Here is a 115,343-nt window from a genome sequence, read left to right on the forward strand (position 1 = left end):
ATCAGGAGGTCACCGTCAGCCATCAGCGCCGCACCGGTGCCCACCACCACCACCAGCCCCCGGCGGACGGCCGCGATCGCCTGTTTTAAGCGCAGGCGTTTGTCCGGATCGAAAAAGTCGGCCAGCTCACGCGTAGAGATCCGCCCGAACACCGGGTCGTCCGTGAGATCGGCGTCGATCAGTGCGTCAATCTCCGCCGGGCTGCGCCGGGCTTCGGCGGCATCAAACAGCGCGGCCGGGCGCAACGGCATCAGTAATTTTGCCAGCAGTTCGCGTTGCGCTACGCCGTGATAGCACTCCACCACCAGCACCGTTTTCTGCCCGCGCCGCGCCGCCAATGCCGCCTGAACTGCCGACACCACCTGCGGCCAGCCCTGCCAGGCCTCCTGTTCCCCGCCTGCGATCGCCACTTCCGGGAATTTATCGTATTGACTCTTTTCACCCATTTTTCTCATCTCTGCGCCTCCTGCCTGGAAGCGCAAAGATTAATCGATTAACCTTGCGTTAAATAGGGTGATTAACGGGATTAACTTCAAGAAAGCCGTACTTAGCGGCTAAACAGACAGGGATTTATGATGAGCCTCACAGGATAATCACTCTGTTTCACTGAAAAAGGTTAATCGTTATACCTTCAGGATTCACTGGGATAACGGTGCGTTATAGCCCGTGACAGGAGCAAAATATGACCAGCATTACCCTGGCCGACGTGGCGGCCCATGCCCGCGTCTCAACGGCGACCGTCTCCATGGTGTTGCGTAACCGTGGCCGGATTTCTGCCGCCACCCGCCAGCGGGTGCTGGAGGCGATCGACGCCTTAGGCTATGTCTATAACCAGACCGCCGCCAACCTGCGCAACCGCCGCAGCAACCAGATTGGGCTGCTGCTGCATGACATCACCAACCCGTTTTATGCAGAGATGACGGCCGGGCTGAGCCAGGAGATGGCGCGCCACGACCTGATGCTGTTTCTGGCCAACAGCGAGGAGTCCGTGCCGCGCCAGCAGAAGTTTGTGGATTCCCTGTTGCAGAACAGCGCCGGCGGCATGGTGCTTTGCGCCGCCCGCCAGACGCCGCCGCTGTTTTTTGAGGCGCTGAAACGGCGCAAGATCCCGGCGATTATGGTGGTGCGCCCGGTCAATGACGCGCATTTCGATTTTGTCGGCACCGACAACTTCCTCGGTACCCAGCTCGCCACCCGCCACCTGATCGCGATGGGCCACCGGCATATCGCCTTTATTGGCGGCTCGGCCACCTCCTCGACCCGCGCCCAACGGCTGGGCGGCTACACCAGCACGCTGCTGGAAAACGGCACCGCCGAAGCGCATCATCCTGCCGCCGACGCTGGTGATCCGCGGCTCCTGTGGCTTTGGCAGCTGAACGTTACCCGACCCGCACCGACAGCATACTCAGTGACGCCATTTCAATGCCGTCCGTGGGCGTGGTGACCGGCTCCCGGCCGTCCCAGGTGCCGAGCACATAAAGAAGCGGCAGGTAGTGTTCCACTGACGGGTTGGAGAGCGCCGCGCCCTCATGCGCCATAAAGTGCACCAGCGGGTGGTTCTCGCCCTGCCAGGTCAGGTTCTCCTTCACATAATTGTTGAAGGATTCCGCCCACGGATAGGCGGTGGTATCGCCCTGCCACTTCGCCATGCGCAGGTTATGCACCACGTTGCCGCTGGCGACAATCAATACCCCCTGATCGCGCAGCGCCGCCAGTTTTTTCCCCAGGGCATAGTGGTATTCCGGCGGCTGCGTACCGTCGATGCTGAGCTGCACCACCGGTATGTCTGCTTCCGGGTACATCTTGATCAACACGCCCCATGATCCGTGATCCAGCCCCCACTCACCCTGATCGGCTGCCACCGGCACCGGCGCCAGCAGCTGCTGAAGTTGCGCGGCCAGCGCCGGAGAACCGGGTGCCGGGTAGCGGACGTCAAACAGTGCCTGCGGAAAGCCGCCGAAATCGTGGATGGTGCGCGGCTCGGCCATCGCCGTCACCGCCGTGCCGCGGGTATACCAATGGGCAGAGATCGCCAGAATCGCCGTGGGCCGCGGCAACCCGGCCGCCAGATCGCGCCAGGCGCGGGTATGGTTATTTTCCTGCAGGGCGTTCATCGGGCTGCCATGGCCCAGGAACAGCGCAGGCATACGTGTAGTGGTCATAAATTATCCTTGCTGCGTATACTCTGAATGCAGCGAAAGGCAAAAGCCCCTGCCGCCGGTAACGAAATACGTTACTCTCTTTCCCAGAGGCTTACAGCCGGATAAGTATGAAGGAGATGTTCAGAAATTTTGAACCCTTATGTCAGCGGCGGGACGTATACGGCGTGTTACACCGGGTAGCGCGGCCCGCAGTTAATGGAATTTACTGAAAGGAGCTGTCATGTCAGTACCGCTAATCCTTACCCTGCTGGCCGGTGGCGCGACCTTCGCCGGGGCGCTGCTGGGCATTATCGGGCAGAAGCCCTCCAACCGGGTGCTGGCGTTTGCCCTCGGGTTCGCCGCCGGTATTATGCTGTTAATTTCCTTGATGGAGATGTTGCCGGCGGCGCTGCATACCCGCGGTATGTCGCCGATGCTGGGTTACGGCATGTTTATGCTGGGCCTGCTGGGCTACTTTGCGCTGGACCGGTTGCTGCCCCACGCCCACCCGCAGGATCTCACCGTCGGCCAGTTGTCGCCGGGCAGCCTGAAACGCACTGCACTGCTGCTGACGCTGGGCATCAGCCTGCATAACTTCCCGGAAGGCATCGCCACCTTTGTCACTGCCAGCACTGACCTTGAACTGGGGCTGGGCATTGCGCTGGCGGTAGCCATCCACAATATCCCGGAAGGGCTGGCGGTGGCCGGGCCGGTGTATGCCGCTACCGGCTCGAAAACCAAAGCGCTGCTCTGGTCGGGCGTCTCCGGCATGGCGGAGATCCTCGGCGGCCTGCTGGCCTTCAGCCTGCTGGGGCCGATGGTGTCGCCGGTGCTGATGGCCTCGATCATGGCGGCGGTGGCGGGCATTATGGTGGCGCTGTCAGTGGATGAACTGATGCCGCTGGCCAAAGAGATCGACCCCAACAATAACCCGAGCTACGGCGTGCTGTGCGGCATGTCAGTGATGGGCTTCAGCCTGACGCTGCTCCAGAGCGGCGGCGCAGGCTGACCGCCCCTGAATAAACCTGCGCCATAAAAAAGGGCTGCCAAACGGCAGCCCTTTTTACGACGTTCTGTAACGGATCAGCTCGCCTGACGCGTCTCTGACTGGAGGTACGCCACCAGGTCTTCAATGGTCACGACCGGCATGTCGTGTTGTTTCGCGAATACCACGGCTTCCGGCGCGTGCGCCATGGTGCCGTCATCGTTGGTCAGCTCGCACAGCACGCCCATCGGTTTAAACCCGGCCAATGACACCAGATCAATGGTGGCTTCGGTGTGGCCGCGGCGGCTCAGTACGCCGCCGTTCTGCGCACGCAGCGGGAAGACGTGGCCGGGGCGGTTCAGGTCGCTGGGCTTGGCATTATCCGCCACGGCAGCGCGGATGGTGGTGATGCGGTCAGCGGCGGAGACGCCGGTGGTCACGCCTTCAGCGGCTTCAATGGTCACAGTGAACGCCGTCTGGAACTGGCTGGAGTTGTTCTCCACCATCATCGGCAGTTCAAGCTGCTGGCGGCGTTCCTCGGTCAGGCAGAGGCAGACAATGCCGCTGCCGTGGCGGATGGTCAGCGCCATCTGCTCGACCGTCATGGTTTCGGCGGCAAAAATCATGTCACCTTCGTTTTCGCGGTTTTCATCATCCAGTACCATCACGCCGCGGCCATTGCGCAGCGCATCAATTGCACGTTCAACACGTTCAACCGGCGTACCGAATTCGGAAAGGAGCGTCTGATTCATGGTAAAGAAACCTCATTAAAATTATGGATTACCAGAATCAGGGCGAGCTTAGGAGGGTAATCACCCAGTATGCAGGATACGGGGGATTTGAAAAATAACGCATGCGGGCATCATGCCCGGCAACAGCCGTTACTCTCTCCCATCCGGACTATAACCGTCGGCCCCGGAATTACACCGGATCTGCTGACCCCACGCCGAACACGGCGCAAGCGCTCGCGGGCTTCCATACCGGCCATTGATAGCCGTGGTGTATGGTTTACCGCCGGTGGGGACTTTCACCCCGCCCTGAGAATAAGCGTGGTTACTATAGCGCCAATGTTTTCGCAGGGCAATTCACGTTTTTGGCTAAGCTTTGTTGCTTTTCAGCACAAATTGCTTCGGGCCGCCCCTGGTTTATCTGATTCATCTGCTGAATGTTTCCCAAGGGTTTATCCCATGCCGAACTCGGATTACACTACAGTTAAGAGACTTTTATCCAAACAAGGGAACGATCATGATTGACCCGAAAAAAATAGAACAGATTGCACGCCAGGTGCATGAGTCCATGCCGAAAGGCATCCGCGACTTCGGGGGCGATGTCGAGAAGAAGATCCGGCAAGTGCTGCAATCCCAGCTGACCCGCCTTGATTTGGTCAACCGCGAAGAGTTTGACGTGCAGACCCAGGTGCTGCTGCGCACCCGCGAAAAACTGGCGCTGCTGGAGCAACGCCTGGAAGCGCTGGAAAGCCGCCAGGTCACCCCGCCGACGGCCGTGATCCCAGAGACCTCCGTGATCCCGGAAACGCCTGCTGCGCCGTCGGTCATCGTGACGCCGGACACCCCGCCGGCACCGACGGACAAGCTGTAAGCGCATAAAAAAAGGACACCCCAGGGTGTCCTTTTTCGTCAGGGCGGCCTGTCAGCCGCGCCCCTCTTTAATTGACTTGATGATGTTGGTGGTGGAGCAGCCATCTTCAAAATTCAGCACCCGCACCTCACCGCCCGCCGCCCATACCTCTTTGCTGCCGGCAATCTCATGCGGCTGGTAGTCACCGCCTTTCACCAGCAGGTCAGGCAGGATCTCCGCGATCAGGCGCTGCGGCGTGTCCTCTTCAAACAGCACCACCCAGTCTACTGCTTCCAGCGCGCTGAGCACGATCATGCGCTGCGTTTCCGGGTTCACCGGGCGGGATTCGCCCTTGAGCCGTTTGGTGGAGGCGTCGCTGTTCATTGCCACAATCAGGCGGTCGCCCAGCTTGCGCGCGTTGGCGAGGTAGGAGACGTGGCCGGCGTGCAGGATGTCAAACACCCCGTTGGTCATCACCACTTTTTCGCCGCGCTTGCGCGCATCGGCCACTGCCTGCTTAAGCTCTGCCTCGGTCATGATGCCGAACCCGGTTTCCGCACGGCCGTGGATGGCATTCTCCAGCTCCACCGGCGACACGGTCGAGGTGCCGAGTTTGCCGACCACGACGCCTGCGGCCGCATTCGACAGGAAGCAGGACTCTTCCAGCGTATTGCCTGCCGCCAGCGCCGCCGCCAGCACGCCGATCACCGTATCACCGGCACCGGTCACGTCGTAGACTTCCTGCGCTTCCGTCGGCAGGTGCAGTGGCGGTTTGCCCGGCTGCAACAGCGTCATGCCCTGTTCGGAGCGGGTCACCAGCAGCGCGGAGAGATCGAAATCGGCAATCAGTTTCATGCCGCGCTCAACCAGCTGCGCTTCCTCTTTGCAGCGGCCCACCACGGCCTCAAACTCAGAGAGGTTCGGCGTCAGCAGCGTCGCGCCACGGTAACGCTCGAAATCGTTGCCTTTCGGGTCAACCAGCACCGGCACCCCGGCCGCTTTCGCCAGCGCGATCATCGGCTGCACGTCCGCCAGCGCCCCTTTGGCGTAGTCAGACAGCACCAGCGCGCCGCTAACCGGCAGCGCCTGCCGGATGCGATCCAGCACCGGCTGCGGGTCGATGCCCTCAAAGCCCTCTTCGAAATCGAGGCGGATCAGCTGCTGATTGCGGGACAGCACGCGCAGTTTGGTGATGGTCGGGTGCGTCGGCACCGCGACGAAATCACACTGCACATTCACTTCGTCCAGCCTGGCATTCAGCGCACGCGCGGCGTCATCCACGCCGGTCAGCCCCACCAGACGGGAGGACGCCCCCAGTGAGGCGATGTTCATGGCCACGTTGGCCGCACCACCAGGACGCTCCTCAATGGTATCGACTTTTACTACCGGTACCGGGGCTTCCGGCGAAATGCGGCTGGTCGGCCCATACCAATAGCGGTCCAACATGACGTCACCAACTACCAGTACACCGGCACGGCGAAAATCAGGCAGTGTTACTTTCATCCCATACTCCAGACTGATCAAAACTGAAAAATTTCGCGAGATATTATCATAAGCGCGGTTTAACCCTGCGCGGTTTATCCCCGCGCCCGCGGGGAAACTCTACCTGGCGCACCTCAGGCCCGGCGCTACCCCAGCCACGTCTGCCAGCTCTGCCTGACCTGTTGGCGCTCTGCCTCAAACTGGCCGGTAGCGACTTTACCGGAAAGCGCCTGCAACGCCAGATGGTGGATCTCGTCACGCAGGGTCACGTAGGCGTGGGTCAGGGCGGCGGCTTCCTGCTCCTCCATGATGCGGTACTGCGCCATCAGGGCAAAAATCCGCACATTGTCTGACCAGCGGGTCAGCGCCGGTTCATCGGCCGCGTAGCGTAGGACAAGATATTGCGCGATGAATTCAATGTCCGTGATGCCGCCGGGGTCAGATTTCAGGTCAAAGCGATCCGGCTGCTTGCTGGCGAGGTGCGTCACCATCTTCTGGCGCATCTCTCTCACCTCCTGCTGCAGCGTATCCGCATCACGGCGGCGAGATAAAATAGCATGGCGGATGGCATCAAACTGCTGGTGAATATGCGGGTCGCCATGCACCATGCGCGCGCGCACCAGCGCCTGATGCTCCCACGTCCAGGCGTCATGCTGCTGATAGAGCGAGAACGCCTCGACAGTGCTGACCAGCATCCCGGCCGCGCCGGAGGGTCGCAGGCGCGCATCGACTTCATACAGAATGCCGGAGGAGGTGCGGGTGCTGAACAGGTGCATAATGCGCTGCGCCAGCCGCAGGTAGAACTGGCGGCCATCGATGCTGCGCTCGCCGAGGGTCATTACCTCTTCCGGGCAGTCGAGCAGGAACACCAGATCGAGATCGGAACTGTAGCCCAGCTCCCAGCCGCCCAGCTTGCCATAGCCGATGACCGCAAAACCGCGCCCGTCACGCCCCGCCAGATGCGACGGCTCACCGTAGCGCGCCACCATCTGCTGCCACGCCTGTTGCACCACGCTCTCAATCATCGCCTCGGCCAGATAGGTGAGGTGATCGCTCACTTTCATGACCGGCAGCACCCCGGCGATGTCTGCCGCCGCGATGCGCAGCAACTGCGCCTGTTTGAACTGGCGCATCGCCTCGAGGTGCTGCTCCTCCTCCTCTTCCGGCACGCGCATCAGGTACTGGCGCAACTCATCGCGGTAGGCATCCGGCGCAATCGGCTGGTAGAGGGTTTGCGGGTCGAGCAGCTCATCGAGCAGCAGTGGATAGCGCGCCAGCTGGTCAGCCACCATCGGCGAGGCATCACACAGCCGGATCAGCTGTTTCAGTGCGCCGGGGTACTCCACCAGCAGTTCAATGTAGGTGGTGCGCGTCACGATGTTCAGCAGCAGCGGCGTCAGGCGCGCCAGCGTCATATCCGCATGAGGGTGAGCGCACACTTCCATCAGCAGCCGCGGCATCAGCAGGTCGAGCATTTCACGCCCGCGCGGGCCGATGGTGCGCTTGTCCATGTCCAGCCGGAAATCACGCAGGCTGCGCAACAACTGTGCCTGGCGCGGCGCGGCCAGTTGCGGCACCAGCGGGGCCAGCTCGCTCTCTTCCAGCGCATCATTCCACAGGCTGGTGTAGTGCTCCTGTACGCCGTTTTCGCCCTGCTCCGGCGCATCGTCCCCAATCATCTGGTCGAACACCGCCCGCACCGCCTGCATATGGGCGTCGGTGGCAGCCATAAGCTGCGGCCAGTCCGCCTGCTGCATCCCCCACGCCAGCCGCGCCTGATTCAGGGCATCCGTGGGCAGGGTCTGGGTCTGTTCATCGGCAATCGCCTGCAACAGGTTCTCCAGCCGCCGCAGAAACAGGTAGGCCTCACGCAGATCGGCCACCTGCGACTGCGGCAGCAGCCCCAGTTCGCCCAGCGCATGCAGCGTCGGCAGCAGCGCGCGCTGTTGCAGCAGCGGCTCACGCCCGCCGCGGATCAGCTGGAATACCTGCACAATAAACTCGATTTCCCGGATGCCGCCCGCCCCCAGCTTGATGTTGTCTTTCAGGCCGCGCCGCCGCACCTCACGCGCAATCATCCCTTTCATGTTGCGCAGGGACTGGATCACGCTGAAATCGATATAACGCCGGAACACAAACGGCTTCAGCGTCTTGCGCAGCTCCTGGCTGTAGGCATCTTCCGCCCCGCCCATCAGCCGCGCCTTCACCATCGCGTAGCGCTCCCAGTCGCGCCCCTGCTCCTGATAATAATCCTCCAGCGCCGGGAAACTCATCACCAGCGGGCCGCTGTCCCCAAATGGCCGCAGGCGCATGTCCACGCGATAGACGAAGCCGTCCACCGTGGCCTGATCGAGCGCTTTGATCAGCCGCTGCCCCAGCCGGGTGAAGAACTGGGCGTTGTCCAGCACCCGCCGCCCGCCGCGGGTTTCGCCGTTTTCCGGGTAGGCGAAGATCAGATCGATGTCTGACGAGAAGTTGAGCTCGCCGCCGCCCAGCTTGCCCATGCCGAGGATCAGCAGCGTTTGCGGATCGCCCTGCGCGTTGGAGGGCGTGCCCCAGTCACGGCAGCAGGCGGCGTAGAGCCAGTCGCGCGCCGCGACGATCAGCGTTTCCGCAAGCTGGCTGAGCTGTTGCAGGGTCTGTTCGGTGCTGCTCTGCTGCAACGCCTGCGACCAGGCGATGCGCGTCATAACCCGGCGGCGGAACTGCCGCAGCACGCGCATCAGCGCCGCCTCCTCGGTGACCTCTGCCAGCGCCTGCGCCAGCCAGTCAGCATAGTGTTGCCACTCCTCCGGGTGCGGCGGGGCGGCCTGCAACGCCGGCAGCCAGTCGGGGTGGGCAATCAGGCTGTCACTGACAAACTCGCTGAGTGCCAGCACACTTTCGGCCTGCGGCGTCAGTGTAACGGTCGCAGGCAGGCGGGCGGCCTGCGCGTCGGCATGCGAACGCAGCAGGGGAGGCAGAGGTAACATGTCAAATTCCTTATTGAGAAAAGCCCGCACAAGGCGGGCCGGAAATCAGGGGAATCAGTCCGCTTTGGCAGGTGCGCCGTTCAGCCAGAAGGCGGGTTGCTGTACCGCATGTTTGCGGGCGGCTTCCAGCCAGGCCTGCTGCTGCTGCACAATGGATTGTTGCAGCGCCTGCCAGTTTTCGATGTAGCTCTGCCAGGCACTTTGCGGGTAAGCCCCGGCCAGCAGGTGCAGCGCAATGATCTGGCGGGTCAGGCGCGGCAACTGGTCGCGGTAGCCGTCATCCGTCAGCGGCTGGCTGAAGGCTTCTTTAATGTCGGCTGCCACGCGGCTCAGCATGATGTCAGCGAAGCGCTTGAAAGAGCCGTCGAGCTTTTTACGGCTTTTTTCATCCACAAACTGCTGCCATTCTGCATTGGCCAGATAGCTAGTAAGCGCTAACTTACACTTCAGGTAGTCCGCACCGAAGCAGAGCGCCGCAGCTTTCACTTCCGGGTCGGCCAGCAACGGCTCCAGCGCATTGAACTGATTGCGCAGCTCGCTGGTGGCTTTGCGCGGCACCAGCCCGCCAAACAGCGCCAGGGCCTGGCGCACCATGCCCAGTGCTTCAATCATCGCGTGGCGCGCCTGCTTGTCACCGCGCAGCCACAGCTCTTCATGGTATTGCCAGTGGCTGAGCGCCTGCTCCAGCACGCCCGCCATGCCCTGCTCCACGGTGGCTTTGGCCGGTGGCGTCCAGACCGGGATCGGCCGCATTTTACGCGGCCCTGTGCCCCGCGCCAGCCAGAAGCCGCGCGCTGCCTTGCTGAACCCACCCTGGCGCAGGCCGCCCTCTTCACCCAGCCAGGCGGCCAGGTGCAGCAGATCCGCCACGTTGCCCTCTTTCAGCTCCAGCTCAATTTCCGCCAGCGGCTCGCTCAGCTCACCGGCCTGCACCACACCCTGGTCGAGGGCAATCTCAATCTCGCTTTGCTGGTAAGTGACGACCCACTTCTCACGCATGAAATCGGTTTTGAACAGCGGTTGCAGCTCGCCCTGCAACGCGGCCACGTCACACCCTTCCGGCCAGATCTCCGCCGGGAAACGCGCCAGGTCCAGCACCGGCTCGTCCAGCGGGACGTTGTACTCCGGCCGCTGGTGCAGCCCGCCCACCGCTTTGCCGCTGGTTTTCACCGTCATTTCATACTGGCCGTCAAAGCCACGGATGCGCAGCCCGATGTCCTGCTCACGCAGGGTATTCTCTGCGGTTTCGTAATAGATGTTGGTCAGCTGCTGCGGGGCGCTGTGCCGGCTTTTCAGGGAAGAGACTTTGGCCGGTAACGCCGCGATGGCCTCCGGCGTCGCAATAAATTTCAGTTCAATCTCTACAGTCATCGTTTTTTCACACCGAAGTTTTCCGGCACCGCCACGGCATCCGGGCGGGCCAGGGAGAGGCAACCCCCACCGGGGCTGGCGTCATGTGGCCTGTTAAGCCATTTATTTTGCTGAATAGTATCGTAAGAGCCGCAGCACGTCTTGCGCCATACAGACAGCAACACACCTGCCTGCGAAACTTTTCTGCCCTGCCCGCTGTCAGACTTCCGATGACGCTGCCGTCGCGACCCATAGCCACAAACGCATAACATCGCGGTAATTTTGCTTAAGTTCGCCGTTCCCACCAGCCTGGTGGCGGATGGCGTGATTGCGTGTGGCGCAGACGGCGGCGGGCAGCAGGATAGTAAGATAGTTCTCATTCCGGTTTTCGCGTTGCGTCGTCACACTTAACTTATTAGTATCGTTCCCCTAAATTTAGCCAAAATACGATGGAATAATGCAGAAATTACGCCTGATTTGCCTTACTTTGCTCACTTTGAGCGTCACCTGGGGCGCCCATGCCGATGAAAAGCGCTACATCTCCGATGAACTGAATACCTACGTTCACAGCGGCCCCGGCAACCAATACCGGATTGTCGGCACACTGAATGCCGGCGATCAGGTGACCCTGCTGAGCACCAATGACAGTACCAATTATGGCCAGATCCAGGACAGCAAAGGGCGCACCACCTGGATCCCGCTTGACCAGCTCAGTGACCAGCCCAGCCTGCGTACCCGGGTGCCGGCGCTGGAGCAGCAGGTCAAAACGCTGACCGACAAGCTGACCAACATTGACAGCAGCTGGAACCAGCGTACCGCTGAGATGCAGCATAAAGTCGCGGCCAGCGACGGCATCATCAACGGGCTGAAGAGTGAAAACCAGAAGCTGAAAGATCAGCTGATCGTGGCGGACAAGAAGGTCAATGCGGTAAACGTCCAGCTGGATGACAAGCAGCGCACCATCATTCTGCAATGGTTTATGTATGGCGGCGGCGTGCTGGGTGCCGGCCTGATCCTCGGCCTGCTGTTGCCGCACCTGATCCCAAGCCGTAAGAAAAAAGATCGCTGGATGAGCTGAGGCCACCGCGCCTTTCCCTCTCCTTTTGCACCTCAGGGCACGTTCGTGCCCTTTTGTCTTTCCCGCGCGCATCACGCTACACTAAAAGCAGTTACCTTGCCGGCAGACCGGGCTTTTCCCGGTGCCCGGTTGTTCTCATGTCAGGAGTCAAACGTGAAGATTTACCTGGTGGGCGGTGCCGTCCGCGATGCGTTACTGCATCTTCCGGTCACCGAGCAGGATTGGGTGGTGGTGGGTGCCACGCCCGAACAGTTGCTGGATCAGGGCTACCAGCAGGTCGGCCGTGATTTTCCGGTGTTCCTGCATCCGGTCAGCCGGGAAGAGTATGCGCTGGCCCGCACCGAGCGGAAATCCGGCAACGGGTATACCGGCTTCGAGTGCCATGCCGCGCCGGATGTCAGCCTGGAACAGGATCTGCTGCGCCGCGATCTCACCATTAATGCCATCGCCCGTGATGCCCACGGCACGCTGATCGACCCATACCACGGCGTGCGTGACCTGAATGACCGGGTGCTGCGCCACGTCTCTGACGCGTTCAGCGAAGACCCGCTGCGGGTGCTGCGGGTGGCGCGCTTTGCCGCCCGCTTTGCCCACTTAGGCTTTACTGTCGCACCGGAAACGCAGGCGCTGATGCAGCAGATGGCCGCCGACGGCGAGCTGGCGCACCTGACGCCGGAGCGGGTCTGGAAAGAGACGGAAAAAGCGCTGCTGACGCAGGATCCGCAAGTCTATTTTCAGGTGCTGCGTGACTGTGGCGCGCTGAAGGTGCTGTTCCCGGAAGTAGACCGATTGTTTGGCGTCCCGGCCCCGGCGAAATGGCACCCGGAGATCGACACCGGCATCCACACCCTGATGACGCTGAAAATTGCCGCCCAGCTCAGCCCGGCGGTGGATGTGCGCTTCTCCGCGCTGAGCCACGATCTCGGCAAAGGGCTGACGCCGCCGGAGCACTGGCCGCACCACCCCGGCCACGGCCCGGCCGGTGTGAAACTGGTGGACGAACTCTGCCGCCGCCTGCGAGTACCGAACCCGGTACGCGATCTGGCGCTGCTGGTGGCGGAGCACCATGACCTGATCCACACCATCAACCGGCTGCGGCCGGAGACGCTGCTCAAGCTGTTTGACAGCATCGACGTGTGGCGCAAGCCCCAGCGGCTGGAGCAGATGATCATCACCAGCGAAGCCGACGCCCGCGGCCGTACCGGGCTGGAGAATAACCCCTACCCGCAGGGCGACTACCTGCGCGCCGCCTGCCACGCCGCCAACAGCGTCTCGATCAAAGAGGTGCTGGACGCCGGTTTCCAGGGCACCGCGATCCGTGATGAGCTGCGCCGCCGCCGTATTGCCGTGCTCACCGACTGGAAACAGCAGCAACAGCTGTTGCCGGTTGAGGGGTGATCCGCTTAAAGTGTGACTTTGTGTGACCTGCGCTTTTTTTATGCTAAACTCGCGCCCTATTTCCTTAAGAAAAGGAGGGCTTATGCCATTAACCAGGCTGCGCCAGCAAGGCGGCGCACTAGTGCTCACTATGCCGAGCGAAGTCGCTGCACAAATGGGCTGGCGGATCGGCACCCAACTCACGGTTGAAACCAGGGACGGCACCGTTTGCCTGACCTCAGCCCGCCGTACGGCGCGTGGCCGTAAAACCGTCGGGCAATTGCTGGGTGAAATTGATTCAGAGGAGATTGCGGCGCTGAATGACACGGTGGCCGATATCAATGATTCCCCGGCAGCAGGTAAGGAATTTTATTGATGGCAACCCGGGTAAGGACACCGCATAAAGGGGAAATCTGGCACATCGATCCTGACCCCACCAAAGGCACAGAATTACGCGGCAGGCACTATTTCCTGGTGCTTTCAGAGGGCGCACTGAACAGTAAATTAGGCGTTTCCATCTGTTGCCCGGTTTCTACCGTGGCACAGGCGGCCCGCTCGACCGGCGTCACCATGGCTGTAACGGCAGACAGCACGGCGTCGGGTACTGTCCGGGGTGTGGTGCTGTGCCATCAGGTGCGTGCACTGGATTTGATTGCCCGGCAGGCGGTTTATCATACTGATGCGGAATCTTTTCTGGTGGATGAAGTGGTCATGAAACTTATCGACTTACTCGACCCGCAATAATAACGATACCCATAAAAAAAGCCCCGCATGGCGGGGCTTTTTCGTTCAGCGGTGTGGGGTGATCAGAAGAACACCACGTAAAGCACACCGGCCACAATAAAGCGGTAGATGGCAAACGGCACAAAGGAGAAGCGCTTGATCACCGCCAGGAAGGTCTTGATCGCCACCAGCGCCACCAGGAAGGCAGTGATAAAGCCCACGGCGAACATCGGTAGATCCGCCATGCTGAGGAAGCCCAGGCTCTTGTAGAGATCCAGGGCGCTCGCACCCAGCATCATCGGCACCGCCAGCAGGAACGAGAACTCCGATGCCGCATAACGGCTGACGCCCATCAGCATACCGCCGGAAATCGTCGCCCCGGAGCGGGAGAAGCCCGGCCACAGCGCGAGACACTGGAAGCAGCCAATCATGAACGCCTGACGGTAGGTGATGTCATCCAGCCCCGGTGAACGCGGCTGTTTTGGCTTCAGCCACTCCGCCGCCAGCAGCAGGAAACCGCCCACTACCAGCGCATACATCACGTTCTTCACTTCAAACAGCGCTTTGATCTTGTCATGCAGCGCCAGGCCAATCACCACTGCCGGAATCATCCCCAGCAGAATATGCACCAGCGTCAGCCGCCCTTTGGTGACACCCTCATGCGGCACCTGCCCGAAGTGGATGCCGATCAGGCCAAACAACCGGCGCCAGAACATCACCACCACCGCCAGAATGGACCCGAGCTGGATAATCACTTCAAAGAATTTTGCTTTGTCATCGGTAAAGCCGAGCCAACTGGCGACGATGATCATATGCCCGGTAGAGGATACCGGCAGGAATTCGGTCAGCCCTTCAACCACACCGAGAATAAACGCCACCACTAACGAATGGACATCCGTCATGAAATATTCCTTACCCCTAAAATTAACGTCATAAAAAAGCGGCATAAATAGATGCCGCTAAATTTCTTCACGTTATGACCAGCTTACCGGCCGTTGGTTTCATTTCAGTGACATTTTGCTGACCGTAAAGTCAGGGCCGATGGCCACGCTCAATGATCACTCCAACCCGGGCAGCCTGTGCCACCGCGCCGGGCTTACTGACCTTAATACGTACCCACGGCGATTTGAAGCGTGTGAGCAACAATTCAGATACTTCCTCTGCCACGCGCTCCACCAGCGCAAAGCGCCGGCCTTCAACATGTTGCAGGATCGCCTGGCTGACATCGGCGTAACTCAGGCAATCGTTGACGTCATCACTGGCCGCTGCCGGGCGGTTGTCCCAGGCCATGTCGATATCGAACACCAGCTTTTGTTGGATGGTCTGTTCCCAGTCGTAAACGCCAATGGTGGTGATCACGGTGAGCTGCTCTATAAATACGATGTCCATCATTTCATTCTCTGTTTTTGGCCCGGCCGGATACCACTTCCAGCGGAATATGCGTATTATCCATAGATGTTGCGATTAAAACGACCCCTAATGAACGGAACCACGTTATGAGTGCTACCGCGCTTGGGATGATTATCCTCGCGTATCTGTGTGGCTCAATTTCCAGTGCTATTCTGGTGTGCCGCCTCGCCCGCCTGCCCGACCCGCGCCAGAGCGGCTCCGGTAACCCGGGTGCCACGAATGTCCTGCGAATTGGCGGCCGCACCGCGGCGGCGGCCGTGCTGATCTTTGATGTCCTGAAAGGGATGCTGCCGGTCTGGCTGGCCTACAAATCCAATGTGCCGCCCTTCTACCTCGGCCTGACGGCGATTGCCGCCTGCCTGGGCCACATCTGGCCGGTGTTCTTCCATTTCCGTGGCGGCAAAGGCGTGGCAACCGCCTTCGGAGCGATTGCGCCGATCGGCTGGGACCTCACCGGCCTGATGACCGGTACCTGGCTGCTGACGGTGCTGCTGAGCGGCTACTCCTCGCTGGGGGCGATTGTCAGCGCGCTGATTGCCCCGTTCTACGTCTGGTGGTTCAAACCCCAGTTTACCTTCCCGGTGGCGATGCTCTCCTGCCTGATCCTGATGCGCCACCATGACAATATCCAGCGGTTGTGGCGCGGCCAGGAGACCAAAATCTGGCACAAGCTGCGCAAACGGCGTGAAGAAGCGCGCAAAGCGGCGGCCGGCCGCAAATCCTCCTGACCTCTGTGCGCCTGCGCGGCGCACGGTGACGTGCTTTCCCCCTGACCTTTCCCCTTCTCTGCCTGCGGCCTGCCCGCCTTTTCGTTTTGCTTTCCCAATTTTCCGACACCGCTCAATAAATAAATAAAACTCATACCTCAATAACTATTTTACGGCAGACAAACCCTCTGCACCTGCCTAAGTTGGTAGCTGTACCACTTAATAAATCCATACACAATCTACTGATTAATCAATAAAAATTACAAAAAACGCACCAGTGCGTAGTGCTGGTGCCTGCTTTTTTCTCCGGTGGCAGCCGGTAAAAATTTTAACCCGATCACGTTATTGATAAAAAAAACAGAGAGCGTACCCGATGAGCGATCACCCGATTGTTGACGTAAAAGGCTGGATAGATGCCCGCCCCATTTCCGGCTACCAATGGCTGGTGCTGGGGCTCTGTTTCATCATTATTATGTTTGACGGCTACGATGCGGCGGTGATGGGCTTTGTCGCCCCGGCACTGATTGAGCAGTGGGGCATTTCACGGGCGGAGATGGGGCCGATCCTCGGTGCGGCGATGTTTGGCGTGGCGATTGGCGCGCTGATTGCCGGGCCGTGGTCAGACCGGGTGGGCCGCAAACGGGTGCTGCTGTTCTCGGTCGCCGGGTTTGCCCTGTTCAGCCTGCTGTGCGCCTTTGCCCGCACGCCGCTGGAGATGGCTGCCCTGCGCTTTCTGGCCGGGCTGGGGCTGGGCGCGGTGATGCCCAACTGCGTCACGCTGGTGTCGGAGTATATGCCGGCGCGCCGCCGAGGCCTGACCATCGCCCTGATGTACAGCGGCTTTAACATCGGCTCGGGCGCGGGCGGGTTCATTGCCGCCGGGCTGCTGCCCGGTTTCGGCTGGCAAGCGGTGCTGGGCATCGGCGGGCTGGTGCCGCTGCTGATGTTGCCGGTGCTGATCATGGTGCTGCCGGAATCCGCCATGTACATGGTGGTGCGCCGCGTCAGCCGCGAGAAGATTGCTGCGGTGTTGCGGCGCGCCGGCGGCCATTTTGCGGCCAATACCACCTTTGTGCTGAATACGCCGGTGATCCGCAAGCGCGCTGCGGTGTTGCAACTCTTCAGCAAAGGCTATGCGGGCGGCACCCTGGTGCTCTGGATCACCTACTTTATGGGGCTGTTCGTGATTTACCTGCTGAACGGCTGGCTGCCGACCATCATGCGCACCAGCGGCTTCTCGCTGGAGCGTGCCGCAATGATCGCCGGGCTGTTCCAGCTGGGCGGCCCGCTCGGCGGGCTGCTGGTGGGCTACCTGATGGACCGCTTCGCCGCGAAATATGTGATTGGCCTGTTCTACCTGCTGGGCATGGCCTGCCTGCTGGCGCAGGGGTTGGGTGCCTTCGGCCCGGCGGTGCTGGCGGTGCTGGTGTTCTTCAGCGGCTTTTGCATCAACGGCGCGCAGAACGGGTTGCAGGGCTTCTCCCCGGCATTCTACCCAACCGAGATGCGCGCCACCGGCGTCAGCTGGATGCATGGCATCGGCCGCACCGGGGCAATCCTCAGCTCCTCTATTGGCGGGGTGCTGCTGGTGACCTTCCCCGGCACCACCAGCATCTTTATTATCCTGGCGATCCCGGCCCTGCTGGCAGCGATCACCATCACCCGGCACCAGAAAGCGCATCCGCCGGAACAGGTCAAAGGCATTGATATCAACGATCTGCCCGCCCTGTCCCGCACCATGAACAACCGATAACCCGAGGTCAACGATGGCAAAGATAATTGGTGGGCTTGCAGTCTCACACACTCCGACGATCGGCTTCGCCGTGGATCATAATAAGCAGCAGGAACAGGCCTGGGCGCCGATTTTTGACGGTTTCGCACCGATGCAGCAGTGGCTGGAAGAGAAAAAGCCGGATGTGCTGCTCTATATTTTCAACGATCACGTCACCTCGTTCTTTTTCGATCACTACTCCACCTTTGTGCTGGGGATTGATGACCACTATGAGGTGGCGGACGAAGGCGGCGGCCCGCGTGACCTGCCGCCGATCGCCGGGCATGCCGCACTCTCCCAGCATATCGGCGCCAGTTTAATGGCCGATGAGTTCGACATGGCGTTCTTCCAGGATAAAGCGCTGGATCACGGCCTGTTTTCGCCGCTCTCCGCGCTGCTGCCGTGGGAAAACGGCTGGCCGGTGCCGGTGGTACCGTTGCAGATCGGCGTGTTGCAGTTCCCGATCCCGACCGCACGCCGCTGTTATAAGCTGGGGCAGGCGTTGCGCCGCGCCATTGAGAGCTTCCCGGAGGATCTCAAGGTGGCGGTGGTGGCCACCGGCGGTGTTTCCCATCAGGTGCATGGCGAGCGTTGCGGCTTCAATAACCCGGAGTGGGATGCCCAGTTCATCGACATGCTGGTCAATGACCCGGAACGCCTGACGGAGATGACGCTGGCGGAGTACGCCACGCTGGGCGGGCTGGAAGGGGCGGAGGTGATCATGTGGCTGGTGATGCGCGGCGCGCTTTCCGCCAATGTGGAGAAACTGCATGAAGCCTATTATCTGCCGTCGATGACCGGCATCGCCACGTTGATCCTGGAAAACCGGGCGCGTGAGGCCCCGGTGGATGTCCACCAGCGCCAGCGCGACAAGATCAACGCCCAACTGGCCGGGGTGGAGAATCTGCCGGGCACTTACCCCTTCACCCATGCGCGCAGCCTGAAGGCGATCCGGATTAACCGCTTCCTGCACCGGCTGATCCAGCCCGCCTGGCGTGAACGCTTCCTCTCGGAGCCGCAAGCGCTCTATGCCGAAGGCGGCCTGACGCCGGAAGAGCAAGCGTTGCTTAGCGCCCTCGACTGGCGCGGGCTGATTCATTACGGCGTCAGTTTCTTCCTGCTGGAGAAGCTCGGTGCGGTGGTGGGCGTCTCGAATCTGCACATCTACTCGGCGATGCGCGGCCAGACGCTGGAGGCGTTCCAGAAAACCCGTAACCAGCAGGTGCTCTACTCGGTGGCGGGCAAGGCTCCGGCGGGCAAACCGGCCTGATGCCGCCCCTCGGCACACACCTCGCGCAGGCAGTCGATCATCGCCTGCGCGGCGGGGGAATGCAGGCAGCCCGTGCGGCAGGTCAGCCCGATATCGCGCCCGGTGTCCGGCAAGGCCAGCGGCAGCACCACCAGTTCGCCGCTGGCCAGCTCATGCTCCAGCTGATGGGCTGATACCGCCGCCACCATCTCCGAATGCAGCAACAGCCCGCGTACCAGCGCCAGATCGCCGCTCTCCACCACCGGCTCCGGTGCCGGGATGCCCATCGCCCGGAAGCAGCCGTCCAGCAGGTGGCGTGCCGGTGTTGCCGCGCGCGGCAGCACCCAGCGCGCCCGGCGCAAATTGTCCGCGCACAGCGGTTGTGTCGCCAACGGGTGATCCCGCCGCGCCAGCAAGACCATCTCCTCACGGAACAGCGTCTCACGCGTGATATCGGCCGCATCATTGCTGTTGCGCAACGCCCCGAAAATAAAATCGATGTCCCCAGCGCGCATCTCGGCCGCCAGCGCACCAAACGCGCTCTCATTGGTGATGACCCTGACCGCCGGGTAGCGCGCCGTAAGCCGGATAATCGCCTGCGGCAGCAGCCGGGTGCGCCCCAGCGGCAGCGCGCCGATGCGCACCGTACCCGCCAGCACGCCGCGCCGGGCGGCGATATCGGCCGGAATGTGGCCCAGTTCGTTCAGGGCGCGGCGGATGTTCGGCTCCATCTCGCGCCCGGCCAGCGACGGCATCATGCCGTACGGGGTGCGCTCCAGCAGCGCGAGGCCCGCGCCATTCTCCAGCACTTTCAGCGCAGCGCTGACCGCCGGCTGGCTGAGGCCGAGCTGTGCGGCCACCGTCTGCATGTGGCGGGTCTGGCACAGGGTGATGAAAATCTGCAACCGCCGCACGTTGAACAGCCAGAGCGGCTCTGCCTCGCCGTGCGCCGGGCGGCCGCGCAGCCGTGCCAGCCGCAACGGTACCTGATGCAGCTCCGCCAGCGCCCGCCGCGCCCGCGGCAGCACACATTTGCCGAAGTCTGTGAGCATCATGCCGCCCGCGTGGCGCTCAAACAGCGGCACCGCCAGCCGCAGCTCCAGATCGCGGATCGCCCGCGTCACCGCAGACTGGGTACGGAATAATTCATCCGCCGCGCGGGAGACGCTGCCCTGCTCCACCACCTGAATAAACGCCCTGATTTGCATCAGGTTTACCCCTTCATCATGGGCTGTTTGCTGCATGATTTCTCCGGCCTCAGAAACGCGATCCTTTCCGGCAATATAAATAAAACGCATACCTGCTGCAATCGAATGAATTATCGCCATACCGGGCGGCGTGCCAGCATAGAAAAAAACCCGGAGGTCACCATGAGCAATGCCACCCTGAAAAAAAGCGCGCTGGTTGTCAGCGCCCACTCTGCCGATTTCGTCTGGCGCGCCGGCGGCGCGATCGCCCTGCACCATGCCCAGGGCTATGACGTCCATGTGGTTTGCCTCTCGTTTGGCGAACGCGGTGAATCCGCCAAGCTGTGGCGCAAAGGCAACATGACCGAAGAGAAAGTCAAAGCATCACGCCGGGAAGAGGCCAACGCCGCCGCCGAAATCCTCGGCGCGAGCATTGAGTTCTTCGACATGGGCGACTACCCGCTGCGGGCTGACAAAGAGGCGCTGTTCCGCCTGGCGGATGTCTACCGCCGCGTGCAGCCGCACTTTGTGCTGACCCATTCACTGAAAGACCCTTACAACTACGATCACCCGCTGGCGACCCACCTGGCCCAAGAGGCGCGCATCATCGCCCAGGCCGAGGGCTACCGCCCCGGCGAGCCGGTGGTGGGTGCGCCGCCGGTCTATTGCTTCGAGCCGCACCAGCCGGAACAGTGTGAGTGGAAACCGGATGTGCTGCTCGACATCACCTCCGTCTGGGACAAGAAATACCAGGCGATCCAGTGCATGGCCGGGCAGGAGCACCTGTGGGAGTACTACACCCGCGTGGCGCAACAGCGCGGTGTGCAGGCCAAACGTAACGTCGGCATCACCAGCAGCCGCGACATCATTTACGGGGAAGGCTATCAAAGCATTTTCCCACGCGTCACGGAGGATCTGGCATGAGTCTTATCGGCAAACGCGGCGTAGTGGTGCGTAACATTCCCCGCGCCGATCAGCAGGTGATCGCCACCCTGGCCGCCTATGGCGTGGCGACAGTGCATGAAGCGCAGGGGCGCAAAGGGCTGCTGGACCCGGCGATCCGCCCGATCCAGCAGGATCACGGCATCGCCGGCAGCGCCGTGACGGTGCTGGTCGCCCCAGGTGACAACTGGATGTTCCACGTCGCGGTTGAGCAGTGCCAACCGGGCGATGTGCTGGTGGTCGCGCCGTCCTCCCCCTGCTCCGATGGCTATTTCGGTGACCTGCTGGCGACCTCCTTGCAGGCGCGTGGCGTGCGCGGGCTGATTGCGGATGTGGGCGTCCGTGACACCCGCACCCTGCGTGAGATGGGGTTTGCCGTCTGGTCACGAGCGGTGTATGCGCAGGGCACAGTCAAAGAGACGCTGGGCTCCGTTAACGTGCCGGTGGTGTGTGCCGGGCAGTTGATCACCCCCGGTGACGTGGTGGTGGCGGATGATGATGGCGTGGTGGTGGTGCGCCATGCAGAGGCGGCCGGGGTGGCCGCAGCCAGCCGCAAACGCGCGGAGCTGGAAGAGAGCAAACGCGCCCGCATGGCGGCTGGGGAGCTGGGGCTGGACATCTACCAGATGCGCCCGCGTCTGGCGGAAAAAGGGCTGCGCTATGTCGACAGCCTGCATGAACTGGAGGAGTAAGATGCGCCAGCGCCGGATCCCCTGTTTGTTGATGCGTGGCGGTACCTCGAAAGCGGCCTGCTTTCTGGCGGCCGACCTGCCTGCCGATCCTGTGTTACGCGACCGCGTGCTGCTGGCGGTGATGGGCTCCCCCGATCCCCGCCAGATCGACGGCCTCGGCGGTGCCGATCCGCTGACCAGCAAAGTCGCGATCGTGGCAAGATCCGATCGCCCGGACGCTGATGTGGATTACCTGTTTGCGCAGGTCAATGTCGATAAGGCGGTGGTGGATTACGGCCAGAACTGCGGCAACATCCTCGCGGCGGTCGGCCCGTTCGCCATTGAGCGCGGGCTGGTGGCGGCGCAGTCGGGCGTCACGGACGTCCGTATTTTTATGGAGAACACCAGGCAGATTGCGGTCGCCCGGGTCTCAACGCCGGACGGCGCGGTAAATTATGACGGCGATCTGCACATTGACGGCGTGCCCGGCACCGCCGCCGAGGTGGTGCTGAATTTCAGTGACATCGCCGGGGCCAGTTGCGGCGCCTTGCTGCCCACCGGCGCGGCGCATGACCACGTTGACGGCATCGACGTCACCTGCATCGATAACGGCATGCCGGTGGTGCTGGTGCGTGCCGCGGATCTGGATCGCAGCGGTTACGAGAGCCGCGAGCAACTGGACGCCGACTGCGACCTGAAACAGCGGCTGGAGTCGATTCGCCTGCAAATGGGGCCGAAGATGAACCTCGGTGACGTCAGTGAGCGCACGGTGCCGAAGATGACGCTGCTGGCCGCGCCGCGCCAGGGCGGCACGATCTCCAGCCGTACCTTTATCCCGCACCGTTGCCACGCCTCGATTGGGGTGCTGGGCGCGGTGAGTGTCGCCAGCGCCTGTTTACTTCCCGGCAGTGTGGCGGAAGGGCTGGCGCAGCTTGAGGCGGGGCAGAACCCGCAACGTGTGAGCGTGGAGCATCCGGGCGGCGAATTCAGCGTGCTGTTGCAGCTGGATGCGCAGCAACAGTTGGCGGGTTGCGGCCTGCTGCGTACCGCCCGGCTGATCTTTGACGGCAATGTGTTGATCCCAGGCGCGGTATGGCCCCCTGAAGGAGCGCAATGATGGAAATAACCCGTGTCACGCTGATTGGTTTTGGCGAAGCCGGTGCCATTCTGGCAGAAGAGATGCAGGCACGCGGCGTGCAGGTCGCCGTCTGGGACAGCCAGTTGCTGGGCGAGACGCGCGGCGCGATGCTGGCGAAAGCGGCGCGCTGTGGCGTGCGCCCCGCGCTGTCGCTGGCGGATGCGGTGCAGGGGGCGGCACTGGTCTTCTCGGCGGTGACCGCCGCCAATGCGCTGAGTGTGGCAGCACAGTGCGCACCGTTGCTGAGCGGCGGGCAGGTGTTTCTCGACCTGAATTCCGTGGCACCCAACACCAAACGGGCCGCCGCCGCGCTGATTGAACAGCATGGCGCAGATTACCTCGACGTGGCGGTGATGGCCCCGGTGCCGCCGCAGCGCCTCGCCACGCCGTTGCTGATCGGCGGGCCACGTGCGGAGGAGATCGGCCCGCGGCTGAATGGCCTCGGCTTTAACAGCCGGGTCTGGGGCCGGGAGGTGGGGGAAGCGTCCGCCATTAAGATGTGCCGTAGTGTGATGATCAAAGGGCTGGAGGCGCTGACCACCGAATGCCTGAGCGCCGCGCGCCAATATGGCGTGGAGCAGGCGGTGATTGATTCACTGCACGCCAGCTTTCCGTCTCTCGGCTGGCAGGATCAGTTCCCCCATTACCTGATCAGCCGGGTGGCGGAGCATGGCCGCCGCCGCGCCGAGGAGATGCAGGAAGTGGTGAAAACCTTGCAGGATGTGCAGGTGTCCCCCGCCATGAGCCAGGCCACCGCCCAGACCCAGCAAGGCATGGTGGATGCGCTGGCCGCACGCGATCTCACTTATGCAGAATTAACGCCGTTTGTCTGGCAGCAGGTGGTCGACAAACTTTACGCAGAGAAGTAACCCCTGAGGCCGGGCATTTCTTCTTATATCCGGCCTTCTTATATCCGGCCTTATTTTTATTCACATTAAATTAACATCGCATTAACTCTGTCCCGCCCGATATTCCCGGATTTTTATGATAATCAGCCTTGTTATTTCCCTTTCACTTTAGCGGTTATTTCCACGCCGCGATTTGGGGTTACCACGCCTATTTATTCTGTTTCCAGGGGTGATTTGTTTTAAGTTCACGTGCTGCGCAAGGCTAATAACAATGCGTTACTGAATGGTTATTGACTTCTTCGTCTATTTAATAACAAAGAGGCTTTAATTAAACGGCTGTTAAATGATATATTCCGCCGCGTTGCACAAAAGTTGCATATTTGCTTCGTAATTATCATACCGTCAAAAGGTTCCTCCGGCGGCGAGGGGCGTTTTTATGATATTGATAAACAATATTTTTTTCTGAAATAGTCCTGGCAAGGTAGTCGTAATGAAGATGAAAGTAGTGGCTTTGTTGTGCTCATCCGCGTTGCTCAGCAGCACGCTCGTGCATGCAGCGGAAAACCAGAAAGTAGATGTCCTGCTGATTGGCGGCGGTATTATGAGCGCCACCCTGGGCACCTATCTGAGTGAACTGGAACCGGATTGGTCAATGGCCATGGTTGAGCGCCTGGACGGTGTGGCGAAAGAGAGTTCTAACGGCTGGAATAATGCCGGTACCGGCCACTCTGCGCTGGCGGAAATGAACTACACGCCGGAAAAAGAGAATGGCGAGATTGAGATCGCGAAAGCGGTTGAGATCAATGAAGGCTTCCAGATCTCCCGCCAGTTCTGGTCTCACCAGGTGAAACAGGGCGTCCTGAAAAACCCACACTCCTTTATTAACTCCACGCCGCACATGAGTTTCGTCTGGGGCGATGAGAACGTCGATTACCTGCACAAACGTTACCTGGCACTGCAGAAGAGCACCCTGTTCCAGGGCATGCAATATTCTGACGATCCGAAAGAGATCCAGAAGTGGATCCCGCTGGTGATGGATGGCCGTGATCCGAAGCAAAAAGTCGCCGCAACCTGGATGCCGATCGGCACCGACGTGAACTTTGGTGAGATCACCCGTCAGTTCGTCGGCAACCTGCAACAGAAGAAAAACTTCACGCTGGATCTCTCCACGGAAGTGCGCGACCTGAAACGCAACCCGGACAACAGCTGGCACGTGACCGTGGCTGACCTGAAAAATAACGGCGAAGAGCACAGCATTGATGCCAAATTCGTCTTTATCGGCGCGGGCGGCGCGTCTCTGCCGCTGTTGCAGAAATCCGGTATTCCGGAAGGCAAAAACTACGCCGGTTTCCCGGTGGGTGGCTCGTTCCTGGTGACCGAGAACCCGGAAGTGGCTAACCAGCACCTGGCGAAAGTGTACGGCAAAGCTTCTGTGGGTTCCCCGCCGATGTCCGTGCCGCACCTGGACACCCGTATGCTGGACGGCAAGCGCGTGGTGCTGTTCGGGCCATTCGCCACCTTCTCCACCAAGTTCCTGAAAGAAGGCTCCCTGTGGGATCTGGCGAAGAGCACCACCGTGCATAACATCATGCCGATGATGCATGTGGGGATCGATGAATACCCGCTGGTCGAGTACCTCGCCGGCCAGCTGATGATGTCTGACGACGACCGCTTCAAAGCGCTGCAGGAGTACTTCCCGCAAGCGCGTAAAGAAGACTGGCGTCTGTGGCAGGCAGGCCAGCGCGTGCAGATCATCAAGAAAGATGACGAGAAAGGCGGCGTACTGCGCCTTGGCACGGAGATCGTGAGCGACAAAGAAGGCACGCTGGCCGCCCTGCTGGGTGCGTCTCCGGGTGCCTCTACCGCCGCCCCGATCATGGTGAACCTGCTGCAGACCGTGTTCAAAGACAAGATGGCGACCCCGGCCTGGCAGGCGAAGATGCATGAAATCATCCCAACCTACGGCAAAAAGCTGAACGGCAACCCGCAGCTGACCGAGCAGGAATGGCAGATGACCAGCCAGACGCTGCAACTGACCCCACCACCGATGATCCCGCAGGGTTCCCCGGCTGACGTGGCGCCGGCCAGCGAAAGCAAAGTGGAAGCCAAGGCCGCGACCGACATGCAGCTCTAAGCCCCTGCCTCTCCCCGGCCACGCGCCGGGGAAAAATACGGGAAATAATAAAAAAGCGCCGGTGCAGATGCCCGGCGCTTTTTTTTGCGTGCAGTTTGTATGCCGCCGCGGATGTACGCGGCGGCAGGTTACACGGCCGGCAGCTCTGCCAGCGGCCAGCGCGGCCGCACCGTGATGCCCAGCCCGCCGGTGTGGCCCGCCTTGAGGCGCACCATGCCTGCGTAAGCAATCATCGCGCCGTTGTCGGTGCAGAACTCAGGGCGGGCATAGAACACCTCGCCGCGGCGTTTCTGCATCACCTCTGCCAGCTTGCTGCGCAGGGTGCGGTTGGCGCTCACGCCGCCCGCCATCACCAGCCGGGTGAAGCCGGTTTCATCCAGCGCACGCTTGCACTTGATCGCCAGCGTATCCACCACCGCATCCTCGAAGGCGCGGGCGATGTCAGCTTTGGTCTGATCGTCGGACTCATTACCGCGGATGGTATTGGCGGCAAAGGTCTTCAGGCCGGAGAAGCTGAAATCCAGCCCCGGGCGGTCGGTCATCGGCCGCGGGAAGGTAAAGCGCCCCGCCTGCCCCTGCTGCGCCATTTTCGACAGCATCGGGCCGCCGGGGTAGTCCAGCCCCAGCAGCTTGGCGGTTTTGTCGAAGGCCTCACCGGCGGCGTCATCAATCGACTCGCCCAGCAAACGGTATTCCCCGATGCCGGTCACGCTGATGAGCTGGGTATGGCCGCCGGAGACCAGCAACGCCACAAACGGGAACGAGGGCGGGTTGTCTTCCAGCATCGGGGCCAGCAGGTGGCCTTCCATATGGTGCACCGGCACCGCCGGCACGCCCCAGGCGAACGCCAGCGAGCGGCCGATGGTGGCCCCCACCAGCAGCGCGCCGACCAGCCCCGGCCCGGCGGTGTACGCCACTGCATCGATGTCACTGCCCTGCAGGCCCGCATCTTTCAGCGCGGCCTGAATCAGCGGCACCGTCTTGCGGACGTGGTCACGCGAGGCGAGCTCCGGCACCACGCCGCCGTAGTCCGCATGCAATTTCACCTGGCTGTACAATTCGTTGGCCAGCAGGCCCTGTTGATCGTCATAGATTGCGATGCCGGTCTCATCGCAGGACGTTTCGATACCTAATACGCGCATTGCCTTTTCCACCTGTTTCGAACGGCGCCCCGAGGCGGGCGGCGCGGCGCGCAGTTTACCACTATCTGGGGGCGGCTCAACACCGTCTTAGCGGCCCTCGCCCGCCCGGCCCGCGGCAAACCCTTACCTTTTTTGTGCCTGAACGCCGGGGAAATTTCCGCCCGGCACTGATTAATCACGGGTATTCCCGATTGATTGGTATATAATCACCCGCTTGCGCATAAGCGAGCACATTTGCTGGCCGTCCTGCCCATGCCAATTTGCTGTGGTGCTTTACAAAGCAGCACCCATTGAAGTAAAATTCCGCACCATTTTGAAAATGGCTGGCGCCACAGGCCAGCGACAAACCGATTTTATTGAGGTGAGAGGCACATGCCGGTAATTAAAGTACGTGAAAACGAGCCGTTCGACGTAGCTCTGCGTCGTTTCAAACGTTCCTGCGAAAAAGCGGGTGTTTTAGCTGAAGTTCGTCGTCGTGAGTTCTATGAAAAACCGACTACCGAACGTAAACGCGCTAAAGCTTCTGCTGTGAAACGTCACGCGAAGAAACTGGCTCGCGAAAACGCACGCCGCACTCGTCTGTACTAGTTTTTCGGGGGCAACCCCATAGCGTGGTTTGTTAATTTCGAAAAACGCGCAGACTGAGTAGTTGTATACGAAGGCCGTGCTTTCCGAAAGGAATGCGCGGCTTGTTGTCGTTTATAGGCTGGTGAGCAAGAGGCTTATGGCTGGACGAATCCCGCGTGTATTTATCAATGACCTGCTGGCGCGCACTGACATCATCGACCTGATCGATGCCAGGGTGAAGCTTAAAAAGCAGGGCAGGAACTATCACGCGTGCTGCCCGTTCCACAATGAGAAAACCCCCTCTTTCACCGTCAATGGCGAGAAGCAGTTTTACCACTGTTTCGGCTGCGGCGCGCATGGTAATGCCATCGATTTCCTGATGAATTACGACAGGCTGGAGTTTGTCGAAAGCATTGAGGAACTGGCGACCATGCATGGCCTGGATGTGCCTTACGAGGCGGGGTCCGGCCCCTCCCAGATTGAGCGCCATCAGCGCCAGAGCCTGTATCAGTTGATGGAACAGCTGAGCACCCATTACCAGCAAGCCCTGAATCAGCCCACTGCGCAAGTCGCCCGCGACTATCTGCAACAGCGCGGCCTGAGCCAGGAGATTGTCCGGCACTTCGCCATCGGCTTTGCCCCGGCCGGATGGGATAACACCCTGAAACGCTTTGGTAAAAACAGTGACAGCCGCACCGCGTTAAATGACGCGGGGATGCTGGTCACTAACGACCAGGGGCGGGTTTACGACCGTTTCCGCGAGCGGGTGATGTTCCCGATCCGTGACAAACGCGGGCGGGTGATCGCCTTTGGCGGGCGGGTGCTGGGCGATGGGGTACCCAAGTACCTCAACTCACCGGAAACCGAGATTTTCCATAAAGGCCGCCAGTTGTACGGCCTGTATGAAGCGCAGCAGAGCCACCCGGAACTGGCGCGTCTGTTGGTGGTGGAAGGCTATATGGACGTGGTGGCGCTCGCGCAGTTCGGCATCGATTATGCCGTGGCCTCGCTCGGCACCTCGACCACCGCTGACCACATCCAGCTGATGTTCCGCGCCACCGATAACGTGGTGTGCTGCTATGACGGCGACCGGGCCGGCCGTGAGGCGGCCTGGCGCGCGCTGGAAACCGCCCTGCCCTACCTGACTGACGGGCGTCAGCTGCGCTTTATGTTTTTACCTGACGGCGAAGACCCCGACACCCTGATCCGCAAAGAAGGCAAAGCGGCGTTTGAGCAGCGCATGGAGCAGGCTCAGCCACTCTCTACTTTTTTGTTCGAAACGCTGCTGCCGCAGGTGGATTTGAGCAGCCCTGACGGGCGCGCCAAATTAAGTACCCTGGCATTGCCGCTCATCGGACAGGTTCCGGGTGAAACGTTGCGTCTTTACCTGCGCCAGCAGCTTGGCAACAAGCTGGGCATCCTGGATGACAGCCAGCTGGAGAAGCTGCTGCCCAAACAGGGTGAAAGCGCAAATAGCTACCAGCCGCCCCAGCTAAAACGCACGACAATGCGTATACTGATAGGATTGTTGGTACAAAACCCCCGGCTGGCTACACTTATTCCTTCGCTGCAAGGCGTGGAACAAGCCGGACTGCCGGGTTTTGACCTGTTTGTCGAGCTGGTAGAGACCTGCCTGGCCCAACCGGGCCTGACCACCGGCCAATTGCTGGAGCAATACCGCGACAATAAGTACAGCCAGCAGCTTGAAATCCTGGCGACATGGAACCACATGATCGTAGAGGATATGGTTGAGGAAACATTTGTGGACACGCTGGCCAGCCTGTATGACTCCGTCCTGGAGCAACGGCTGGAGACGCTGATCGCGCGCGCCCGGACGCATGGTTTGAGCACGGAAGAACGGGAAGAGGTTCGCTCTCTCAACCAGGTACTGGCGAAAAAAAAATGACCATCTGACGGCTTAAGTGCCGATATATAGCGGGGCGATGCCCTGCACGATGCCGCCATAGCGGGCCGCGGCAACAACAAAAACGCCCCAAATGTTATCGTTGGCGGTTTCGCCGACCGACACCAACCCAAATACTCTGAAGTGTGGATACCGTCTTATGGAGCAAAACCCGCAGTCACAGCTCAAACTTCTTGTCACCCGTGGTAAGGAGCAAGGCTATCTGACCTATGCTGAGGTCAATGACCATCTGCCGGAAGATATCGTCGACTCCGACCAGATCGAAGACATCATCCAGATGATTAACGACATGGGCATTCAGGTGCTGGAAGAAGCACCGGACGCCGATGATTTGATGCTGGCCGAAAACACCAATGACACCGACGAAGACGCGGCCGAAGCGGCTGCCCAGGTGTTGTCCAGCGTTGAGTCTGAGATTGGCCGTACGACCGATCCGGTGCGCATGTATATGCGCGAAATGGGTACCGTTGAACTGCTGACGCGTGAAGGTGAAATTGACATCGCCAAACGTATCGAAGACGGTATCAACCAGGTGCAGTGCTCCGTTGCCGAATACCCGGAAGCAATTACCTACCTGCTGGAACAGTATGATCGCGTGGAAGCCGGCGAGTCCCGCCTTTCCGACCTGATCACCGGCTTCGTTGACCCGAACGCGGAAGAGGACATCGCCCCGACCGCCACCCACGTCGGCTCTGAACTGCCGAACGAGGAACTGGAAGACGAAGACGAAGATGAAGATGAAGACGACGACAGCAGCGACGATGACAACAGCATCGATCCTGAACTGGCGCGCCAGAAATTCACCGATCTGCGCGAGCAGTATGAAGCGACCCGTAACGTCATCAAGACCAAGGGCCGCAGCCATGCCAGCGCCGCAGAGGAGATCCTGAAGCTTTCTGAGATCTTCAAACAGTTCCGTCTGGTACCGAAACAGTTCGATTTCCTGGTCAACAGCATGCGTTCCATGATGGATCGCGTTCGTACCCAGGAACGCATCATCATGAAGCTGTGCGTTGAACAGTGCAAAATGCCGAAGAAGAACTTCGTCAATCTGTTCGCCGGTAACGAGACCAGCGACGTCTGGTTCGAAGCTGCCGTCGCGATGGCCAAGCCGTGGTCTGAGAAGCTGAAAGAGGTCAGTGAAGACGTTCAGCGCAGCCTGCAGAAGCTTCGTCAGATCGAGGAAGAGACCGGCCTGACCATCGAGCAGGTAAAAGACATCAACCGCCGCATGTCGATTGGTGAAGCGAAAGCGCGCCGCGCCAAGAAAGAGATGGTGGAAGCGAACTTGCGTCTGGTGATTTCTATCGCCAAAAAATACACCAACCGCGGCCTGCAGTTCCTGGACCTGATTCAGGAAGGCAACATCGGCCTGATGAAAGCGGTAGATAAGTTTGAATACCGCCGTGGTTACAAGTTCTCGACCTACGCCACCTGGTGGATCCGTCAGGCGATTACCCGTTCCATCGCTGACCAGGCGCGTACCATCCGTATTCCGGTGCATATGATTGAGACCATCAACAAACTCAACCGTATTTCGCGCCAGATGTTGCAGGAGATGGGCCGTGAACCGACGCCGGAAGAGCTGGCTGAACGCATGCTGATGCCTGAAGACAAGATCCGCAAAGTGTTGAAGATTGCCAAAGAGCCGATCTCGATGGAGACGCCGATTGGTGATGATGAAGATTCGCATCTGGGCGACTTCATTGAAGACACCACGCTTGAGCTGCCGCTGGATTCCGCCACCTCCGAGAGCCTGCGCTCTGCCACGCACGACGTGCTGGCCGGGCTGACGGCCCGTGAGGCGAAAGTCCTGCGTATGCGTTTCGGTATCGACATGAACACCGACCACACGCTGGAAGAAGTCGGCAAACAGTTTGACGTGACGCGTGAGCGTATCCGTCAGATTGAAGCGAAGGCGCTGCGTAAACTGCGCCATCCGAGCCGCTCTGAAGTGCTGCGCAGCTTCCTGGACGATTAATCGCCCGGTTGCCGCCACTAAAAAAGCCCCTTATGGGGCTTTTTTTATGCCTGTATGTTTGGGGCAGGCATAGGGTCCCCCGGCAGGCCGCCGGTAACCAGCGGTTACCCGCGGGCTACGGCGTGCGTTGCGTCAGCGCAAGATGGAGTTCGCGGTAGGCGGCCACCAGTTCCTCCAGCGAGGCGCGGTTCAGCCCGCTGGGGTTCGGCAGCACCCACACTGCCGTTTCACCGATGGCCTCCGGCTGCCGCCCCCAGGCCACTTTCCTGACGCCAAAGGCGCTGCTGTAGGCCTGCTTGCCCAGCACCGCCAACGCCCGTGGCTGATAACGCAGGATCTTCTCCCGCAGCGCCTCCCCACCCTGCCGCAATTCCGCCCGCGCCAGTTCGGAGGCTTCGACCGTGGGCCTGTCCACCAGGCGGGTAATGCCGCAGCCGGTATCCAGCAGATGCAGTTCCTCTTCCGGCCGCAACTGCCGCGCAGTAAAACCGGCCAGATGAATCACCTTCCAGAACCGGTTATTGCTGTTGGCGAAGTGATACCCGTGGTGCGCCGTGGATAAACCGGGGTTAATGCCACAAAACACCACCTGCAACCCCTCCTCCAGGATGTCCTTAATCATATCAATCCCCAACGATTCATTTCTTTTGGTTATCGCAAAAACCTTTAGAAATTACAACAGACTAATCTGAGCAGAAAAGCGCCATCCAGCCGGGCAAAGGTAGACCTGCCGATGAAAACTGCCGTATAATCACGCCGCCCGGCCCCTTAGCTCAGTGGTTAGAGCAGGCGACTCATAATCGCTTGGTCGTTGGTTCAAACCCAACAGGGGCCACCAAATAATTATTCTGTTAACCATTTTAACCTTCGGTTAACTCATGAAACCCGCGTCCTGCCTGGATTTGCGGGTTTTTTATTGTCTGCTTACCCTCGGTTTGTTATGGTTATAGCCGGAATTTTAAGGCATAGCATTAGGCATACTGTGACCTTATGCCTAAACCTGATATGCCTGACTTCCTTCATGGGTGCACCGGCATGACGCGTCAGACAGCCTCACCAATACCGATGTTATGGCAGGAATAGGCGCATGCGTGCCGTAGCGGTGATCACCTGACGTTTTTATACGGCCCAATGCCATCTTTACGGCATTCGTCCAGAAAAATGGACAGCGAGAGAGCGCCTTCTTTCTTCAGTTCTTCAATGCTGTCTGCATAGAAATCAGCGCCTCCATTCAAGCTCACGAACTCGCCGCGAAACCTCTCTATCTCAGGGTCAAAAGTAATGACGGCTACATGGCCATTAATTTTGAGTGTATCAGTCATAATTTAATTCCTAAATTATCCAACTATACCCTAATAGAATTTATCGCCTCTTAAACCATAGCAAAGCACATAGTTTCACCCTTGGGGCCGTTTGCATATGCTATTAGCACAAATTTAATAAGCTCTCAGCAGTAGGCTATTTTGCTCAACAAATAAATAACTCCAAGTATAAACACAGCTTCTCAACAGCAACGGCCGTAATAATACGCCATTGCGTTCAATGGATTGTATGAATACCTCCTCCCAATAAGAAGCCATGAACCAACGAAATTTTCACCTCCTTTTTATAGCTATCTAACTAATTTTCTACACGCCGAATCACGCATAAAGTTTTTGTTAACAAATCATATTATCCCGTCCTCTAACGATTCCTTTTTTCTCTTCATGGCATTAGGCTTATCACGCTAAATCTCACTACAAGGAAATGAGCATGAAAATAGTTCTGGGATTAACCTTTTTGTTGTCTTCTTTTACGGCCAGCGCAGGCTTCATCCATCCGATGGATTTCGATGGCTCTGAATCTCAACAAAAAGAAGTTATTGACTACATAAAGGGGAAAGTAAAAGCTGACTACTGCGAAGGCGCTATTGATATGTGTCAGGAAAGTATGCTGCGTATGATGGAAAAACAGAATCTCACTGCCTTTAAAAAGCTCACTCAAGCAACGGATCGCAAGATCTTAAATCAGGTGATTTCAGACTATTGTAGAAGTGGTATTGATATGTGTAATTATGAAACTATCAATATGATGTATAACCAAAATCTTAAAGCCAGCCACGAAAAACTATCCTGGTAACGTTAAGATAATTAACAGCCGCCTTTTTCAGGCGGCTTTTTTAGCCTGATAATAATAACCGTCTTACACTTCTATTCTTAACAAACACGTCTGGTCTTTCCTACGAAAGTCTCATCATCGCTTCCCCAGCACGTTGCCGACGTTCTGGATAATCACCCGCCCGCTATCAGTTACCTCTCCACCGCATACGCCTTCACGTAGGCATACCCCATTGTGTTCAGGTGTTGGTGCACCGTCTCTGGTGATGTCTCGCTGCCTACGGCGTGGCACAGCACGCCGGCCAGTGAGGTTATCAATATCACGGCCACCGTCTGTGGCTGGGCAAAGGAGGCGTCTGCGGCGCTCGCCAATAACACGCTGACCGCCCGGCACATCTTGTCTTGCACTTCATGAAGGATCGCGTCACCGCCGTGGTCCATGGCAATCATATACAGCGCACGTGAGGCCTCGGGCCGGGCAAGTTTAGCCTCAATCAAGGTGCTGACCAGCGCCCCGACCATCGGTTGCAGCGCGGCGCCGTGCTGCTCCCCGCAGCAGGCAATAACGGCCTGGCTGACCTCATTCAGATGGCGCGCCAGCAAGCTGTTCAACAGCGACTGTTTGTGCGGAAAGTATTGATAGAGCGTGCCAACCGAAACGCCGGCGCGCTCAGCGACCCGGGTGGTGGTGCAGCGCTCCAGCCCTTCGGCGATCAAAACCTGAAGGGTAGCTTCCAGAATCGCGTCTACGGTGGCTTCCGATCGCGATTGAACCGGCATTTTACGGGGCTGTAGCTGAAGGTTATCGGGCTTCATGGAATGCGAATTCTAAAGGGGAAAGATGTTGCATAGTATAACGACTCACCCCAAAAGGAGTAAAAAATGAACACAACCCGTTTTGCCCTGGTGACCGGGGCTAATAAAGGCATCGGTAAAGAGATCGCCAGACAGCTGGCCCAGCAAGGCTACCATGTGTTTCTGGGCTGCCGGGATGCAGAGCGCGGCAGGGAAGCGCAGGCGGATCTGGAGAGTGCCGGTAAGGTTGAATTCGTGGCGTTGGATGTGACAGACAGCGCGTCGATAGCTGCCGCGGCGGCCCAGGTGGAAGCCCGCGCCGGATGGTTGGATCTGCTGGTCAATAATGCCGGCATCGCCCTGGATGCCGCACCGCCCAGCCAGGTGAAGCCTGAAGACATCCGTGCCACCTATGAAGTGAATGTGCTCGGCCCGGTCATGGTCACGCAGGCGTTCCTGCCGCTGCTGCGACAAGGTGAACAGAAAAATATCATCAATGTCTCCAGTGAACTGGGGTCACTTAACCTGCACAGTTATCCCGATTTTGCTTACCACGGGGTCAATATCTTCAGCTATAACTCCTCCAAAACCGCCCTGAATGCCTTTACCGTGCTGCTGGCGAAAGAGCTGAAACCTGAAGGCATCCGGGTCAATGCCGTTAACCCCGGCTATACCGCGACCGACCTGAACCAGCACAGCGGCCCATTGCCGCCGGAAGAAGCCGCGGCGGCCATTGTGCACTATGCGGTACAAGGGGCGGATGGCCCCACCGGCGGGTTCTTCGTCCGTGATGGGCAGGTGCCCTGGTAAATTCTGCGTGGTGACATCCCCTTCTCTTTCAGGACGCCGACGGCTTCACGCTCTGCGTCCTTTTTTCGTAATGCCTCGCAAAGTTGGGTGTAAACTTCTGATGCATCGTGATATCAGTTGCTAACGGCTTGGGCGACATATTAGATTCACACCCTCTACCGGGCAGGCAAGTCCGGGCCGATTCGTACAAGGCAGCACCCCCACCGGCTAAAAGCGTTCAAAGGATGATTGATGAATAAGCGTTGTTTACTTGGCATTCTGTTTTGTCTGGCAGTCTCACCCGTTTATGCGGAGCCGGTTCCGCCTGCGCCGCAGTATCAGGTAAAGGAGAAGGCCGCCTTTATTGACCATCTGCTGAAGCAGATGACGCTGGACGAAAAAATTGGCCAGCTGAACCTGGTCACGGTGGGGCCGGAATACCCGAAAGAGGCGATCATGGCGGACATCCGTGCCGGAAAAGTGGGCGGGATGTTCAATACCGTGACCAAGCCGGACATCCGCCGGATGCAGGATCAGGTGCAACACAGCCGCCTGAAGATCCCGCTGTTCTACGCCTATGACGTGGTACACGGCCAGCGCACCATCTTCCCGATAAGCCTCGGGCTTGCCGCCAGCTGGGATATGGACGCCGTGGCGCTGAGCGGCCGCATCTCCGCGATTGAAACCGCTGCCGACGGCCTGAACATGACCTTCTCGCCGATGGTAGACATCACCCGCGATGCCCGCTGGGGCCGGGTCTCAGAAGGGTTCGGCGAAGATACCTACCTGACGTCACGCCTGGCCGATGTGCTGGTCAAAGCCTATCAGGGTGACGATCCTTCCGCGCCCGACCGCATCATGGCGAACGTGAAACATTACGCCACCTACGGCGCGGCAGAAGGCGGCCGCGATTACAACACGGTGGATATGTCGCTGCCGAAAATGTTCCAGGACTACCTGCCGCCTTATAAAGCGGCGATTGATGCCGGGGCCGGTGGGGTGATGGTATCTCTGAATGCGGTGAACGCGATACCCGCAACGTCCAACAGCTGGCTGTTAAGTGACATCCTGCGTAAGCAGTGGCACTTCCGTGGCGTGACCGTCAGCGATCACGGCGCAATCGGCGGGCTGGTCAAACATGGTGTGGCGGAAAATAACCGTCAGGCGGCGGCCATGGCGCTCAAGGCCGGGGTCGATATGGACATGGCCGATAATATGTATGGCCTCTACCTGAAAGGGCTGCTGAAAGATGGCCTGATAAGCCAACGGGACATCGACCGGGCGGTGCGTGATGTGCTGGACGTGAAGTGGGATATGGGGCTGTTTGCTGATGCTTACCGCCACCTCGGCCCCGCTTCCACTGACCCGGCCGACACCAATGCCGAAAGCCGCCTGCACCGCAAAGAGGCCCGCGAAGTGGCCCGGACAGCCATGGTCTTGCTGAAAAACCGTGCCCAGACGTTGCCGCTGGCGAAAAACGGCACCATTGCCGTTATCGGCCCGCTGGCCAAAAGCCAGCGCGACATTATGGGCAGCTGGTCAGCCGCGGGGGTATCTGCCCAGACCGTTACGGTGTGGCAGGGTATGCAGAATGTGGCCGGCGGCAAAGCTAACCTGCTTTATGCGCGCGGGGCCAACGTCACGGACGATCAGGCGATCGTGGATTACCTGAACTCTTACGACAAAGCGGTGGTTAACGACCCTCGCCCGGCGCAGGTGATGATTGACGAAGCAGTCAGCGTCGCGAAGAAAGCGGATGTGGTGGTGGCAGTGGTGGGCGAATCCCAGGGGATGGCGCATGAGGCTTCCAGCCGCAGCGACATCACCATCCCGGAGAGCCAGCGTGACCTGCTGAAAGCGCTGAAAGCCACCGGCAAACCGCTGGTGCTGGTGCTGATGAACGGCCGCCCGCTGGCACTGCCGTGGGAAAATGACAATGCGGACGCCATCCTCGAAACCTGGTTCAGCGGCACGGAAGGCGGTAACGCGGTGGCGGATGTGCTGTTCGGGGACTATAACCCGTCCGGCAAGCTGCCGATGACCTTCCCACGTGCCGTCGGCCAGGTGCCGCTCTATTACAATGTGCTGAATACCGGGCGGCCGTTTAACCCACAAAAGCCGGATAAGTACACCTCCCGCTATTTTGACATCACCAACGGCCCGCTCTACCCGTTCGGCTACGGCCTGAGTTACACCCGCTTCAGCGTGTCAGACATTACGCTCTCCAGCGCCTCACTGACCCATAAAGGCAATATCACGGCGAGTGTGACGGTGAAAAACACCGGCGACCGCGCCGGGGCGACGGTGGTGCAACTCTACCTGCAGGATGTAACGGCCTCACTGGCGCGGCCGGTTAAAGAGCTTAAAAACTTTAAGAAAATTAATCTGCAACCTGGTGAGCAGCAGGTCGTGACTTTCCCGATAGATGAAACGGCCCTGCGCTTCTTCAACAACCAGCTTAACTGGGTCTCCGAACCCGGGCGGTTCAACGTCTTTATCGGCCTGGATTCACAAGATGTGAAAAAACAGAGCTTCCTGCTGACGGAGTAATCAGAAAGAAGGGGGCCTTACGGCCCTCTTCCCCTGCGGAGAAAGGATGGCGGTTGCCTGCAGAGTTACTACGCTTAACCACGAAGAACAGTGTGGTTTCATTTGTTATTCTTTAGCAACCGGCATGGACTTTATGGCACCCTGTAGCGGTTTACCTTGCACCGGGCAACATGGTTCCTGTCAGGGCGACAGGGTGTCTGTCAGGTAATACTGTGTCTGTCAGGGCAATACTGTTTCTGTCAGGGCAATACTGTGCCCGTTAGGCTGGCATCCGGTTTCAGCCTGCAAAACCTCTTCTGCGGAGATGTCTTCATGATCGAAAATCAAGATGGTTCGATCCTGTACCAACATTTTGGTACCCCCCGCCCCTATTGGCGACTCCATGCGGACAGCAATGCGCTGGAACTCTCTGCGGAAAAAAATATGACCAACGTGGCCGTTGCCCTCACCGGGTATCAGGCCACCACGATCCGGGAACTGTCCGGTGTGACGGCCAGTTTCTCCCTTGATATCTCACTGTATGGAACACCATTGCGCCTGCATCTGGTTGGCCGCCGCATAGGCCCTGAAGAGTGGGGCGGTACTGCGTCCGACTACTACGACACCCCTTCTGTCGCGCATGATCTGGAGGTCGGGTTATCGTTTGCCGAACAGGTCGTTTCTGAAGCCAACTCGGTGATTGTGATCGTCGATCAGGAAGGGAAAGTTCAGCGTTTTAACCGCCTGAGTGAAGAGTACACCGGCGTTAAAGAGAAAGATGTCATCGGCAAAAGTGCCTATGACCTGTTTATGTCACTCGAGGAAGGCACCGCCTCCCGCCAGAACATTACCGGCTTTTTCCAGACCGCCCAATCCTACGAAGTCGAACGCTGGATCAACACCGTCAAAGGCCAGCGGTTGTTTCTGTTCCGCAATAAGTTTGTGCACAGCGGCAGCGGCAAACAGCAGACGTTCCTGATCTGTTCCGGCACTGACATCACCGATGAGCGGATGGCACAGGAGCGGCTGCGGATTTTGGCCAACACCGACACCATTACCGGCCTCGCCAATCGCCACGCCATCATGGAAAAGATGAACGCGGCGCTGACCGAGCGCGGCGATCAATCGGTGGGGGTGATCTATCTGGATTTAGATAATTTTAAGAAAGTGAACGACGCCTACGGGCATATGTTCGGCGACCGCCTGTTGCAGGAGGTCGCCACCTCGATCCGGGCTTGCCTCGGCCCGCAGGACACCCTGGCCCGGCTGGGGGGTGATGAGTTTATTATCCTCAGCGAAAACACCACCCTGGAGGCGCTGGAAGCCTGCGCACAGCAGATACATAGCCGCCTGAAAACGCCCTTCCGCATTGGCCTGATTGAGGTGTACACCGGCTGCTCCTGTGGCCTAGCCCTCTGCCCTGAGCACGGCACCAACGCGGAAAGCCTGATCCGGAATGCAGATACGGCAATGTATGTCGCCAAAGATCAGGGGCGGCGCACGCACCGGGTCTTCTCCCCGGAAATGAACTATAAAGTGGCGGAGTACATGTGGCTCGACACCAACTTGCGCAAAGCGCTGGATGAACACCAGCTTCTCCTCTACTACCAGCCGAAAATCTCCTCCGGCACCGGCCGGGTAGAGAGCGTTGAGGCGTTGGTACGCTGGTACTCGCCTGAACGCGGCCTGATTGCACCCGCCCACTTTATCCCTTACGCGGAGGAGTCCGGGCTTATCGGCCCATTGGGGAAGTGGGTGATGGAAACGGCGGCCAACCAGGCGGTGGCCTGGCAACAGAAAGGGCTGAATCTGCGTATTGCCGTCAATCTGTCTGCCCGCCAGCTCAGCAATAACACCCTGATCCCGACTTTTAAAGAGGCGATGGCCTCCTCCGGTATGACCCGCTGCCTGCTGGATGTGGAACTGACCGAAAGCTGCCTGATTGAAGACGAAAGCACGGCGGTGTCGTTAATCGGCCAGTTGCAGGCGCTGGGTGCCGACGTCTATCTGGATGATTTCGGTACCGGTTACTCTTCCCTGTCGCAACTCGCACGCATCCCAATTGACTACATCAAGCTCGATCAGAGTTTCGTGCGCGGCATCAGCGATAACGAGGTTTCACAGGCGCTGGTGCGGGCGATCATCGCAGTGGCCAGAACGCTTAACCTGAAAGTGGTGGCGGAAGGGGTGGAAACCGAAAACGAGGAGCGCTTTGTGGATGAAGTGGGCGTGGATGACAAACAGGGTTACTTCTATGCGAAACCAATGCCCGCAGAGGATCTGGAGCATTGGCTGTTGAACAATGATGTGCTTCACCCATCAAAGTAGCCGGTCACCGCGGTGCCGGCCATAGTGGTTAGATCAGGCAGCCGGGCTGCCTGACCCGGTTAACCCGCTTTACGCAGGCTGGCAGTATGGCGGTTTTGCAACATCACCAGGCGTTGCATATACGCGATGTCTTTTTCTTCCAGGGTAAAGGCGGCGTCTACCCAGTCCTCCGTGATGTCCATCAGCTCGGAGCGGGTAAGTTGCAACACCCGCTGCCGTGCGCGGATCATCGCCCGCATACCGTTCATTTTCGGCCGCAGGGTATCGATAAAGGTGCGGGTTGCCTCAAACGCGCTGCCTGCATGGAACAGATGGTCTACCAGCCCGCGGGACTCATACCACTCTGCGGTATGGGCCTCGCCGCTGCTGATAAGCTCTTCCGCCAGCCGCATCCCTGCTTTACGGGTAACCAGTGAATAGGCGCCCATGCCGGGGAACAGGTTAAACGCAATCTCCGGGAAGCCCATGCGCGCGGTGTTTTGCGCCAGCACGTAGTGGTGCGCCAGTGCAGCCTCAAACCCACCGCCGAGCGCCGTACCCTCAATCATCGCTAATGTAATGGCGCCGACGCCAAACCCTTGAGAAGCCGCGTGAACGCAGTCAATACAGGCACGGGCGTAGGCCCGCAGCGACTCCCGTTTGCGGCTTGTGATCGCCTCCACAAAATAGTTTAGATCGCCGCCGACGTTATAGATATTGGGGACCAGCGAGCCGGTAACCCAGAAATCAATCGGTAACTGCGACGCTTTGGCGCAATCGGCCAATTTCATGATGTCATCAATTAATGCCTGGTTGAAACAGGGGCGTGGGTAGGCCCGCAGCATCATCCAGATCACGTTACGGCCCTCTTCATAAAATGCAGAAATTTGTGACAGGTGGCCGGCTTCAGTAAATGCACGGCAAGATGGATGGTCAAGAAGGTTCATAATAAGTCCTGTTTTTTTCAGTTGACGTTGGGTGAAGCCAGACCAGCCTAGTGCAGCGCAACGATGAACTGAATCCATTGCAGCAGATGAGGCAGCGAATATATAAAAACAGGCGTGTAGCGGACAAAAAATGATCGGTGGATTTTATCGCCGGCGTAATCGCATTTTTTGCTAAAAGAGGAGGGAAAAATAAAAGCGCTGGGTTTGAATAAGATTGCTCTTATAAAAGAGAGCATTTAACAATTATATTAGAAAATATTCTAAAAAACCTTTTATAATAAGGTGTTAGCTACACCGATCTTCACTGAAGATGAATCTATAGTTAACTATTATTTAATTGCTCCTACCCTGATGAGAACGCATTATTTGAAAGGCAAATGGCATTGCAGAAAATAATCACGACACTTTTACGCGGTCTGCGTGTGATTAATTATCTCATCAGGAGTTATAATATGCCCTATAAAATAATCATTGCCGGGGATAACCCAATAATTAAATATGGGCTTACCCACATTATTAATGAACAAAGCAACAATACCCTGAAAGTGGTCAGCACGATTTTATTAAAGGATATTTACCATGTGGAGGAGGAGTTTGACCTGCTCATTGCCAGCATCAATGCACCCGAAGATATGTTCAGCATCCACCTGCCCTTTATCAGCCGTTTTTATGAAAAATCACCTGATAAAAAACTCGCCATGCTCACCGGCCTTACCTCCTCCTCCCTGTTGTTGAAATCCCGAAAATACCTGAATGGTCTGCTCTCTGAACGCGATCCTTTTGCGGAATTAATCGAAGGGATGCTGAAGATTCTTGAAGGCCAGGATTACGTTTCCCGCAGCATCCGCGAGCATCAATTTATTGATAAACGCCCGCGCCCATTAACCTGGGCAGCCTCACGCCTGGCATTAACCGAATGTGAAGATAAAGTAATTAAATACATTTTCTCCGGTTATAACGTCACCGAAACCGCCCGCCTGCTTGACCGCAGTATTAAAACCGTCAGCGCACAAAAACGGCAGGCGATGAAAAAGCTGGGGGTAGAAAATGATACGGAATTACTGTTAATCGGCAGCCAGTTCAGCAATGGGGAAAAATTATCCAACGGCGAAGACGCCGGCTAGACGGTAAGCTCCCGCAGCACGCCGTTTTGTTAACGCAGGGAGCATGGCCGGCTCCCTGTGACGGCCGCACACTTTTCCAGGGTGTTCAGGGCAGCCACCCGGCAACAGATGTTTGAACACCATCACATTCCCTGAAGAGACTGTTTTTAACTCCTTCATCTCCCTGCCGTTGCCCCCTACACTCATCCGACCACTCAGCAGGGTTGTCATGCCTTGCGCAGGAAAAGACCTGTTCTTATTGCCGGAGATGCTTATGGCCGCTTACCCCCACCTGCTTGCCCCACTTGACCTGGGCTTTACCACGCTTAAAAACCGCGTCCTGATGGGCTCGATGCATACCGGGCTGGAGGAGTTGCCGGACGGAAGCGCGCGGCTGGCGGCTTTTTATGGGGCGCGCGCCCGTGCCGGTGTCGGGCTGATTGTTACCGGCGGCATCGCACCGAATGCTGAAGGTGTGGTCTACGCCGGTGCCACCACGCTGGTGTCATCGTCACAATTGCCGTGGCACCGGCAGGTGACGGCAGCGGTACATCAGGCCGGCGGCAAAATTGCGCTGCAAATCCTGCATGCCGGGCGCTACAGCTATCAGCCGCATCCGGTCGCCCCGTCGGCCCTTCAGGCCCCGATTAACCGCTATACGCCGGAAGCGATGACAGAAGAGAAGATCCTCGCCACCGTGGCCGATTTTGCCCGCTGCGCCCGGCTGGCCCAGCAGGCCGGTTACGACGGGGTAGAAATTATGGGATCAGAGGGTTACCTGATTAACCAGTTCCTGGCGGCGCGCACCAATCGCCGGGACGATGACTGGGGAGGCAGTGCAGAGAAACGCCGCCGCTTTGCGCTGGAGATTGTCCGGGCGGTACGGCGCATCACCGGTCCTCATTTCATCATCATCTACCGCCTGTCGCTGCTTGATCTGGTTGAAGAGGGGCAGACGCTGGCGGAGAGCATTGCGCTGGCGCAGGCAGTTGAGCAGGCCGGGGCCACGCTGATAAATACCGGCATCGGCTGGCATGAGGCGCGCATCCCTACTATCGCCACCATGGTGCCGCGGGCGGCATTTGGCTGGGTCACGGCGCAGCTGATGGGCAAGGTCACGGTGCCGCTGATCGCCACCAACCGCATCAACGATCCGGCGGTAGCGGAGCAGTTGCTGGCGGAAGGGATGGCTGACATGGTGTCGATGGCACGCCCGTTCCTGGCTGATCCGGCGTTTATGCTGAAAGCCGCCCAGGGCCGCCCGGAAGAGATCAATACCTGCATCGCCTGTAATCAGGCCTGCCTCGACCAGGTATTTGACGGCAAGGTCGCCTCGTGTCTGGTCAATCCGTTTGCCTGCCGTGAGACGGAGCTTATCGCCCTGCCCGCGCAGGCACCCAAACGGCTGGCGGTGGTCGGAGCCGGCCCGGCCGGGCTGGCCTTCGCTGTCACGGCGGCGGCGCGCGGCCACCACGTTACGCTGTTTGATGCACGGCCGGAGATTGGCGGGCAGTTTAACCTTGCCCGGCTGATCCCCGGCAAAGAGGAGTTCAGCCAGACGCTGCGCTACTACCGCACCCAGCTGGCATTGCTGGGCGTGGTGCAGCGGCTGGGGCAGCGGGTGGATGCGCCGGATCTGGCCGGGTTTGATGAAGTAATTCTGGCGACCGGCGTGGAGCCGCGCACCCCGGCGATCCCCGGCATCGACCACCCGAAGGTGCTGAGCTACCTGGCGGTGCTGCGCGATAAGGTGGACGTCGGGCCGCGCGTGGCGATTATCGGGGCCGGCGGCATCGGCTTTGACGTGGCGGAGTATCTGAGCCAGCGCAGCCCGGCGGCCAGCCTGAGCAGTGCACAGTTCTGCCGCGAATGGGGCGTGGATCGCACCCTGGCACAGCCGGGCGGCCTGATGCCGCACGGGGGCGTGGCTGAGCGCTCGGCACGGCAGATTTTCCTGCTGCAACGTAAAGCCAGCAAAGTGGGAAGCGGGCTGGCCAGAACCACCGGCTGGATCCATCGTGCCGAACTGATGCAGCGCGGGGTCACGTTGCTTAACAGCGTGGAGTATTTACGGGTAGACGATCAGGGGCTGCATATCCAGCGGGCGGCGGAGCAGCACTGCCTGGCGGTAGATCATGTGGTGGTGTGCGCCGGGCAGGAGCCTCAGCGGGCGTTGCAGGCTCCGCTGGCCGCCCAGGGGAAAATGGTGCATCTGATTGGCGGCGCAGAGGTGGCGCTGGAACTGGATGCCCGCCGGGCGATCGAACAGGGTACCCGGCTGGCGTTAACGCTCTGACGTTTAGCGGTAGGCGCGGGTTTTTACGGCCCGCAGCACCACAAACTTCTGGCTGGAGGCCAGGGTTTCGCAGTTACCGAACAAGCGCTTCAGCTTGTGATAGTAGTCAAGGTGGCGGTTGCCGACGATGCGCAGCTCGCCGCCATCCTGCAGGCAGCGCTTGGCATCACAGAACATCTGCCAGGCGGTGACGTCCGTCACGGTGCTCTGCTGGTGGAATGGCGGGTTACACAACACCGCCTGCAAACTGTCACGCTCCACATGCGCCAGCAGGTTATCCACCTGGAAGGCACAGCGCGCCTGATCCTGCGGGCGGTTACGCACCACATTCATTTCGCTGGAGGCCACCGCCATATAGGACTCGTCGATGAACAGCAGCTCTGCATCCGGGTTCTGCCCCAGCGCGATTAGGCCAATAATGCCGTTGCCGCAGCCGAGGTCGGCAATCCGCCCTTCCAGGTTTTCCGGCAGGTGCTGCATAAAGAGGCGTGCGCCGATGTCCAGCCCGCCGCGGGAAAAGACGTTGGCATGGTTGGCGATACGGTAGTCGGTGCCGTCCAGTGCCCACTCGCTGATCACCGGCTTTTCGTCAACCGGCAGATCGGCCACGGTGCCGAAAATCAGGCGCGCTTTTTTCTTCGCCAGGCTGGTTTTGGTTGGCCCAAGGATCTTTTCAAACAGTTGCAGGGTCGAGGTGTGGATATCCCGCGCTTTGGCCCCGGCAATGATCACGGTCTCCGGCGTCACCACGCGGCGCAGCGCCTTCAGTTGCTGCTCCAGCAGCGCCAGCGTTTTCGGCACACGCATCACCACCAGCCCCGGTGCGGCCGGCAGCGGTGCCAGGCTGTCCTGCACATGCACGGACTCCGGGTCCCAGCCGTTCAGCGCCAGGTTATGGCGCACGGCCAGCTGCGCCATGTACGAGTCACTGATGCTGTAAGGCTGATGCGCTGACAGCGCACACCCCAGCGCACCAAAAGTGTCGTTGAAAATCAGCAACGGTTTGCCGTCAGCGGCGGTAATGTCCAGGGTCTCCAGCAGATATTCATCTGCCGCATCCCAGGCTTGCAGCGTGGTGATCTCTTCCTGCTGCGGGTAGCGCTCAAGCTCAAGGCGCAACGTTCCCAGTTCGAATAGGCTCATCGCCCCTCCTGAATAAAAAATTTGGGCTGTTTATCCCTTAAATTTGCCTGTCAGTAAAATGTTTTTTCGGTTAAAACTGGCTTTATTGCCGTGGCGGCGCGTTTCTGCCTGCCGTCAGCGCGGCATCCCTTTTCCGGAGAGCGAGCCAAACCGATGCAATCACTGACTTACCTTCAGGGCTATCCTGATCACCTGCTGCATCAGGTACGCCAGCTGATCGCGGAGCAGCGTCTGGGCAACGTGCTGTTGCAGCGCTACCCGCAGCCGCACGATCTCACCACAGACAAATCGCTTTATCAGTTTACTACTGACCTGAAAAACCAGTTCCTGCGCAACGCCCCGCCGATCAGCAAAGTCGCCTATGACGGCAAAATCCAGGTGATGAAGCACGCGCTGGGGCTGCATACTGCCGTCTCCAGGGTGCAGGGCAATAAGCTGAAAGCCAAGGCGGAGATCCGCGTGGCGACCGTGTTTAAAAATGCGCCGGAAGCATTTCTGCGGATGATTGTGGTGCACGAGCTGGCGCACCTGAAAGAGAAAGAACACAACAAGGCCTTTTACAGCCTTTGCTGCCATATGGACCCGGCCTACCATCAACTGGAGTTTGATACCCGGCTCTATCTGACGCACCTGGACCTGTTCGGCAACCTTTATTCCTGAACCGATGGCGGCCCCGGCTGCCTGCACATGGAGTTACCCATGATTCGCTTTGCTGTTGTTGGCACCAACTGGATCACCCAGCGTTTTATCGATGCCGCCCATGAAAGCGGCAAGATGCGCCTCGCCGCGATCTACTCCCGCTCGCTGGATCAGGCCAAAGCGTTCGGGGAGGATTACCCGGTCGCCCACTATTTTGACGATCTGGACGCGCTGGCCAAAAGCGATCAGGTAGACGCGGTCTACCTTGCCAGCCCGAACGCCCTGCACTGCGCGCAGGCGTTGCTGTTCATGCGCCACGGCAAGCATGTGATTTGTGAAAAGCCGCTCGCTTCCAATGCGCGTGAAGCGGAGCAGATGATCGCCTGCGCGCGCGAACATCAGGTGGTGCTGTTTGAAGCGTTTAAAACTGCCTGGCTGCCCAACTTCCTGCACCTGCAAAGCTGCCTGTCACGGGTCGGTACCCTGCACCGGGTCTACCTCAACTATTGCCAGTTCTCCTCCCGCTACCCGCGTTATCTGGCCGGGGAGAACCCAAATACTTTTAACCCGGCGTTTTCCAACGGTTCGATCATGGACATCGGTTATTACTGCCTGGCCAGCAGCGTGGCGCTGTGGGGCCAACCCCAGCGCGTGACCGCCAGCGCGGCCCTGCTGGCCAGCGGCGTGGATGGACACGGCACGGTGATCCTTCACTATGATCAGTTTGAGGTGGTGATCGCTCACTCCAAAGTGAGTGACTCCGCGCTGCCCAGCGAAATTCAGGGCGAAGGCGGCACGCTGGAAATTGAGAAAATCTCCGAATGCCAGGCGGTGGCCTTTACCCCGCGCGGCGGCCAGAAGCTGGACCTGACCCAGCCGCAACACATCAATACCATGCTGTATGAAGCGGAAGCCTTTGCCCGGCTGGTGGAGGCCGGGCAGGTTGAGCACCCGGGGCTGGACACCTCCCGCATCACCGCCCGCCTGTTGACCGAGATCCGCCGCCAGACCGGCGTGGTATTCCCGGCCGACAGCGCCCCAGACGCCTGAACAGGAGTTCTTATGACGCACCCTAAGCCCCTTTTGATTCTGCAAACCGGTGACGCCCCGGACGTGATCCAGCAGCAGCATGAGAATTACCGGCAGATGTTTATCCAGCAAGGGGCGATCTCGCCTCAGGCGCTGGAGGTGGTACACCTGCCGCAGGGTGAACGGCCCGGCTTACCGGCGGCCTACAGCGGCGTAATCATTACCGGCTCCGGCGCGATGGTGACAGACCGGCTGGCGTGGAGTGAATGGGCGGCAGGCTGGCTGCGGCAGGCGATCGAGGTCGCGCTGCCGGTGTTTGGCGTCTGCTATGGGCACCAGCTGCTGGCCGACGCGCTGGGCGGCGTGGTGGATTACCACCCGCAGGGCATGGAGTGCGGCACCAAACTGCTGGAACGGCTGCCGGGCGCGGAACATGACCCGCTCTGTGCTGCCCTGCCCGCACGCTTCACTGCCAACCTGATCCACTCGCAGACGGTGCTCGTCCCGCCGCCGGGCGCGCAGGTGCTGGCGCGCTCTGACCACGATCCGCACCAGATTCTGCGGTTTAACGCCACCACCTTCGGCACCCAGTTTCACCCCGAATTCAACGGTGCGGTGATGAAAAGTTACCTGATGCGTCAGGCAACGCTGACGCCGGACCGGCAGGCTGAATTGGCTGCGCATCCGGCGGAGGATACGCCGGTCAGCCAGGGATTGTTACAGGCGTTTGTGGCCGGGCTCGGCCACGGTCAGCGCGCGTAAACATAAGTTTGACGAATCTTTACCTGATGACATATTGAGCACGGAAACATTTTGTATTATTTTATCATCAGCAAAGGGGAGTAACTTCTTCGCCGGTTTATCGTCATTACGGTGTCTGTTTCAGGCACCCGGTAACCGGGGCAACCCGAGAACATGGCGCATGCACCTGTCGTGCGCATCCATGTTGTCCGTGTTGTAAGTGAGACCTTGCCGGAAGGCGGGGTTTGCTTACAGCTCAACAGAGCGGCTGACGTCTTCCGATGTCAGCCGTTTTTTGTTTTCAGGATACTCAGGAGCACCCTATGAACTCAGTTGGAAACCCATGGCTATGGGGCAGTTTCGCTGTCATCGTTGCCATTATGCTGGCGGTAGACCTGCTGTTGCAGGGCAAGCGCGGGCAGCAAACCATGACCATGAAAAGCGCGGCCTGCTGGTCGCTGGTGTGGGTCAGCCTGGCGTTGCTGTTTAACGCCGGATTCTGGTGGTACCTCAACGGCACGCTGGGGCGCGAGGTGGCAGACCAGCAGGCGCTGGCGTTCCTGACCGGCTATCTGATTGAGAAAGCGCTGGCGGTAGATAACGTCTTCGTCTGGCTGATGCTGTTTGGCTACTTTGCGATCCCGGCCAGCCTGCAACGGCGGGTGCTGGTGTATGGCGTGCTGGGCGCGATTGTGCTGCGTACGGTGATGATCTTCGGCGGCAGCTGGCTGGTGACGCAGTTCCACTGGATCCTGTACGTGTTCGGCGCATTCCTGCTGTTTACCGGCATCAAGATGGCGCTGGCGAAAGAGGATGACGCGGTACTGGGCGAGAAGCCGCTAGTGCGCTGGCTGCGTAAACATTTGCGGATGACCGACGAGCTGGACGGGGAAAAGTTCTTTACCTACCGTAACGGCGTGCGTTTCGCCACCCCGCTGCTGCTGGTGCTGATTCTGGTGGAGCTGAGTGACGTGATCTTCGCGGTGGACAGCATTCCGGCGATCTTCGCCGTGACCACTGACCCGTTTATCGTGCTGACCTCGAACCTGTTTGCGATCCTCGGCCTGCGCGCCATGTACTTCCTGCTGGCGAACGTCGCGGAGAAGTTCTCGCTGCTGAAGTATGGCCTGGCGGTGATTCTGGTGTTTATCGGTGCCAAGATGCTGATGATGGATATTTACCACATCCCGGTTGCCGTCTCGCTGGGCGTGGTCGGCGGCATTCTGGCCGTGACCCTGTTGCTGAACGTCTGGGTCAACAAACGCGCCGCGCGCACCTGACAGCGTACGCGCAGAGGGAGTACGGGGCAGCGTTTTGCCCGTTTTTTTTCTTGTTTTTTCTGCGTTAACGCCGGGTTTTTCTGCGTTAACGCCGGGTTTTTCTGCGTTAACGCCGGGGCTTGTTGCCGCCCGGTTTCGCCTCATTGCTCTCATCCTTGCGGGTGATGCCGTCCAGCAACGCTTCCAGCGGGTAGACCGCCGCAATCACCACCTCATCCCGCACCGCGGATGCCTTGTCCAGCAGCTGCCTGGCCCGTTTTACCTCATTGGTGCCGATCATGCTGCCGCGCTGGGCGACATCCACCAGCCGCAGGCCCAGCACCGAAAGCGCGTTGACGTCCGCGGCCACCGGTTGCAGTGGGGAGAGCAGATAATTGCCCGCCAGCAGCGGCGCGACCTCTGCGCTGTTAGCCTGCCAGCGGGTGAAACGGCGGCGCAGGGCGTCTGCGGCGGCGCTGTCGGTGCGGTTAGCCAGTAACTGCTGCACCTCAAGGTTCATCTGTCGCACCTCATCACTTTCCGCCGGCAGCGCATCCGCGAAGCGGTTGAGCGGCTCGAACTGGTGGTAGTTGCCTGCCTGGAATTTCAGGTGCTGCCGGGTGTAGTACTGCGCCGGTTCCACCGCCTCGGCCAATACCTGCAAGGGCATAATCTGGGTGCTCTGCGCCAGCCGGGTCAGCAGGCGTGTGGTGTCGGCGTGCTGTTGCAGCCCCACCGAGACCACTGACCACGCATCCACCGCCGACAGCCGCCGGTACATGTTCTGCTCATCCTGCACGTCCCGCGCTGACCAGAGCCGCTCCGCCACCACAAAGGCGCGCGGCCAGAGTTTCAGGTCAATCACCTGCGGCGTCACCATCTCTGCCCAGAGCGCCGCTTCCCCGCCGAGGATATTGGCCGCACCGGTGCGGTCCGGCACCACCGGCGCAGTACCGGCCGGAACGGCAGCGAGCTTCTGCCCGCTCACCGGGTAGCGCACATTGCCGATCAGGAAATAGCCCGCCAGCGTACTATTTTTCAGCGTCAGTACCGGCCGGGTATCGCCCATCCAGGTGTCGATGCGGAAGGTCACGTTGCCGTCACGCCATGCAATGTCGCGCACTGCGCGGCGTGATTTGCCGCTGAAGTCGATAAACCCGCGCCAGCCCTGCGGCCCCTCAATCAGGGTCACGCTGCCCTCCACCGGCTTGCCTTTAAGGCGCGGCATCGAAAATGCCCAGCTCTGCGCTTTCTCATCCTGATGGACGCGGTCATCGATCCAGAGCGGTTGCGGCAGCACCTCATTGCGGTAGTGGTAGGCGGCGCTCTGCGGCTGGTCGAGGTAGAAGCCGGTGGAGAGCAGCCCTTTATAGCCCTCCTGCGCCGCCGCACCCAACGCATCCGGCCCCTGCCAGGATTGGATCACCGCCGTCTTCGGCAGATCCGGGTGGTGGATTTCATCCCAGCCCACCATGGTGCGCTGCCAGGAGCCGAGGATCAGCGTCAGTTTCTGGTTGAAGTAGGCCTGAAGCGCATGGCTGTCAGCCAGGTTATTGCGTTTCATGAAGGCCTGAATCGTGGGCGACTCGTTCCACTGGGTCGGGTCAACCTCGTCCCCGCCGATGTGCAGGTAGGGATCCGGGAAGATCGCCGCCACTTCGCCAACGATCGTGTCCACAAACTGATAGGTTTCCTGCCGGCTGGGATCGAGCGTGGGCTGGTGCACGCCCCACTCCCGCTGCATCAGGTAGGGACCGGGCGCGCTGACCAGCTCCGGGTAGGCCACGGCAATCGCGGAGGCGTGGCCGGGCAGGTCAATCTCCGGCACCACGCGGATGCCGAGCGTGGTGGCGTAGGCCACCACCTCTTTCATCTGCGCTACGCTGTAGAACTGGCCGTCGCTCGCCAGCTGTTGCAGTTTCGGGTAGTGGGTGGAGGCGAAACGCCAGCCCTGATCGTCGGTCAGGTGCCAGTGGAACACGTTCAGTTTGGCGGCGGCCATGCCGTCGAGCTGGCGTTTGATGTCACTGACCGGCAGGAAATGGCGGGCGGAATCGAGCAGCACGCCGCGCCACGGAAAACGCGGCGCGTCAGAGATGCGCACCAGCGGCAAGGCGGTGTGGCTGCCGTCGTTGCGGATCAGCTGTAACAGTGTTTCCATGCCGCGCAGCGCGCCAAAGCGAGTTTCCGCGTTCAGCACCACGCCCTGCGGCGTGATGGTGAGCTGGTAGCGCTCGTCGCTGTCCGGCAGCGGTTGCGGGTCCACTTTCTGCTTAATCACCACCATGATCAGCGCCTGCGGCGGGTTTTCCGCCTGCGGCAACAGCGCCCAGCCGGTCTGCTGCTCTATCCGCTGCCGCCAGTGGGCGATGGCCGGGCCGAGGTCGTCCCCGCTGACGCCGAGGGTCAGCCGGTTATCGAGAACCAGCTGGCCCTGCTGCGGGTTACCCTCCACCTTCTGTGGCCAGGGCATCAGCGGCAGATCGCCGGCGGGTTGCGCCCATAACGTGGGGGAAAACAGGAAAAGCGAGGCCAACAGCGTGGTGGGTAAGCAGCGTTTCATTTTTATCAGTCCCTGGAGGTCATTACAGCCATGCGCAAGAGTAACCCGGCGAATAATAAAGGGTAAGGCGCGTGCCGTCGCCGTTGATGGCCAAAAAACGGCCGGAGATCACGTCTTGCCTGCCCCGTGGCTGATGATGTCCTTTAATAACAAAAATTTTCAGCGAGTTAGCGGGGGTTACCCTCCGGTTATTGCCTGGTTTCGGGTGCGGCGGGCCGCAAAATTAAGAATTCCCCCACAATGCGCGCTGTGCCTGACTGAAGAGAAGATGCATGACGCCGGGAATTCAGTTACAAAGGAAGACCGTTTTCCTGACGCCGTGGAACCCGCTGTAGATTATGACAACCCGCCTGACCATCAAAGATATTGCCCGCCTCAGCGGCGTGGGGAAATCCACGGTTTCCCGCGTGCTGAACAATGAAGGCAGCGTCAGCCCGCGCACCCGGGAACGGGTGGAGGCGGTGATCCGCGAGCAGGGGTTTACGCCGTCGAAATCGGCGCGTGCCATGCGCGGCCAGAGTGACAAAGTGGTGGGGATTATCGTCTCACGGCTTGATTCGCCTTCGGAAAACCAGGCGGTGCGCGCCATGCTGCCGCTGCTCTATCAGCACGGTTACGACCCGATTGTGATGGAAAGCCAGTTCTCGGCGGCCAGGGTGCAGGAGCATTTGCAGGTGCTGCACCAGCGTAATGTGGACGGGGTGATCCTGTTTGGCTTTACCGGGCTGGAGGAGCCGCTGCTGCGGCCATGGCAGGCTAACATCGTAACGCTGGCGCAGGATTACGCCGGGCTGTCGTCGGTTTGTTATGACGAGGCGGGCGCGGTACGCCTGCTGATGGATGCGCTTACCCAATCGGGCCACCAGCAGATCGGTTATATCGGCGTGACCCCGGAAGACGCCACCACCGGCCTGCGCCGCCAGCAGGCGTATCTCGATTACTGCGCCGGAAACGGCCTGGCCCCGCAGATGGCGATCGGCGAACTCAGTTACCAGAGCGGTTTCCAGCTCGCCCCCAGGGTGCTGCGCCCCGGTATGCGGGCGCTGGTTTGCGCGTCCGACACCATTGCGCTGGGTGCGGCCAAATACCTGCAACAGCACGCCCTGCCCGCGGTTCAGGTGTGCGGCATCGGCAATAACCCGCTGTTGCGCTTCCTGTTCCCGGAGACCTTTTCCATTGAAATGGGATATGGCGACGCCGGGCTGCGTGCCGCCGAACAATTGCTCAACCAGTTGCAGCACCCTCAGCAGGGTATCTGCCACATCACCGTGCCCTGCCGCCTCGTCACCTGAGGTTCACACCGGGAGTTACTGCCCCTTACAATATATGTGATGCTCAGCTCAAACCGGGAACGTTCCCAGTTCCACGCGCCCAGTTTCACGCTATGCTTTTAAAAACACCCTCCCTTGTTCCGGCCGGAAATGCACCTTAACCCACGCGGCGAATAAAGAGCATAAAACCATGAGCAAAAAGAATACGGTAAACCCGTCTGATGTTGAGCAGTTGATTGCGCTGGTTGGCGGCAGCGGCAATATTGCCACTGTTACTCACTGTATTACCCGGTTGCGTTTTGTCCTGAATGATCCGACAAAGGCCGACCCGAAAGCCATCGAAGCGTTGCGCATGGTGAAAGGCTGTTTTACCAACGCCGGGCAGTTCCAGGTGGTGATTGGCCCTGAGGTGGGCGAATACTATAAGGCGCTGATTGCCGCCAGCGGTAACAGCGGGGCTAACAAAGAGCAGGCCAAGGTAGCCGCCCGCCAGAACATGAACATTTTCGAGCGCGGTATCTCCCATTTTGCGGAGATTTTCTTCCCGCTGCTGCCGGCGCTGATCAGCGGCGGCCTGATTTTAGGGTTCCGCAATATCATCGGTGAAATCCCGATGAGTGGCGGCAAAACACTGGCGCAAATCTACCCGCTGTGGCAGACCATTTACGATTTCCTCTGGTTGCTGGGTGAGGCGATTTTCTTCTATTTGCCGGTCGGCATCTGCTGGGCCACGGTGAAAAAACTGGGCGGCACGCCGATCCTCGGCATTGTGCTGGGCGTGACGCTGGTCTCCCCCCAACTGATGAACCCCTACCTGCTGGGGCAACAGATCCCGGACGTGTGGGATTTTGGCTGGTTCACGATTGAAAAAGTGGGCTATCAGGCGCAGGTGATTCCGTCGATGCTGGCCGGGGTTTCTCTGGCGTTTATTGAGACCCGGCTGCGGCGCATTGTCCCTAACTATCTCGAACTGGTGATTGTGCCGGTCTGCTCGCTGATGCTGGCCGTCTTCCTCGCCCATACGCTGATTGGGCCGTTTGGCCGCATGATTGGTGACAGTGTGGCCTGGGCGGTGAAAGCGATGATGACCGGCAGCTTTGCGCCGATTGGTGCGGCGATTTTCGGCTTCCTGTATGCCCCGCTGGTGGTCACCGGCGTTCACCAGACGACGCTGGCCATCGACCTCCAGATGATTCAGAACATGGGCGGTACGCCGGTCTGGCCGCTGATTGCGCTGTCCAATATTGCGCAGGCCGCCGCGGTGACAGGCATTATTATCGTCAGCCGGAAACACAATGAGCGTGAAATTTCGGTGCCGGCGGCTGTCTCCGCGTTCCTCGGTGTGACCGAACCGGCAATGTACGGGATTAACCTGAAGTACCGCTTCCCGATGCTCTGCGCGATGATTGGCTCCGCTTCCGCCGCGCTGATTTGCGGGCTGGCCCATGTTACCGCTAACGGCATCGGTGTAGGTGGGCTGCCGGGCATCTTGTCGATTAAACCGCAATTCTGGGCTACTTACTCGCTGGCCATTCTGACGGCGATTGTCATCCCTATTGTGCTGACCGTGCTGGTCTACCAGCGCAAAATGCGCCGCGGCCAGTTGGCCTACACCTGAGTACCCTGCGGGCGCCGTCGGCGCCCGCTGTTTTCCCCTTTCCGGTTAATTTTTTCTTTTTAATATGGGAGACATTGTCATGTCTGCAGATCTGCCCTGGTGGCAAAACGGCGTTATCTACCAGATTTACCCCAAGAGTTTTCAGGACAGCACCGGCGATGGGCTGGGCGATCTGCTGGGCGTGATCCGCCGCCTCGATTACCTGCAACAGCTCGGGGTGGATGCGCTGTGGCTGACGCCGGTTTACCGCTCGCCGCAGGTGGACAACGGCTATGACGTGGCCGATTACTGTTCTATTGATCCGGCTTACGGCACGATGGAAACCTTTGAGCAACTCACGGCAGAGGCGCACCGGCGCGGCATCCGTATCATCATGGACATGGTGTTCAACCATACCTCGACCCAGCATGCGTGGTTCCTCCAGTCACAAGACCCGGCCAGCCCCTACCGCGATTACTATGTCTGGCGCGACCGCAACCCGGCAACGCCGGACGGCCTGCCGAATAACTGGCGTTCCAAGTTTGGCGGTAATGCCTGGCAGTGGCATGAGGCCAGCGGCCAGTATTACCTGCACCTGTTTGCGCCGGAGCAGGCCGACCTGAACTGGGAGCACCCGCCGGTGCGCGAGGCGCTGAATAAAGTGTGTGCATTCTGGGCGGCCAGAGGGGTCGATGGCCTGCGGCTGGACGTGATTAACCTGATCTCCAAAACCCCCGGCCTGCCCTCGGATGACACCGGTGACGGCCGCCGTTACTACACCGACGGGCCGCGCAGCCATGAATTTTTGCAGGCGATGAGCCGCGAGGTATTCCAGCCGCTGGGGCTGATGACCGTGGGCGAGATGTCCTCTACCTCGCTGGAACATTGCCGCCGTTATGCGGCGCTGGACGGCAGCGAACTCTCCATGACCTTCAATTTCCACCACCTGAAAGTGGATTACCCGAACGGCGAAAAGTGGTCACGCGCGCGGCCGGATTTTGTGCAACTGAAGCGGATTTTCGGCGAGTGGCAACAGGGGATGCACGGCCACGCCTGGAATGCGCTGTTCTGGTGTAACCATGACCAGCCGCGCGCGGTGTCGCGTTTTGGCGATGATGGCGCACTGCGGGTGCCGGCCGCCAAGATGCTGGCGATGGTGCTGCACGGTATGCAGGGCACGCCCTATATCTATCAGGGGGAAGAGATCGGCATGACCAACCCCGGTTACCGCTATCTTGAACAGTACCGGGATGTCGAGAGCCTGAATATGTTCGCTGAACTGGTGCAGGCCGGGCGGCCGGAAGCGGAATTGCTGGATATTTTGTCCGGGAAATCGCGCGACAACGGCCGCACACCGATGCAGTGGGATGAGAGTGAACACGCCGGGTTCAGCACCGTCACGCCGTGGCTGGAGCCGTGCGCCAACTACCCGGCGATCAATGTGAAACAGGCGCTGGCGGATAAGGACTCGGTGTTTTACACCTATCAGCGGTTGATCGCCCTGCGTAAACAGTTGCCGATCCTGACGCACGGTAACTATCAGGATCTGCTGCCGGATCACCCGTGGCTCTGGTGTTACCAGCGCCGGCACGGCGACCAACAGCTGCTGGTGGTCGCTAACCTCAGCCGCGAGGCGCAACCCTGGCAGCCTTCCGTGCCTGCCGATGGCTGGGAACAGGTGATGAGCAACTATGCGGATGCCGCCGCACAGCCGGCGGCCATGACGCTGCGGCCGTTTGAGGCGATTTACTGGTTGCGGGGCTGACGCCTCAGCGCGGGGTCACCAGGCCCTGCGCAATCAGCCACTGGGCGGTTAATGCCACGCCTTCGGCCAGTGCGTAACGCGGCGTGTAATTGAGCGTATTGCGCGCCCGGTGGCGGCTCAGAGTCAGATCATAGACGGCGGCCGCCACGCTGTGCCGGGTCAGGCGCGGCGGCTGCCGCCGCATGAGGCTGCCCAGTTCATGCAGCGCCGCCCGGCTATAGGCCACCTGATAGGGCGCGGCGCGCAAATAGTATTGAATCCCTAACTGCTGCCCCAGCAGCAACTCCAGCATCAGCGCCAGGCTCTGCGCCTCATGGTTAGTGATATTGAATACCGCCCCGCTCTCCAGCGCCGGTTGCTCTGTTGCCAGCGCCAGTGCCTCTACCACATTCAACACGAAGGTAAACTCAGTGCGCGCCACCCCGCCGCCCGGCAGGGAGAGGATGCCTTTGCCGTGGCGCAACGCGTCCAGCATTACCGGCAGGGTGCCCTGCTGGTGAGGGCCGAACAGCGCGCCGGGCCGTAAAATGACGCAGCAGGTGCCCGGGTAATGCGGCATCAGCCGGCGGATGCTCTCTTCCGCCGCATGTTTACTGGCGGCGGCATGGTTGGCAAAGTGCGCCGGACGGAAGGTTTCCTCCACGTTGTAACGGTGGCGATAGTCAAAATAGAGCGCAGCAGAGGAGACGTAGATAAAGCGCCCAATCCCCGCTTCCCCCGCTGCCTGCAACAGGTTTTCGGTGGCGATGACGTTGGTGTCATAAAACGCCTGGTAGTCGCCCCAGTGATGGGTATTGGCCGCACAATGCCAGACGGCATCACAGCCCGCCACCAGCGCCCGGCAGGCGGCGATGTCTGCCCCGGCCAGATCCAGCGCCGTGAATTGCGCACCCTGCGCCGCCAGCGTCTCGCCCACCTCCGGGTTACGCCCGGTGGCATGTACCTGGTGGCCCGCCTGCAATAACCATTCAACGGCATTGCGCCCCAGCCCGCTTGTCGCTCCAGTGACCAATACTTTCATTGCTCTCCTGCCCGCATTCGCGCTCTTCCCAATGTAGATGCCCTCCAGCAGTGTAGCCGGGGAGCGAGTGTAAAAAAATCGTTAATATCTAATATTGCGGCATAAACATGTCAGCTTCTCCGTTCCCCGGTACCAGGATGGTCAGAGATTCCACAGCGCACTTTTTTCTTTGTCTTATATCAAGCAAAGCTGGATTAACCCTCGCCAAATCACTACATATGGTGCGTATAGTAATCACCCTCTTCTATATATAGTGATTCTTTCCTTATCTTCTGAGGCCGGGCACGCCCGGCCGGGATAACCACCAAAGGAGTACATCGTGAAACCAGTGGTGATAAAGCGGGACGGGTGCCGGGTCGTATTTGATGAAGCGCGGATTATGCAGGCTATCGCCCGGGCGGCGCAGGCTGTCCGGCTGGAGGATAACGCCTATTGCGCCGGGGTAGCCCGGCATGTGACCGCCCAACTGGCTGACCGGGATCAGGTGGATATCCATGAGGTACAGGACGCGGTGGAAAACCTGCTGATGGCCGGCCCGCACAAGGCGCTGGCACGCGCTTATATTGAGTATCGCCACGATCGCGATGTCGCCCGTGAACAGCGCGGGAAACTGAACCAGGAGATCCGCGGGCTGGTTGAGCAGCGTAACCACGCGCTGCTGAATGAGAACGCCAATAAAGACAGCAAGGTCATCCCGACCCAGCGCGATCTGCTGGCCGGCATTGTCGCCAAACATTACGCCAAGCAGCACATTCTGCCGCGTGATGTGGTGCTGGCCCATGAGCGCGGCGAGATCCATTATCACGATCTCGACTACTCGCCGTTTTTCCCGATGTTCAACTGTATGCTGATTGACCTGAAAGGGATGCTGACCGGCGGCTTCAAAATGGGCAATGCGGAGATTGAAACGCCGAAGTCCATCTCTACCGCAACGGCGGTGACCGCCCAGATCATCGCGCAGGTCGCCAGCCATATTTATGGCGGCACTACCATTAACCGCATTGATGAGATCCTCGCGCCCTATGTAACCGCCAGCTTTGAAAAACACCGCACCACCGCGCAGGCGTGGCAGATCCCGGATGCCGACGGCTACGCCCGGGAGCGCACGGAGAAGGAGTGTTATGACGCCTTCCAGTCGCTCGAGTATGAGGTCAACACGTTACATACCGCCAACGGCCAGACGCCGTTCGTCACCTTTGGCTTTGGCCTCGGCACCTGCTGGCAGTCGCGCCTGATTCAGTGCTCTATTCTGCGCAACCGCATTGCCGGGTTGGGCAAGAACCGCAAAACCGCCGTGTTCCCCAAGCTGGTGTTTGCCATCCGTGACGGCGTAAACCATAAACCGGGCGATATTAACTATGACATCAAGCAACTGGCGCTGGAGTGCGCCAGCAAACGGATGTACCCGGATATTCTCAATTATGATCAGGTAGTGAAGGTCACCGGCTCGTTCAAAACACCGATGGGCTGCCGCAGTTTCCTGGGCGTATATGAAGAGAACGGCGAGCAGATCCATGATGGGCGTAACAATATTGGCGTGATCAGCCTGAACCTGCCGCGCATCGCCCTGGAGGCACGTGGGGATGAATCGCTGTTCTGGATGCTGCTGGATGAGCGGCTGGTGCTGGCGAAAAAGGCGCTGATGACACGGATTGCCCGGCTGGAGGGGGTCAAGGCGCGGGTTGCGCCAATTCTCTATATGGAGGGGGCCTGCGGGGTGCGCCTGAAGGCGGATGATGACGTCGCGGCGATCTTCAAACAGGGCCGCGCGTCGATTTCACTGGGTTACATCGGCCTGCATGAAACCATTAATGCGCTTTCCGGGAACCAGCATGTATTTGACCATGCTGAGCTACGGGCCAAGGCGGTGCAGATTGTCACCCGGCTGCGGGCGGCCACCGATACGTGGAAAGAGGAGACCGGTTACGGCTTCAGCCTCTACAGCACCCCGAGCGAAAACCTGTGCGATCGCTTCTGCCGGCTGGACACCGCTGAATTTGGCGTGGTGCCCGGCGTCACGGATAAAGGCTATTACACCAACAGCTTCCATCTCGATGTGGAAAAGCGTGTGAATCCATACGCCAAACTGGACTTTGAAGCCCCCTACCCGCCGCTGGCGAATGGCGGGTTCATCTGTTACGGCGAATACCCGAACCTGCAACATAATCTCAAGGCGCTGGAAGATGTCTGGGATTACAGCTATCACCGTGTGCCCTATTACGGCACCAACACGCCGATCGACGAGTGTTACGAATGCGGTTTTACCGGGGAATTTGATTGCACCAGCAAAGGTTTTACCTGCCCGAAATGCGGTAACCATGATGCCAGCAACGTCTCCGTCACCCGCCGGGTGTGCGGCTATCTCGGCAGCCCGGATGCGCGGCCGTTTAACGCCGGCAAACAGGAAGAGGTCAAACGCCGGGTCAAGCATCTGCACACTGGCCGGTTAGGGTAAGCCGTGATGAATTTCCATCACTACTACCCGATTGATGTGGTCAATGGCCCCGGCACCCGCTGCACCCTGTTTGTCGCCGGGTGCGAGCACCAATGCCGCGGCTGTTATAACAAAAGCACCTGGCGGCTGGACTCCGGCCGCCCGTTTACCCCTGAGAATGAGGACCGGATTATTGATGACCTCAATGATTCACGCATTCCACGGCAAGGGCTGTCACTTTCCGGCGGTGATCCGCTGCATCCGCACAATCTGCCTGTCATTCTGCATCTGGTAAAACGCGTCCGGGCGGAGTGTGAGGAAAAAGATATCTGGCTCTGGACCGGCTATCAGCTTGAATCACTCAATTCTGCACAACACGAGGTGGTCAGTTATATTAACGTGCTGATTGATGGCAAGTTTGTGCAGGATCTGAAAGATCCCGCCCTGATTTGGCGCGGCAGCAGTAATCAGATTATTCATCGGCTCCGCTAATAGATCCTCTTTTTTTATTATCCTCCTCACTTTTACAGAGTTCAGAATCGCGTTAAATTCTGGATTCTGTTTCCCATACGACAAAAACGGTGCGTTTCCGGCAGGCAACTAAATATACAAATGCAGCAACACAAATTACACTTACTGTATCTTCATTTAACCAGCGGCCTATTATGCAGAGAAGAAAGCCCGGTGCCTTGCGTCCTGGGGCGTCAATGTCAGATAAAAGAATCAAAGTGGCGATAGCGGATCAACACCCTATCGTCATCTATGGTTTGCTGGCGTTATTACGGGAAGAGAATGATATTGAGGTGGTATTTACCAGCTCTACCACCCAGGATTTGTTCAAAAAACTGGCTTTATATGAAGCTGATATTATTATTTGTGATAGTAATTTTACGGAAGCACTGGATACTAAGGGTACCCAATTATTAAGGAGTATTCATCGTTATATCCCTCATATTAACATTGTCTTCTACAGCGCGAACCTGACGTCACATCAGATAGCCGAAGCCATGGAAGCGGGGGCGGCCAGCGTGATACGCAAAAGTGAAGAAGATTTCTCGCTTATTGCGCATACCTTGCGTCGGGTACATAACGGTACATTTTATCTGCAACCCAGTATTTCCCATGAGATTTTGTCCTCCTTTTTATCAGGGCGACAAAAAAACAGCAGCTGGCACAGTCTTTCGGCCCGGGAAAAGGTTGTTATCCAGCTCATCTGTGAAGGGCATTCAATTAAACAGATTGCCCACGAACTCTGCAAAAGCCCAAAAACCATCAGTAACCAGAAAACCATGGCCATGCGAAAATTAGGTGCAACAAATGACATACAATTGATAAACAGAGTGAAAGAACTTCGTTATGAACTGGCTGCCGAGCCTAAGAAAGAGGATAAAGAAGAGTAATCGCCTGCTTTTATTTTTTCATGCCCGCCATATATATTTTCACACCTTCACCGTTTCCTGCCTTGCTGAAGTTTATATCCGACATAAAAAAACGTGCTTCCGAAGAAGCACGTTTCAGGTAAGTACATATCCTGGATCAGGCAAGTGTTAAATTATGCCGTCTGACCTTTGCTATTATTTGCCCGGGTATTCGCCTGCGCCCATTCAGTTTCCTGATAGGTCTGCCCGGCGGACATCCTGTACTCCGGCAACAGCGGTTTCCAGTTTGCTGCACTGTCCGGCACTGTATCGTGAACAATCTTGCCCTGGCCTTCGTACTGGGTACCATCACTGATATTCCCATCACGCGGCGTTGCATTGTCCTTCACATTGTTGGTGTTAGATCCCGGGGTCAGCACTACCGGATCAGAGGGCGGCACATCCCAGTTTTTGCCGTCGTACTTGCTGGGATCCCCATTCAGGCCGGTTGTTTCCGGGACATTGCTTGCCGGAGCGTTTGGATCATAAACAACCTTGCTCTGGCCCTCATATTGGGTGCCATCGTTAGTATTACCGTTACGCGGCGTTTCATGATCCTTCACGTTATTGGTGCCGGACCCTGGGGTCAGCACTACCGGATCAGAGGGCGGTACATCCCAGTTTTTACCGTCGTACTTGCTGGGATCCCCATTCAGGCCGGTTGTTTCCGGGACATTGCTCGCCGGAGCGTTTGGATCATAAACAACCTTGCTCTGGCCCTCATATTGGGTGCCATCGTTAGTATTACCGTTACGCGGCGTTTCATGATCTTTCACGTTATTGGTGCCGGACCCTGGGGTCAGCACTACCGGATCAGAGGGCGGCACATCCCAGTTTTTGCCGTCGTACTTGCTTGGATCCCCATTCAGGCCGGTTGTTTCCGGGACATTGCTCGCTGGAGCGTTTGGATCGTAAACAATCTTGCCCTGGCCTTCATACTGGGTACCGTTGTCGGTGTTACCGTTACGCGGCGTGTCATGATCCTTGATGTTGTTGGTGCCGGACCCTGGGGTCAGCACTATCGGATCAGGTACGTTTACGCCCCACTGCTTACCGTTATAGGTACTTGGATCCGCAGGGGTCGCGGTGTCAGCCTTTTTGGTGTCAGCCGCACGCGGCTTGGTGGAACCTGACTTCGGTACGCCCTCATAAGGGGTGCCGTTGTTGGTGTTACCATTACGCGGTGGCTCAATCCATTCCGTTTTACCGGTGGCCGATCCTGGGGTAAGGATCACACGTTCCGGCATCTTCACATCCCAATGCTTACCGTTGTATTCACTTGGCCGCTTAGGATTAGCAGGATCGATCGTATCATTACCATCCGGCTTCGGCTGGGTGTCATCCGGCTTCGGCTGAGTATCATCCGGCTTCGGCTGAGTATCATCCGGCTTCGGCTGAGTATCATCCGGCTTCGGCTGAGTGTCATCCGGCTTCGGCTGAGTGTCATCCGGCTTCGGCTGGGCGTCATCCGGCTTCGGCTGGGCGTCATCCGGCTTCGGCGTTGGTTCAGGCTTCGGTGTTGGCTCAGGCTTCGGCGTTGGCTCAGGCTTCGGCGTTGGCTCAGGCTTCGGCGTTGGCTCAGGTTTCGGTGCCGCATCAGTTGGTCTTGGGGCCGGGCGAGCAGTATCCGGCACATCAGCAGGTTTCGCCGCATCCGGTTTCTTCTTGCCGCTACCGCCACCGGTACCACCGGTGAAGGAGATGTCGTTGCCCCACTCTTTCTCGTCTTTATTGACTTTCGAAAGTTCGGTGCTGTCTTTGTTGACCTTACCGGTCACATCGCCCTTGACCGTACCCACATCAATGGTCGCTTTTTGCGTCTCGTTGTAATGGAGTTCATCCACCGTTTCGAGATAGACGTTAGCGCTGATACCGGTTTTGGTAATACCGCCGCCGCCGCCGCCGTAGGCGCCGTCCTGCTCAACCGTATCCGTGAGTTCAACGGCATTGATCTTGCCTGCGACATCTACCGTACCAGTCTTGTTATCAGAGATCAGGTGGCCGCCAGTGATATTCAGATCGCCACCGGTTGTCACATCCAGTGATTCTTTGGTGTGAATTCCTGATTGTTGCTTTGTTTTCGCCTCATCATGATATTCCGAACCGCCACCGGCACTGACGGAGAAGGTCGGGATAGGAACTAACCCGTTCGGCGTCGTAACAACCGCCACACCGGCCGAGACACCAGCATGCCAGCTAGAGGCATCTGTATTCACGGTATCCTGCACCGAGATGATATTTAAATCGCCGCCATTTTCAATTTTGGCCGTGTTTGCTTCAATATTCGCGCCGGCCAGGGTCGTGTCCCCACCGGTTTTAATATTTACATCGCCCGCAGTAATGGTGGAATTGGTATAACTTTTGCTGTTGCCTGATGATTTACCGCCACTGACGCCAATATCCAGCGAGACCCCCGCACCAGCGGAGTCTTTATCAACGGCGGCCCCGCCGCTGATACCAATATCCAGGCTGCTGGTTTTTTCCTTGTAGGAGGTGGTCGCTTCAGCCGCGCTCACAGTGAGATCGCCGCCCACGTCCATATTCACACTGCCAGCCTTGGCCTCAACCCCGTTCAGGGCCGCATCTCCCTTGGTTTTAATATTGAGCGTGCCGGCATCAATATGGGTGATATTTTCACTGGTCGCCGAAGTGGAACCGGATACCGAGCTTTTACTGATGCCGTAAGTCGTGGTAAAGCTGGCCAGGTCGTTAAAATAGAGGTTCGAGGCATCCCCCGCCACCTGAAGCGCCGTCATGGCCGGATCAAAACTGGCTTCCGGATTGTTGACTTCATTGACGATCATCGCGGCATTTTTATCAACGACGTCCAAAATCACGCTGCCGGCCTGGCTTTTCATCCCGACAAACAACTCTTCTTTAGAGTAGGTGGTATCTAACTTATCCTCATATTTCGTGGAAGCCAGTTCATCAGCAGTAATGTTAATTTCACCGCCTGCTTTTAGATCCGCGCCGCCAATATCGATTACTTCACCTGCGGTTAAATCCAGCTTATCACCGAAGTTCAGCGAGGCGTTCTTATTGGTGGTACTTTGGGCAGTGCTCTCCTCTTCCAGGGAGCTAAAACCAATTTTAACCTCAAGGGCTGGGGCAACCGGGGCCTTACCTGGTTTCTTGGCACCTGGGGACGCAGAGTCAGAATTATTGACGTTCTCATAGTTCCCACCATCAGCGGAAGCAGAGCCACCCTCCAGATTGCTGTAGCCGGCTTCTGCGGTATAACCGCCAGCCGTGGCTTTGCCGGTGATAGAGAACTCTTTTTTAACGTGTTCTTCTTCGCTATAGGCAAAATCCTGCCCGGTCTTGATGTCGATATTCTCGGCGGCGGTCATTTCCCCGGTTTTACCGCTGTATTCGCCTCCTTCCATCACGATATCTTTAGCAGAGTCGATCTTCAGGTTGCCGCCAGCGGAGACGTGGCTTTGTTCACTGGTTGCAGTAGTGGATTTCGACTCCCAGCGCTCATAATTGATGCCGCTCGTGAAATTCATTTCCTGATTATATTCCGCCGTAACTTCATGCATCTCATTAAAGGCAACATCCCCTTCGGTTGAGGTCATGTCGATATTATTGCCTGCAGCAATGGTGCCGGCATTGACGGTAATCTCTTTGGCTTTCATAGTGATATCGCCGCCGGCAGTGATGGCATCATCGTAATGATGGATCTCCTGCTTACCGGTGACATCACGACCGACGCTGGCGGTAATATCGATGCTGCCATTATCAGCAATCAGGCTGATATCTTTACCGGCTTTCATGGCGGCACCGTCATTATTGATCGAGCCATTAGCCGATTCAGCAGAGATGCTGCCACCCGCCGTGATGCCGCCATTCATGCCATAACTGACGTTGTTAATATCGCCTTCAGACTTGATCGTGACGTCACCACCGGCGCTGATATTGCCGTTACCATTATTTACCGTGGTAGCGTCAATATTTACGTCGCCTTTGGCATGAATCACTGCCGAACCGGAGCCTTGCTGCACGCCTTTTTCCATCTGCTCCAGGGTTTGCGTGGAGAGATAAACCATCGGCACCAGCACATCTGTGCCATCAATACTCTGGTTAACAAACCAGACAATATCCTGATCCAGATTGGCTTTTTGCTCATCGGTCAGAGGCTTGCCCACTTCCAGACCTAATTCGACATCAGCAACGGCCAGATTGGCGTTATTCATCAACATCTGCACCAGATCGGCCCCTTCAACCCCATCACGGACGCTGAAGAAAGTGCCTACAGACTGGTTCAGCTGGCGGCGAATCAACTCAGAGATGAAGTAGTTGTCACCAATCACAGTAACCGGTTCAACCGGGTTGTAACCTACCTGATCGAAGAAGTATTCAGACCCAAAGTAATCATCCTGATTGATGAGTGAGGTACGGGTTTCATACACCGGCACAACCTTACTGGTCGCACCCTCTTTAACAAAGTTACCGCCGGTGTTACGGGTATTCCACTCAGTAGAGGTGGTAAACATCCCAGGGATGCTGATCAGCTCTGCCAGCGTCGGCAGGGTACTGATACCCGCACGCAGCTCTTCCACTTTCTTCAGGTTGATAGCGACTTCATAGCTGCCATCAATGGCATCCACTTCCTGATTGCCGATTTTCTCAACAACAACATTTTCATCTTTGCCGGTTTTGGCACCAAAGTCCCCAATGCCGTTGTCCAGGATGCCGCCGTTATGGGTAAAGTCACCACCGGCAACAATGCTGCCTTTATCACTTGGCAGGAAATATTGTTTTTTCTCTTTGAGTTGGCTCTCACTGTTACCAGTAAGTGTTGCCCAGTCACTTTTCAGGTCAGCATAGTCTTTAGCCTTCCAGCTCTCGCCAAACATCTGAACCATGATGCTGTTGAGTTGAGATGAGTCATTTCCTGCTTGACGCATGGCGTTAACAAACTCAGGACGGTTGGCATCCGACCACCAGCCCCAGTTTGCATCATCCTTAGCGTAATTATCGGGCTGCCCGCTGCCCAGCAGATAATTTAACATGGAATATACTGAATTGAACTTGGCTTCACGCGAACCATCCGCCACCACTTTCCAATAATGTTCCAGGGTAATCGGTGTATTTAATGGATTATGAAGATACTCATACATCGACATTTCAACATAACGCGGGGCGTTGTGGATATCCCCGGTCACGGTCATATTTCCGGCCGCCTGAATAATGCCGCCATCATTGGTGACGCTCATCGGATTTTCAGCGCTATTGGTAAACAGCCCCTTCTGGTTAATCTCCATATTACCGGCAGAGGAAATTTCCCCAGCTTTCACCAGTTTGATATCTGAAGAAAGGATCGGCAAATTAGTATATATAGACCATGATACGTAAGTTGTGACTTTTACCTTATCATTTACCATGCCGTAACCGCTTTGGGTCGGGCCATATTGCCAGTCACCGCCGCTGTATTCACTAATATTTTTGATGGTCTGGGCGTCCAGCGCCATATCGCCTTCAGACCGGATAATACCTACGGCATTAACCAAATCCTGTGCCACGATGGACATATCACCCAGGCTCAGCACGTTGCCGTTATAGTCGTTGGTAAAGGTACCATTACGGGCATCGATATCAACGTCTTCCATACTCCAAATCAGCGCATTTTTGCCGTTGGTAATATTAGTACCGGTCAGGTGAATATCTTTGTTACTGATGATGGAATAGTTGTTGGTGAGATCGCCCCCCGCATTCAGGTGGATTTCACCGCGGCTTTCCAGCGCCGTGTCGATCTGCAAATCACCGGTGGTATTGAAGGTGACTTTATTTTTGGCATTGATATAACCGGAGTTATCGCTGTCATCAATCTCATCTTCCGGATTGCTGTCCGCCACGTCCCTGAAGATGAAGTTATCATTGATATTCAGTTCAAGGGCATCGTCTGACCAGAGGTTCCCTTCGCGGTTTTTCAGGATATCTGCAATATTCAGGATCAGCGTTTCATACGCCTGCATATCACCAAAGCTGTTATCCAACGTTTTGGTGTTTACTGTGACGTTGGAGGCACTGACCTGGCCGCCATTGGCATTGGAAATGGAATCCGCACTGATATTCAGATCGTAATCTGAAGCAATAGTTGCACCGTCAGTGTTGACCAACACCTCAGCAACCGTCAGATCCAGGTTGCCGTAGGCCAGTACACCACCGCCGTAGCCGCTGTTATTCATTGACCGGGCAGAAATGGTGATATTACCTGCGGATTGGATAATCGCGGTGCTGTTGATAAGTTTGCCAATCTGGGTAAGAACTACCGCCGCTTCACCGCTGAGGTAGCCACCGTTTTCGTTAGTGATATTCTGGATGGTATCCAGTGTCAGCTGTTCGATCGATGCGATCAGGGCAGTTTCACCGCTGTTGACCAGGGTATTAATCCCTTTCAGTACTAACGCGGCGTTCGCCTGAATAAGCCCTTTGTTCTCCAGCGTATTGATGTCGGTAATGGAGACCAGGGCTTCAGACAGGATCTGGCTGGTTTCATCATTAGAAAGCGTGCCGATATTTGACAGCGTCAGCGCATCATTAATTGACAGCATACCGGACGCGTTTTCATTCTTCAGCGTGCCGACGCGATCGATAGTGAGTGCGCCCTGAGACTGCATGGTGCTGCTGTCACTGTTCAGCACTTGATCGGCATTGCTGATTTTCAGTGAGCCTTCTGCACTGATTAAGCCTTTCTGGTTGACGATGTTTTTTACACCATCAATCTCTACGTTGCCCGTTGCCGAGAGTGTGGACTGGGCATTGTTCAGGTCGTTGGCCTGCGTGATGCTCAGTGAATCCCCGGCAATGATTTCCGCATTATTCTGGTTGTTGATGGTGGTGATATTATCCAGTACCACCGTATTACCCTGAATCAGGCCCGAATCATTCAGCAACGTATTACTGTTTTTCAGGTTAAAGGCATTATCAGTAATGATGGTGCCATTATTCAGGTTCGCGAGGGTATCCAGTCCGTCCAGGTGGATATTATTCCCTTGCATCCAGCCGCCATCATTGGTGATAGTGAGCTTACGCGCTTCGGCACCGGCTACTGTCAAATCGCCATAGGCTGTGGTTTCGCTGCCCTGATGCAGGTTCAATGCATTGGTCAGCGCAACATTCATCTCTTTGCCGGAATAGAGTTTACCGCTGTTGTCCAGGGTGTCTGTTTTAATGCTCAGCGCATCCGCAGACTGAATTTTCCCGGTATTGGTCACTTTCGCGCTGCCGGCCGTGGTGCCGTTCTGCTGGAGAGCGACGTTTTTACCCTGAATATCCCCACTGTTATTAAGCAGATCACCATTAGCCGTCAGCGTAATATTACCGTTAGTGCTGCTGATCACACCGCTGTTATCCAGTGTTCCGGTCTCTACGGCGATCGCGTTATTAGCAAACATACCGCCATGGTTTTCCAGCGTGCCGAGTGTAAAGCGCTGCGAATCGGCATAAATAATACCGCTGTTTTTCGCCTTACGCGCTTTAATGGAGAAGGAACCGGCGGCGTTAATAGTGCCGTCATTTTCTACCACATCAGTAATGTTAAAGGTGATCGCGCCCTTCTGGGCAATCACGCCGCCTTTACTGTTTTTAAATGTGTTGGCATTAACGCTGATGTCACCCTGTTGGGCCACAAGCTGCGCATCAGAGGTGACCTTAGCGTCAACCACCTGCCCATTCACCCGCACCACATACGCGCCTTTTTCCAGGGTGATCGTGGCATTCGTCAGGCGGTTATTTTGCGCATCAATGGCATACAGATTACCTGCAATCTGATATTCATTATTCACATTAATAATAATAGCCGGGATATTGCCGGTACTGCCCTGGCCATTTTTGGCCATCAATGTGGCGGCACTTTGCAACATGGAACTGGCATCGATGCGGATTGTGCCCTGTTCTGATACGGCATCAGCGCCCAGCATCAGGTGTGACAGCGCGCGGATGACCAGATCGCCCTGGCTGGCAATACCGCCGTAGCCCGCATTTTTCTGCACGGAGATGTTGTTACCCGCCAGGGTGACATTGCCCTGCTCACTTTGAATGCCGCTCAGCATCAGGTCGCCGTCGGCAGAGATTTCCACCCCACGGGTACCTACCAGGCTGCCCTGATGGCGCACGCCCACACCACTTTCGGTACTGATCAGTTGAATACGGCCGCCATACATGGAGCCTAAGGCGCTGCCGTCAATAGCCACTTCCGGACGATTCTCGCCGGTGGTGCTGCGCACGGTATGGGTGCGGGTTTCCGGATCATAATCATTCAGACCCGTTACCACTTTAATCTCTGCTTGACCGGCAATTTCTCCTTCCAGTTTCACGGTACGGCTGACGATATCAAAATAGCCCAGGCCATCGGTTGAAATGCCGCGTCCTTCGATATCGACTCCGCCTTTTTCTACGTTAAACAGAATACGGCCATCGTTCTGAGGGACGACTTTACCGGTGGTCAGGGTCAGGTTGTTGGTATTGACAGTTGCGACACCATTAACTTTGATGCCGTTTTCGTTGGCAACAATGACGTCGGCTTTACGGCCAAACACTTCCATGGTGCCGTTGAGGTGCGTGCCTTTTGCGCCCGTGACCTCATTGAGGATGACGTTGGCTTCTTTGTTCAGCTGGCTGTTCTTCATGGTATGACCGCCAATTTGGGACACACCGTCGGCCATGCTGTTGTTAAAAATCACACCCTGCTGATTAACGTTGAATTCTGAATATTTATTATGTGAAATTCCACGTTGGTTAGGATCGGTGATATTAATAACCGGCGTACCATTCGCTGACTGATTCATTGTCGGCGAATTTTGCTTATTTGCTTCCGGAATAATACCATCACCCATTGCGGCTACTGGCATAACGCTGGCAATGGCCAGATATAAGGGACGAAGCTTACTGTTCAACCCCTTTCCTTTTCTACTTACTTTTTGAACCGGCTGTTTTTTACTCACGATTTCTTCCTCTAAAAATTAACCATCGCCCAACAAAGATTATTCACTTAGAAATTCAATCCGACGTTGTAATAGATTGCGCTTTCAGCCACATCTTGTTCTCTCAATGTAGAGGGTTCAGCTAAAGGCCAGCTCATCGTAAGTGAAGTATTAAAATAACGGCCAGAGGCTTTAACGCCGACGGCTGCACCAGTCATATATTGCGTATGACACGCATCAACACCTGAAGGACAGTTATCTTTAACCACCCCTAAATCGTAACCAATAAAGGGTGTGATTTGGGTTATGCCGAATTTATTGACATATATCGGGAAATTAATGTTATTTGAAACATAGGCGCCGCTATGAACAGACATAAAGCTGTCTTTATAGCCACGTACCGTAAACTCATCACCCACACTGAATTTCGCATCGCTCACTGTCACATCAGGGGTATATTGGAAACCTGAACTCATATCGTAACTAATACCGACATGATCATTTCGGTAGAGATCGCGAGACCAGTTCACCATGCCGTTATATTTGACATAATTCAGGTCAAAGCCTTCCAAATCGGCATCATCTTTCCATGCTGCATTAAACCAGGGAGTACCGGTGGTAATATTCAAATCACCATAGACCCAGCCGCCAAATAATACTCCAACCCGGTTTACCCCGGCCGTGATGCTGCTATAACGTTTACTGCTGACATCAATGATGTCGCCTTCAATCAGGTTTGCGCTGTCACGCGTCTCTAATTTGACATAGCCGCTGGTTTTCCCCAGGGCGTCACGGTGCAGCAGACGGCTCAATTTTAATGAGGCACGGCTTGAATCACCCTCGCTGTGGTAGCCGCCATAAAAACCGCCAATGGTTTTCGCGTAACCGGATTTATAGAACATCATGTCCCAGGTCCAGTAGCCCAAAGGCAAGCTATAGTTGACGGACCAGGAGTCCTGGTTATCCGGATTATTTTTCAGATCGTTAAACGAGTAATAAAAGCCCAGCACATCGTTCAGGCCAAGCGGGTTATTGACGTTCAGGCTGGCAGAATATTGCCCCCAGCCATCCGCTTCTGTCCCAGAGTTATTGGTGGCAATGCCGCCGGAAAAAGTCTGAACATCTGCACCTTGCAGATTCACCGTGGAGTAACCCATTTTCTCGTTTGGCACGATACTTAATTTATCATTGCGGGAAACACGCAACAGGTTATCCAGGCCCTGGTCAATATCCTGAAGGTTTAACGGCTTACCTTCAGCAAATGGCATGGCGCTGAACAGACGCGATGATTCACGGAATGTCGGCTTCTTTCCTTCCACGCTGAAGTCAGCGACTTTTCCCCACAGCACTTTCAGGTTCAGAATACCTTCGCGCAGGTTACCTTGTTGGATGGTGACCAGCGTGGTGGAGTAGCCTTTCCCAATATAGAAATCACTGAGTTCCTTTACCAGGGTCATGATTTCATATTGGCCCATTTTGGTATTGATATAGCGATCAATAATCTTTTGCCGCGCCGGTGAATCTTCATAGATGTCATCACCGTCAACATTGATCTCTTTAATCATAAACTGGTAGCCGGCACCCGGCTTGCCCAGCGCTGAAAGGGAAGTATCAATTCCCATCTCTTTCTGGGTGATAATTTCTTTTTCACGCGCCTTCTCTTCCTCAATAGTAAGTTGGTTCTGGCGGCGTTCTAATTGATCCAGTTCATGCTTTGCGTTATTTGTTGATAACATCGCAGAGTAAGCATTGCCGGAAAGTAATAATACGCCTGCACTGACGCAAAGCATTTTCTTCATCATGTTAAATTGCACCTATAAGACTTAATGTATTGAAATTAGTTATTCCATGTAGATATCAAAAATGGCATACGTACTGACTTTACCCGGCGTCATCTCTAAAACGTCGACGGGGACAATCTGTGCCTTAAACTTTAATGTTTTCTTGCCGGTGACATTGCCCACATTTGTAGCCTTTGCCTTTTCTCCTGTGACATCAACAACTGAGCCCATGCTGTTCATCAGCTTTACTTCCACGGACTTTGCACATTCTGTTGTGTCGCAATTCTTAATAATGCCTTTCCCTGCCCCAATATTCTGTTCACCCGTAAAGGCTATTTTTACAGGTGCCATCACAGGGCAATCAAGGGTCAGCTCAAAATCCGTCAGAACACCCTTAGTAATTTTCTTTGAAGTGAAATCCGCAATAGAATAACTGCCTAAATCAACATTTTGGTAGGTTGTCAGAATGGCACAAGACTTAGGTTGAATATCCACGGCGCTGGATAAAATAACATTCATTAACGTCAGCGGTGCCCCAGGATCCGTATCTGCGGTGACCTGAACCACGCCAATTTGTCCGGCAGGAATAATGCCGGCTGAAATGGTTCCAGTCTGAATAAATTCCAGCCTAACTATATCCGCACGTTCACTACAGGCCCCATTGCACGGGTAGGCCGAGGGGAAATAGGCAGCACGTGAAGAGGGCCAGCTTAACTTGATCCCCAATCCCGGGATATTGGTCTGGTACACATTAGAAATAATGGACTCAGTGCTAAACTCCGGGCGGGTAAATTTAGATCGCCAGGTGTTTTTTATGTTCGTTCCGCAGTTATAACTGATTCCCGGTGCCTGTATTTCTGCCGAGCCAAGCACCGTTCCCGATGTGCCATTACTCGCCGGGCGTAAGGTCGGGATAGTTATAGCGATATTCATCACTGATCCCGACGTAATAGAGCAGTTATTCGCTGCGGCAGCAGGCAGGGTATAAAAAGAGAAACCTGCCATCACGACACAGACTATTTTCATCAAAAATTTAAACATAATACGCCCCCCGCCCTACTTCAGGCAGTGATTTATTTTTTACAAACCAGGTGCTGGGTAGGAATATCTTCGTCAGATTTACTCGAAGATTTCTTATCCACTTTATAGTCAATGGTACATTCGCCCTTCTCTTTACCTGACCTCCAGTTCACCCGCAACATGCTGGATGTTTTATCCTGCGGCAGGCTTAGCATGGCGCGGCCACCCTGGCCCACAATACCCAGGACTTCATCGCTTTCATCTTTAATGGTGGCACCATAGGGAATATATTTTCCATCGGCACGGTTAATCTGAATAAATTGTGTTGAGGTACTCTTGGTATCCAATTTAATTTTTACTGACGCGCCGGCCGTCGGCACGGTCTGTAATTTTGATTCTCCGAATTCCACGCCAATTGGCGCGCCCTTGGCTTCAACATAAATTTCGTTATATTGATAAGGGCTCAGGGAAGAGATGATCGCATAACCATTATCTGAAACGGTGGAGGTCAAATCTGGGTAAATACGTGCACCCGCAGCCCCTTTTGCTTCAACAATGCCAAAAGTATTACCTAATGAAGAGGCAAAATTCACTCCGCCGCCATGAATAACTACCCCACCGCTGGCGTTCATTGATGCGGTGTAAGACGTTTCTGTTTGACTATAACTAATATTGCCCTGTGCGCGGCTGCCGTTATACCCCATGCTGAAGCCGAAATTGGTCTGGTGCTCCTGGGCATAGTCAAACCAGGTGCCATAATCGAACTCATTATATTCGCCCGCGGTACCATATAAGGATCCCCTGACCTTAGCATCCTGATTGCTATAATTGACGGAGGCATTCAGTGTCGGGACTTTGGTATGTAATGTCCCGAACGGGACTGACATACCTAAATAGACAGCGCGATCTTCCACACCCTCTTCATCAATGGTTTTACTTAAATTGATGCTATAGCTCACAGAGCGCCAGGAATTGGAGTAGCCAAATTGATAGCTGCTTTGCGTATTACGGCTGTAGCGGCTGTCCCAGACACGGCCATAGTAACCCGAGGCAAATACACTGCCCCAACCAGGTGCCAGTGACTGGCTGATATTGACTTCAATTTTATCGCGATAGTTTTCCGGCAAAAAACTGTCATCACCCATTTCAAGAGCTTCGGAGGTTAACAGCGCATCCATCAACGAGTAGTAGTTCTGGCTGGAATAGCGATATCCCGCCAGGCTCAGGTTGGTGCCCGTCTGATCAATATATTTCGCCAGGCTGACTTTCAGGCTCATGTTACAGATGCTGTCACAGGCATTATCCTGCTCATCTTCGAATGAGGTGAAAGACCGTGTTAGGTCAATACCCAACGCCCCCAGCGGGGTGTTGATCGCCATCCCTCCCATCAGCGCAGCGTAATCACCTGGTGCCGTAATCTGGCCGCCGCCATAGACCGTAATATTGTTATTCAGGCCGTACTGATAGGTGCCTTCCATTAACACAGGCGTATTGCGCAGCGACTCACTACGGACTTCACCTACCGTTGCTGAGAACTTCGATGTCCCTGGGCGCAGCAACATTGGCAGGCTGGCATAAGGGGTAATGAAGGTGCGGGTTTTGCCATTACTTTCATTAATAGTGACTTCTAAATCACCGCCATACCCGGTAGCGTAGAGGTCATCAATGACGAACTCACCCGGCGGTACACTCATTTCACGGATCAGGTTGCCGTTTTGTTTAATAGTGACACGGGCATTGGTATCCGCCACACCGCGCACGATAGGAGCATAGCCTTGCAATGACTGCGGCAGCATCCGTTCATCGCTCATCAGGCTAACGCCGCGCAACGCCACGGTATCGAACAGTGACCCTGTAGTATTGATGTCCCCCGCGGTCAGTTCTGCCTTAAGCGGAATAATCGCGCGTTGTACATACGAGGAAAGATGGTTCCATTGCGTGCCGGTCTCATCATTGGTATTAACGTTGTCATAGGTATAGAGGCGCCAGGCCCCCCATTTCAACGATGAGAGCAAGCTGCCATAATAATAATTCGAGGACGTATGATCGTCATATTGGGTACTGGTCGCACTGACATTATAACTGGCCGAGAATGAAGGTACGCCTTCATCCCACAGCATGGGGTTAATATACCCATCTGGATTGTTATTTAAATAAAGCTGTGGAATCGTTATTTGCAGGATTTCATCATCGGTATCATAGGCCGTCGTTGAGCCCGGAATAAGATCTTTGATAAAAATGCAATTTTTATTCTGCCAGTCGAGCGGCAACTTTTCCGTGTTTACATCCATTTTAAGCAGCATATCGGCTGACAAACAGGGCTCTACGCTACCGGCGGCATCCTTCACAAAATTAATATGATGCGTGCCTAGCGTTTTCTTATTTCTCGTTACTTCAACAAAGTATTCCCCCGGCTGGGTGGTCGGTTCGCCGTCATAAATACTGAAATCCGTGCCTTCGTTATAGGCGTTGGAAAAACCACGGTTAAACTTTACCGTAGCTTTTTTAGGGGCGACCGCCCCCCCATTAACAGGTTGGTCATCACCTTTATTAATGACATTAATTTCATTTGCATAGTTTACTGCCGGATATATGCTCAGGCTGCCGACCACCAATGAAAGGACTATTTTTCCTCCTTGTCCAACCCGCATTTTATCTTTTCCTCTATCACGAAAATTCTGATAAGTTAAAACTGCTTATCCACATAGGCACCAAGATCGGTGATGAAGGTGTATTCCAGTACCGGCTTAGCGGTTTTATTTTTAGTTTTAAATGAAAATGTTTTCTTACTGAAAGGTGCAACCATGTCGCCATTAATCAGCGTTTTTTCGTCACCTTTAATCACCAACCGGGAGAAGGAAACATGGAAAGGCGAATTATTATCACAGGTATAGGTATACCCTTCTGCATTGGATACCATGCTCCATTTCAGATTTTCCCCGGCCTGGATTTCATCACCCTTCAGCCCTGCCGGGCGATAGAAGAATTTGAGGCGGGTACGGAAGGCCAGATTCAGTAAATTTTTATCCTGCAGTGAGGCATCTTCCGGTGGAATATCCAGGAAGTTTACCCACAATACAGATTCACGATCTTTAGGGTATTTATTTACCGTGTCCTGCGTCTGGAATATGCGGAATGTTTTTCCTTTCCCTACGTTAACCCGCGCCATTGGTGGAGTGATAACAAATGGCAGATCTTCCTTATCCGCAACACCAGATTCCGGGCGGCTATCCAGCCACACCTGCACTAAGCTCGGTGCATTGCCAACGTTATTTACACGAATAGCCTGCTCTTTATCTTTCGCATTAAAAATCACCCTGGTTCCCATAATTTGAACTGAGGCAAAGGCGGGAAGGGCTGCTGTGAATAACAGCGAAGTAAGTAAAAGTGCTTTCAGTTTCATAACATTAGCTCATAAAGAATAAATAAGGGGGGGAAGCCCCCCTTATTTAATTAGTTGTAAATAATGGAATAAACGACGTTGGTATTAACCGAACCCGCAGTCGCCGCACCACCGGTTGCAACATATTGCGCCCAGTAATCAAACTGTGCGGTATTGTTTGCAATTTGTTTACCTGCAGTTGGATCGGTAATTTGCTGGTTAAGATCGATTGCGTTCAGTTTTTCATCCGTCAGCCCCACCTGTACTTTGCTTGCCGCACCAGCTGCAGTGTGGTTTTTCAAATTACCGGTTACCGGGTCAATATTAAGGCTGAGCGCGCGCTCAAAGGAAACGTTGGCATATTTCCCATTTGGACACTGCGCACCGCTCAATTTAATATAAAACGGTGTATCACCTGCACGACGCTTGTCTGCATCCAGTGCGGTAACGCTGACAGGTTTCAGTTTTACGGTAAAATCACCGGTATCACTGGAACCTGTGTCATCACCCACTGTCACAACACAGGTTGCGTCACGAATATCACCGGTAAAGGTGATGGTGCCGTCTTCAGCGCTGACCGCGGTTGCACTTACCAGTAGACAAACAGGTAACATTAATGCTTTCATACGTTTAATAACAATACTCATAATTATTTCTCCTTTAAATGGACCAATTTCCTAAGGGAGGAAATAATAGACAAGCCCTCAGAATACATATATGGCGCAACGCCTAAAATAACCAAGGGAATATCTCAAAAGCATTTATTTACTTCATGCTTTTTCTTTCACACATAAGAGAGATGCATTAAATAAACCTATTTTTAAAAATAGATTAACAATAAAAATGAGCTATGGTGAAGAGAGGGATTTAATTTTATAATTAATATCACTATTTGATAATATTTTCTTAACCTGAAAAAAAGGGGGGACAATAAAAATCACTTACGCAATAATAAGTTAGCTAATAACTAAAATCTCTCCCTTTCAGGCCTGCTTACAAGCAGGGCTCTATTCAAATACGTCGAGGAGTTACTCGTAAAACGACTTATTTTTAGGGTTAAATTATAAGGACTTTATAATAATCTCTTCATTACGTTTACACATTATCAACGTTTATTTCTATTTTCCCTTCTTTATATCTATTCCTGTCACCTAAGGCCAACACAACGGTGATACCCCCGCCTTTTAAAAAGGGATTTACGACATCCAGTAACGGGGCGGATACCTGATGAAATACCTTGTTACTGTGAAATTAAATTATAACTTATTGTTTATTTTAGTTTTTATTAAGAGGGGGTCACTAAGACTAGCCAGTCCAGAGCATTATTACTAGGCTTAATACATCAACAAATCATCATAAGGAGGAAACGATGTCGAACAAGAAAATTGCGGTACTCATCACCGATGAATTTGAAGATGCGGAATTTACGTCTCCTGCTGACGCCTATAAACAGGCCGGCCACCAGGTGGTTACCATTGAGAAGAAAGCCGGTAATGTGGTGAAGGGTAAACAAGGTGAGGCGAGCGTCACGATTGATAAGTCAATTGATGACGTCAGCGTTGAGGAGTTTGATGCGCTGCTGCTGCCTGGTGGGCATTCCCCGGACTCCCTGCGTGGGGATGACCGGTTTGTCGCTTTCACTAAAAAATTCTCAGACAGCGGGAAGCCCATTTTTGCGATCTGTCATGGGCCACAACTGTTGATCAATGCAGATGTGTTGCGCGGGCGGAAAGCCACCACGGTAAAACCCGTCGTAGTTGATGTGAAGAATGCCGGGGCTGATTTTTATGATCGTGAAGTGGTGGTAGACAACGATACGTTGGTCACCAGCCGGACACCGGATGACCTGCCGGCCTTTAACCGCGAAGCGCTGCGGATTCTGGCGAAGTAAGTGAGGGTGAGACGTCAGTCATCATGAAGTGAAGGGGCCGCAGTATGCGGCCCTTTTTATGCATGGTTTTCCCGTTGCCAATGAAGCTTTTTACCAAACCCGAGCGCGTTGTCGGTCATTTTTATCTCATCCAGCGACAAGCGCCAGAGGGGTGACGACATGGCCCGGGCGACCGGAAACTGTTTGCAGTAAAGTGCCCTGCCCGCCTGCTCTTCGTCACCGGTGAGTTGAACCGCCCGGCCGCTGTACTGCACCCCCTTAATCAGCGCGACCGTTTTCGGCTGCGCGGCAATGGTGCCGCTGACACGGGGTTGCTGCGCCATCAGGGTTCCGTGGCGGGTTTTCAGATCTGTCATCAGCAGCAGTGCCATCTGTTCCGGCTCTACCACATAGAAACAGTTGGCGCACCAGAGGTCTCCCTCTGCTGCCGCGCAGAGTGTCAGTACATGGTACTTTTTCAGGTACTTCTCAATCGCTACCCGATCATCAGACAACGGCATACTTTTTTCTCCTGGAAACGTCATCGCCAGTCCGGCGTATGCGGCAGGTAGAACCCACCGGCTAACTGGTTTACCCTGTTGCGATTATGAATACTCAGACACTCCTCATGACTGAATACGCGCCCGCCGCCCTGTGGCACCTTTATATACTGCGTACGGCAGCTGGTCAGCTTTATACCGGCATCACGACAGATGTGCCGCGCCGCCTGACACAGCATCAGAACGGCAGAGGGGCAAAGGCTTTGCGAGGCAAGGGACCACTGATGCTGGTGTTTCACTGTGGCATCGGAGATCGCTCAGCCGCCCTGAAAGTAGAATACCGGGTCAAACAGCTTTCACGTGGCCAAAAAGAGAGGCTGGTAGGTGACCAGCCTCAGGATCTTATGGCATATATGGCGCAGATCGTCAGAGTGCCCGCTTAAAAACGATTAAAGGGCGCTGCATAGCGGATAAGCCCGGAGACATCAGCCAGTGCCTGTTCCGCCAGCGGATAGATCTGGAAGGCGGCTTCTGCCCCCGGCCATGGGCAGTGCAACTGATGGGCGGCAGCCGGGGTGAACCCTAAGCGGCCATACCAGGCCGGATCGCCCAGTACCACTACCGCGGCGTAGCCAAATTCGTTTAGCGCATCCAGCCCCTCATAAACCAGCTTGGTACCGATGCCTTGCTGACGCAGCTCCTCTTCCACCGCCAGCGGGGCCAGGCCAACCCACTGACGATCCTCGCCGGCGACCTCCACCGGGCTGAAGGCGGCATACCCCACCACTCCGCCTTCGTCATCAGTGGCAACGATCCCCAGGGTTAAGAGACCATCTTCACGCAACTGCTGTACCAGATCGGCCTCATCATCACGGCCAAAGGCGCGGCGCAACAGGCTGTCGATACCGGCAGCATCGACCGGGATTTCCACACGAATTAACATAATTCACCTGCACGGGGGAGCGTTGCCGTGTCCTGTTGTATACCGGCTTCGATAAAATCAGCCATCTGAGTCAACCCTTGCCGTAACACTGGCGGCAGCGTCTCCAGATCCACGGCATCCATCAGGTTTTTGACATACAGGCCAAGCTCGGTATCCCCCTCAATGCACAAACGGCGTTGAAAGAAAAGCGTATCCGGGTCGCGGCGGCGGGCCGCGATCAGGATCAGGTCATTGGCATCTGCACTGAACCGGACATCCGGTGTGGCGTCTGCGCGGATCCGGAGCCGCTCATTTTCCACGGTGACATACCAGCGCAAGCCCAGATCCCGCACTTCGACCTCCAGCCAGCGCGACGCCAGAAACTCCAGTTCCCCGTCTGCCAGCGCCTGCCGGAATTGCCAGTGCAACAGTTGCTGTAAAACCTGTCGTTGCAGAGCAAACGGCATAAAGGTTAACGGAATGCGCAGCAGCGACGGCCCCTGCCGCACAATGCGTGCTCGTAATTGCTCCAACACTGGCATTTACTCCTCTGGTAAAGACTGGCGCTATTTTGCCACATCGGGAAACGGGTTCAGCGCGCGGTATCAATAAATTTTGCACCAGAACGCAGGTGTGTACAGCGGAAATTATTCATCGGCTTGTTAACAACACGTCAGAAACTGCCTCAAATCAATACTTCGGCTTGTCGGGTTGCCTAAAATCGCCGGCTGTTACTTCATCAACCGTTAGGGTGGTTCTGCCGGGAATATACTATGGAGTTACTTTGCCCCGCTGGCAATCTGCCAGCGCTGAAAGCTGCGATCGAACAGGGAGCTGATGCGGTTTACATCGGCCTGAAAGATGATACCAACGCCCGCCATTTTGCCGGGCTTAACTTCACCGAGAAGAAATTGCAGGAGGCCGTGGGCATTGTGCACCGCCATCACCGCAAGCTGCATATTGCCATCAACACATTTGCTCACCCTGTGGGCTTCGCGCGCTGGCAACATGCCGTGGACATGGCGGCACAATCGGGCGCAGATGCCTTAATCCTTGCCGATTTAGCGATGCTGGAGTATGCCGCCCAGCGTTACCCGCAATTGGAGCGCCATGTTTCTGTACAGGCTTCCGCCACCAACGAACAGGCTATCGCCTTTTATCACCGGAATTTTGACGTCAGCCGGGTCGTGCTGCCCCGGGTATTGTCAATGCACCAGGTTAACCAGCTGGCGCGCAGCAGCCCGGTACCGCTGGAAGTTTTTGCCTTCGGCAGCCTGTGCATTATGGCGGAAGGCCGCTGTTATCTCTCTTCTTACCTGACCGGGGAGTCACCGAATACGGTCGGCGTCTGCTCGCCGGCCCGTTTTGTACGGTGGCAGCAAACGCCGCAGGGTATGGAATCACGGCTGAATGACGTGCTGATTGACCGTTATGCCCCCGGCGAAAACGCCGGTTATCCCACGCTCTGCAAAGGCCGCTACCACGTAGGCGATGCGCTTTATCATGCCCTGGAGGAGCCAACCAGCCTGAATACGCTGGCCCTGCTGCCCTCCCTGATGGCGGCTAATATCGCCTCGGTGAAAATTGAGGGGCGCCAGCGCAGCCCGGCATATGTCAGTGAAGTGACGCGTATCTGGCGGCAGGCTATCGATCGCTGCAAAGCCAATCCCAGTGCTTTTGCGCCACACCCCGCCTGGATGGCTGCGCTGGGCAGCCTTTCGGAGGGGACGCAAACCACGTTAGGTGCGTATCACCGTAAATGGCAGTAAAGGAAAGGGACATGAAATACTCATTAGGCGCAGTGCAATACTACTGGCCAAAAAACACCGTAGAGGCGTTTTATCAGGCCGCGGCACAGAGCAGTGCTGAGATTATCTATCTGGGTGAGACGGTATGCAGTAAGCGCCGGGCACTGAAAGCCCAGGACTGGCTGGCATTAGCGAAAATGCTGGCAAAGGCGGGCAAACAATGTGTGCTATCAACACTGGCTCTGGTTCAGGCCCCTTCAGAGCTGACTGAGGTAAGGCGCTATGTTGAGAATGGGGAATTTTTGCTGGAGGCTAACGATCTCGCCGCAGTGAATATGGCTGCTGAACAGCATCTGCCGTTTGTGGCCGGCCATGCGCTGAACTGTTACAACGCCTATACCCTGCGTATTTTGCACCGGCAAGGCATGGTGCGCTGGTGTATGCCGGTAGAGCTTTCCCGCGACTGGCTGGCTGCCCTGCTGGCGCAGTGTGACGACCTGGGGTTGCGCGGCAAATTTGAAGTTGAGGTGCTGGCCTATGGGCACCTGCCGCTGGCCTATTCCGCCCGCTGCTTTACGGCACGTTCAGAGAATCGTGCTAAAGATGAGTGTGAAACCTGCTGCATTCGCTACCCGACCGGCCGGGTCGTGCATTCACAGGAACAACAGCAGGTCTTCGTGCTGAATGGTATTCAGACCCAGAGCGGGTATTGCTATAACCTGGGCAATGCCTTGGCCGGCATGCGGGAGTTGGTGGATATTGTCCGGCTTTCCCCTTCATCAACAGAAGACCTGGTGATGCTGGAACGCTTCCGGGCGAATGAGCAGGGAGAAGCACCGCTGGCTGTTGCCGCCCAGCCTGAATGCAATGGCTACTGGCACCGGGTCGCCGGGCTGGCGCAGGTCGATCAGCCATAACGGAGGTTACCTCTGCGGGTGGGTTATAGGCGGGAGAGGTGTACATCAGGTTCGGGGTTGTGCGGGCAGGCTGGCGATGAGAAAAGCCGTTCACGGGCCAATAGCGCACATTCCCCTTAGGCAAGAACAGCGGGAATGCGTAATACTCAGGTTTATCATTAGCTGGCGAGCTATTTCGCCACTGTACAAACCGTGGGTAATGACTATGTCTCAATCAACGACAGTATCCCAACAAATAACCTCCCAGCCGAGCACCGTTCCTTTATCGGTGTTGGATCTGGCACCGGTACCCCAGGGGCTGCGCCCGGCAGATGCCTTCCGCCACTCTCTCGACCTGGCACAACATGCTGAAAAATGGGGCTACCAACGTTACTGGCTGGCAGAGCACCACAATATGACCGGCATCGCCAGTGCGGCAACATCCGTATTGATTGGTCACCTTGCCGGCGGTACGAAGACCATCCGTTTGGGCTCTGGCGGCGTCATGTTGCCAAATCATTCCCCGTTAGTGATTGCCGAACAGTTTGGCACGCTAGCTACGCTCTACCCTGACCGGATCGATCTTGGCCTCGGCCGCGCACCGGGCACGGATCAGCGCACCATGATTGCCCTGCGCCGCCATCTTTCAGGTGAAGTGGACAATTTCCCGCAAGATGTGCAGGAGTTACAGCACTACTTTGCGGATGCCCAGCCAGGCCAGCCTGTGCAGGCGGTACCGGGCCAGGGGCTGCATGTGCCGATCTGGCTGCTTGGCTCCAGCCTTTACAGCGCCCAACTGGCTGCCGCGCTCGGCCTGCCATTTGCCTTTGCTTCACATTTCGCCCCTGACATGCTTTATCAGGCACTGGCCTTGTACCGCAGTAACTATAAGCCGTCAGAACGCTGGCCTGCACCGTATGCGATGGTCTGTGTGAATGCCATTGCAGCTGATACCACCGAAGAAGCGCAGCGCATGTTTACCTCTAATCAACAACAGTTTATCAACCTGCGTCGTGGTCACCCCGGCCCGTTGCCGGCACCGGTCGATGACATCGCCAGCCTCTGGTCTCCGGCGGAACGCTTTGGTGTTGAACAGTCTCTGCGGATGTCAGTGGTCGGCGACAAGAAGAGTATCCGCCATGGCCTGCAGGCCCTGTTGCGTGAAACGGACGCTGATGAGCTGATGATTAACGGGCAAATCTATGATCATCAGGCACGTTTGCGTTCGTTTGAAATTGTGTCTGAGGTCCAGCAAGACCTGGTAAAAGAACCGTGCATCCGCTGATACCCTGACGTTCAGGCAAAAAAAAACCAGCCCGAAGGCTGGTTTTTTTACATCGCTAGCAATTATGCATCGCCAAAACGACGCGGAGTACGCTGGCCATCACGGTTACCGGCCGGGCGGCGCTCGCCGCCTTCACGACGTTCACCATTGAACGGGCGCGGAGGACGGGCACCGCCTTCACGGCGCTCACCTGCACCACCGAAGGAACGGCCACGGCCACCTTCACGACGCTCACCGGCAGGTGCACCGCCTTCACGACGCTCACGGCGTGGTTGCGGCTGTGCATCACCCAACAGCTGCATGTTCAGCGGCTTGTTGAGAATACGGGTGCGGGTGAAATGCGACAGCAGATCGCCCGGCATACCTTTCGGTAGCTCAATGGTGGAGTGGGTAGCAAACAGCTTGATGTTACCAATGTAACGGCTGCTGATGTCGCCTTCGTTGGCGATCGCGCCCACGATATGACGAACTTCAACGCCGTCATCGCGGCCCACTTCGATACGGTAAAGCTCCATATCCCCTACTTCACGACGCTCACGACGCGGACGGTCGCCATCGCGTGCTTCGCGCGGCTCGCGGCGATCGCCACGATCCGGACGGTCACCACGGCGGTCGTCACGATCGCTGAACTCGCGGCGTGGACGCGCTTTAAAGGCCGGCTCAGGTGGCAGAATCAGCGGACGTTCGCCCTGTGCCATTTTCAGCAGTGCTGCAGCCAGGATTTCGATATCCAGCTCTTCTTCCGGTTGCAGTTTAGCCAGCAGGGCACGGTACATGTCCAGATCGCTGCTTTCCAGCTGTTGCTGCACTTTGGCGGCAAATTTAGCCAGACGACGCTGACCCAGCAGTTCTGCGTTCGGCAGTTCTACTTCAGGAATGGTCAGCTTCATGGTGCGTTCAATATTGCGCAACAGACGGCGTTCACGGTTTTCTACGAACAGAAGTGCGCGACCTGCACGGCCTGCACGGCCGGTACGGCCGATACGGTGCACGTAGGATTCAGAGTCCATCGGGATATCGTAGTTCACGACCAGGCTGATACGCTCAACGTCCAGGCCACGGGCCGCAACGTCGGTCGCAATCAGGATATCCAGGCGGCCATCTTTCAGGCGCTCCAGGGTCTGCTCACGCAGGGCCTGGTTCATGTCGCCGTTCAGCGCAGCACTGTTATAACCACTGCGTTCCAGGGCTTCTGCCACTTCCAACGTCGCGTTTTTGGTACGGACGAAGATGATCGCCGCATCAAAATCTTCCGCTTCCAGGAAACGAACCAGTGCTTCATTTTTACGCATCCCAGAGACAGTCCAGTAGCTCTGGCTGATGTCAGGACGGGTAGTAATGCTGGACTGAATACGCACTTCCTGTGGGTCGTTCATGAAACGACGGGTAATACGACGAATCGCTTCCGGCATGGTAGCAGAGAACAGCGCGGTCTGATGGTCAGCCGGGATCTGCGCCATGATAGTTTCAACGTCTTCGATAAAGCCCATACGCAACATCTCATCGGCTTCATCCAGTACCAGACCATTCAGGTTTGAAAGGTCCAGCGTACCGCGTTTCAGGTGGTCCAGCAGACGGCCTGGGGTACCCACAACAATTTGCGGGCCCTGGCGCAGCGCGCGCAGCTGTACGTCATAACGCTGGCCGCCGTACAGGGCAACAACGTTTACACCGTGCATGTGTTTAGAGAAATCAGTCATTGCTTCAGCAACCTGAACCGCCAACTCACGGGTCGGTGCCAATACCAGGATCTGAGGTGCTTTCAGATCGGCTTTCAGGTTGTGCAGCAACGGCAGCGAGAACGCTGCAGTTTTACCGCTACCGGTCTGTGCCATGCCCAGCACATCGCGGCCGTTCAACAGGTGAGGAATACACTCAGCCTGGATCGGTGACGGTTTTTCATAGCCCAGGTCTGTCAGGGCGGAAATGATCGGAGCAGACAGCCCCAGGTCAGCAAAAGAGGTTTCAAACTCAGTAGTCATGTACACGTGCCTCATATGAGATGGCGGCCAGTCTACGTAACTCGTCGAGAAAATTTTCAGTCATTTTCATTGAAAAGTGTGAACCGGCTCAAATAAATTTAATAAACGAACAAAAAAGCCTCGCCCGTTAAGGCGATTAACGTTGGTGAAAACCAAGTTAAATCAGGCTGATATGTCCGTCAGCTATTGCTGGTCCGATTCTGATAGGTCGTCTTGCTCTTGGCCCAAAAGCGCCAATTCCAACAATGCGTAGCGGTGCTCAACAAAGTTATGAACATTGTTAGCGACCGTCAGCTTGAACAGTGCCGAAGCGCTGCTCTTGTCCCCCAGACTCAGGTAGTGTTTACCTAAATAGAAGTCAGTTTCACTGAGATGCTCAGCGAGCGAAGTGTTATCCGTTGCATCTGCCTTCAGGCGGTCCATCAGCGTGTCTTCGCTGATTTTGCCCAGGTAGAATTCGACAATATTCCATCCCCATTGCCCTCTGTCCGCCTTGTCGTAACGCTGTTCCAGCGACACGTCAGCCTGTTTGGGGTCGATTTCTCGCTCCACCAAATAAAGCCACAACGAACGGAAGGGATCATTTGGGTCGTCTTGATAAAACGCCTGCAGATCATCCTGCGCCAGGCGGTATCGGCCACCGTAATACAGTGCGATGCCCCTGTTTAAACGCGCGTAATTGTAAGTTGGATCAAGCTCTAATACAGAATCAAACGCTTCATAGGCAGCATCAAAATTGCCTGCCTGCGTTAGGTAAATGCCCAGGTAGTTGAAAACTTCCGGCATGTCGGGACGAATCGCCAGCGCCTGTGAAAAGTCGTTTCGCGCTAACGCCCGTAATCCAAGGCTATCATACAGCACTCCACGCTCATATAACAACTGCGCACGCTCATCATCTGTCAGTGCCCGGCTGGCAAGGATTTGTTCCATGCGTGCCAGAATGACTTCCTGCTGCAGCGTGGGCTGCAAAGGAATCGCCAGAACGTCGTCTTTACGCCAATCATGGTTGCTGCATCCTGCCAGCATAAGTGCTGTCGCAACATAACACCAGCGCAAGAAAGGCTTCATTTCCCACTCCCGAAGACAAACATTGGATGATCGTCCTGTCATCCGCTTGCTTAACACAAGGGCGTCCTGCCCTCGCGATACGAACAGCGCCTTACCATCGGCAAGGCGCTGTAAAACTGCTTATACCGTTATTCTGCTGCGGGTTCAGCTGCTTCCGGAGTCGGCGTCGTCGCTTCTTTGATACTCAGACGCACACGGCCCTGGCGATCAACCTCCAGCACCTTAACCGGGACTTCCTGGCCCATCTCCAGATAGTCGGTCACCTTCTCAACACGCTTATCAGCGATCTGAGAAATATGAACCAACCCTTCTTTACCGCCGCCGATCGCCACGAAGGCACCGAAATCAACGATACGGGTCACTTTACCCTGATAGATACGGCCGACTTCGATTTCAGCAGTGATCTCTTCGATACGGCGAATCGCATATTTGGCTTTATCACCATCTGTTGCGGCAATTTTAACAGTACCGTCATCTTCGATTTCGATGGTGGTGCCGGTTTCTTCCGTCAACGCACGGATGACTGAACCGCCTTTACCAATCACATCCTTGATCTTATCAGGATTGATTTTAATGGTATGGATACGCGGGGCGAACTCAGAGATGTCACCACGTGGCGTGCTGATAGCCTGTTCCATTACACCCAGAATGTGCAGACGCGCACCCTTGGCCTGGTTCAGAGCAACTTGCATGATCTCACGGGTGATGCCTTCAATTTTGATATCCATCTGCAGGGCAGTGATACCTTCACGGCTACCGGCCACTTTGAAGTCCATATCGCCGAGGTGATCTTCGTCACCCAGGATGTCAGACAGCACTACAAAGTTTTCGCCCTCTTTCACCAGCCCCATTGCGATGCCTGCAACCGCGGCCTTGATCGGCACGCCGGCATCCATCAGCGCCAGAGAAGCACCGCACACGGATGCCATGGAAGAGGAACCGTTAGATTCAGTAATTTCAGACACAACACGCACGGTGTAAGGGAAAGCATCCGCTTCCGGCATCACTGCCAGCACGCCGCGCTTCGCCAGACGACCATGACCGATTTCACGACGCTTCGGTGAACCCACCATGCCTGTTTCCCCAACGGAGTACGGAGGGAAGTTGTAGTGGAACAGGAAGTTATCGGTACGCTCACCCATCAGTTCATCAAGGTTCTGAGCGTCACGCGCTGTACCCAGCGTCGCGGTAACCAGTGCCTGCGTTTCACCACGGGTGAACAGCGCAGAACCGTGAGTACGCGGCAATACGCCGGTACGCACGTCCAGGCCACGAATCATGTCTTTTTCACGACCATCAATACGCGGTTCACCACGTAATACACGGCTGCGGACAACATTTTTCTCGATGTGAGCCAACACATCCATGATTTCGCCATCATCCAGCGACTCATCTTGTGCCAACAGCGCAGCACGGACATCCGCTTTAATCGCGTCAACCTGCGCATAACGCGCCTGTTTGTCAGTGATACGGTAAGCATCGCCCAGACGGGATTCAGCCAGTTCAGCCACACGGGTATGCAGGGCTTCGTTCACCTGCTCCGGCTGCCAGTTCCATTTTGGTTTACCGGCTTCTGCTACCAGAGAGTTGATATTCTCGATCACCACTTGCTGTTGCTCATGGCCAAAGACCACGGCACCCAGCATCTGATCTTCGCTCAGCAGCTGTGCTTCGGATTCCACCATCAGTACAGCGCCCTGGGTACCGGCAACCACCAGATCCAGTTTACTTTGCTTGAGCTCATCTGCTGTCGGGTTCAGAACGTACTGGTCATTGATATAGCCTACGCGCGCAGAACCAATCGGGCCATTGAACGGAATACCGGACAGGCTGAGTGCCGCAGATGCACCAATCATGGCAACGATGTCCGGGTTAACCTGCGGGTTAACAGACACAACGGTTGCGATAACCTGAACTTCGTTCAGGAAGCCGTCTGGGAACAGGGGACGGATTGGGCGGTCAATCAGGCGGGAGGTCAGGGTTTCGCCTTCGCTCGGACGGCCTTCACGACGGAAGAAACTGCCCGGGATGCGGCCTGCCGCATAAGTACGTTCTTGATAGTTTACTGTCAGGGGGAAGAAGTCCTGGCCCGGCTTCGCTTTTTTCGCACCGACTACGGTAACGAAAACAGCGGTATCGTCCATGCTCACCATCACAGCGGCGGTCGCCTGACGAGCCATCATGCCGGTTTCCAGCGTAACGGTGTGCTGGCCGTATTGGAATTTGCGTACGATCGGATTAAGCAAAATCATATCCTTCTTTAAGACACAACACCGCATTGGCGGCGTAGCGTCAGTAACTTACCGACCTTCACATTACATCCTCGCGACTAATGACAATCCTTATCTTTTCCACTGAAAGACAAAGCCTCTCATTAGCCGCGCGAACCTCTGTAGCGGAAGATCCTCTTTGGAAACAACGCCCATTACTTTACGGCGTTCTTGTATTGCTTCCTAGAATAAAGGGGCCAAATTTGGCCCCTTTACACTGAAACTCGCAGACTTAGCGACGCAGACCCAGACGTTCAATCAGGCTGGTGTAACGTGCAACATCTTTACGCTTCAGGTAGTCGAGCAGCTTACGACGCTGAGAAACCATACGCAGCAGACCACGACGGCTGTGGTGATCTTTTTTGTGCTCTGCAAAGTGACCTTGCAGGTGGTTGATCTGAGCGGTCAGCAGAGCTACCTGAACTTCGGTAGAGCCGCTATCGTTTGCACCGCGACCGTAGTCGGCTACGATCTGTGCCTTAGCTTCAACGCTTAGAGACATGGTAATACTCCAGATTATAGATAAAAAAAACAGGTGCCGATCTCTAATTCAGCAACCCAATGCATAAGCTGCGCCATTCTACTCTTTGCCTTGGGTATTCGCAAGATGAGCAGAAGTGCCTCAGGCAGGGTTTTCTACCACCAGACGGCGTGGCGCAACACGCCCGTCATCAGCGATTTCACCCACGCCAATAAAGTGATGCGCATCCCCTTCCGTGATGCGTACCATCCCTTGTGCCGGTGCCTGGGCGGCCTGAACCGGTTGCCCCTGCTTGACATAGCCTGCCACAACGAGCGGCAGGTTAACTTCAGGAAACTGCTGTACTGCACTGTCCATCGGCATCAGCAACGGATCCAGCACATCTGAAGGTGTGCGCGCTTCGGCGTCGCACTGTTCAAGCATACTGTTCAATTGCTCCAGGGTGACCATGCGGGCAACCGGATAGGTTGCCACCTGCAAACGGCGCAGGAAGATAACATGCGCACCGCATCCCAGCTTCTCACCCAGGTCATCAATAATGGTACGAATGTAAGTGCCCTTGGAGCAGTGAATTTCCAGTTCCAGTTCCAGCCCTTCATGGCGGATAAACTGAAGGTCATACACTGTGATGTCACGGGCTTCACGCGGGACATCAATGCCCTGACGCGCATACTCATACAACGGTTTTCCCTGATGCTTCAGGGCGGAGTACATCGACGGCACCTGTTTGGTGGCACCACGGAAGCTCTCTAGCGCAGTCTCCAGCTGGGAAGCCGTGAAAGCCGGCTCACGCTCAGAGATCAGCTGGCCATCTGCATCAGAAGTATCAGTCCGCTGCCCCAGGCGGGCAATCACCCGGTAACGCTTATCTGAATCCAGAAGGAACTGGGAAAATTTGGTGGCCTCACCCAGACAAATCGGCAACATGCCGGTTGCCAGTGGGTCAAGCGCACCCGTGTGACCCGCACGGTTGGCATTATAAATGCGTTTTACTTTTTGCAGGGCATCGTTCGAGGAGAGCCCCTGTGGTTTATCCAGCAGCAGGATGCCGTGAATATCGCGCCCACGGCGACGAGGACGTCCCATTATTCTTCCTCGTTATCGCCTGCGGCAGAACGACGCTCTGCGTCATTCTTCACAACGTTAGTCACCAGGTTGGACATACGCATGCCCTCAACCAGGGAATTGTCGTAAGCGAACGTCAGCTCCGGCACCACGCGCAGGCGCATGGCTTTACCCACTAATGTACGGATAAAACCGGAGGCATCCTGCAAGGCTTTAATACCGGTCACGACACGATCGGGATCGTGATTTTCTGCCAGCACATCGAGGAACGTCACGAAGACTTTGGCGTAAGCCAGGTCGCGGGACACTTCGACGCCTGACACAGTCGCCATACCAATGCGCGGATCTTTAACTTCACGCTGCAAAATGATCGCAATCTCTTTCTGCATCTCCTGTGAGACGCGCTGAGTGCGGCTAAATTCTTTTGCCATAAGGGATTCTCCAGACAAAGCGGGGGGCGCAAGGCCCCCCAATTGGATCTAAGCAGAGTGTCGCTATGATTAAGCGATGGTGCGTTGGATCTCGATGGTTTCGAAGACTTCGATCATGTCGCCGGTACGAACGTCATTATAGTTCTTCACGCCGATACCACACTCCATGCCGTTACGCACTTCGCTGACGTCATCTTTGAAGCGGCGCAGGGATTCCAGCTCGCCTTCATAGATAACCACGTTTTCGCGCAGTACACGGATCGGGCTGTGACGCTTGATGATCCCTTCGGTAACCATACAACCGGCAATCGCACCAAATTTCGGCGATTTGAATACATCACGCACTTCGGCCAGGCCGATGATCTGCTGTTTGTATTCCGGTGCCAACATACCGCTCATCGCCTGTTTCACTTCGTCGATCAGGTCGTAGATCACGGAGTAGTAACGCAGGTCGAGGCTTTCAGCATCGATAACGCGGCGGGCAGAGGCATCAGCACGCACGTTAAAGCCAATGACGATGGCGTTGGATGCTGCGGCCAGGGTCGCGTCGGTTTCGGTGATACCGCCCACGCCAGAACCCACAATCTTCACCTTCACTTCGTCGGTGGAGAGCTTCATCAGGGAGTCGGCAATCGCTTCTACAGAACCTTGAACGTCAGCTTTAAAGACGATATTCAGCTCAGATACTTCGCCTTCGGTCATGTTAGCAAACATGTTTTCCAGCTTGGATTTCTGCTGACGTGCCAGTTTGACTTCGCGGAATTTGCCCTGACGATAGAGTGCCACTTCACGGGCTTTCTTCTCGTCACGGACTACGGTTGCTTCGTCACCCGCTGCCGGTACACCGGACAGGCCCAGGATCTCAACCGGAATGGACGGACCCGCAGAGTTGATCTCACGGCCCAGCTCATCACGCATCGCACGTACACGGCCATATTCAAAGCCACACAGCACGATATCGCCCTTGTTGAGGGTACCTTCACGCACCAGCACCGTTGCAACCGGGCCACGGCCTTTGTCCAGGAAGGATTCGATAACCACACCGCTCGCCATACCGTTACGGATAGCTTTCAGCTCCAGAACTTCAGCCTGCAGCAGGATGGCGTCCAGCAGTTCATCAATACCGGTACCCGCTTTGGCGGAAACGTGCATGAACTGAGATTCGCCGCCCCACTCTTCCGGCATAACACCGTACTGGGAGAGTTCATGCTTAACGCGATCCGGATCGGCTTCTGGTTTGTCGATTTTGTTAACCGCAACCACAATCGGCACATTGGCCGCTTTGGCGTGCTGAATAGCTTCGATCGTTTGTGGCATCACGCCGTCATCGGCAGCCACAACCAGAACAACGATGTCGGTCGCCTGGGCACCACGGGCACGCATTGCAGTAAACGCAGCGTGGCCCGGGGTATCCAGGAAGGTGATCATGCCGTTTTCGGTTTCAACATGATAAGCACCGATGTGCTGGGTAATGCCGCCTGCTTCACCGGCTGCAACTTTCGTTGAGCGGATGTAGTCAAGCAGAGAGGTTTTACCATGGTCAACGTGGCCCATGATGGTCACGACAGGTGCACGGGATTCTGCACCGGCACCGGTGTCACGGTCACTCATCACCGCTTCTTCCAGTTCGTTTTCACGACGCAGGATAACTTTATGGCCCATCTCTTCAGCAACCAGTTGTGCGGTTTCCTGATCGATGACCTGGTTGATGGTCGCCATAGCACCCAGTTTCATCATCGCTTTGATGACCTGAGAACCTTTGACTGCCATCTTGTTCGCGAGCTCAGCAACCGTCAGGGTCTCACCAATCACCACATCGCGGTTCACGGCCTGGGCCGGCTTGTTAAAGCCCTGCTGCAGGGTGCTTGGCTTACGCTTACCTTTACCGCCACGGGTAACAGCGCGGGCCTCTTCACGATCGGCTTTGGATTCAGACAGCTTGCTGCCTTTCTTTTGCTTGGTCGATTTGCTGGTACGGACACGGCTGCGGCGCTCGCCTTCAACCTGACGATCGTTCTCGTCTTCCGCTTCGCGGGCATGGTGAGACGTGGTGACATGATAGTCAGCAGACTCGGATTCAGCAGGCTCAGCCGTTTCAGTCCATACGCCGGAGTCAGCCATTTTACGGGCTTCTTCTGCAACAAGACGGGCGTTCTCTTCAACCTTACGGCGTGCTTCGTCTTCTGCTTTGCGTTTAAGTTCGGCGGCCTCAGCCTCGCGTCGTGCTTTTTCTGTCTGAGCTGGCTTGGTCATTTCGTCGGTATGTTGATTAGTCACTTTTTCTTTTTCCGCTGCGTCACGCTTAGCTTTTTCAGCGGCCTCACGTTTGGCTTGCTCATCGGCTACACGCTTCGCTTTCTCTGCGGCCTCACGTTGAGCTTGCTCTTCTGCCAGGCGTCGTGCCTGCTCTTCCGCTTCGCGCCGTGCCTGCTCTTCCGCTTCAGCCTGAGCCTGTTCAGCCTCTGACGTGTCGCGTTTAACATAAGTGCGTTTCTTGCGGACCTCAATTTGCACCGATTTACTTTTACCGCCGGTGCTCGGGATATTCAGGGTACTACGCGTTTTGCGTTGCAATGTCAGTTTATTTGACGCGCCGCCATTATCACGGTTCAGATGCGCCAGTAATGTCTCTTTCTCGTGCTGGGTCACAGAGTCCGCTTCGGATTTATTGATCCCTGCATCAGCAAACTGCTGTACCAGGCGATCAACCGAAGTTTGGATCTCTGCGGCCAATGATTTTACGGTTACATCTGTCATGCTGTTCCTTCCTGCTACAGTTTATTACGCATTGTCGCCGAACCAGCAGATATTACGTGCGGCCATGATCAGCTCGCCGGCTTGCGTATCGTCAAGCCCTTCAATATCTGACAGGTCGTCAACACCCTGCTCGGCAAGATCTTCCAGCGTACAAACCCCACGCGCAGCCAGTTTAAATGCCATGCTGCGTTCCAGACCAGCCAGGTTCAGCAGATCGTCAGCGGGTTGCTTATCGCCAAGACTCTCTTCCTGTGCCAGTGCCAGGGTGGTCAGTGCAGCTTTGGCGCGTTCGCGCAGCGCTTCTACTGTATCTTCGTCCAGACCGTCGATTTCCAGAAGTTCTTTCATTGGCACATAGGCCAACTCTTCAAGCGTAGAGAAACCTTCTTCCACCAGGACAGTCGCGAAATCTTCGTCAATATCGAGGTGTTTAGTGAAGGTATCGATAGCAGCATGCGCTTCAGCCTGATGTTTGGCCTGCAAGTCATCTGCCGTCATGACGTTCAGTTCCCAGCCACTCAGTTGGGAAGCCAAACGTACGTTCTGGCCGTTACGGCCAATCGCCTGAGCCAGATTGCTGGCCTCTACGGCGATATCCATCGTGTGTCGATCTTCGTCAACCACAATTGACGCCACATCAGCCGGCGCCATCGCGTTAATGACGAATTGTGCCGGATTGTCATCCCACAACACGATATCAATGCGCTCACCGCCCAGTTCACTGGAAACAGCCTGAACACGCGCGCCACGCATACCGACGCAAGCACCCACCGGATCGATGCGCTTGTCATTGGTCTTCACAGCGATTTTTGCACGGGAACCCGGATCGCGGGCTGCCGCTTTAATTTCAATGACTTCTTCGCCAATTTCCGGCACTTCAATGCGGAACAGTTCAATCAGCATTTCCGGACGGGAACGGCTGACAAACAGTTGCGCGCCTCGCGCTTCCGGACGTACGGCATACAGTACACCACGGATGCGGTCACCCGGACGGAAGTTTTCACGCGGCAGCATATCTTCACGCAGAATAACAGCTTCAGCATTATTGCCCAAATCCAGGGAGATGCTGTCACGGTTTACTTTCTTCACGACGCCGGTGACGATTTCACCTTCCTGCTCACGGAATTGGTCAACCACCATCGCACGTTCCGCTTCACGGACTTTCTGTACGATAACCTGTTTTGCCGTCTGGGTGGTGATGCGGTCGAAGGTGACAGATTCAATCTGATCTTCAATATAGCCGCCTACATCAATAGACGGGTCTTCAAACTGGGCAGCATCACGGGTGATTTCACGCGTAGGTTGGGTGACTTCCTCGACAACCAACCAGCGGCGGAAGGTATCAAAATCCCCGGTTTTGCGGTCAATGCTGACGCGCACGTCAATTTCTTGCTCGTATTTTTTCTTTGTCGCCGTAGACAGTGCAGTTTCCAGCGCTTCAAAAATCTTTTCCCGCGGGAGGGCTTTTTCGTTCGAAACTGCTTCTACAACAGCCAGAATCTCTTTATTCATCCTAGTTGCCTCATCCTAACTTTAAAAGTGGGGTACCAGGTTCGCTTTCTGGATGTTACTCAGCGCGAACACTTCATCTTTCCCATCCACAGTCACCGTGATCATCTCACCATCGACAGCCTTGATAATACCCTGCCATTTACGACGGTTTTGCATTGCCATACGCAGGACAATGCTGACTTCTTCACCAAGATAACGGGTATAGTGTTCAGCGGTGAACATAGGACGATCAAGGCCCGGAGAGGAGACTTCCAGGTTGTAAGCCACAGTGATGGGATCTTCAACATCAAGCACTGCGCTCACCTGATGGCTTACATCAGCACAATCGTCGACATTGATGCCGTCTTCACTATCAATATAGATGCGTAGCGTTGATTGGCGACTACGGATGAATTCGATACCGACCAGTTCATAGCCTAACGCTTCCACCGGCGCGGTAATCATCTCTGTCAATTTTTGCTCTAATGTGGACAAGCCCACCCCCAAGACATAAAAAAAGGGCTTAATAGCCCAGTGATTCTGTTGTCAAATAACAAAAAACCCCGATAAATCGGGGCTTTTTGTGACTGGACCCTATTTGCCGCAGTGCGGCTTCGGTGCACTTTCTGGCAAGAATTTTTTCAAATTGCCCTGAAAACACTGTTGACTCATTCACAGTATATTTGAAAAAAGACTTTAAGGGAAAGTGGTTGCGGGGGCCGGATTTGAACCGACGACCTTCGGGTTATGAGCCCGACGAGCTACCAAGCTGCTCCACCCCGCGTCCGAAAACGTGGCGAATACTACGCCGAAATTTGCGAAAATGCAAATCTATAAAAGGATTGGTACCGAGGACGGGACTTGAACCCGTAAGCCCATGCGGGCACTACCACCTCAAGGTAGCGTGTCTACCAATTCCACCACCTCGGCACTTTTTTTTAAATAACCGTCTTTGCTGCTTATACGCATTAACCGTTATTTGAAAAGCGTTTACTGCTGTTTGTGACGTTTCGCTTACTGCGGCAGGTCACTGTTCTGAGCCGGTGCTGCCGGTGCAGTTGTCTGCTCAGATTTTACTGGTTGACCCAGGTTTTCCCACTCACTGCCTTTATGGCTTTGGTTACTGCTCAGGTTGCCTAGGATCAGGCTGATGACGAAAAACAGTGTTGCCAGAATTGCCGTCATGCGGGTCATGAAGTTACCGGAGCCGCTTGAACCGAACAATGTGGCTGAACCACCTGCTCCGAAAGAAGCGCCCATATCCGCACCTTTACCTTGCTGCAGCATAATCAGAGCCACAAGCCCTAACGCTACGATCAGGAAAATAACCAGAAGAGCTTCGTACATAAACGTACCTGTATCCTTGCGGCTTCACCGCATGCCAATTGCTTCGCACCAATTAAGCAGGTCAGGCTAACTCACTCACCTACTGAAGCGGGTGTGAATACTAACCAAAGGGAGCATAAGGCGCAAGGGCAATTTTTTATATCTGGTTTGATTGCGGAAAAAAACGCCAGACCATAATGGATTACAGAAAATTGCCGGCCATACAGGGCGTAATGGCCGGCAGATAATCACTATACTCAGCCTGCAGCTTTTACCGCATCGGCTATACGGTTTGCCAGCGACTCGACCAGAATGGCATCCTCACCTTCAACCATGACGCGAATCAAAGGCTCAGTGCCCGATTTACGCAGCAGAACCCGGCCTTTACCTGCCAGCTGTTTCTCGACCTCTTCCGTCACTTTCATCACTTCAGGGGAATGCAGCGGATCATTTTCCCCGGCGAAACGCACATTCACCAGGATTTGCGGCAGCAGTTTCATGCCGCTGCAGAGATCATGCAGGCTCATATGGTTACGCACCATCGCAGTGAGTACTTGCAAACCTGCTACAATGCCGTCTCCGGTCGTGGTTTTGTCCAGCAGGATTACATGCCCGGAATTTTCAGCGCCGATACGCCACCCTTTCTCCTGCATTTTCTCCAGCACATAACGGTCACCCACTTTGGCGCGCGCAAAGGGAATGCCCAGCTGTTTCAATGCCAGCTCCAGCCCCATATTGCTCATCAGCGTACCGACAGCACCACCACGCAGTTGCCCCTGGCGAAGCCCCTCACGCGCAATGATGTACAGGATTTGGTCACCATCTACTGTATTACCCTGATGGTCTACCATCATCACGCGGTCACCGTCACCATCCAGGGCCAGCCCAACATCCGCCTTTTCTGCCACCACGCGTTTTTGCAGCTCACGCACATCTGTTGCGCCGCATTTTTCATTGATGTTCATGCCATCAGGCTCACAGCCAATGGCAATCACTTTCGCGCCCAGCTCGCGCAGTACACTCGGGGCAATGTGATAAGTCGCACCATTGGCACAGTCCACCACGATTTTCAGCCCGCTCAGGCTTAACTCACTGGGGAAAGTCCCTTTGCAGAACTCAATGTAACGGCCGGCAGCATCAACGATACGGCTGGCTTTACCCAGTTCACTGGACTCCACACAGGTCAGCGGCTTTTCCATTTCAGCTTCAATCGCTTCTTCCACATCATCCGGCAATTTCGCGCCATCAATGGAGAAAAATTTGATGCCGTTGTCATAGAATGGATTATGAGAAGCGGAGATGACAATGCCAGCCTCGGCCCGGAAGGTACGGGTCAGATAGGCAACGGCCGGTGTGGGCATCGGCCCGGTAAAGGCAGCTGATAACCCTGCGGCAGCCAGGCCTGCTTCCAGAGCGGACTCCAGCATATAGCCTGAAATGCGCGTATCCTTTCCGATGATGATTTTCCGGGAACCATTGCGCGCCAGCACTTTACCTGCAGCCCAGCCCAGCTTCAGTACAAAATCAGGTGTAATAGGGCTCTGCCCTACTTTCCCGCGGATGCCATCAGTGCCAAAGTATTTACGGTTACTCATAATCTCTTTTTAATCCTTCGCATAAAGTGTTGCTTCAACCACGCGCATTGCCTCAACCGTTTCTTTAACGTCATGCACCCGGATAATTTTGGCCCCTTTCATGGCGGCAATCACTGCACAGGCAACACTGCCGGAAACACGTTGTTCAGGAGGAATATTTAACAGCTGCCCCACCATCGATTTGCGCGACATCCCCACCAGAAGCGGCAAATTAAAATGATGCAGCTCGGACAAGCGGTTCAATAACTGATAATTGTGCGATAAATTCTTACCGAAACCAAAGCCCGGGTCGAGTACCAATTTTTCCCTGTCTATCCCTGCCTGTTCACAACGGGCAATATGATGCCGGAAGAAGGTGAAAACATCGCCCATTAAATCGTCATAATGTGGTGCCTGTTGCATGGTGGAGGGCTGCCCCTGCATATGCATCAGGCAAACCGGCAGCCCGGTTTTAGCCGCCGCGGCCAATGCACCCGGCTCCTGCAGAGATCGGACATCGTTAATCAAATCTGCACCTGCTGCAGCGCTTGCAGTAATCACCGCAGGCTTTGAGGTATCGACTGAAATCCAGACATCAAAATAGCGGGCCAGTGCTTCAACTACCGGGATAACCCGATCCAGCTCCTCTTGCTCACTGACCTCTGCCGCGCCTGGCCGGGTGGATTCGCCCCCAACGTCAATCAGTGTGGCCCCGGCTTCAATCATCGTTTGGGCATGGCGCAACGCACGTTCAGTGGTGTTATGTTTACCGCCATCTGAAAACGAGTCGGGCGTTACATTCAAAATCCCCATTACCTGTGGGTAAAGCAGGTTAAGTGAGCGGCTTCCTGCAGTCAGCTGCATAGGTTGTTCTCCACCGTGTAGCGTATATAACAGACAATAAAAAACCCCGGGCGAGCCCGGGGTTAGTATGTAGCAAACAGCATGTCAGGCAGGCGTGAAACTTACTTGTCGCCCAGCTGTTCAAACATGGTGTTGCCGGGGTTTGCTGTGCGCGGGTCATCAACCGGTGTTGGGGCTTTAGGAGAGCCGCCATCATTCGAGTTGTTTTTTACCGCGTCATCCCAACCAGCCGGCGGACGCACATCTTTACGGTTCATCAGGTCATCAATCTGTGGCGCGTCGATGGTTTCATACTTCATCAGTGCATCTTTCATAGAATGCAGGATATCCATGTTTTCCATCAACAGCGAACGGGCACGCACATAGTTGCGCTCAATCAGGGATTTTACTTCCTGGTCGATGATACGTGCTGTTTCATCAGACATATGTTTGGCTTTTGCTACTGAGCGACCCAAGAACACTTCGCCTTCTTCTTCCGCATACAGCAGTGGCCCCAGCTTCTCAGAGAAGCCCCATTGGGTCACCATGTTACGCGCAATTGACGTCGCAACTTTGATGTCATTTGACGCACCGGTAGAGACTTTTTCCGGCCCGTAGATGATCTCTTCTGCCAGACGGCCGCCGTACAGCGTAGAAATCTGGCTTTCCAGTTTCTGACGGCTGGCACTGATCGCATCGCCTTCCGGCAGGAAGAAGGTCACACCCAGCGCTCGGCCACGTGGAATGATCGTCACTTTATGCACCGGATCATGCTCGGGCACCAGGCGGCCAATAATGGCGTGTCCGGCTTCATGGTAGGCCGTAGACTCTTTCTGCGACTCCGTCATCACCATGGAGCGGCGTTCTGCACCCATCATGATCTTGTCTTTGGCTTTCTCGAATTCCACCATCGACACCACACGCTTACTGCCGCGTGCAGCAAACAGCGCTGCTTCGTTGACCAGGTTAGCCAGATCAGCACCAGAGAAGCCTGGCGTACCGCGCGCAATCACAGATGCATCAACATCCGGTGACAGCGGCACGCGGCGCATGTGAACTTTCAGGATCTGTTCACGGCCACGCACATCCGGCAGGCCAACCACGACCTGGCGGTCGAAACGGCCCGGACGCAGTAATGCAGGGTCCAGTACGTCAGGACGGTTCGTCGCAGCAATGACGATAATCCCTTCATTGCCTTCGAAGCCATCCATCTCTACCAGCATCTGGTTCAGCGTTTGCTCACGCTCATCGTGGCCCCCGCCCAGACCTGCGCCACGCTGGCGACCTACGGCATCAATTTCATCGATAAAGATGATGCAAGGTGCTGCTTTCTTCGCCTGTTCAAACATATCACGGACGCGGGAAGCACCCACCCCCACGAACATTTCAACAAAGTCAGAACCGGAAATGGTAAAGAACGGCACTTTGGCTTCGCCCGCGATCGCTTTCGCCAGCAAGGTTTTACCGGTCCCCGGCGGCCCTACCATCAAAACGCCTTTCGGAATTTTACCGCCCAGTTTCTGGAAACGGCTCGGTTCACGCAGGTAATCTACCAGTTCACTGACCTCTTCTTTCGCTTCGTCGCAACCGGCAACATCAGAGAAAGTGGTTTTGATCTGGTCTTCTGTCAGCATGCGGGCCTTACTTTTGCCAAAGGACATAGCGCCTTTGCCACCGCCGCCCTGCATTTGTCGCATGAAGAAGATCCAGACCCCAATCAGCAACAGCATCGGGAACCAGGAGATAAAGATAGAAGCCAGCAAACTCGGTTCTTCCGGCGGTTCACCAACAACTTTCACATTTTTGGTTAACAGGGTATCCAGTAATTTTGGATCGTTAACAGGAAGATAAGTCGTGTATCGGTTACTGTCTTTCTTGGTAACGTTGATTTCACGTCCGTTGATACGTGCTTCACGAATCTGGTCTTGGGTCAATTCGGACATGAAGGTAGAATAATCTACCCTACGGCCATTCGACTCGCTGGGCCCAAAGCTCTGGAACACAGACATCAGCACAACTGCGATGACCAACCAGAGAATTAGGTTTTTCGCCATGTCACTCAAGGGATTAACCTCATATTACAACTGTGTTAACAAACAGCGTTAGGGTACTACAGTTTGCGCCCTGTCGCTACGATGTACACTTCCCGCGACCGTGCCCGGGAAGCGTCTGGCTTACGAATCTTAACCTTCGTAAACAGAGAGCGGATTTCGCGCAAATACGCATCAAACCCATCTCCCTGAAACACCTTCACCAGGAAACTTCCCCCTGGCGCCAGTACATCACGACACATATCCAGCGCTAATTCAACCAGATACATCGATTTAGGAATATCGACAGCCGGAGTACCACTCATATTCGGGGCCATATCAGACATGACCACCTGAACTTTCTTGTCGCCTACGCGTTGTAACAGCGCATCCAACACCATTGGATCACGAAAATCCCCCTGGAGGAAATCGACACCAACAATAGGATCCATCGGTAAAATATCACAGGCAATAATGCGCCCGCTTCCGCCAATCTGGGTCACGACATACTGTGACCACCCACCCGGAGCCGCGCCTAAATCCACTACGGTCATACCCGGTTTGAAGAGTTTGTCGCTTTGTTGTATCTCATCAAGTTTAAACCAGGCACGTGAGCGTAGCCCTTTTTTCTGTGCCTGCAGGACATATTTATCGCTAAAGTGTTCCTGTAACCAGCGGCTGGAGCTGGCAGAACGCTTTTTATTGGTCATCGGTTTTCCAACTATCCTGATTTTAAGCCTGTTTTACAGGCTCTTAGAGACATACTATTGATTGCTTAGCGTACGGCAGCGGCGGAGAGGCAGATACCGGGTTGGTGATAGACCTGAGATGGCGGTAGAATGACCCGTTTTCAATCCCAACCTAAGCAAAAAATACGATGAATCTGAATAACAAACAAAAACAGCACCTGAAAGGCCTGGCGCATCCGTTAAAACCGGTCGTTATGCTGGGTAATAACGGGCTCACCGAAGGGGTGCTGGCCGAGATCGAGCAGGCGCTTGCGCATCATGAACTGATTAAAGTGAAGATCGCTGCTGAAGAGCGCGAAACCAAGACTCTGATCGTTGATGCGATTGTGCGTGAAACTGGCGCGGCTAACGTGCAAGTTATCGGGAATATTCTGGTTCTCTATCGTCCATCCGACGATCGGAAAATCAGTTTACCGCGTTAAGCTTCCCACGTTTACTGAAAAGGTGCCATGTGCACTGCTCTGATAAAAGGCCGCATGCGGCCTTTTTCTTATCTTTACAAATGTAGCGGGATTGTAAGCATCCGGACAGCGTTAAAGATAATCGACGTGCAAAATTTCATATTCCACGTCGCCGCCCGGGGTGTTAATGACCACCACGTCATCCTGTTCTTTACCAATCAGGCCGCGGGCAATCGGGGAATTTACTGAAATGAGGTTCTGCTTAAAGTCAGCTTCGTCATCCCCTACGATACGGTAAGATTGCTCTTCATCCGTATCCAGGTTCAGTACCTTCACAGTGGCACCGAAAATCACCCGGCCATTGTTTGGCATTTTTGTGATATCGATCACCTGGGCATTAGACAGTTTCGCCTCGATCTCCTGAATGCGCCCCTCACAGAAGCCCTGTTGCTCACGTGCAGCATGATACTCAGCATTCTCTTTCAAATCGCCATGCTCACGCGCATCCGCAATATCAGAGATAATTTTCGGGCGACGTACACTCTTCAGGTAATCAAGCTCTTCGCGCAACTTCTCTGCGCCACGCAACGTCATCGGAATCTGTTTCATAGTTACACTACCTCTACTTCTATCCTGTTTAAAAATCCGCCTTCCTGACGTGTTCGGATGAAAATGCGCAGGACCGGCGTGGCCCTTTCGCTTCCAGGCGAGAAACAAAAGAATCCTGACCGGCAGCGATTGCCGGGTCAGGATTGGTTTTGCATTTTGATACGCATTTTAACGTAGAGTTCATTATGGGTCATCGTTTACTTTTTCCTGCTTTGCACCGTAGTATGACGGCACATTATCCATCTGTTGCCCCGAAATTATGCGTTTTTCACGAATTGTCAGCGGATTAACCTGCGCATTTATGTTGTCTGCCCATGCTGCGCCGGTCGAAGATTACACGCAATACCTGCCTGATGGTGCCAATCTGGCGCTGCTGGTTCAAAAAGTAGGCTCAACGACGCCCGCCATTGATTACCATGGTCAGCATATGGCATTGCCGGCCAGTACCCAAAAAGTCCTGACTGCACTGGCCGCCTTACTGCAACTGGGGCCGGACTTCCGCTTCAATACGACGTTTGAAAGCAGTGCGCCGGTTGCTGATGGCGTATTGCGCGGCAACCTGGTGGCACGTTTCGACGGCGACCCGACCTTTAAACGGCAGAATCTGCGCAACATGGTTGCGGTGCTGAAAAAGCAGGGCATTCATGAAATCACCGGCGATGTGATTGTGGATACGTCCGTATTTGCCAGCCATGACAAAGCGCCGGGCTGGCCGTGGAATGACATCACCCAGTGCTTCAGCGCCCCGCCGGCGGCTGCGATTGTTGACCGTAACTGTTTTTCAGTTTCGCTTTACAGCGCCCCGAAGCCTGACGATATCGCGTTTATCCGCGTTGCCTCCTACTACCCGGTGCATATGTTCAGTCAGGTACGAACCCTGGCACAAGGCTCGCCGGATGCGCAATATTGCGAGCTGGATGTTGTGCCGGGTGAGCTTAACCGCTTTACCCTGACCGGATGTTTGACCCAGCGAGCTGACCCGCTGCCGCTGGCGTTCGCGATTCAGGACGGTGCCGCTTATGCCGGCGCTATTCTTAAGGATGAACTTCAGGATGCCGGTATCCAGATTGGCGGCACATTGAAGCGCCAGACACTACCGACACCGGCCGGGACGGTGCTGGCGCAGACGCAATCACTGCCGTTACATGACTTGCTGAAAATCATGCTGAAGAAGTCTGACAACATGATCGCCGACACCGTGTTCCGCACCATTGGTCATGAGCGCTTTGGTGTGCCGGGAACGTGGCGCGCCGGGGCAGATGCCGTCCGGCAGATTTTGCGGCAAAAAGCCGGTGTGGATCTGGGCAACAGCATTGTGGTGGACGGTTCCGGGTTATCACGCCATAACCTGCTCTCCCCTGCTACCATGATGCAGGCGTTGCAGTATATTGCCCAGCATGACAACGAGCTTGATTTCATCTCTATGCTGCCGCTGGCCGGCTATGACGGTACGCTACGCTACCGTGGCGGCCTGCATGAGGCGGGGGTGGATGGCAAAGTCTCCGCGAAAACCGGTGCGCTTCAGGGTGTATATAATCTGGCAGGGTTTATTACCACGGCGAGTGGTCAGAAAATGGCCTTTGTTCAGTACCTGTCCGGTTATGCGGTGCCACCGGAAGATCAGCGCACCCGCCGCGCACCGCTGGTCAGGTTTGAGAGCCGTCTTTACCGTGATATCTACCAGAATAATTAAGCAATGAAAATACTGATTGTTGAGGATGATGCACTGCTACAACAAGGGCTTACGGCCGCGCTTTCTGCGGAGGGCTATGTGTGTGATTGCGTCAGCCGGGCTGCTGATGCAGTCCGTTATCTTCCCGCCAGTCAGTACAGCTTAATTATTCTTGATCTGGGGCTGCCGGATCGCGACGGCACGTCGCTGTTGCGTCAGTGGCGCCGTGAAAACATGGCGCTGCCGGTGTTAATTCTGACGGCGCGTGATGCCATGGAAGATCGGGTTGAAGGGCTGGACGCAGGTGCGGACGATTACCTGATCAAGCCCTTTGCGCTGGCTGAGCTCCAGGCACGTGTCCGCGCCCTGCTGCGGCGCTATCAAGGGCACAGCGATAACCTGCTGATTCTGGATAATCTTACGCTGAACCTCTCTACTCAGCAGGTTTCCCTGGATAACAAGCCCCTGGAGATCACGCCCAAAGAGTTCGCTATTCTGTCACGGCTGATGCTGCGTGCGGGGCAGACAGTCAACCGGGAGCTGTTACAGCACGATCTCTACACCTGGCAGGACGATTTTGGCTCCAATACTCTGGAAGTGCATATCCACAATCTCCGGCGCAAATTGGGCAAGGAGCGCATCCGTACTGTACGCGGTATTGGTTACCGGCTGGACGCTCAGCCATGATCAGTATGCGTCGGCGTTTATTGTTAATGCTGGCGTTAATTTTGCTGGTAACACAGCTCATCAGCGTTTTCTGGCTCTGGCATGAGAGCCGGGAACAGATAAGCCTGCTGGTGAATGACACACTGACTGCTAAAGTACGTAACCAGCATGTGGAAATGGAAATCGCTGAGGCGGTGGCCTCCCTGCTGGCCCCCTCGCTGATTATGCTCGGCATCACGTTACTGCTCTCTTTCTGGGCGATCAGCTGGATTATCCGCCCACTCAATCAGCTACAGCAGCGTCTGCAGAACCGTTCTGCCGATAATCTGACTCCCCTGCCGATCAACAGCGATATGCAGGAGATTGTGTCGGTGACGACATCGCTCAATCAACTGCTGGCCCGGCTATCCAACACTATTCAGCAAGAACGCCTGTTTACCGCCGATGCTGCTCATGAGTTGCGCACGCCCCTGGCCGGTATCAGGCTTCACCTGGAGTTGATGGAGCAAAAAGGGATCGCTGAAAGCCGGGTGTTGATCGCACGTATCGATCTGCTGATGCATACCATTGAACAACTGCTCATGCTATCACGGGCCGGGCAGAACTTTGCCGGCGGTCATTATCAACGGATCGATTGGGTGGAAGAGGTTGCCCTGCCCCTGCGCGAGGAGTTGGAGGAGATGGCTGCACAACGTCGGCAAACGTTGATATGGCACATGCCGGCTCAGGCCTGGGTGCAGGGTGATGCCGTGTTGTTGCGGCTGATGTTGCGAAACCTGGTGGAAAATGCGCACCGTTACAGCCCGGAACAGACTTGTATCACTGTGACGTGTCTGGCACAGCAGGCGCAGTGGCAGCTGACAGTGAGCGACGAAGGGCCGGGTATTGATGAAAACCTGGCGGGGGAACTGACCAAAGCCTTTACGCGGATGGACCAACGTTATGGCGGCAGCGGGTTAGGATTAAATATCGTTATTCGTATCGCGCAGCTTCATCGCGCGACACTGACGCTACAGAACCGGTCTGAAGGGGGATTGGCAGCGCAATGCCTGCTCCCTTCCCGCCTTGACCTCGGCTGATTGCCCGGCAGCAGGCATAAAAAAGGTTGCCCGGAGGCAACCTTTTGTCAGCAGATTAACGCTGGTAAACGATTTCGACGCCTTCGTCGTCATCTTCGTCCCAGTCGTCATCCCACTCTTCTTCGGCTTCAGCCTCAGCTTCAGCCAGCTGTTCACGGTGGTAATCATCCCACATGAACTCGGCTTTCTCCGGCTTGCTTTCTTCAATAGCCATTTCACGCGGCTGCGTGTTCAGGAAGCTCATCACATCCCAGCACAGGGCATTTACCCCGGCGCGGTTTGCTGCTGAGATCAGGTAGTATTTCCCTTCCCAGCCCATCTCTTCAGCGATCGCTTTGGCGCGGGCTTCTGCCTCTTCATCGTCCAGCAAATCAACTTTGTTGAATACCAGCCAACGCGGCTTCTCAGCCAGCTTCTCGCTGTACTGCTTCAGCTCATTGATGATGACATGGGCATTTTCAACCGGATTGGATTCATCGATCGGGGCGATATCCACCAGGTGCAGCAGCACGCGGCAACGCTCCAGGTGCTTCAGGAAGCGGATGCCGAGGCCGGCACCTTCAGAAGCGCCTTCGATAAGCCCTGGGATATCAGCCACAACGAAACTCTGTTCGCTGTCCATACGCACTACACCCAGGCTCGGTACCAGTGTGGTGAACGGATAGTCCGCCACTTTCGGCTTCGCTGCGGAAACGGCGCGGATGAAAGTCGATTTACCGGCATTCGGCAGGCCCAGCATACCGACGTCTGCCAGCAGCAGCAGTTCCAGGTTGATGTCGCGCTTCTCGCCCGGCGTACCCATGGTTTTCTGGCGCGGCGTACGGTTAACGGATGATTTAAACCGGGTGTTACCCAGGCCGTGGAAGCCGCCCTTGGCGACCATCAGGCGTTGCTGGTGACGGGTCAGATCGCCCACCACTTCACCGGTACCCTGGTCAATAATACGTGTCCCGACCGGCACCTTAATGGTGATGTCTTTGCCGCGTTTACCGGTGCAGTCACGGCTTTGGCCGTTTTCACCACGTTCTGCACGGAAAGACTTCTCAAAACGGTAGTCAATCAGGGTATTCAGGTTCTCATCCGCCAGCAGGTAGACATCACCACCGTCGCCGCCGTCGCCGCCGTCCGGGCCGCCTTTAGGAATATATTTTTCGCGACGGAAACTCACACACCCGTTACCGCCATCACCTGCTACCACCAGAATCGTGGCTTCATCTACAAACTTCATTTGCTGTCTCCGTAAATCATTCGTCTGAGTGCTTCAATGAAGCAACCAGACTTTTTTCTGTCCGCCCGGGCCACCAACGATGGCCAATTGCGGAAAACATTGCCCCTGACACCACAACGATCGCCCCGAGGTATCCCACCACATTCAGCGCAGGCACCGCGAAGAAGTGCGGCCAGGCCAATGCCAGTAAATTCGAAAATAGCAGGGTAAACAGCGGTGTCAGCGTCACCAGGGCACTTACCTGTGCCGCCTGCCAGCGCGCCATGGCCTCAGCCAGCGCGCCATAGCCAATCAGGGTGTTGGCGCCACAAAACAGCAGGCAGGCAAGTTGCCAGCCGCTTAATTGCATAATCACCCCTGGATGAGCCAGAGGAAAAAGCGCCACTGCACATAAAGTGTACAACATTACCAGGATCTGTTGCGATGCCAGGCGCCGCAAAAGAACCTTTTGCGCCACGCCGTAGCATACCCAGACTGACGCCGCGCACACCCCGAGCAACACACCCAGCGTGTAATCTGTCAGCCGGGTAAAAATTTCAATCAGGCTGCTGTTGAAAAACATGATCAGCCCGCAAATCAGCATCGCGGCCCCAATCACTTGCGTAATGCGCATCCGCTCTTTGAGGATGAACACACTGGCAATCATCATTCCAACCGGGGAGAGCTGGCCAATCACCTGTGAGGCGGTTGGGCTCAGGTACTGTAACGAGGAACTGAAAAAGATAAAGTTCCCCAGTAACCCCGCCGTTGCAATCGCAAGCAGTGCCAGCCAGCGCGGCTTGCCAAACAGACGTACAGGCGGAAGATTACCCCTGACAGCCAGCAGCCCGCCCAGGCCCAGCGAGGCCATGGCAAAGCGGTACCAGACAACGGTGAAAGGGTCCATCACCTGAAGCACCTGCTTCATCGCAATTGGCAACGCGCCCCAAAATACGGCGGTGGTCAATGCCAGCATGATGCCGATGCCTGCCTGCTGCCTGGTTTCCATATCGTGCCCCGACGTCCACTCTAAAATGTAAAAAGCCCCGCAACAGAATTGCGGGGCTTACATCTACCAGTAAGGCTCGAAAAACTTATTCAGCAACGATGCTGATGAATTTACGATTGTTCGGGCCTTTTACTTCAAACTTAACTTTACCGTCAGCCAGTGCGAACAGAGTGTGGTCTTTGCCGCAACCTACGTTGGTGCCTGCGTGGAACTTGGTCCCGCGCTGACGAACGATGATGCTGCCTGCCAGAACTGCTTCGCCGCCAAAGCGTTTCACGCCCAGACGTTTAGCTTCGGAATCGCGACCGTTACGAGTCGAGCCGCCAGCCTTTTTATGTGCCATTTTATGCTCCTAAACTTAAGCGCTGATGCCGGTGATTTTCACATCAGTGAACCACTGACGGTGGCCCTGCTGCTTACGGTAGTGTTTACGACGACGAAACTTAACGATTTTAATTTTCTCGCCACGACCGTGAGCCACAACTTCAGCGGTGATTTTGCCACCATCGACGAAAGGAACGCCGATGTTGATTTCTTCACCATTGGCAATCATCAGCACTTGGTCAAACTCAACAGCTTCACCAGTTGCGATGTCCAGCTTTTCCAAGCGAACGGTCTGACCTTCGCTTACTCGGTGTTGTTTACCACCACTTTGGAAAACCGCGTACATATAAAACTCCGCTTTCCGCGCACTCGCCTTTAGTAGTTCAAAGCGCGCTATAAATATTCACAATAGGGCGCGAATTCTACGCAAAAAAGCATCGCATGACAAGAGCAGAATAAAGTCAGAAGAAGAAAAAAAGCACAGCTCATTTCGCGACGTTTATCTATGCCATTTTTCAAGTACAATCAAAGGTACTGTTACTACGATGAGCCGCTGCGTGCGGTGCTCCCATTCATGGTGAAGAGCATCCTAATAGAAAAAAATACAATGAACCTTGAACAGATTACCGACCTAACCGCACAAGATATGGCGGCCGTAAACGCAATCATTCTCGACCAGCTCAACTCTGATGTCACACTGATCAACCAGTTGGGCTACTACATCATCAGCGGTGGCGGCAAGCGCATCCGGCCGATGATTGCAGTATTGGCTGCCCGGGCACTGAGCTACACCGGCCAGAAACATGTCACGGTAGCTGCCCTGATTGAATTTATACATACCGCCACGTTGTTGCACGATGATGTGGTTGACGAGTCAGATATGCGCCGTGGTAAGGCCACGGCCAATGCGGCTTTCGGCAATGCAGCCAGTGTACTGGTCGGCGATTTCATCTATACCCGCGCCTTCCAGATGATGACCGGCCTGGAGTCGCTGCGGGTGCTGGCACTGATGTCTGAAGCGGTGAATGTGATTGCCGAAGGCGAAGTGCTGCAACTGATGAACTGTAACGATCCGGATATTACTGAAGAGAGTTATATGCGGGTTATCTACAGTAAAACGGCCCGGCTGTTTGAAGCGGCGGCACAGGCATCCGCGATCCTGTCAGACGCCACAGAAGAACAAGAAAAAGCGTTGCAGGACTATGGGCGCTATCTCGGCACCGCGTTCCAGTTAATCGACGATTTGCTCGATTACGACGCCGATGGCAGCACGTTAGGCAAAAATACCGGTGATGATCTGGACGAAGGTAAACCTACCCTCCCCCTGCTGCACGCCATGAAACATGGCAATGCTGCGCAATCTGCCATGATTCGTCAGGCGATTGAAGAGGGTAATGGCCGCCATCTGCTGGAGCCGGTATTGGAAACCATGCATCAGGTGGGGTCGCTGGCCTATACGCGGCAGCGGGCAGAAGAAGAAGCGGACAAAGCGATTGCCTGCCTGAATATTCTGCCTGACACGCCTTACCGCCGCGCCCTGGAAGGGCTGGCGCATATGGCCGTGAAACGCGATTACTGAGCCGCCTGCCGGTTGCCCGGTTCCTGGGGTAGCCGGTTAAGTAATCCCTGCATGCCCTCCTGCATAATCAGGGCTATCACCCGCCGGCGCTGCGCGTCTGTGAGTTGGTGGTAGCCTTCAATCCAGATGGATAACGGATCTTCCGTGGGCGTTTCATCTGCACTTTTTGAGAACTGCAGCGCCAATTCTGCAATAGCCTTCACCGGCAAACTCCGGACAGAGTACTCTACCGCTTTTCCCTGCACCCCATGGCGGCGGCGCCTCTCCCAACCTTCACGCCGGGCCAGGGCATTGACCCCCTGTGGGGTCGAAGGCAGGCTCTGAATATCTGCCAGCTCTTTGGCAGTAAACCACTCTTGTTTCATTACCCTTCTCTTGCACCTGAATATCCGGTAAACGGGGCACGATGTCCCGATCACTGTCACATGACACGACACGCGCTTTTAACATTCTTTATACCACCCACACCCAAAGACCACACGGTAAATAAGCGTATAAAGACAAAAGTGTTTGTTCGATCACTGCGACACTATTTTAAGAAATTTTTCAGTGAATTTTTCTTTAATTTTCTATAAAAAGTATTAATGCTTTCTCATCAAATTATTGATGAAAAGGATTATCTTACTCACTGATATGGTTGATTTCACACCTTTTGCAGTCGATATTTGTTATTGCACACAGATTCTTTCCAACTTCCAGAAAGTTATTTGCGCAAGCTTATGAAATTTGATGTTATGAATTTCTTAAAATGCAGCAGGGTTTCGCTGCATGGCCTGTATGTGGACAAGTAAGGACGAAGGGAATGAACATTAAGAAAAAGAAGGATTGGCATTCAGCAGACATTATTTCTGCCCTGCATAAAAGAGGTACGTCGATGGCGGCATTATCACGGGCGGCGGGGTTAAGCTCCTCCACCCTGGCCAACGTCCTTTATCGTCCCTGGCCTAAGGGAGAGTGGATTATTGCCAATGCGCTGGATATCCATCCGGCCCGTATCTGGCCCAGCCGTTATTTTGATGCGGCGACCCTGTTGCCGGTTGAACGGAAAACCCGCCGGCCTCTGCCGAAAGCACTGTGCCAGCCTGTGGTAAAACCGAAGAAAAGCAGCGTGAAAAAAGCGCCGGCATCCTGCAAAAAAACGCCATCACCTTCGCAAGAGAATGAACCGCTGGCATGACGCCAGCGGTAGCAGGTAAGGCTCATTGATTGACGAACTGTTCGCCTAATTCAATATCTTTGCGCAATACATCCAGCATCCCTTCCAGTGCCTGTTTTTCAAAGGCGCTTAATGTTCCGATATCCTGATGCTGCGCCACGCCTTCTTTGCCTAATAAAAGTGGTTGAGCAAAGAAGCGGGCATAGCTCCCATCCCCTTCAACATACGCGCACTCCACCACGTTGCTCTCACCCTGCAGGGCGCGAACCAGGGATAACCCAAAACGCGCCGCTGCCTGGCCCATTGAGAGCGTAGCAGACCCCCCACCCGCTTTGGCTTCCACGACTTCCGTACCGGCATTCTGGATACGTTTGGTGAGTTCTGCGATCTCTTCATCAGAGAAGCTGACGCCCGGAACCTGCGACAGCAGCGGTAAGATAGTCACGCCTGAGTGCCCGCCAATAACCGGTACCTCAATCTCTTCCGGTTGTTTACCTTTCAGTGCCGCCACAAAAGTATTCGCGCGGATGGTATCCAGCGTGGTGACACCAAATAATTTGTTTTTGTCGTATACCCCGGCTTTTTTCAACACTTCTGCGGCAATCGCTACCGTGGTATTGACCGGGTTGGTAATAATGCCGATCAAGGCACCGGGGCAGGTTTTGGCGACCTGCTGAATCAGGTTACGCACGATACCGGCGTTGACGTTGAACAGATCCGAGCGATCCATACCTGGCTTGCGTGCCACCCCGGCAGAGATCAATACCACGTCAGCGCCATGTAATGCCGGTGTGGCATCTTCCCCGCTGAAGCCTTCAATACTGACAGCAGTAGGGATATGGCTGAGATCGACCGCCACGCCGGGCGTTACGGGTGCGATGTCATAGAGAGAGAGTTCCGAACCTGAAGGCAATTGTGTCTTAAGCAAAAGGGCGAGCGCCTGACCAATACCACCGGCTGCGCCGAGGACTGCAACTTTCATCCTATACTCCTTTTTTATGGTAAACGTAAAAATGCTGTGAATTCAGAACATTAATACTTTACGTCATCGCATGATCCACCACAAACCATTAACAGGGCCTGTGCAGGCTTAGGCGATAATTCAGCCCGAACATTGAGGAAACTACGAAGTAAATGAAGATCATAGTGCACAAAGAGCCCACAGAGTATGACATGATTCACAGCCTGCTAACCGTGAGCCGCGTTGCATCGATGCACAACATTTGAACAACATAATATTAATAAGAATTCTACATATTGCCACTCTGCTAAAAACCCTGTTTAAACGGCATATTCATTACACAGTGATTTTGCTACACTTCGCGCCTTTCCTTGTGCGAGTAAGCCTCAGATGATGCGGCCCCGACTCGTCATTGCATAAAAATTCATATATATGCATAATAATGATGTCAACTTTAGCTATTTCACGGTGCAATATGCGTAATCCCGCAAAACAAGACGATCTGATCAAAGCCTTTAAAGCGCTGCTGAAAGAAGAAAAATTCAGCTCTCAAAGCGAGATTGTCCAGGCGCTGCAGGAAGAGGGTTTTGATAATATCAACCAGTCCAAAGTCTCGCGGATGCTGACCAAATTTGGCGCGGTACGTACCCGTAATGCCAAAATGGAGATGGTGTATTGTCTGCCGGCTGAACTGGGCGTGCCGACCACCACCAGCCCGCTGAAGAATCTGGTACTGGATGTGGATTATAACGATGCAGTTGTCGTGATTCGCACCAGCCCAGGGGCCGCGCAATTGATCGCCCGCCTGCTGGATTCCCTGGGGAAATCGGAGGGCATTCTCGGCACCATTGCCGGTGATGACACGATCTTTACGACCCCGGCGAATGGCTTTTCGGTTAAGCAACTGTATGAGGCCATCCTCGGCCTGTTTGAACAAGAGCTGTAAGCTGCGTAATACCGCAAGGGTGCTGGTCAGGTTGACCGGGCCATTGCGGTAAGCTGTACTTCCCCTGCCATAATTTCTCCTGCCTTCCCCTGGTAACCTGTCATCCCAGTGATTACTGCATAAGTGATTATTCCGCAGTGCCGCGCTTTTTTCGCATATCCCAGCGTGCCTCCCTGCTCCGGCAGTGATTATCACTGCTATGAACAGCACATTTGGTTAAATCACCCTAGCCTATTGATCTTTCAAAAAATTAACCATAAAAGCTCACAATTTATACATTTTTTATGCTTTTTGGTTATTAAAAAATCACAAAGCACCTCAAAGTAACCTCAAAAACTATTAGCATCCTATTTATTTTCGGGTGTTACCAGGCGTATACTCCTTTCCGTGATGAGAATCACAGTTTCCTAACGAATAATAAAATACGACGAGGCTAAATCATGAACATTAAGACAACCATCGCGGCTGTAAGTATCCTATCTGCACTGTCTTTTGGCGCATTTGCAGCACAATCTATCGATGCTAATCAGGCGGCTTCCCTGCAGCCTATGGGCACTATTTCTGTCAGTGGTGTCAGCGCAGCGCCTTCCGACATCCGTCAGGCACTTTCTGAAAAAGCGGATAATAAAGGGGCAAAAGCCTACCGTGTCGTTGAAGCCTATATTAACGGCAACTACCACGCGACCGCAGAAATCTATCAGTAATACCAAATTTATCAGTAACATAAGCGTTATTAACGCGTCTGAGGGATCGGCGATCCCGGCAATGTAACAGAACAACCGGCAGGCAATACATGTGATATGGCCTTAACGGTTGTTAACCAACTTTAAGGAAAACCATCATGAACATGAAAAAGACCCTGACTGCCCTGGCACTACTTTCTGCTGTTTCTGCCGGTGCTTCTGCCGCTGAACTTATCACTGCGCCGGCAAACAACCTGACCCCGGTAGGCACCATCAGTGTCAGCGGTGTCAACGCCACCCCGACTGATATTCGTCAGGCGCTCTCAGACAAAGCAGACAGTAAAGGCGCTAAAGCCTATCGTGTGATTGAGGCTTATCAGAACGGTGCTTACCACGCCACCGCTGAGATTTACCAATAAGTCACCGCATTACCCTCTGGAAACCTTGCCAGCGCCCTCTCCCTACTCAAACCATTATGTTAAGAGGGCGCCGGGTTATCGCTTCAGGAAGAGATCGTGTCAGTAAAAATTAAGCCGGTAGTCTGGGGATTTCTTGCAGCTCTCTCATGGAGTGTTTCTGCGGCCCCCTCCCCAGCGGATATGAATGACGCTCAGGGGCATACGCAGCATGCAGAACCCTTGCCGCTGACGCTGTCACAAGCGCTGACGGCAAAAGCCTTCAAAAAAGAGGTCAGTGAACCTCACCGCTATGGCGTGCTGGAAAGCCAGGAATGGCATATCCGCCTGCCGTAGCCAGAAGAATACCCTCGTCCTATCCGACGAACCCCATTGCCCCCCTGTCGGGGCTTTTTTTTGCCTGTTGATTGCCCAAAAAAACAGGGAGGCCTCAGCCTCCCTGTTCTCACAGCCGGTGATGTTTAGCGTGCGGCTTTTGCCGCCAGCTTCTCCAGCAATTTGGTGTGAATCCCCCCGAAGCCACCGTTGCTCATCACCAGGATATGGTCCCCCGGCTGCGCGGCTTTTACCACCATGTCGGCCAGCGTCTCCACGTCCGCGCTCCAGTGCGCCGGCTGAATACACTCTTCTGCCACTTCTGTTACCAGCCAGGGAATGTGCTGCGGCTGGAACAGGAAGACTTCATCGGCCCGGCCAAGCGACGGCGCCAGCTCGTTTTTGCACATCCCCATTTTCATGGTATTGGAACGTGGCTCCAGCACCGCCAGAATGCGCGCCGTCCCGCCCACTTTGCTGCGCAGGGCAGCCAGGGTTGCCAGAATGGCCGTTGGGTGGTGGGCAAAATCGTCATATACCGTGACGCCATTCGCTTCACCGCGCAGCTCAAGGCGGCGGCGCGCATTAATAAAGGTGTCCAGCGCCCGGCAGGCATCCACCGGCAACACCCCCACATGGCGGGCTGCGGCGATGGCCATCAGGCCATTGTGCATGTTGTGTTCACCCACCAGCGACCAGTTCACTTCGCCCACACGTTCGCCATTCAGGAACACCTCAAAGTGGCTGGCGTCCGGCGTCAGCTTGGCAGCACGCCAGGTGCCGTTTTCACCCAGAAACTCCTGCTCACTCCAACAGCCCATCG

General features: G+C 55.9%; 96 protein-coding genes, 3 tRNA genes, 2 pseudogenes and 1 riboswitch (1 of these 102 running past the window's edge). Of the genes and pseudogenes, 50 read left to right on the forward strand and 51 right to left on the reverse strand.

Annotation, left to right across the window (positions count from 1 at the left end; genetic code table 11):
• Positions 1 to 455: pseudogene (locus CYR55_RS11725) on the reverse strand (mannose-6-phosphate isomerase); the annotation flags it as partial.
• A gap of 227 nt (positions 456 to 682) precedes the next feature.
• Between CYR55_RS11725 and CYR55_RS11730 the strand changes: the two are divergent.
• A complete protein-coding gene (locus CYR55_RS11730) occupies positions 683 to 1,444 on the forward strand; it encodes a LacI family DNA-binding transcriptional regulator (RefSeq protein WP_277622331.1) in 762 nt (253 codons plus the stop codon).
• Here CYR55_RS11730 and ygiD read toward each other — a convergent pair.
• Positions 1,380 to 2,162 (reverse strand): 4,5-DOPA-extradiol-dioxygenase, encoded by a 783-nt coding sequence (gene ygiD / locus CYR55_RS11735; RefSeq protein ID WP_101816329.1) that lies wholly within the window; start codon positions 2,160 to 2,162, stop codon positions 1,380 to 1,382. The two genes, CYR55_RS11730 and ygiD, sit on opposite strands and share 65 nt — an antisense overlap.
• A 220-nt stretch (positions 2,163 to 2,382) precedes the next feature.
• Here ygiD and zupT point away from each other — a divergent pair, with 220 nt between their 5' ends.
• Positions 2,383 to 3,150: a zinc transporter ZupT gene (gene zupT / locus CYR55_RS11740; protein WP_101816330.1), complete on the forward strand. Its 768-nt coding sequence runs from the start codon at positions 2,383 to 2,385 to the stop codon at positions 3,148 to 3,150.
• A 74-nt stretch (positions 3,151 to 3,224) separates the two neighbouring features.
• Here the strand turns inward: zupT and ribB are convergent, their stop codons facing one another.
• Entirely contained in the window at positions 3,225 to 3,878 is a 654-nt protein-coding gene (ribB, locus tag CYR55_RS11745) for a 3,4-dihydroxy-2-butanone-4-phosphate synthase (protein ID WP_101816331.1), read from the reverse strand.
• A gap of 127 nt (positions 3,879 to 4,005) precedes the next feature.
• Positions 4,006 to 4,175: riboswitch (FMN riboswitch) on the reverse strand.
• A gap of 196 nt (positions 4,176 to 4,371) precedes the next feature.
• Here ribB and ubiK point away from each other — a divergent pair.
• Positions 4,372 to 4,725, forward strand: coding sequence for a ubiquinone biosynthesis accessory factor UbiK (ubiK, locus tag CYR55_RS11750; protein ID WP_101816332.1), 354 nt, complete (start codon positions 4,372 to 4,374; stop codon positions 4,723 to 4,725).
• 51 nt (positions 4,726 to 4,776) lie between these two features.
• Here ubiK and hldE read toward each other — a convergent pair whose 3' ends face one another.
• The 3 genes from hldE to CYR55_RS11765 form a co-directional block, all read right to left on the reverse strand.
• On the reverse strand, positions 4,777 to 6,207 hold the full coding sequence (gene hldE, locus CYR55_RS11755) for a bifunctional D-glycero-beta-D-manno-heptose-7-phosphate kinase/D-glycero-beta-D-manno-heptose 1-phosphate adenylyltransferase HldE (protein ID WP_101816333.1): 1,431 nt from the start codon (positions 6,205 to 6,207) through the stop codon (positions 4,777 to 4,779).
• 125 nt (positions 6,208 to 6,332) lie between these two features.
• The gene (glnE, locus tag CYR55_RS11760; RefSeq protein WP_101816334.1) at positions 6,333 to 9,158 is read right to left on the reverse strand and encodes a bifunctional [glutamate--ammonia ligase]-adenylyl-L-tyrosine phosphorylase/[glutamate--ammonia-ligase] adenylyltransferase; all 2,826 of its coding nucleotides are present in this window, start codon (positions 9,156 to 9,158) and stop codon (positions 6,333 to 6,335) included.
• 54 nt (positions 9,159 to 9,212) lie between these two features.
• Positions 9,213 to 10,529 (reverse strand): CYTH domain-containing protein, encoded by a 1,317-nt coding sequence (locus CYR55_RS11765; RefSeq protein WP_101816335.1) that lies wholly within the window; start codon positions 10,527 to 10,529, stop codon positions 9,213 to 9,215.
• A gap of 436 nt (positions 10,530 to 10,965) precedes the next feature.
• Here CYR55_RS11765 and CYR55_RS11770 point away from each other — a divergent pair, with 436 nt between their 5' ends.
• From CYR55_RS11770 to CYR55_RS11785, 4 genes are all read left to right on the forward strand, one after another.
• Entirely contained in the window at positions 10,966 to 11,586 is a 621-nt protein-coding gene (locus CYR55_RS11770) for a TIGR04211 family SH3 domain-containing protein (RefSeq protein ID WP_101816336.1), read from the forward strand.
• A gap of 153 nt (positions 11,587 to 11,739) precedes the next feature.
• On the forward strand, positions 11,740 to 12,984 hold the full coding sequence (locus CYR55_RS11775; RefSeq protein WP_101816337.1) for a multifunctional CCA addition/repair protein: 1,245 nt from the start codon (positions 11,740 to 11,742) through the stop codon (positions 12,982 to 12,984).
• An 82-nt stretch (positions 12,985 to 13,066) separates the two neighbouring features.
• Positions 13,067 to 13,339 carry an AbrB/MazE/SpoVT family DNA-binding domain-containing protein gene (locus CYR55_RS11780; RefSeq protein ID WP_101816338.1) on the forward strand — a complete coding sequence of 91 codons (273 nt, stop codon included), beginning with the start codon at positions 13,067 to 13,069 and terminating at the stop codon, positions 13,337 to 13,339.
• Positions 13,339 to 13,707 carry a type II toxin-antitoxin system PemK/MazF family toxin gene (locus CYR55_RS11785; RefSeq protein WP_101816339.1) on the forward strand — a complete coding sequence of 123 codons (369 nt, stop codon included), beginning with the start codon at positions 13,339 to 13,341 and terminating at the stop codon, positions 13,705 to 13,707. The genes CYR55_RS11780 and CYR55_RS11785 overlap by 1 nt, the downstream gene beginning before the upstream one ends.
• Positions 13,708 to 13,769: 62 nt before the next feature.
• Here the strand turns inward: CYR55_RS11785 and bacA are convergent, their stop codons facing one another.
• Together bacA and folB are read right to left on the reverse strand one after the other, a co-directional pair.
• Positions 13,770 to 14,588 (reverse strand): undecaprenyl-diphosphate phosphatase, encoded by an 819-nt coding sequence (bacA, locus tag CYR55_RS11790; RefSeq protein ID WP_101816340.1) that lies wholly within the window; start codon positions 14,586 to 14,588, stop codon positions 13,770 to 13,772.
• 130 nt (positions 14,589 to 14,718) lie between these two features.
• Positions 14,719 to 15,075, reverse strand: a complete 357-nt coding sequence (folB, locus tag CYR55_RS11795) for a bifunctional dihydroneopterin aldolase/7,8-dihydroneopterin epimerase (RefSeq protein WP_101816456.1) — start codon at positions 15,073 to 15,075, stop codon at positions 14,719 to 14,721.
• A 107-nt stretch (positions 15,076 to 15,182) separates the two neighbouring features.
• Between folB and plsY the strand changes: the two genes are divergently transcribed.
• The 3 genes from plsY to CYR55_RS11810 all read left to right on the forward strand — a co-directional run bounded on the left by plsY (position 15,183) and on the right by CYR55_RS11810 (position 18,844).
• Positions 15,183 to 15,824 (forward strand): glycerol-3-phosphate 1-O-acyltransferase PlsY, encoded by a 642-nt coding sequence (gene plsY, locus CYR55_RS11800; RefSeq protein WP_146000977.1) that lies wholly within the window; start codon positions 15,183 to 15,185, stop codon positions 15,822 to 15,824.
• A 352-nt stretch (positions 15,825 to 16,176) separates the two neighbouring features.
• A complete protein-coding gene (locus CYR55_RS11805; protein WP_101816342.1) occupies positions 16,177 to 17,556 on the forward strand; it encodes an MFS transporter in 1,380 nt (459 codons plus the stop codon).
• Positions 17,557 to 17,569: 13 nt separating this feature from the next.
• Entirely contained in the window at positions 17,570 to 18,844 is a 1,275-nt protein-coding gene (locus CYR55_RS11810; RefSeq protein ID WP_101816343.1) for a gallate dioxygenase, read from the forward strand.
• Here CYR55_RS11810 and CYR55_RS11815 read toward each other — a convergent pair.
• On the reverse strand, positions 18,802 to 20,067 hold the full coding sequence (locus CYR55_RS11815) for a LysR family transcriptional regulator (protein ID WP_206604039.1): 1,266 nt from the start codon (positions 20,065 to 20,067) through the stop codon (positions 18,802 to 18,804). The genes CYR55_RS11810 and CYR55_RS11815 overlap by 43 nt on opposite strands.
• Before the next feature lie 126 nt (positions 20,068 to 20,193).
• Here CYR55_RS11815 and galB point away from each other — a divergent pair, with 126 nt between their 5' ends.
• From galB to mqo, 5 genes are all read left to right on the forward strand, one after another.
• Positions 20,194 to 20,934: a 4-oxalmesaconate hydratase gene (galB, locus tag CYR55_RS11820; protein WP_101816458.1), complete on the forward strand. Its 741-nt coding sequence runs from the start codon at positions 20,194 to 20,196 to the stop codon at positions 20,932 to 20,934.
• On the forward strand, positions 20,931 to 21,644 hold the full coding sequence (locus CYR55_RS11825; RefSeq protein WP_101816344.1) for a 4-carboxy-4-hydroxy-2-oxoadipate aldolase/oxaloacetate decarboxylase: 714 nt from the start codon (positions 20,931 to 20,933) through the stop codon (positions 21,642 to 21,644). The genes galB and CYR55_RS11825 overlap by 4 nt, the downstream gene beginning before the upstream one ends.
• Position 21,645: 1 nt before the next feature.
• Positions 21,646 to 22,740: a 4-oxalomesaconate tautomerase gene (locus CYR55_RS11830; protein ID WP_101816345.1), complete on the forward strand. Its 1,095-nt coding sequence runs from the start codon at positions 21,646 to 21,648 to the stop codon at positions 22,738 to 22,740.
• Complete coding sequence (locus CYR55_RS11835; protein WP_101816346.1) at positions 22,737 to 23,630, forward strand: NAD(P)-dependent oxidoreductase; 894 nt, start codon at positions 22,737 to 22,739, stop codon at positions 23,628 to 23,630. The genes CYR55_RS11830 and CYR55_RS11835 overlap by 4 nt, the downstream gene beginning before the upstream one ends.
• Positions 23,631 to 24,099: 469 nt before the next feature.
• Positions 24,100 to 25,743 carry a malate dehydrogenase (quinone) gene (gene mqo, locus CYR55_RS11840; RefSeq protein WP_101816347.1) on the forward strand — a complete coding sequence of 548 codons (1,644 nt, stop codon included), beginning with the start codon at positions 24,100 to 24,102 and terminating at the stop codon, positions 25,741 to 25,743.
• A 128-nt stretch (positions 25,744 to 25,871) separates the two neighbouring features.
• Here mqo and tsaD read toward each other — a convergent pair whose 3' ends face one another.
• Positions 25,872 to 26,885, reverse strand: a complete 1,014-nt coding sequence (gene tsaD, locus CYR55_RS11845) for a tRNA (adenosine(37)-N6)-threonylcarbamoyltransferase complex transferase subunit TsaD (protein WP_101816348.1) — start codon at positions 26,883 to 26,885, stop codon at positions 25,872 to 25,874.
• Between the two features lie 372 nt (positions 26,886 to 27,257).
• On the opposite strand from tsaD, the gene rpsU reads away from it, so the two are divergent.
• The 3 genes from rpsU to rpoD all read left to right on the forward strand — a co-directional run bounded on the left by rpsU (position 27,258) and on the right by rpoD (position 31,357).
• A complete protein-coding gene (gene rpsU, locus CYR55_RS11850) occupies positions 27,258 to 27,473 on the forward strand; it encodes a 30S ribosomal protein S21 (RefSeq protein ID WP_001144069.1) in 216 nt (71 codons plus the stop codon).
• Between the two features lie 136 nt (positions 27,474 to 27,609).
• The gene (gene dnaG, locus CYR55_RS11855) at positions 27,610 to 29,358 is read left to right on the forward strand and encodes a DNA primase (RefSeq protein ID WP_101816349.1); all 1,749 of its coding nucleotides are present in this window, start codon (positions 27,610 to 27,612) and stop codon (positions 29,356 to 29,358) included.
• 157 nt (positions 29,359 to 29,515) lie between these two features.
• Complete coding sequence (gene rpoD / locus CYR55_RS11860) at positions 29,516 to 31,357, forward strand: RNA polymerase sigma factor RpoD (protein WP_101816350.1); 1,842 nt, start codon at positions 29,516 to 29,518, stop codon at positions 31,355 to 31,357.
• Between the two features lie 115 nt (positions 31,358 to 31,472).
• Here the strand turns inward: rpoD and mug are convergent, their stop codons facing one another.
• Positions 31,473 to 31,979 (reverse strand): G/U mismatch-specific DNA glycosylase, encoded by a 507-nt coding sequence (gene mug / locus CYR55_RS11865; RefSeq protein ID WP_101816459.1) that lies wholly within the window; start codon positions 31,977 to 31,979, stop codon positions 31,473 to 31,475.
• A 140-nt stretch (positions 31,980 to 32,119) separates the two neighbouring features.
• On the opposite strand from mug, the gene CYR55_RS11870 reads away from it, so the two are divergent.
• A tRNA-Ile gene (locus CYR55_RS11870) sits at positions 32,120 to 32,195 on the forward strand.
• 268 nt (positions 32,196 to 32,463) lie between these two features.
• On the opposite strand, the gene CYR55_RS11875 is transcribed toward CYR55_RS11870, so the two are convergent.
• The gene (locus CYR55_RS11875) at positions 32,464 to 32,679 is read right to left on the reverse strand and encodes a type II toxin-antitoxin system HicB family antitoxin (protein ID WP_101816351.1); all 216 of its coding nucleotides are present in this window, start codon (positions 32,677 to 32,679) and stop codon (positions 32,464 to 32,466) included.
• 430 nt (positions 32,680 to 33,109) lie between these two features.
• Between CYR55_RS11875 and CYR55_RS11880 the strand changes: the two genes are divergently transcribed.
• Positions 33,110 to 33,475 (forward strand): hypothetical protein, encoded by a 366-nt coding sequence (locus CYR55_RS11880; RefSeq protein ID WP_101816352.1) that lies wholly within the window; start codon positions 33,110 to 33,112, stop codon positions 33,473 to 33,475.
• Positions 33,476 to 33,645: 170 nt separating this feature from the next.
• Here CYR55_RS11880 and CYR55_RS11885 read toward each other — a convergent pair whose 3' ends face one another.
• Positions 33,646 to 34,269, reverse strand: coding sequence for a TetR/AcrR family transcriptional regulator (locus CYR55_RS11885; protein WP_101816353.1), 624 nt, complete (start codon positions 34,267 to 34,269; stop codon positions 33,646 to 33,648).
• 66 nt (positions 34,270 to 34,335) lie between these two features.
• Between CYR55_RS11885 and CYR55_RS11890 the strand changes: the two genes are divergently transcribed.
• The 3 genes from CYR55_RS11890 (at position 34,336) to pdeR (ending at position 39,894) form a co-directional block, all read left to right on the forward strand.
• Positions 34,336 to 35,058: an SDR family oxidoreductase gene (locus CYR55_RS11890; protein ID WP_101816354.1), complete on the forward strand. Its 723-nt coding sequence runs from the start codon at positions 34,336 to 34,338 to the stop codon at positions 35,056 to 35,058.
• Positions 35,059 to 35,289: 231 nt separating this feature from the next.
• Positions 35,290 to 37,587: a beta-glucosidase BglX gene (gene bglX, locus CYR55_RS11895; RefSeq protein ID WP_101816355.1), complete on the forward strand. Its 2,298-nt coding sequence runs from the start codon at positions 35,290 to 35,292 to the stop codon at positions 37,585 to 37,587.
• 312 nt (positions 37,588 to 37,899) lie between these two features.
• Positions 37,900 to 39,894 (forward strand): cyclic di-GMP phosphodiesterase, encoded by a 1,995-nt coding sequence (gene pdeR / locus CYR55_RS11900; protein ID WP_101816356.1) that lies wholly within the window; start codon positions 37,900 to 37,902, stop codon positions 39,892 to 39,894.
• Between the two features lie 59 nt (positions 39,895 to 39,953).
• Here the strand turns inward: pdeR and CYR55_RS11905 are convergent, their stop codons facing one another.
• Positions 39,954 to 40,820 carry a crotonase/enoyl-CoA hydratase family protein gene (locus CYR55_RS11905; protein ID WP_101816357.1) on the reverse strand — a complete coding sequence of 289 codons (867 nt, stop codon included), beginning with the start codon at positions 40,818 to 40,820 and terminating at the stop codon, positions 39,954 to 39,956.
• Positions 40,821 to 41,272: 452 nt separating this feature from the next.
• Between CYR55_RS11905 and CYR55_RS11910 the strand changes: the two genes are divergently transcribed.
• Together CYR55_RS11910 and CYR55_RS11915 are read left to right on the forward strand one after the other, a co-directional pair.
• Complete coding sequence (locus CYR55_RS11910) at positions 41,273 to 41,944, forward strand: LuxR C-terminal-related transcriptional regulator (RefSeq protein WP_165699579.1); 672 nt, start codon at positions 41,273 to 41,275, stop codon at positions 41,942 to 41,944.
• Positions 41,945 to 42,197: 253 nt separating this feature from the next.
• Positions 42,198 to 44,219, forward strand: a complete 2,022-nt coding sequence (locus tag CYR55_RS11915) for an NADPH-dependent 2,4-dienoyl-CoA reductase (protein ID WP_101816359.1) — start codon at positions 42,198 to 42,200, stop codon at positions 44,217 to 44,219.
• A 3-nt stretch (positions 44,220 to 44,222) separates the two neighbouring features.
• Here CYR55_RS11915 and rlmG read toward each other — a convergent pair whose 3' ends face one another.
• Entirely contained in the window at positions 44,223 to 45,362 is a 1,140-nt protein-coding gene (gene rlmG / locus CYR55_RS11920; RefSeq protein ID WP_101816360.1) for a 23S rRNA (guanine(1835)-N(2))-methyltransferase RlmG, read from the reverse strand.
• Positions 45,363 to 45,515: 153 nt separating this feature from the next.
• Between rlmG and CYR55_RS11925 the strand changes: the two genes are divergently transcribed.
• The 4 genes from CYR55_RS11925 to CYR55_RS11940 all read left to right on the forward strand — a co-directional run bounded on the left by CYR55_RS11925 (position 45,516) and on the right by CYR55_RS11940 (position 49,051).
• On the forward strand, positions 45,516 to 46,022 hold the full coding sequence (locus tag CYR55_RS11925; RefSeq protein ID WP_101816361.1) for a M48 metallopeptidase family protein: 507 nt from the start codon (positions 45,516 to 45,518) through the stop codon (positions 46,020 to 46,022).
• A 39-nt stretch (positions 46,023 to 46,061) separates the two neighbouring features.
• On the forward strand, positions 46,062 to 47,051 hold the full coding sequence (locus tag CYR55_RS11930) for a Gfo/Idh/MocA family protein (RefSeq protein ID WP_101816362.1): 990 nt from the start codon (positions 46,062 to 46,064) through the stop codon (positions 47,049 to 47,051).
• 12 nt (positions 47,052 to 47,063) lie between these two features.
• On the forward strand, positions 47,064 to 47,792 hold the full coding sequence (locus tag CYR55_RS11935) for a glutamine amidotransferase (RefSeq protein ID WP_101816363.1): 729 nt from the start codon (positions 47,064 to 47,066) through the stop codon (positions 47,790 to 47,792).
• A gap of 302 nt (positions 47,793 to 48,094) precedes the next feature.
• Positions 48,095 to 49,051, forward strand: coding sequence for a TerC family protein (locus tag CYR55_RS11940; protein ID WP_101816364.1), 957 nt, complete (start codon positions 48,095 to 48,097; stop codon positions 49,049 to 49,051).
• 106 nt (positions 49,052 to 49,157) lie between these two features.
• Here CYR55_RS11940 and CYR55_RS11945 read toward each other — a convergent pair whose 3' ends face one another.
• A complete protein-coding gene (locus tag CYR55_RS11945; protein ID WP_101816365.1) occupies positions 49,158 to 51,593 on the reverse strand; it encodes a beta-N-acetylhexosaminidase in 2,436 nt (811 codons plus the stop codon).
• Between the two features lie 338 nt (positions 51,594 to 51,931).
• Here CYR55_RS11945 and treR point away from each other — a divergent pair, with 338 nt between their 5' ends.
• The 3 genes from treR to treC all read left to right on the forward strand — a co-directional run bounded on the left by treR (position 51,932) and on the right by treC (position 56,226).
• Positions 51,932 to 52,885 carry a trehalose operon repressor TreR gene (gene treR, locus CYR55_RS11950; protein WP_101816366.1) on the forward strand — a complete coding sequence of 318 codons (954 nt, stop codon included), beginning with the start codon at positions 51,932 to 51,934 and terminating at the stop codon, positions 52,883 to 52,885.
• Between the two features lie 169 nt (positions 52,886 to 53,054).
• The gene (treB, locus tag CYR55_RS11955) at positions 53,055 to 54,482 is read left to right on the forward strand and encodes a PTS trehalose transporter subunit IIBC (protein ID WP_101816367.1); all 1,428 of its coding nucleotides are present in this window, start codon (positions 53,055 to 53,057) and stop codon (positions 54,480 to 54,482) included.
• A gap of 79 nt (positions 54,483 to 54,561) precedes the next feature.
• On the forward strand, positions 54,562 to 56,226 hold the full coding sequence (treC, locus tag CYR55_RS11960; protein WP_101816368.1) for an alpha,alpha-phosphotrehalase: 1,665 nt from the start codon (positions 54,562 to 54,564) through the stop codon (positions 56,224 to 56,226).
• 4 nt (positions 56,227 to 56,230) lie between these two features.
• Here treC and CYR55_RS11965 read toward each other — a convergent pair whose 3' ends face one another.
• Positions 56,231 to 57,247: an NAD-dependent epimerase/dehydratase family protein gene (locus CYR55_RS11965; RefSeq protein ID WP_101816369.1), complete on the reverse strand. Its 1,017-nt coding sequence runs from the start codon at positions 57,245 to 57,247 to the stop codon at positions 56,231 to 56,233.
• Positions 57,248 to 57,566: 319 nt separating this feature from the next.
• On the opposite strand from CYR55_RS11965, the gene nrdD reads away from it, so the two are divergent.
• From nrdD to CYR55_RS11980, 3 genes are all read left to right on the forward strand, one after another.
• Entirely contained in the window at positions 57,567 to 59,702 is a 2,136-nt protein-coding gene (gene nrdD / locus CYR55_RS11970; RefSeq protein ID WP_101816370.1) for an anaerobic ribonucleoside-triphosphate reductase, read from the forward strand.
• A gap of 6 nt (positions 59,703 to 59,708) precedes the next feature.
• On the forward strand, positions 59,709 to 60,173 hold the full coding sequence (gene nrdG, locus CYR55_RS11975) for an anaerobic ribonucleoside-triphosphate reductase-activating protein (protein WP_101816371.1): 465 nt from the start codon (positions 59,709 to 59,711) through the stop codon (positions 60,171 to 60,173).
• Between the two features lie 215 nt (positions 60,174 to 60,388).
• Positions 60,389 to 61,081, forward strand: coding sequence for a response regulator (locus tag CYR55_RS11980; RefSeq protein WP_165699580.1), 693 nt, complete (start codon positions 60,389 to 60,391; stop codon positions 61,079 to 61,081).
• Positions 61,082 to 61,233: 152 nt separating this feature from the next.
• Here CYR55_RS11980 and CYR55_RS11985 read toward each other — a convergent pair whose 3' ends face one another.
• Genes CYR55_RS11985 through CYR55_RS12010 form a run of 6 tightly spaced genes read right to left on the reverse strand, consistent with a single transcriptional unit; the run spans position 61,234 to position 76,856 of the window.
• Entirely contained in the window at positions 61,234 to 70,047 is an 8,814-nt protein-coding gene (locus CYR55_RS11985) for a two-partner secretion domain-containing protein (protein WP_146000978.1), read from the reverse strand.
• Between the two features lie 47 nt (positions 70,048 to 70,094).
• Entirely contained in the window at positions 70,095 to 71,828 is a 1,734-nt protein-coding gene (locus CYR55_RS11990; RefSeq protein ID WP_101816460.1) for a ShlB/FhaC/HecB family hemolysin secretion/activation protein, read from the reverse strand.
• Positions 71,829 to 71,867: 39 nt separating this feature from the next.
• Positions 71,868 to 72,848 (reverse strand): fimbrial protein, encoded by a 981-nt coding sequence (locus CYR55_RS11995; RefSeq protein ID WP_101816374.1) that lies wholly within the window; start codon positions 72,846 to 72,848, stop codon positions 71,868 to 71,870.
• Positions 72,849 to 72,880: 32 nt separating this feature from the next.
• Positions 72,881 to 75,478, reverse strand: a complete 2,598-nt coding sequence (locus tag CYR55_RS12000; RefSeq protein WP_101816375.1) for a fimbria/pilus outer membrane usher protein — start codon at positions 75,476 to 75,478, stop codon at positions 72,881 to 72,883.
• A gap of 35 nt (positions 75,479 to 75,513) precedes the next feature.
• Positions 75,514 to 76,230, reverse strand: a complete 717-nt coding sequence (locus CYR55_RS12005; RefSeq protein WP_101816376.1) for a fimbrial biogenesis chaperone — start codon at positions 76,228 to 76,230, stop codon at positions 75,514 to 75,516.
• A 50-nt stretch (positions 76,231 to 76,280) separates the two neighbouring features.
• Positions 76,281 to 76,856: a fimbrial protein gene (locus tag CYR55_RS12010; protein WP_101816377.1), complete on the reverse strand. Its 576-nt coding sequence runs from the start codon at positions 76,854 to 76,856 to the stop codon at positions 76,281 to 76,283.
• A 722-nt stretch (positions 76,857 to 77,578) separates the two neighbouring features.
• Between CYR55_RS12010 and CYR55_RS12015 the strand changes: the two genes are divergently transcribed.
• Entirely contained in the window at positions 77,579 to 78,100 is a 522-nt protein-coding gene (locus CYR55_RS12015; RefSeq protein ID WP_101816378.1) for a type 1 glutamine amidotransferase domain-containing protein, read from the forward strand.
• 56 nt (positions 78,101 to 78,156) lie between these two features.
• On the opposite strand, the gene CYR55_RS12020 is transcribed toward CYR55_RS12015, so the two are convergent.
• Complete coding sequence (locus CYR55_RS12020; protein WP_101816379.1) at positions 78,157 to 78,600, reverse strand: YhbP family protein; 444 nt, start codon at positions 78,598 to 78,600, stop codon at positions 78,157 to 78,159.
• A gap of 107 nt (positions 78,601 to 78,707) precedes the next feature.
• Here CYR55_RS12020 and CYR55_RS12025 point away from each other — a divergent pair, with 107 nt between their 5' ends.
• Positions 78,708 to 79,022, forward strand: coding sequence for a GIY-YIG nuclease family protein (locus CYR55_RS12025; RefSeq protein ID WP_101816461.1), 315 nt, complete (start codon positions 78,708 to 78,710; stop codon positions 79,020 to 79,022).
• Here CYR55_RS12025 and CYR55_RS12030 read toward each other — a convergent pair.
• Both CYR55_RS12030 and ubiT read right to left on the reverse strand, forming a co-directional pair.
• A complete protein-coding gene (locus tag CYR55_RS12030; protein WP_101816380.1) occupies positions 79,019 to 79,522 on the reverse strand; it encodes a GNAT family N-acetyltransferase in 504 nt (167 codons plus the stop codon). The two genes, CYR55_RS12025 and CYR55_RS12030, sit on opposite strands and share 4 nt — an antisense overlap.
• On the reverse strand, positions 79,516 to 80,037 hold the full coding sequence (gene ubiT / locus CYR55_RS12035) for a ubiquinone anaerobic biosynthesis accessory factor UbiT (protein WP_165699584.1): 522 nt from the start codon (positions 80,035 to 80,037) through the stop codon (positions 79,516 to 79,518). The genes CYR55_RS12030 and ubiT overlap by 7 nt, the downstream gene beginning before the upstream one ends.
• A gap of 237 nt (positions 80,038 to 80,274) precedes the next feature.
• On the opposite strand from ubiT, the gene ubiU reads away from it, so the two are divergent.
• From ubiU to CYR55_RS12050, 3 genes are all read left to right on the forward strand, one after another.
• The gene (gene ubiU, locus CYR55_RS12040; RefSeq protein WP_101816382.1) at positions 80,275 to 81,270 is read left to right on the forward strand and encodes a ubiquinone anaerobic biosynthesis protein UbiU; all 996 of its coding nucleotides are present in this window, start codon (positions 80,275 to 80,277) and stop codon (positions 81,268 to 81,270) included.
• Positions 81,271 to 81,281: 11 nt separating this feature from the next.
• The gene (locus CYR55_RS12045) at positions 81,282 to 82,166 is read left to right on the forward strand and encodes a U32 family peptidase (RefSeq protein WP_101816383.1); all 885 of its coding nucleotides are present in this window, start codon (positions 81,282 to 81,284) and stop codon (positions 82,164 to 82,166) included.
• A 205-nt stretch (positions 82,167 to 82,371) separates the two neighbouring features.
• A complete protein-coding gene (locus CYR55_RS12050) occupies positions 82,372 to 83,430 on the forward strand; it encodes a luciferase-like monooxygenase (protein WP_101816384.1) in 1,059 nt (352 codons plus the stop codon).
• A gap of 62 nt (positions 83,431 to 83,492) precedes the next feature.
• Here the strand turns inward: CYR55_RS12050 and CYR55_RS12055 are convergent, their stop codons facing one another.
• The 17 genes from CYR55_RS12055 to rlmE form a co-directional block, all read right to left on the reverse strand.
• Positions 83,493 to 85,412, reverse strand: coding sequence for a DEAD/DEAH family ATP-dependent RNA helicase (locus CYR55_RS12055; RefSeq protein ID WP_101816385.1), 1,920 nt, complete (start codon positions 85,410 to 85,412; stop codon positions 83,493 to 83,495).
• Complete coding sequence (gene yrbN, locus CYR55_RS24210; RefSeq protein ID WP_101816386.1) at positions 85,402 to 85,482, reverse strand: protein YrbN; 81 nt, start codon at positions 85,480 to 85,482, stop codon at positions 85,402 to 85,404. The genes CYR55_RS12055 and yrbN overlap by 11 nt, the downstream gene beginning before the upstream one ends.
• Positions 85,483 to 85,595: 113 nt before the next feature.
• Positions 85,596 to 86,480, reverse strand: a complete 885-nt coding sequence (nlpI, locus tag CYR55_RS12065) for a lipoprotein NlpI (RefSeq protein WP_101816387.1) — start codon at positions 86,478 to 86,480, stop codon at positions 85,596 to 85,598.
• Positions 86,481 to 86,608: 128 nt separating this feature from the next.
• Entirely contained in the window at positions 86,609 to 88,726 is a 2,118-nt protein-coding gene (gene pnp, locus CYR55_RS12070; RefSeq protein ID WP_101816462.1) for a polyribonucleotide nucleotidyltransferase, read from the reverse strand.
• A 256-nt stretch (positions 88,727 to 88,982) separates the two neighbouring features.
• The gene (gene rpsO / locus CYR55_RS12075; protein WP_072927115.1) at positions 88,983 to 89,252 is read right to left on the reverse strand and encodes a 30S ribosomal protein S15; all 270 of its coding nucleotides are present in this window, start codon (positions 89,250 to 89,252) and stop codon (positions 88,983 to 88,985) included.
• 120 nt (positions 89,253 to 89,372) lie between these two features.
• Positions 89,373 to 90,317 (reverse strand): tRNA pseudouridine(55) synthase TruB, encoded by a 945-nt coding sequence (gene truB, locus CYR55_RS12080; protein WP_101816388.1) that lies wholly within the window; start codon positions 90,315 to 90,317, stop codon positions 89,373 to 89,375.
• A complete protein-coding gene (gene rbfA / locus CYR55_RS12085) occupies positions 90,317 to 90,727 on the reverse strand; it encodes a 30S ribosome-binding factor RbfA (protein WP_072927112.1) in 411 nt (136 codons plus the stop codon). The genes truB and rbfA overlap by 1 nt, the downstream gene beginning before the upstream one ends.
• A gap of 69 nt (positions 90,728 to 90,796) precedes the next feature.
• Positions 90,797 to 93,484 (reverse strand): translation initiation factor IF-2, encoded by a 2,688-nt coding sequence (gene infB / locus CYR55_RS12090; RefSeq protein WP_101816389.1) that lies wholly within the window; start codon positions 93,482 to 93,484, stop codon positions 90,797 to 90,799.
• Between the two features lie 24 nt (positions 93,485 to 93,508).
• A complete protein-coding gene (nusA, locus tag CYR55_RS12095) occupies positions 93,509 to 94,996 on the reverse strand; it encodes a transcription termination factor NusA (protein ID WP_101816390.1) in 1,488 nt (495 codons plus the stop codon).
• Positions 94,997 to 95,017: 21 nt separating this feature from the next.
• Complete coding sequence (gene rimP / locus CYR55_RS12100; RefSeq protein WP_139300262.1) at positions 95,018 to 95,470, reverse strand: ribosome maturation factor RimP; 453 nt, start codon at positions 95,468 to 95,470, stop codon at positions 95,018 to 95,020.
• Between the two features lie 212 nt (positions 95,471 to 95,682).
• A tRNA-Met gene (locus tag CYR55_RS12105) sits at positions 95,683 to 95,759 on the reverse strand.
• 59 nt (positions 95,760 to 95,818) lie between these two features.
• Positions 95,819 to 95,905, reverse strand: a tRNA-Leu gene (locus CYR55_RS12110).
• 84 nt (positions 95,906 to 95,989) lie between these two features.
• Entirely contained in the window at positions 95,990 to 96,322 is a 333-nt protein-coding gene (secG, locus tag CYR55_RS12115; protein ID WP_072927106.1) for a preprotein translocase subunit SecG, read from the reverse strand.
• 236 nt (positions 96,323 to 96,558) lie between these two features.
• Entirely contained in the window at positions 96,559 to 97,896 is a 1,338-nt protein-coding gene (gene glmM, locus CYR55_RS12120) for a phosphoglucosamine mutase (RefSeq protein WP_101816391.1), read from the reverse strand.
• A gap of 9 nt (positions 97,897 to 97,905) precedes the next feature.
• Entirely contained in the window at positions 97,906 to 98,739 is an 834-nt protein-coding gene (folP, locus tag CYR55_RS12125) for a dihydropteroate synthase (protein ID WP_101816392.1), read from the reverse strand.
• A 101-nt stretch (positions 98,740 to 98,840) separates the two neighbouring features.
• Positions 98,841 to 100,772: an ATP-dependent zinc metalloprotease FtsH gene (ftsH, locus tag CYR55_RS12130; protein WP_101816393.1), complete on the reverse strand. Its 1,932-nt coding sequence runs from the start codon at positions 100,770 to 100,772 to the stop codon at positions 98,841 to 98,843.
• Between the two features lie 56 nt (positions 100,773 to 100,828).
• Positions 100,829 to 101,458: a 23S rRNA (uridine(2552)-2'-O)-methyltransferase RlmE gene (rlmE, locus tag CYR55_RS12135; RefSeq protein WP_101816394.1), complete on the reverse strand. Its 630-nt coding sequence runs from the start codon at positions 101,456 to 101,458 to the stop codon at positions 100,829 to 100,831.
• Between the two features lie 167 nt (positions 101,459 to 101,625).
• Between rlmE and yhbY the strand changes: the two genes are divergently transcribed.
• The gene (yhbY, locus tag CYR55_RS12140; RefSeq protein WP_072927097.1) at positions 101,626 to 101,919 is read left to right on the forward strand and encodes a ribosome assembly RNA-binding protein YhbY; all 294 of its coding nucleotides are present in this window, start codon (positions 101,626 to 101,628) and stop codon (positions 101,917 to 101,919) included.
• Between the two features lie 111 nt (positions 101,920 to 102,030).
• Here yhbY and greA read toward each other — a convergent pair whose 3' ends face one another.
• Positions 102,031 to 102,507 carry a transcription elongation factor GreA gene (gene greA, locus CYR55_RS12145; RefSeq protein WP_101816395.1) on the reverse strand — a complete coding sequence of 159 codons (477 nt, stop codon included), beginning with the start codon at positions 102,505 to 102,507 and terminating at the stop codon, positions 102,031 to 102,033.
• Positions 102,508 to 102,766: 259 nt separating this feature from the next.
• Here greA and dacB point away from each other — a divergent pair, with 259 nt between their 5' ends.
• From dacB to pmrB, 3 genes are read left to right on the forward strand one after another with little or no spacing between them, the layout of a single operon-like run.
• Positions 102,767 to 104,200 (forward strand): serine-type D-Ala-D-Ala carboxypeptidase, encoded by a 1,434-nt coding sequence (dacB, locus tag CYR55_RS12150; protein ID WP_101816396.1) that lies wholly within the window; start codon positions 102,767 to 102,769, stop codon positions 104,198 to 104,200.
• Positions 104,201 to 104,203: 3 nt separating this feature from the next.
• Positions 104,204 to 104,866 (forward strand): two-component system response regulator PmrA, encoded by a 663-nt coding sequence (gene pmrA / locus CYR55_RS12155; protein WP_101816397.1) that lies wholly within the window; start codon positions 104,204 to 104,206, stop codon positions 104,864 to 104,866.
• A complete protein-coding gene (pmrB, locus tag CYR55_RS12160) occupies positions 104,863 to 105,924 on the forward strand; it encodes a two-component system sensor histidine kinase PmrB (protein ID WP_101816398.1) in 1,062 nt (353 codons plus the stop codon). The genes pmrA and pmrB overlap by 4 nt, the downstream gene beginning before the upstream one ends.
• A gap of 55 nt (positions 105,925 to 105,979) precedes the next feature.
• On the opposite strand, the gene cgtA is transcribed toward pmrB, so the two are convergent.
• The 4 genes from cgtA to rplU all read right to left on the reverse strand — a co-directional run bounded on the left by cgtA (position 105,980) and on the right by rplU (position 108,810).
• Entirely contained in the window at positions 105,980 to 107,152 is a 1,173-nt protein-coding gene (gene cgtA / locus CYR55_RS12165) for an Obg family GTPase CgtA (RefSeq protein ID WP_101816399.1), read from the reverse strand.
• A gap of 16 nt (positions 107,153 to 107,168) precedes the next feature.
• The gene (locus CYR55_RS12170; RefSeq protein WP_101816400.1) at positions 107,169 to 108,140 is read right to left on the reverse strand and encodes a DMT family transporter; all 972 of its coding nucleotides are present in this window, start codon (positions 108,138 to 108,140) and stop codon (positions 107,169 to 107,171) included.
• An 85-nt stretch (positions 108,141 to 108,225) separates the two neighbouring features.
• Positions 108,226 to 108,483: a 50S ribosomal protein L27 gene (gene rpmA / locus CYR55_RS12175; protein ID WP_072927085.1), complete on the reverse strand. Its 258-nt coding sequence runs from the start codon at positions 108,481 to 108,483 to the stop codon at positions 108,226 to 108,228.
• A gap of 15 nt (positions 108,484 to 108,498) precedes the next feature.
• Positions 108,499 to 108,810 carry a 50S ribosomal protein L21 gene (rplU, locus tag CYR55_RS12180; protein WP_072927084.1) on the reverse strand — a complete coding sequence of 104 codons (312 nt, stop codon included), beginning with the start codon at positions 108,808 to 108,810 and terminating at the stop codon, positions 108,499 to 108,501.
• A 261-nt stretch (positions 108,811 to 109,071) separates the two neighbouring features.
• On the opposite strand from rplU, the gene ispB reads away from it, so the two are divergent.
• On the forward strand, positions 109,072 to 110,043 hold the full coding sequence (ispB, locus tag CYR55_RS12185) for an octaprenyl diphosphate synthase (protein WP_101816401.1): 972 nt from the start codon (positions 109,072 to 109,074) through the stop codon (positions 110,041 to 110,043).
• Here ispB and CYR55_RS12190 read toward each other — a convergent pair.
• Entirely contained in the window at positions 110,037 to 110,408 is a 372-nt protein-coding gene (locus CYR55_RS12190; RefSeq protein ID WP_101816402.1) for a DNA-binding protein, read from the reverse strand. The two genes, ispB and CYR55_RS12190, sit on opposite strands and share 7 nt — an antisense overlap.
• 437 nt (positions 110,409 to 110,845) lie before the next feature.
• Here CYR55_RS12190 and CYR55_RS12195 point away from each other — a divergent pair.
• Positions 110,846 to 111,106, forward strand: a pseudogene (locus CYR55_RS12195) (helix-turn-helix domain-containing protein); the annotation flags it as partial.
• A 136-nt stretch (positions 111,107 to 111,242) separates the two neighbouring features.
• Here the strand turns inward: CYR55_RS12195 and mdh are convergent.
• The gene (mdh, locus tag CYR55_RS12200; protein ID WP_101816404.1) at positions 111,243 to 112,181 is read right to left on the reverse strand and encodes a malate dehydrogenase; all 939 of its coding nucleotides are present in this window, start codon (positions 112,179 to 112,181) and stop codon (positions 111,243 to 111,245) included.
• A gap of 454 nt (positions 112,182 to 112,635) precedes the next feature.
• Between mdh and argR the strand changes: the two genes are divergently transcribed.
• The 4 genes from argR to CYR55_RS23335 all read left to right on the forward strand — a co-directional run bounded on the left by argR (position 112,636) and on the right by CYR55_RS23335 (position 114,541).
• Positions 112,636 to 113,106: a transcriptional regulator ArgR gene (gene argR / locus CYR55_RS12205; RefSeq protein ID WP_101816405.1), complete on the forward strand. Its 471-nt coding sequence runs from the start codon at positions 112,636 to 112,638 to the stop codon at positions 113,104 to 113,106.
• Positions 113,107 to 113,546: 440 nt separating this feature from the next.
• The gene (gene yhcN / locus CYR55_RS12210) at positions 113,547 to 113,810 is read left to right on the forward strand and encodes a peroxide/acid stress response protein YhcN (protein ID WP_101816406.1); all 264 of its coding nucleotides are present in this window, start codon (positions 113,547 to 113,549) and stop codon (positions 113,808 to 113,810) included.
• A 137-nt stretch (positions 113,811 to 113,947) separates the two neighbouring features.
• Positions 113,948 to 114,208, forward strand: a complete 261-nt coding sequence (locus tag CYR55_RS12215; protein WP_101816407.1) for a YdgH/BhsA/McbA-like domain containing protein — start codon at positions 113,948 to 113,950, stop codon at positions 114,206 to 114,208.
• Between the two features lie 96 nt (positions 114,209 to 114,304).
• Complete coding sequence (locus tag CYR55_RS23335) at positions 114,305 to 114,541, forward strand: hypothetical protein (RefSeq protein WP_146000979.1); 237 nt, start codon at positions 114,305 to 114,307, stop codon at positions 114,539 to 114,541.
• Positions 114,542 to 114,666: 125 nt separating this feature from the next.
• Here the strand turns inward: CYR55_RS23335 and mpl are convergent, their stop codons facing one another.
• Positions 114,667 to 115,343, reverse strand: the final stretch of a protein-coding gene (gene mpl, locus CYR55_RS12220) for a UDP-N-acetylmuramate:L-alanyl-gamma-D-glutamyl-meso-diaminopimelate ligase (RefSeq protein WP_101816408.1). It continues 691 nt past the right edge of the window; only the last 677 of its 1,368 coding nucleotides appear in the window; its start codon lies off the right edge, out of view; the stop codon is at positions 114,667 to 114,669.

This window comes from Chimaeribacter californicus (assembly GCF_002858675.1).
GTDB lineage: Bacteria > Pseudomonadota > Gammaproteobacteria > Enterobacterales > Enterobacteriaceae > Chimaeribacter > Chimaeribacter californicus.

Coding starts and splice junctions, on each gene's coding strand:
- CYR55_RS11730 (WP_277622331.1), top strand. CDS start 683: ATGACCAGCATTACCCTGGCCGACGTGGCGGCCCATGCCCGCGTCTCA.
- ygiD (WP_101816329.1), bottom strand. CDS start 2,162: ATGACCACTACACGTATGCCTGCGCTGTTCCTGGGCCATGGCAGCCCG.
- zupT (WP_101816330.1), top strand. CDS start 2,383: ATGTCAGTACCGCTAATCCTTACCCTGCTGGCCGGTGGCGCGACCTTC.
- ribB (WP_101816331.1), bottom strand. CDS start 3,878: ATGAATCAGACGCTCCTTTCCGAATTCGGTACGCCGGTTGAACGTGTT.
- ubiK (WP_101816332.1), top strand. CDS start 4,372: ATGATTGACCCGAAAAAAATAGAACAGATTGCACGCCAGGTGCATGAG.
- hldE (WP_101816333.1), bottom strand. CDS start 6,207: ATGAAAGTAACACTGCCTGATTTTCGCCGTGCCGGTGTACTGGTAGTT.
- glnE (WP_101816334.1), bottom strand. CDS start 9,158: ATGTTACCTCTGCCTCCCCTGCTGCGTTCGCATGCCGACGCGCAGGCC.
- CYR55_RS11765 (WP_101816335.1), bottom strand. CDS start 10,529: ATGACTGTAGAGATTGAACTGAAATTTATTGCGACGCCGGAGGCCATC.
- CYR55_RS11770 (WP_101816336.1), top strand. CDS start 10,966: ATGCAGAAATTACGCCTGATTTGCCTTACTTTGCTCACTTTGAGCGTC.
- CYR55_RS11780 (WP_101816338.1), top strand. CDS start 13,067: ATGCCATTAACCAGGCTGCGCCAGCAAGGCGGCGCACTAGTGCTCACT.
- CYR55_RS11785 (WP_101816339.1), top strand. CDS start 13,339: ATGGCAACCCGGGTAAGGACACCGCATAAAGGGGAAATCTGGCACATC.
- bacA (WP_101816340.1), bottom strand. CDS start 14,588: ATGACGGATGTCCATTCGTTAGTGGTGGCGTTTATTCTCGGTGTGGTT.
- folB (WP_101816456.1), bottom strand. CDS start 15,075: ATGGACATCGTATTTATAGAGCAGCTCACCGTGATCACCACCATTGGC.
- plsY (WP_146000977.1), top strand. CDS start 15,183: ATGAGTGCTACCGCGCTTGGGATGATTATCCTCGCGTATCTGTGTGGC.
- CYR55_RS11805 (WP_101816342.1), top strand. CDS start 16,177: ATGAGCGATCACCCGATTGTTGACGTAAAAGGCTGGATAGATGCCCGC.
- CYR55_RS11810 (WP_101816343.1), top strand. CDS start 17,570: ATGGCAAAGATAATTGGTGGGCTTGCAGTCTCACACACTCCGACGATC.
- CYR55_RS11815 (WP_206604039.1), bottom strand. CDS start 20,067: ATGCAGCAAACAGCCCATGATGAAGGGGTAAACCTGATGCAAATCAGG.
- galB (WP_101816458.1), top strand. CDS start 20,194: ATGAGCAATGCCACCCTGAAAAAAAGCGCGCTGGTTGTCAGCGCCCAC.
- CYR55_RS11825 (WP_101816344.1), top strand. CDS start 20,931: ATGAGTCTTATCGGCAAACGCGGCGTAGTGGTGCGTAACATTCCCCGC.
- CYR55_RS11830 (WP_101816345.1), top strand. CDS start 21,646: ATGCGCCAGCGCCGGATCCCCTGTTTGTTGATGCGTGGCGGTACCTCG.
- CYR55_RS11835 (WP_101816346.1), top strand. CDS start 22,737: ATGATGGAAATAACCCGTGTCACGCTGATTGGTTTTGGCGAAGCCGGT.
- mqo (WP_101816347.1), top strand. CDS start 24,100: ATGAAGATGAAAGTAGTGGCTTTGTTGTGCTCATCCGCGTTGCTCAGC.
- tsaD (WP_101816348.1), bottom strand. CDS start 26,885: ATGCGCGTATTAGGTATCGAAACGTCCTGCGATGAGACCGGCATCGCA.
- rpsU (WP_001144069.1), top strand. CDS start 27,258: ATGCCGGTAATTAAAGTACGTGAAAACGAGCCGTTCGACGTAGCTCTG.
- dnaG (WP_101816349.1), top strand. CDS start 27,610: ATGGCTGGACGAATCCCGCGTGTATTTATCAATGACCTGCTGGCGCGC.
- rpoD (WP_101816350.1), top strand. CDS start 29,516: ATGGAGCAAAACCCGCAGTCACAGCTCAAACTTCTTGTCACCCGTGGT.
- mug (WP_101816459.1), bottom strand. CDS start 31,979: ATGATTAAGGACATCCTGGAGGAGGGGTTGCAGGTGGTGTTTTGTGGC.
- CYR55_RS11875 (WP_101816351.1), bottom strand. CDS start 32,679: ATGACTGATACACTCAAAATTAATGGCCATGTAGCCGTCATTACTTTT.
- CYR55_RS11880 (WP_101816352.1), top strand. CDS start 33,110: ATGAAAATAGTTCTGGGATTAACCTTTTTGTTGTCTTCTTTTACGGCC.
- CYR55_RS11885 (WP_101816353.1), bottom strand. CDS start 34,269: ATGAAGCCCGATAACCTTCAGCTACAGCCCCGTAAAATGCCGGTTCAA.
- CYR55_RS11890 (WP_101816354.1), top strand. CDS start 34,336: ATGAACACAACCCGTTTTGCCCTGGTGACCGGGGCTAATAAAGGCATC.
- bglX (WP_101816355.1), top strand. CDS start 35,290: ATGAATAAGCGTTGTTTACTTGGCATTCTGTTTTGTCTGGCAGTCTCA.
- pdeR (WP_101816356.1), top strand. CDS start 37,900: ATGATCGAAAATCAAGATGGTTCGATCCTGTACCAACATTTTGGTACC.
- CYR55_RS11905 (WP_101816357.1), bottom strand. CDS start 40,820: ATGAACCTTCTTGACCATCCATCTTGCCGTGCATTTACTGAAGCCGGC.
- CYR55_RS11910 (WP_165699579.1), top strand. CDS start 41,273: ATGCCCTATAAAATAATCATTGCCGGGGATAACCCAATAATTAAATAT.
- CYR55_RS11915 (WP_101816359.1), top strand. CDS start 42,198: ATGGCCGCTTACCCCCACCTGCTTGCCCCACTTGACCTGGGCTTTACC.
- rlmG (WP_101816360.1), bottom strand. CDS start 45,362: ATGAGCCTATTCGAACTGGGAACGTTGCGCCTTGAGCTTGAGCGCTAC.
- CYR55_RS11925 (WP_101816361.1), top strand. CDS start 45,516: ATGCAATCACTGACTTACCTTCAGGGCTATCCTGATCACCTGCTGCAT.
- CYR55_RS11930 (WP_101816362.1), top strand. CDS start 46,062: ATGATTCGCTTTGCTGTTGTTGGCACCAACTGGATCACCCAGCGTTTT.
- CYR55_RS11935 (WP_101816363.1), top strand. CDS start 47,064: ATGACGCACCCTAAGCCCCTTTTGATTCTGCAAACCGGTGACGCCCCG.
- CYR55_RS11940 (WP_101816364.1), top strand. CDS start 48,095: ATGAACTCAGTTGGAAACCCATGGCTATGGGGCAGTTTCGCTGTCATC.
- CYR55_RS11945 (WP_101816365.1), bottom strand. CDS start 51,593: ATGAAACGCTGCTTACCCACCACGCTGTTGGCCTCGCTTTTCCTGTTT.
- treR (WP_101816366.1), top strand. CDS start 51,932: ATGACAACCCGCCTGACCATCAAAGATATTGCCCGCCTCAGCGGCGTG.
- treB (WP_101816367.1), top strand. CDS start 53,055: ATGAGCAAAAAGAATACGGTAAACCCGTCTGATGTTGAGCAGTTGATT.
- treC (WP_101816368.1), top strand. CDS start 54,562: ATGTCTGCAGATCTGCCCTGGTGGCAAAACGGCGTTATCTACCAGATT.
- CYR55_RS11965 (WP_101816369.1), bottom strand. CDS start 57,247: ATGAAAGTATTGGTCACTGGAGCGACAAGCGGGCTGGGGCGCAATGCC.
- nrdG (WP_101816371.1), top strand. CDS start 59,709: ATGAATTTCCATCACTACTACCCGATTGATGTGGTCAATGGCCCCGGC.
- CYR55_RS11980 (WP_165699580.1), top strand. CDS start 60,389: ATGTCAGATAAAAGAATCAAAGTGGCGATAGCGGATCAACACCCTATC.
- CYR55_RS11990 (WP_101816460.1), bottom strand. CDS start 71,828: ATGATGAAGAAAATGCTTTGCGTCAGTGCAGGCGTATTATTACTTTCC.
- CYR55_RS11995 (WP_101816374.1), bottom strand. CDS start 72,848: ATGTTTAAATTTTTGATGAAAATAGTCTGTGTCGTGATGGCAGGTTTC.
- CYR55_RS12000 (WP_101816375.1), bottom strand. CDS start 75,478: ATGCGGGTTGGACAAGGAGGAAAAATAGTCCTTTCATTGGTGGTCGGC.
- CYR55_RS12005 (WP_101816376.1), bottom strand. CDS start 76,230: ATGAAACTGAAAGCACTTTTACTTACTTCGCTGTTATTCACAGCAGCC.
- CYR55_RS12010 (WP_101816377.1), bottom strand. CDS start 76,856: ATGAGTATTGTTATTAAACGTATGAAAGCATTAATGTTACCTGTTTGT.
- CYR55_RS12015 (WP_101816378.1), top strand. CDS start 77,579: ATGTCGAACAAGAAAATTGCGGTACTCATCACCGATGAATTTGAAGAT.
- CYR55_RS12020 (WP_101816379.1), bottom strand. CDS start 78,600: ATGCCGTTGTCTGATGATCGGGTAGCGATTGAGAAGTACCTGAAAAAG.
- CYR55_RS12025 (WP_101816461.1), top strand. CDS start 78,708: ATGACTGAATACGCGCCCGCCGCCCTGTGGCACCTTTATATACTGCGT.
- CYR55_RS12030 (WP_101816380.1), bottom strand. CDS start 79,522: ATGTTAATTCGTGTGGAAATCCCGGTCGATGCTGCCGGTATCGACAGC.
- ubiU (WP_101816382.1), top strand. CDS start 80,275: ATGGAGTTACTTTGCCCCGCTGGCAATCTGCCAGCGCTGAAAGCTGCG.
- CYR55_RS12045 (WP_101816383.1), top strand. CDS start 81,282: ATGAAATACTCATTAGGCGCAGTGCAATACTACTGGCCAAAAAACACC.
- CYR55_RS12050 (WP_101816384.1), top strand. CDS start 82,372: ATGTCTCAATCAACGACAGTATCCCAACAAATAACCTCCCAGCCGAGC.
- CYR55_RS12055 (WP_101816385.1), bottom strand. CDS start 85,412: ATGACTACTGAGTTTGAAACCTCTTTTGCTGACCTGGGGCTGTCTGCT.
- yrbN (WP_101816386.1), bottom strand. CDS start 85,482: ATGAAAATGACTGAAAATTTTCTCGACGAGTTACGTAGACTGGCCGCC.
- nlpI (WP_101816387.1), bottom strand. CDS start 86,480: ATGAAGCCTTTCTTGCGCTGGTGTTATGTTGCGACAGCACTTATGCTG.
- rpsO (WP_072927115.1), bottom strand. CDS start 89,252: ATGTCTCTAAGCGTTGAAGCTAAGGCACAGATCGTAGCCGACTACGGT.
- truB (WP_101816388.1), bottom strand. CDS start 90,317: ATGGGACGTCCTCGTCGCCGTGGGCGCGATATTCACGGCATCCTGCTG.
- rbfA (WP_072927112.1), bottom strand. CDS start 90,727: ATGGCAAAAGAATTTAGCCGCACTCAGCGCGTCTCACAGGAGATGCAG.
- infB (WP_101816389.1), bottom strand. CDS start 93,484: ATGACAGATGTAACCGTAAAATCATTGGCCGCAGAGATCCAAACTTCG.
- nusA (WP_101816390.1), bottom strand. CDS start 94,996: ATGAATAAAGAGATTCTGGCTGTTGTAGAAGCAGTTTCGAACGAAAAA.
- secG (WP_072927106.1), bottom strand. CDS start 96,322: ATGTACGAAGCTCTTCTGGTTATTTTCCTGATCGTAGCGTTAGGGCTT.
- glmM (WP_101816391.1), bottom strand. CDS start 97,896: ATGAGTAACCGTAAATACTTTGGCACTGATGGCATCCGCGGGAAAGTA.
- folP (WP_101816392.1), bottom strand. CDS start 98,739: ATGCAGCTGACTGCAGGAAGCCGCTCACTTAACCTGCTTTACCCACAG.
- ftsH (WP_101816393.1), bottom strand. CDS start 100,772: ATGGCGAAAAACCTAATTCTCTGGTTGGTCATCGCAGTTGTGCTGATG.
- rlmE (WP_101816394.1), bottom strand. CDS start 101,458: ATGACCAATAAAAAGCGTTCTGCCAGCTCCAGCCGCTGGTTACAGGAA.
- yhbY (WP_072927097.1), top strand. CDS start 101,626: ATGAATCTGAATAACAAACAAAAACAGCACCTGAAAGGCCTGGCGCAT.
- greA (WP_101816395.1), bottom strand. CDS start 102,507: ATGAAACAGATTCCGATGACGTTGCGTGGCGCAGAGAAGTTGCGCGAA.
- dacB (WP_101816396.1), top strand. CDS start 102,767: ATGCGTTTTTCACGAATTGTCAGCGGATTAACCTGCGCATTTATGTTG.
- pmrA (WP_101816397.1), top strand. CDS start 104,204: ATGAAAATACTGATTGTTGAGGATGATGCACTGCTACAACAAGGGCTT.
- pmrB (WP_101816398.1), top strand. CDS start 104,863: ATGATCAGTATGCGTCGGCGTTTATTGTTAATGCTGGCGTTAATTTTG.
- cgtA (WP_101816399.1), bottom strand. CDS start 107,152: ATGAAGTTTGTAGATGAAGCCACGATTCTGGTGGTAGCAGGTGATGGC.
- CYR55_RS12170 (WP_101816400.1), bottom strand. CDS start 108,140: ATGGAAACCAGGCAGCAGGCAGGCATCGGCATCATGCTGGCATTGACC.
- rpmA (WP_072927085.1), bottom strand. CDS start 108,483: ATGGCACATAAAAAGGCTGGCGGCTCGACTCGTAACGGTCGCGATTCC.
- rplU (WP_072927084.1), bottom strand. CDS start 108,810: ATGTACGCGGTTTTCCAAAGTGGTGGTAAACAACACCGAGTAAGCGAA.
- ispB (WP_101816401.1), top strand. CDS start 109,072: ATGAACCTTGAACAGATTACCGACCTAACCGCACAAGATATGGCGGCC.
- CYR55_RS12190 (WP_101816402.1), bottom strand. CDS start 110,408: ATGAAACAAGAGTGGTTTACTGCCAAAGAGCTGGCAGATATTCAGAGC.
- mdh (WP_101816404.1), bottom strand. CDS start 112,181: ATGAAAGTTGCAGTCCTCGGCGCAGCCGGTGGTATTGGTCAGGCGCTC.
- argR (WP_101816405.1), top strand. CDS start 112,636: ATGCGTAATCCCGCAAAACAAGACGATCTGATCAAAGCCTTTAAAGCG.
- yhcN (WP_101816406.1), top strand. CDS start 113,547: ATGAACATTAAGACAACCATCGCGGCTGTAAGTATCCTATCTGCACTG.
- CYR55_RS12215 (WP_101816407.1), top strand. CDS start 113,948: ATGAACATGAAAAAGACCCTGACTGCCCTGGCACTACTTTCTGCTGTT.